We start from the raw sequence: 90,760 nt of genomic DNA, 5'->3' as shown, positions 1-90,760 counted from the left end.
CGCAACTGAAAACCCCTGGCGTGCGTCGTATGCACGTGCGGCTTACCGCCGTGCTCGACAGATCGCACTTGCGCGAACAGAGGGGCGCTGCGCGGTAAGTGGGGAGGTTATTGCGGTATACAGAGACGGCGAGTGGCGTATGCTTCCTAGCAAAGGTGGCGTACACCATATCGTGCCGCTCTCCGCTGGAGGAGATGATTCCCCGGAGAACTTGGTAGCACTCTCGGTAGCTGCGCATAATAAGATCGAAGCGGAAGAGCGGAGGCGTCGCTATGAGCGCTAAGCAGTCTGCGGTCGCAGCTTTAGTGTGTGGGGCACTCTCGGTACTTTGCTGCGCTGTTGTGGTGGGTCTGATCTATGGAGCGGTCTTTGGCTTTGGGTGCATCGCACTTCTGTTCGCACTGATGAGTGTGATAGCTGCTCGAGCAACCTTGAAGGCTCAGTCTTCGTCGTCTTCTGGATAGGGGCGACCAGCTTCCTTCATGCGCTCGTAGTACTTCGTACCCTTAATGTGGTGAGCTACCGCTCGGTTAAAGCGTAACAAGGGAACGTTTAATTCTTTTCCGGATCCTATTTTTTGAAAATCTTCCTCGAAGTATGGTAAGGATTCTATTTCATCTAACACAGCTGGATCCTTAATGATCTCAGAGGACACAACGTTATAACTACCGAGCTCACCAGCTTCAAAGTAAATAACTTCAATACCCCAAAGCGTCATGAGCGGGCGATCTTGTGGGTTAATAATCGCTATCGCAACAGCGTTGTGCTCTTTTCCAATCTTGCTACCACGGGCATCGTATGCTTCATACGCTTCATCATCATAGATACCATTCCATACTACAAACCTTGGCTTCTCATAAACCGGAGGAGCTGGAGGGTTCGCTGCACGCTCCGCCTCACGCCTTGCTTCTTCCTCGGCAGCTTTGCGCTCAGTTTCTTGGCGCAGTCTTTCTTTCTCTCGATCCATTTGCTTAGCCTTAAACAAAGCCCAAATAAACGTGGATAGTAGAAAAATGGGCACCAACAGGATAAAGATGAGAAGGCCAAACAGATAGATAACGCTTGCACCAAATAGCATGACCTGATCTCCTTCAAAGATAGAGGAATAAGCTTATTGCTCAAAAAAGATCTCTAAAGGCATTCCTTAAACATCCCAATCATATCCCAAGTGCTCGTATATGCATGAATTGCATTGCATGGAAAGTGAATAGTACAAGGAAGGAGAGCGTAGAAGATACGGTAATATTGCTGTATATGGACGACTTATTTTCACAAACAGCGCGTGAGCGCGAGCGTGCGCTCGCTCCTCTTGCCGTGCGGATGCGTCCCACACGTCTAGAAGACTATGTGGGTCAGGAGCGCGCGGTTGGGGAGGGCTCATGGCTTCGCTTGGCGATTGAGCACGATCGCTTATCAAGCGTGATTCTATACGGGCCTGCAGGCACGGGTAAAACTACGCTGGCGCATATTATTGCTGCGCGGACGCGAAGTGAATTTGTTGAGGTCTCGGCTGTTTCTGGCTCGGTTAAAGATTTGCGCCGTGAGATCGATGATGCAGCTCGGCGTCTCATGCTCACAGAGCGGCGCACTATTCTTTTCATCGATGAGATTCACCGGTTCTCTCGATCTCAGCAAGATGCTCTTTTGCATGCTGTTGAGAATCGTACGGTTATTTTGGTGGGAGCAACAACTGAAAACCCCTATTTTGAGGTCAATTCCGCCCTGCTCTCTCGATCACGTGTGGTTGAGCTTGAGCATCTTGCAGATGATGCGATTACCACTGTTGTCAAACGAGCCCTGGCTTCACCCTCTGGTCTCAATGGTGCCTATACCATAACTGATGAGGCGCTCGCAGGGATCTGTGCCCGAGCGGCAGGGGATGCTCGCTCAGCACTTACCACGCTTGAGCTTGCAGCTGAGCTAGCTCAGCCCAGCAAAACACAAGCTGGAACGTATGAGATTGATCGTTCTGCGGTTGAGCTTGCCAATCCTCGTCGGGGCTTGCCCTACGATAAGTCTGGCGACATGCACTACGATATTGTCTCTGCATTCATAAAATCGATGCGGGGCAGTGATCCAGATGCAACGATCTATTGGCTTGCACGGATGATAGATGCAGGGGAGGATCCACGTTTTATTGCTCGCCGCATTCTGATTGCCGCAAGTGAGGATATTGGCAATGCGGATCCGCAAGCCTTAGTTGTAGCTGCCTCTGCGTTTAAAGCCGCTGAGGTTATCGGCTATCCTGAGTGTCGCATTAACCTTGCTCAAGCTGCCCTGTATAACGCCCTGGCTCCAAAAAGCAATACTGCAGAAGCGTCAATTGATGCGGCTTTGGCAGATATTAAAACGAGTGGCTTGCGTGAGGTTCCCCCGTATCTGCGCGATCGTCATCGTCCAGGATCTGAAGCGTATGGAACCTATCACTATCCTCATGATGATCCAGAAGGCTGGGTGGCTCAACGTTATTTACCAGAGGGGCTTGATCCCGGAGCCTTTTGGTCATCTTCAGGAAGAGGCTGGGAGCAGTGGAGAGCTGAGATGGCTTCACATCGGCCACAGTCACACGAGAACAACTCGCTCTAAGGCTGGGTCTCTGCTCATCCTGTTGGGTTCGAAAACATCGCTTCTGGTTGGGTAGGATGTAGAAAAGCTTTGCACGTGAGGCCTTTGGAGGCACTATGGATCCGTTATATATCGCCCTTGTTGTACTCGTTATTGCGACAATTTGGGTTGTAGTTGAGCTGGCGTTTGTTTTAAAAGGCTTGCGCACTACCCTTGGTCGGGTCACTGATCTGTTGCGGGCGGCAGAGCCAAGTGTGCAGGCGCTTGAGCCTCTTGTTGGAAAAACGTCTGATGCTATTGAGGCGGTAACGGCAGATCTGATTGAGGTGAATGCCGTCTTGCGCGATGTGTCAAAGGTAACCAACACCGCGTCTAAGGCCTCAACCTCGGTAAGCAATGCTGCTGAATCTGCTGCAGAAAAGGTGAAATCAATTTTTGGCGGGCGTGAAAAGAAGACGGACGCTGGAAGTGCTGGATCTGCACCAACGCTTCAAGCGCCAGAGGATCCAACGCCTGTTTTGCCGCAAGACACACACGAGAAGAAAGAAGAAAAACCCAACGCTGAGTCAGAGTATTTTACCTACGGTGATGAAGCGAGTACCAACAAAGATGAGTCTTTGAACACGGCATCTCATGCCAGTGAGGGAGGATCTGATGAGTGATCAGATGGAGTTTTCTCTTGCGCTTGCAGCAGACCCTGCTCTCGCGCGCTTGGTACGCATGACCGCCTCTAATGCTGGGGTGCTCGCTTCACTCTCGGTTGAGCGTGTTGAGGATATCCGCATGGCTGCAGAAGAGGCCTTTATCTATGCGTGTGCTGCAAGTCCAGGTGGCTCGCTGACGATATCCTTTTTATCCCAAGCAAGTCGTATGCGTATGACGTTTAGCCTCGATATTGATGAGCTGCCAACGGCAGATGAGGGCGATCCTCAGCTTGCCTATGTGGATCTGATCTTAGGTGCGGTCTGCGACGTTTATGAGAAACAGGCATCTCCGGCAACCCTCATGCTTGAGCTTAAGGCCGATGCGTAATGGCTCAGTCTTCAAAGTCGCGTACGCGAGGCTCGCGGGCAGCCAAGCCTTCATGGGATAAGGAGCGGACACGAGAGCTTTTTCGTCGCTTCAAAGAGCACGATGATCTTGAGGCTCGTGAGCAGCTTGTCTTATCTCATCTCAACCTCGTACGCTTTCTTGCGAATAAGTTTAAAAATCGTGGTGAGCCCTTAGATGACCTGATGCAGGTTGGGTATTTGGGCTTGTTAAAGGCAATCGATCGCTTTGATATCTCGCGCGGGCTTGAGTTCACAACCTTTGCAACTCCAACGATTCTTGGAGAGATTAAGCGCCATTTTAGAGATAAGGGCTGGAGTGTGCGCGTGCCGAGGCGTTTGCAAGAGCTTTCCGCTAAGGTCAACCAAACCACCGATATTCTCACGGCTGAGTTGCAGCGCTCTCCAACCGTAGAAGAGATTGCCGATTATCTTGATTCCAGCGTCGATGAGGTACTTGAGGCAATGGAGTCTTCTTCTGCGTATAGCTCGGTACCTCTTGAAGGTGCCGGCTTTAGCGATTTTGATGATGCACCCTCGGTGATAGATCGGTATGCCACCGAGGATGAAGCCTTAAATCTCACTGATGATCGCTTGGTTATCGAAGAAGCGCTGGCAGACTTTTCCCCGCGTGAGCGCGAGGTTATTGAGTTGCGCTTTGTGAAGGGTATGACCCAGATTGAGATTGCCAAACTGCTTGGCATCTCACAGGTACAAGTTTCGCGCCTGTTGCGACGCACCCTTAAGAAGGTGCAGGAAAAGATTGATCCTGAAGGTTTGATGAGCAAGCGCGACTAGCTCATGTGCTGATTGGGCAAGGGAGGATATATGGATAGCGAGCCGCAGCAAACGAGCCAGTCTCATAGTGGGCGATGGGCATCGATCGGCCTCAAGCTCTGGACTGTTATTGGTTGCGGCATCATTGTTTTAGCAGCTACAAAATTGCTGGCAGCGCTTTCGGCAGCAGTTATGTTTTTGGCCGTAGGCTGCATCATTGCCTTCATTGCAACACCTATGACTGATTGGCTGTGTGCGCGCAATATTGTAAGGCCACTTGCTGTCATTCTTGCGGTGGCAGCGGTGGTGATTGTCATTATCTTGGCCATTGCATTGATGGCCCCTGTGTTAACGGCTCAGATTATTCAGATGCTCTCAGAAACGCCGAGACGCATTGCAGAGATTAGCAGCTGGTTTTCTCAGCTTGAAGCAGATCACCGCTTTATTCGCGAGCTTTCTTCTCGGATTGATACGGATGCTGCGCTCAGCTCAGTGCAGTCTATGGCAAATCAGTTTGCCAGTGGCCTGTTGTTTGCCGTGCGCGATGGTATTGTGCCCATGGTAAACAATGTTGCTTCGGCACTTTTCATTGTCTTTTTAGGCATGGTGCTTGCCTACTGGCTCACCCTCGATTTCCCCCGCATTCATGAGGAGATCTGTTGCATCTTAGGTGAGCGCCGCGCGGGAGACTACCGGCTTATGATGGCCGTCGTTGGCCAATCGGTAGGAGGATATCTTCGCTCAATGGTGATCGGAGCCTTGGTTCGAGGCGTTCTTGCTTTTCTGGGATTCATATTGGTATCTCACCCGTACGCAGGAACGATGGCAACGCTGACCGCGCTATTGAGTTTTATCCCAGTCATCGGTCCGATTTTGGCAGTCTTTATCTCTGCACTCACAGGGCTCTTTGCTGGACCTTCGGTAGGTTTTTGGACACTGATTGCAGCTCTTGTTGCTCAAAGCATTACCGATAATGTGATTGCCCCAAAGATTAATGAGAGCACGATGTCGGTTCACCCAGTTTTATCGCTGGTAGCCTTAATGATTGGCTCTGCCTTAGGATCAGCCATGGGTATGGTCATTGCCATTCCACTTGCGGCTGTCGCAAAGAGTCTCTTCATTTTCTATTTTGAGGAACAGACAGGCCGCCAGATCGTGTCTTATGGAGGAGCAATCTTTAAGGGCACGCCGTATTGTTCTGACAGCGGGAGTCCAGCACCTGTCTATGACGCGCTAGGTGGAGATGTCTCGAGCTTAGGCGTGATTGCTGAGCGGATTGAGCATGCAGGCTCGGTGAGTCCCGCGAAAAAACCCGAACAGAGCAGAGGCGGCCCTTCGGGAGTGAAGCGGCTGCTTGCAAAGATTCAGTCTCGGTTTGCATCTGAGCATACCGACGGGTAGCAAGCTGAGGCTCACGGCCTAAAGCTTAGAGCCATATGTCAGCGTTTGCGTTCTGCGCATGCATTCATTGGCACTGCCTGAACTGTGCATTACGTGCGGCTCTACCTATTCGATTAAAACCATGTTCTATCCTGTACACTATGTGCGTTGTTGCCGATTGTATGTATGAGCGTATGTGTAGTCATGCCCGATTGAGGCTTTGATTACCGACGCTTTTCAAGGAGATTGCCGAGATGTGCGAAGATCACCCAACTATGACTACCGCTGAGATTCGTTCCGCCTTCCTCACGTTTTTTGAAGAGCGTGGCTGCAAGGCCTATCCGAGCTCATCACTGATCCCCGATGACCCTTCGCTTTTGCTTGCCAATGCTGGCATGAATCAGTTTAAGGAGTACTACCAAGGTAAGCGCACCATGCACGAGATTGGTGCTTGCTCATGCCAAAAGTGCGTACGTACGAATGACATTGATGTCATTGGCTCAGATGGCCGCCACCTCTCATTTTTTGAGATGCTGGGCAACTTTTCCTTTGGCGGTGTGAGTAAGGCTCAGGCTTGTGCGTGGGCCTATGAGCTCATTTGCGATGTATTTAAGCTCGACCCCAGCCGTCTTTATTTCACGGTTTTCACTGATGACGATGAGGCCTATGAGATTTGGTGCAACCTCGGTGTTACTGAAGATCATATTTCGCGCTTAGGCGAAGATGATAACTTCTGGGCTGCAGGCCCTACCGGTCCGTGTGGCCCTTGCTCTGAGATCTATTACGACCAGGGCGAAGCAATTGGCTGCGGCGAGCCAACATGTGCTCCCGGTTGTGATTGTGATCGCTATCTTGAGTTCTGGAATTTGGTGTTTACCCAGTTTGATCGCCAAGAAGATGGCTCCATGCCCGAGCTGCCGCATCGCAATCTCGATACCGGGATGGGTCTTGAGCGCATGGCTGCCATTATGCAGCGCCAAGGTTCGAACTATGAGGGAGACCTCATGCGCGATCTGATTGACTTAGGCTCGAGCATTTCTGGCAAGTCGTATGATCCCGAGAGCTATGAGGGTCCGAGCCGCTCGCTTCGCATTATTGCCGATGCGGCGCGCGCGGTAGACTTTTTGATTGCCGACGGTGTGTTACCAGGCAATGAGGGGCGCGGTTATGTATTGCGTCGTCTTTTGCGGCGCGCCGTATTTCATGGCAGGCTGATCGGCATTGAAGGTGCTTTCTTGGGGCGCATGGTTGATGAAGTCAACCGCCTGATGGGGGATGCCTATCCTGAACTCGTAGAAAATGCTGCAGTTGTGGCGGGCATTGTTGCTGCTGAGGAGCAGCGCTTTAGTGCCACGCTTGAGAGCGGAAGAGCCTATTTGGCTGCCGCCTTACAAGAGCTTGCGCCTGGAGATACCTTAGACGGTGCTGAGGCCTTTAAGCTCCACGATACCTTTGGTTTTCCCATCGATCTTACGCAAGAGATTGCGCATGAGGCGGGATACGAGGTTGATATGCCTGCCTTTGATGCGGCTATGGCAGCTCAGCGCTCACGTGCTCGTGCAGCCGCTCAAGGAGATGCCTGGGGTAGCTTTAACGATGTTTGGACAACCCTGGCAGATGAGCTTGTTGCATCAGAGTTTTTAGGCTATGAAGAAAGTTCAAGCGAAGCCTGCTGTGTGACTGCCTTAGTAGCAGAAGGTGAGCGCGTACATGAGGCAACGGCCGGCCAAATCGTTGACATTGTTTTAGACCGCACACCGTTTTACGCTGAGCGTGGCGGCCAGGTGGGAGACACGGGCGAGCTGCTGAGGGACGACCTTGTTGTAGAGGTTTTGGATACGCAGGCAAAAGGGGATCTGATTGTGCACCATGCACAGGTGCAAGAAGGATCTATCCAGGTGGGCGATTGTCTGTGCGCAGCAATCAATGAGCGTCGTCGTGCCCTCATTCGCCGGAATCACACAGCGACGCATCTTTTGGATGCAGCGCTCAAAGCAGTCTTGGGCGAGCATGTGAGCCAGGCAGGATCGTTGGTTGATGCTGATCGCCTGCGCTTTGACTTCACGCATTTTGAGGCCGTGTCCCAAGAGCAGCTGCGCGCCATTCAAGACATGATTAACGAAGAGATTCTTGCCGCGAAGCCTGTTCTGACTCGTCTGATGGATATTGAGGCTGCAAAAGCATCTGGGGCTGTTGCGCTATTTGGTGAAAAGTATGGGGAAGAGGTACGTGTCGTTTCGGTTGGAGCCGAAGAGCATCCCTTTAGCCGTGAGCTATGTGGTGGCACGCATGTTGAAAATAGTTCCGAAATTGGTGTTTTCAAGATCGTATCCGAAAGCTCAGCTGGCTCCAATGTGCGCCGCATCGAAGCGATGACCAGCCTTGGTGCCCTTGCGTATCTTGAGGCAAAAGAAGAGCTGGTAGCCCAGGTAAGTACAGAGTTGAAGAGCTCTGAAGACCTGTTGGTTTCCCGCATTCATGATCTAAAAGATACGCTTCGTGCGACTGAGCAAAAGCTTCGTGCAGCGCTTGTGGGTGGCTCGTCTGATCGTATTCAGCATGCGCTTGATGCTGCTATCGATCTGGGTGCGTATAAACTCATAGTCGCGCGCCTCGATGGACTGGATGGCAAGGAGCTTCGCTCAGCTTGGGATGCCCTGCACTCTCGTGATCACTCAGCTTCGCTTGCCTGTGTGCTTGCATCGGCAAGTCCCGATAATAAGGCTGCCCTTCTTGCTGCGGCAACTGATGAGGCGGTCGCGGCTGGTTTTCATGCAGGAGAGCTGATTCGCGAGATCGCTGCGTGCGTAGATGGACGTGGTGGTGGCCGCCCAGCAATGGCTCAGGCCGGTGGCTCCGATGTTTCGGGAATTGACGCCGCGCTTGCCGCTGCCACCGATCGCTTGCGCGCTTCCTAAGGTTAGACCTGTGGTAGTACTCGGATTGGATATTGGGGAAAAGCGCATTGGGATAGCGGTATCGGACATAACCGGCCGTCTTGCTATGCCGCTTGCAGTGCTTTCTCCCAGTGAAGTGTTAGGACAAGCACGATCCTTCAAACGTATCCTTCTCGATCATGAGCCTGAGTGCTTAGTATGCGGGCTTCCGACCACGTTGGCTGGCTCAGAAGGGCCGCAGGCCGAACGCGTGCGCGAGCAGGCAGAGCAGATTGCTCAGGCTGTTCGCCTCCCGCTTTATTTTGCTGATGAGCGCCTCTCTTCTGCTGAGGCTCGTCGAATCCTTCGCGCTCAAGGGCTTTCTGAGCGCCAGATGCGTGGCAAGATAGATATGGTTGCTGCCTCGCTCTTTCTTCAGGCATGGCTCGACCGAAAGGAATATCGTGGCTGATCAAACTCAATTCAAGCGTTCAGCGCGGCCAGCAGGAACTCGTTTTCGGACTGACAACTCTCGTATCCAGCCTGCTCATCCGGGTGCGCGCTTTCGGGATCAAAGACGCCCGCCGCGTAAAAACAAGGGTGGGACTCTTGTTCTGATTATTTCTTTGCTAGGAGTTGTGTTGCTGGCGGGAGTCGCTTTCATGTTTGTCCCGCGCATGCTTGAGTCTCAAAAACCGGCAGGTCCTGCTGCAGGCACTGAGGTAACGGTTGAGATTCCTGTTGGAGCAAGTGGTGATGAGATCGCCTCCATCCTCTCGAAGGCTCATGTGATTGAGGATTCAAAATCGTATTACGCAGCAGTTGCCGCACTCGGGGCTGATCTTTCTTTAAAGCCGGGAACGTATCGTTTTGTTGTCGGTCAGTCACCTGAGGAAGTCGTTCGTCTCTTGGTGGCAGGGCCAAATGTTGAGGCGGGGCGCTTGACCGTTCCCGAAGGCATGACGGTGACTCAAACAGCAGATAAGGTAGAGGCTGCCTTAGGAATTCCAGCACAAGATTTTCTTGATGCTGCGCATGCCTCGGCCTTTGTTGGCGACTATCCATTCTTGAGCGAAGCTGCAAATGACTCGCTTGAGGGCTATCTCTGGCCAAAAACCTATACCTTTACCGGTACGCCTCAGGCAACTGATGTCATTCGTGCCATGCTTGATCAATATGCTCATGAGCATGATGAGTTAGGTTTTGATGCAGGCCGTGAGGAGATTAACCGTCGGTATGGGGTTGAGATGTCTGAGTATGACATCTTAAAGATGGCCTCAATTATTGAGCGCGAGACCTTAACAGATGATCAGCGCGTTGACGCCTCTTCTACCTTCTATAACCGTCTCAAGATTGATATGGCTTTGCAGAGTGACGCGACGATGATGTATGTCACGGGTGGGGAGGTAACAGCTCAGGATCTCAAGATCGAAAGCCCGTACAATACCTACCTCAACAAAGGCCTTCCACCCACGCCGATCTGTACGCCTTCGCGAGCCTCAATTGCGGCAGCCCTTGCTCCTTCAGACACGGATTACCTCTATTTCTATTACAGCAACGGTACGGTTTATTTCTCTAAAACCCACGATGAGCACCTTGAGGCGATTGAGAGGAACCGATAGCTATGGCTTTCTTTCCTCCCGATCGCTACGTGTCTTCAGTTGAGCAGATTGATATTGAAGCGCTTTATCGCCAGGGTAAGCGCGCCTTGCTGCTCGACCGCGATAATACTCTTGTACCACGAGATCGCAGGTGTGCTCCCGATTCGGTTATGGCATGGCTCAGCGCAGCGCGCCGTCTTGGCTTTCAGATGATGATCGTCTCAAATAATTGGCATCGTGATCATGTAGCTCGCTCAGCTTCCGAGCTACACATGGACTATATTAGCCATGCTATGAAGCCTGCTCCGTTTGCACTCAGCTCAGCGCTTCGCCGCCTTCAGGTAGACCCTGATCAAGCTGTGATGATCGGTGATCAGCTCTATACCGATGTCTGGGCAGGAAAGCTTGCAGGCATTCATACCATCTTGGTGCAACCACAAACCACAACAGATCTTTGGTTCACGCGCATCATGCGAATCTTTGAGCGTCGAGCTCTTATGGGCGTTCCGCTTGAGGAGTAAGGGTATGGTGGGAGCAAACGCGCAAAAAGTCTTGCCACGGCGTGGATGTGATCATATCTTTTTCGTCGGTTTTCTCGGAGCGGGGAAGTCAACCTTAGCTCGAAATCTCGGCCAGATGTTTAAGCGTCGCTATGTTGATGTTGATCGCATGGTTGAACAAGCTCGGGGCATGAGTGTGTCTGCTATCTTTTCACATGAGGGAGAGCGGAGTTTTCGTCGCCTGGAAAAGAAAGCCCTTGCTTCTCTGGCATCGAAACGAAGCCTGTTGGTTTCCTGCGGTGGCGGAATTGTTGAGACGCCTGAGAATATTCTGCTCATCAAAAAGATGGGTTACTGCGTGTATCTCGATGGCGATATTGAAGATTCACTTAGACAAATCAGAAGAAGCGATACGCGACCTGATTTTAAATCGCCTGAGCACGCTGGTAATCTGCTTGAATATCGTCGTCCTCTCTTTCAGAAGGCTGCTGATTTGACGATTGATATTCGAGGTAAGTCCTTTACCGAGGTGGCCTATGCAGCGGCTGAGCTGCTCTTGGAGCGTGGTCTTTTATGATTCAGCGAAAGCTCATCAGCTTTGGGGATATGAGTTGCGACTATCGTGTTGGCTCGGGGGCATTAGAGCACGTTTCCTCCTATGCAAGCTCTGTTGTTGGCCTTGCACGCCGCGTGGTGCTCGTGCGCGAAGAAGAGGCATCAGCTTCTGCATTGCAAGAGGTTTCTCGAGGGCTTATTGATGCTGGCTTTCAGATCCATGAGTTTGTGGTGCCTGCCAGCGCTCACCGGGTTGATCTGAGCCTCACGTGCCGTTTGTTTGATGCATGTGAGCAAGCTTCGTTGACCTCAGATGATCTCATGGTTGGCTTTGGTTCAGCGGATCTCTGCGGGATGGTGAGCTTTGTTGCTCAGTCGTGGGTGGGCGGTATCGCTTCGCTTATGGTGCCAACAACGCTTGATGCCATGGTGGTTGTAGCCACGCATATGGATGGCATCTCGCTTGGATCTTTTCCTCATATGATTTCTGTGCCTGCGCGCCCAGCCATGGTTGTGGCTGATATCGATCTTTTGAAAGGCACCGATATCGAAAAGCGCCATCTTGGGCATCTGCTTTTGATCGCGTCGGCTTTGATGGATTCTCGCCGCTCATGGACGCGTATAGCGGAGCTGATTCCTGATCTATTACAGCTTGATGAGGCTGCCCTCTCTGAGTTACTTACCATGGCTCAAGCTTCACGTCTGGCTGCTGAGCGATCGCAGAGTCCGGCTGTACGAAAAGGAACTGAGTTTGGCTATGTGACTGCACGTGCTCTTGAAGCCTGCTTAGATCCGGTGCCGAAGGCCTATCATGCGCTGGCAGAAGGTATGCGATTTGAGGCACGTTTAGGGACAGAGGCTGGACGTTTTGAGATTGATGATGCCTTTGCGCTCGATGATATGTTTGAAACCTTAGGCATTTTTGAGTTGCCCTTTGTATTGGATGAAAACACCTTCATAGAGGCTCTGTATCAAGAGCGATATCGCAGGTCTGGTCGGATGTTGCTTGCTCTGCCGCAAATGGTTGGTTCAATTCGTCTCAGTGTGGCCGATGAGGATCTTTTGCGGCGTCATGCTCGTGCTTATGTGGCATCTCGCGCCGCTCTCGCCGATTCAGATGCGTCACATGAGCTTTGCATCAAGAGTGAATACGATGGGTAAAATTTTGCCGAGTCAAACAAAAGCGAAAGGAAGCGCTATGAATACTCAAATAGATCAGCAATCAGGTCCTGTAGCCCGCCTTGCTCGTTTGAGAGATCTCATGCAAGAGCGTCGCTATGATGCGGTTGTTGTGCGGGATGAGGCAAGTCTTCGTTGGCTTACGGGCGCCACTGGGGTATTTGACTATACCGGTGAGTATCCCCATGCTGCCTTTATTACTCAAGACAGTGCCTTGTTACATACCGATTCTCGCTATCTCAATAGCTTTGAAGAAAATCTGCCCGAAGGCAGTCCCTGGATTCTTGACATGGATGAGCTTGCAATTCCTGCCTGGGTTGCTCGCGCAGCCTATAAGCTACAAGCACGGGTTGTAGGCATTGAAGATGATATGCAGATCGGCTTTTACCAAGGTATTTTGCGCGCGGCTGAGGATCGCTCGATCGCGCTGACCATGCCGCTCATGCATGGGGATATTCGTCTCATGCGTGCTATCAAAGATGCTGAGGAGCTTGAGCTGATGAGACAGGCTCAAGCAATTACCGATGCTGCCTTTACGCATATGGTGGGCTTTATTCGTCCGGGCTTAACAGAAAAGCAGATTCGCTTAGAGCTCGAACGCTATATGTTTGAGAACGGCGCTGATTCACTTGCCTTTGATTCTATCGTCGCATCAGGCCCCAATACGGCAAATCCCCATGCCATTCCGAGCGACCGTGTCGTTGAGCGGGGAGACTTTGTTTTGATGGACTATGGCGCAGGCTATAGGGACTATCGCTCTGATATGACTCGTACCGTTGTGCTGGGTACTCCAACAGATAAGCAGCGCGAAATCTACGATTTGGTTCAGCGCTGCCATGAGACCTGTGCGGCAGCTATCCATCCTGGTGTGGATGGTCATGAGATTCATATGCTCTCTAAAAAGATCATTGGCGACGCGGGTTATGGCGAGTACTATGGGCACAGCCTCGGCCATGGCGTGGGAATTGACATCCATGAGCTCCCAACCTTTGGCAGGCTCAGTAACACGGTTGCAGAGGGTGCTGTGATTACCGTAGAGCCGGGTGTGTATCTCCCAGGCATTGGCGGTGTTCGCCTTGAGGATTGCGGCGTGGTTACCAAGGATGGCTATAAACCCTTTACGCAAAGTCCTCATGATCTGGTAGTTATTGACTGCTAGTTTGCACGCAAGCGAGCCTCGAATCCAAGCAAGCTTTGTTCTCTGGGTTCGGGGCTCATCTCTTCACGTATCCACCCCATCGACCATGTACAATGGATGAGTTCATGACTACAACGGGTAGTACCCGCTCGAGAAAGGCACGCTATGGCATCAATCACGACCGCAGACTTCAAAAACGGCATGGGTCTCAAAATCAAGGACAAGATCTATACCTTGGTTGAGTTCCAGCACGTGAAGCCTGGTAAGGGCGGTGCGTTCGTGCGCTATAAGACGCGTGATCTCAAAACGGGTCGCGTAGTAGAAAACACCTGCAATGCTGGATCGAAGTTTGAGAGCGTTCAGCTCATCACGAAAGAAATGCAGTATCTCTATAACGACGGGGTCTCGTATATCTTTATGGATAATGAGACCTATGAGCAGATTCCTGTTCCTGAGGATATGGTGGGAGATAACTCAAAATGGCTTCGCGAGAATGACACCTGCCAGCTTCTCTATGCCGATGAAGATCTTATGGGAGTAAACCCACCGATGTTCATCATTGCTACGGTCACTGAGACGGTTCCTGGAGCCAAGGGAGATACCGTTCAGGGTGCCTATAAGCCAGCAACGATTGATACCGGTGCTCAGGTTCAGGTTCCTATGTATCTCAATGAAGGCGAGCAGATCAAGATTGATACGCGCACCGGAGAGTTTGTTGCACGTGCCTAAGCCGAGTCCGTCCACCCAAGCCCAGGGAGTGCATATGTCAGAAGAAATTAGCATTGCTGGTATCGGTATTGCCCCTGAGGTCTTAATGACCTTGATTGCTCGAGCAGTTGAGGAAGTAGCGGGTGTGGCCTCTGTTGGATCGCGTGATCTGGCGGCCAATCTCGTTTCCATGCTCTCGGCTCGCAAGCCATCAACCGAGCCAGCCGTTGAAGTCTCTGCTCAAGGAGAAGAGCTTTGTGTACGCGTACGCGTAACGGTCTTTTTTGGATATCGTTTCCAGGAGCTTGCAAGCCAGGTTCGCGCAGCCGTTGCATCAGCGGTTGACGCTCAGGTGGGTGTTGGTGTTTCTGAGGTTGATGTCGTGATCGACGGCCTGGTATTTCCCAAGGAGTAGTGTCGGTGTCTAGATCATCTAAGGTCTTGCGCGGGCGCACGCTGGCAAGAAGTCAGGCGCTCCAGCTCCTCTTTCAGGCCGAGGCGTTAAACGAAAGCATTGAGTGCATCGTAGCAGGAGACTATCTTATTTCTAAAGGACCTCTGGATCCGTATGCCATTCGTCTGGCATCTGGGGCAGAGGCACACCGGACAGAGATCGATGCCTGGCTTCGGGCGGTCTCTGAAAACTGGGCTCTTGAGCGCATGCCTGGAGCTGACCGGAATTTACTACGCATGGCTGTGTATGAGCTCAGATTTGGTTCTGTAGACGATGCCTTAGATGATGCCATCGTGATTGACGAGGCGGTTGAGCTGGCTAAGGCGTATGGAACCGATGATTCTGCGAGCTTTGTAAATGGCGTTTTGGGCAGGATTGCACGGATGGATGAAGAGGAGTCTCTTCAAACAGCAGGTGAGTTCGGTGATGAAAGCCCCGTTCAAGCTGCGGGCGAGTCCGTTCATGAGGAGTTATCTCATGGCCTATGAGTTTCGTTCCTTTGACGAAATTACCGCCCGCCTTGATGAGATTATCTCAACTGTGCGCGCCAAAGATACCTCGCTTGAACGTTCGCTTGATCTGTTTGATGAGGCAATCCGGCTTGGCTCTGAGGCAGTTGACCGGGTTGATAGTTTTGAGATCGAAACTAACCCTTCTTCTGAACCGCATACACCTGATGGCTCACGTGCAGCTGCTGCAGATAATGAACCTGATTCTCAGCCTGAAGATTCAGACCGCACAACGCTGTCAACAAGTGCTGATGCTGAGCATATCGCTCATACTCAGGCCGATTGAGTATGGCGCGCTCTCGCCTCGATGATGAATTAGTTGCTCAAGGGTTTTGCGCGAACCGCGATGAGGCGCTTCGGCTCTTGATGGCAGGCTTAGTTTCCGCGTCAGGTGAGCGTCTCGAACATCCCGGCATGCGTGTTGAGCAAGGTCTGGCTCTTCATGTGCGTGGAAAAAAGCCATATGTTGGACGTGGGGGCATTAAACTTGCCGGAGCCTTGGCAGAACTTGGGGTTGATCCGGCCGGTCTTCGTTGCTTAGATGTTGGAGCTTCAACCGGTGGTTTTACCGATTGCCTCTTACAGCATGGAGCTTCACATGTCACCTCGGTTGATGTGGGGCGCGCCCAGTTTGCTTGGGAGTTGCGTGAGGATCCACGGGTAGCCTTGTATGAGCGTACGAATATTACAGTACTTGACCCAGGCGCTGTTGGCCGCTTTGATGTGGCCGTTTGCGATGTCTCTTTCACATCAATTGAGCGTATTTTGCCTGCTGTTTTAGATCTTCTTTGCCCGCACGGGCGCTTTCTGACCCTAGTAAAACCACAGTTTGAGGCCCGCCCTGATCAGGTAGAGTCAGGTGGTGTGGTCAGAGATCCTGCCGTAAGATATGAGGTTGTATGTCGCATGATTGACCTCTTTGCATCGGTAGGGCTCATACCGCAAGGTGTTTGTTCATCTTCTATTCGAGGCGCGAAGGGTAATCGGGAGTATTTTTTGCTAGGGGAGCGAGTAGGTGCAGATGTGGCCGTGCTTGAGCAGGCTGCATCTGAGCTGAAACGGAGGGCGCAAAACATATGAAAAAGGTCGTGCTAGTTCCCAATTATCATCGTGAAGAGGCAATTCTGAGCGCTCAGGCGCTTGATACATGGCTTGATGCCCAAGGAATTGACGTAGAAATTGAGCCGAATCCAGGCGCGTGCCGCCTGCATGAGCCCGATGTTTTGGGCGCTGATCTTGCCATTAGTCTTGGGGGAGATGGTACCTTATTGCGCGCCGCTCGCTTAGTGGGCGACAAAGAGATTCCTATTTTGGGTATTTCGTACGGGCATTTGGGCTTTTTGACCGCTGCCAGTCCTCAAGAGCGAGATGTATTTGAGATGGTTGCCGACGCGCTAGCAGGAGAGATGATACCTTCGCGCAGAGCCGCGCTCACCTGTGAGGTACGCAGTGTGGATGAGGCGGGTGAGATCCATGTCCTCACGGCTTCGGGCTTAAATGATATTGCTCTTACCAGAGGGCCTCTTTCCGATATGGTGACCGTCGATATTGAGGTTTCGGGGCACCATATTGATCGCTTGCGCGGCGACGGTGTAATTGTTGCAACAGCTACTGGCTCTACAGGATATGCCTTATCTGCGGGAGGACCCATTGTAAGCCCTGACTATAAGGGTCTGGTATGTGTCCCCATTGCTCCGCATACCATTCAGGCGCGAGCTTTTCTCACCTCACCTGCCGATATTATTGAGTTGTCCTTGAGTTCGGATCGACCTTCAGTTGCAGCTGTGGCAGTTGATGGTCGCTATCTTGAGGTAGAAGGCACCATTGCGCATGCATCTGTTAAGCGTGCAGCCTATGATGTCTTGCTGTTGGGCTATGGAAGCGAAGGCTTTTACGCAAGCGTCTCGCGAGTCTTTTATGGGGTGAGGGGAGCTGGGGTGAGTCGCCGTGATCGATGAGATCTCTGTTGCAAATCTCGCTCTTATTAAAGAGGCTCATCTGAACTTGGAGCCTGGTCTTACGGTGTTGACGGGTGAGACCGGTGCTGGTAAGTCAGCTTTGCTCTCAGCGTTGAAACTCCTCATGGGCGAGCGTGGCGATGCGAGCCAGGTGCGGGATGGTTCAGATGAGGCTCAGGTTCAGGGTCGTTTCTTTATTGGGTCTGATGATCTTGATGGAATAACGGTTTCTCGCCGTATTGGAACCGATGGAAGAAGCCGCGTCCGAATCAATGGTGAGCTTGCCGGAGTGCGTGAGTTAGCGTCACTCATGGAGCCAGTTATTGATCTCTGTGGCCAGCATGAGCACCAGCGCTTGCTTGATCCCACCAATCATCTTTACATGGTTGATATGTGGGGGCATAGCGTAATTTCAGAGAGGCTGCGCCGCTATCAGGAGGCATTTGCTCATGCAAAAGAGGCTGCTGCTGAGCTTTGCCGCATTGAGTCTGCTTCACGCGCTCAAGGTGAGCGCGTCGATCAGGCGCGTTTTGTGCTCGATCGGATTCAAGAAGTTGAGCCTAAGCCTGGTGAGTTGGAACAGCTCGAAGAGATGTTGCCGGTAGCAGAGCATGCCCAGGCTCTTGCTACGACTGCAAACGATGCGTACGGCAAGCTCTCAGGCGAAGACGGAGCTCTCGATGCCTTACATGAGGCGCTCTCAGAGCTGGAGCGCATGACGAGCGTTGATGCACGTCTTACCGAGATGGTTGATACGCTTTCTGAGGCAGCTATCAGCTTGGAAGACGGTGCGTCTGATCTGAGACGGTATCGTGATGAGATTGATTTTGATCCGGCACGCCTGGCTCAGCTTCAAGAGCGCCACGCTGCTCTGCGCGGACTTATGCGTGCCTTTGGTCCTTCAATGGACGATGTCTTTGCAGCACAAACTGCCTCAGAAGAGCTGATCAGCCTTGTTGATGCAGGAGAAGAGCGCGTGCGTGCGGCTCAAGATGAGGCCAAAGCAGCCGAGGCAGAGCTTGTGGACGCTGCGCGCGAGCTTAAAGCTGCTCGTGATCGCATAGCTCCTCGTTTTTGCCGTGAGGTTATGGCTCAGATGGCTCTGCTTGAGATGGGTGGCGCTGAGCTCGTATGGCAGTCTCGTGAGCTTGAACGAGCTGCGTGGCAAGAATCAGGTTCGTGCGCCTGTGAGTTCTTATATCGTAGTGCTCCTGGTTTGGTGCCGCGTCCCCTTCGCCGGATTGCATCTGGTGGTGAGCTTTCCCGTATGTTGCTGGCAGCAAAGGTCGTGCTCGGTAGTGCCGATGCTACAGAAACGCTGGTCTTTGATGAGGTTGATGCGGGCGTTGGTGGTTCAGCAGCTCGTGCTTTGGCTGCTCTGTTGGAGCGGCTCTCAAAAACTCATCAGGTTATTGTAGTCACCCACGTTGCAGCAGTTGCTGCTGTGGCTGATTGTCACTACGTTGTGCGGCGCACAGGTACCGATGAGCCGCGTACTGAGCTTGTGCTCGTCAAAGGCAACGAGCGGGTTCGCGAGCTTGCTCGCATGCTTTCAGGAGATGATAGTGAGGTCTCACTCGCTCATGCGCGTGAGTTGATGGCTGAGCATGGTCGGTGAGTTAGCGCTCATGTGAGGTTTTGAGGTGAACTGCTAAGAGCTGAAGTGCTCGGGCATAGCCCTGAATGCCCTCACCAGCAACTCGAGCAAAGCACGCTTTTCCGGTATATGAGATCTGCCGAAAACTCTCGCGCGCATCTACATCGCTGATATGAACCTCTACGGCAGGTAAATTTACTGCTTGTAGGGCATCTAGAATTGCGATGGAGGTATGCGTATAGGCAGCAGGGTTAATGATGATGCCATCAAAGCTGAATCTCGCCTCCTGAATGGCATCGACGATCTCACCTTCATGGTTTGTTTGAAAGCAAGAAACAGCAGAAAAGCCCGCCTCAGCTCCAGCCTGCTGACAGAGCTCAACAAGGTCAGAATAATCCTTGTTCCCATACAGCTCAGGTTCGCGGATGCCTAAGAGATTGATATTCGGACCATTAATTACAAGAGCTTGCATAGGTCTCCTTATCAGCTTGGGTGTGGGTCATACTACCTTGTTCATGTGAGGGGCACGAGCATGGGTGAGAGCTGTTCCACGATAGCATCAAGCGTGGCTTCTGGTGTAGGTGCTGCAGGAATGATCATATCCGCCCAGGCAGTGAGTGTGGGAAGGCGGTGCTCACCCAGTGTGTGAATACCTTGGCTGGCACTCAAGGGGCGCCCTTCATCGCTCAGCTCATCCAAGGCGCGGTCGATCATAATAAGGGTTCCATTTTGATGGAGCACTTCATAGTTTTCTGCTCGTTCAACTACACCTCCGCCGGTGGCAATAACAGCACCAGATTTTTTGCCCAGCTCTGCCAAGACGTCATGCTCGAGTTGACGAAACGCAGCTACACCATGCGTGCGAATGACCTCTGGAATTGGCTGGTCAAGTTGTTGTTCAAGCACGAGGTCTGAGTCAAAAAAGGGTCTACCTAAGCGCTTGGCAAGTAAGGTGCCAAGCGTAGTTTTTCCAGCACCGGGCATGCCAATGAGCACGAGATTTTGTTCGGTGTTGCTTAAGCGATCGGTGAGCGAGCGTATTGCTGCTGGCGCTATACTGGTTCCGGTATAGATCTTTGTTGCTTCTGCTGCTTGGGCTACCAGCATGAGGAGCCCTCCGATGCAAGGAATTCCGCGTTGCTCAGCCTGTAGCATCAGCCCGGTACGTGCTGGGTTATAGACGATATCAATAAGCCCAGAGAGATGTGGTAAGAAATCAAGGGAGCATGGCGCATTAGGACAGTCAGGATACATACCCACAGGTGTGCAATTCACTGCCACATCAAAGCTGGAGCCAACCTGAGATAGATCCTCATAGGTGATTGAGTTTGCACTGCTCGATGCATGGCGGCTACAAATGTGAACCTCAGCACCGAGATCGGCCAGTACGGCGGCTACTGTTTGTCCCGCACCGCCCTGGCCAAAAATCAGGCAGCGCGCACCGCTATATGAAAGATCGAACTCGCACGCAAGCATCTTAAAACCTGCGTAGTCTGTGTTGTCGCCTTTGAGCCTGCCATCTGCTAATCGGGTAATGGTATTCACATTGCCCAGACGCTGAGCTGCGAGGGAGAGCTCAGAGAGATAGGGGAGGACAGAGCGCTTATACGGTATGGTGACATTGATTCCTTCCCAGGTATCGCTGAGCAAAAAGGCCTCGAGGTCTTCGGGCTCCACCTCAAAACGGCGATAGTCAAGACCTGCCAGTTCACGATAGATCACGGGGGTATAGCTATGAGAAAGCTTGCGCCCTAAGACCCCATAGGGTCGTGCCTTTATGCTCATCTAGACCATCTCCTGATAGCAGCCTAAAAGTCGATAGCTCACCGAAACATCTGAAAGTGAGTCCAAGAGGCGTTCAAGAGCAGGAGATGAGGCCGGACAATCAAGATCAAAGTAGAAATTGAAGGTAAAGTCGGTGCCGGGGATTGGGCGGCTCTCAAGCTTCACCAGATTAATATCGAGGGCGAAGAAGCGTTCAAGGACTCGATAGAGGCTGCCGGGTTCGTGTTGCAAGCGCAGCAACAGCGAGGTGCGCGTTGAGCCAGGATAGATTTGAGTTCCTGGTGCGATGACAACAAAGCGCGTGTAATTGCTCTGAGAGTCCTGTACATTTTCTTGCAGAATTTGCAAGCCATAGAGATCTGCACAGGTGCGCGATGCCAAGGCTCCAAGATCAGTGCGCCCTGATCGGGCAAGCTCTTCGGCAGCCAGTGCGGTATTCGCAACGACGCGCGTGCGTACGCCGAGCTTTTGAATAAAGGCGGCGCTTTGAGCCAAGGCTTGCTCATGGCTGATAATCTCTCGAATATCTGAAATCTTGGCGGTTGGAAGTGCCAACAGGTGGTGTGAGACTTTGAGTCTGAGACTGCGGACAATCGAAAAGCCCCAGGTATCAAGGAGATCATAGACCTCGCGTACCGAGCCTGCCGTTGAGTTTTCAATCGGCAAGATGCCAAAGTCTGCCAGTCCTTCTGACACTGCTTGAAAGATCGCTTGAAAATTATCGAAGTATACGAGTGAGGGAGCACGGAAAAGCTTACATGCTGCTTGCTGGCTAAAGGAGCCCTCGGTTCCCGGGCAGGCAATGGTGCCGGTTTGCGGAAAGACCGTATCTGCTGGTAAAAGTGAGCGTTTCAGAAGCTGAGAGGTAGCGTGGCTATCATGGTGCGCAAGGATATGCGCCTGCTCAGCACGGTTCATGCTCATCAGTAGACTCATTAAGGCGATGGCCTGAGGTGCTCGTGATGTGGTTGCTATCTGAGCTGCGCAGGCGAGTTTTTCTCGTTCGCGACCAGGATCAAAGATCGGCTTGCCACTTTGAGCTTTTGCGCGAGCCACATCCTCGGCAAGATCGAGGCGCTCACATGCAAGGCGGATGATTTCAGTATCAATCTCATCGAGACGTTTTCGAATATCTGATAAATCCATCGCTCATACCTCCGATGCTGCACGATACGGGCGTGAAGCTGGTAGTTTATAGCATCCGTCTTCTAAGAGGGCATCAAGGAGCGCAAGGGCTCCTGCAGCTTCAACAACAGGTACCGCTCTCGGTACGATGCAAGGATCATGACGCCCTTGAATGCGGAGATGAGCGGGGCTCATCGTTGCCATATCAACCGTTCGTTGCTCTTGCGCAATTGAGGGGGTTGGCTTGATTGCAAGCCTCCATACGATTGGAGCTCCTGTGGTAATACCTCCTAAGATGCCACCTGCAAAATTGGTGAGAGGAAGCACTTCTTTGTCCTGTATGCCAAAAGGATCATTATGCTCAGATCCACGAAGGCGGGAGGCTTGCATACCATATCCAAATTCAATACCGCGCACTGCAGGAATGCCAAAGCTTATGCGTGCAATTCGATTCTCAATGCCATCAAAGATCGGGTCGCCCACACCGGCTGGCATACCCCAGGCAATACATTCGATCATACCGCCGACTGAGTCTTTTTCTGAAGCAGCCTGAAGGATTGCTTCGCGAGCACGAAGGGCAGCTTGTTCGTTTGCCATCGCAATACCGAGTTCAGCCTCATGTTGGGCAATCGTTTCTAAAAGATCGACCGGGATGGTATAGGGTGCCTCATTGCTCATGATTGCTTGGTCAGAGGCTTTATCGCGCTCGTTACCAATGTGCGTAATATGTGCCTGAACTCTGATTCCCATCTGCGTTAATGCTTGAAGGGCGAGGCCTCCTGCTGCGGTAAGCGGAGCTGTGAGGCGTCCAGAGAAATGACCTCCACCGGCACTATCATTCCAGTTTCCATAGCGGATGGCTGCGGTAAAATCGGCATGTCCTGGACGGGGCTTTTGAGCAATCTCTTGATAGTCACTTGAGCGGGTGTTCGTGTTATAGATGATGGCTGCAAAGGGCGCTCCGCAGGTAACTCCATCCGAGAGGCCTCCGAGCACCTCTAAGGTATCAGCCTCTTTTCGAGGTGTGTTAATGGTATGAGTACCAGGAGCGCGTCGTGCCATAAACTTTTGAAGACGCTCAAGATCTATGGGAATGCCTGCAGGCAGGCCATCTAAGACACAGCCAATACCTCGTGAGTGCGATTGTCCAAAGATTGACAGCTGTAAAACCTTACCGGTCATCGAAGACATCGCAACCTACCCTTCAAGCTCTACGTGGCCGCCAAGGGCACGATAATCTTCAAAAAAGGAAGGATAGGATTTATCAACAGCCTGAGCTCCCTCGATAATGACCGGATGTTCTGAGCGCGAGGCAGCAATTGCCGCCATCATGGCAATACGGTGATCTCCATGAGCAGAAACTTGACCTCCGCTCAGCTTATCCGTGCCGGTAATCAAAAGATCGTCACCTCGTATTTCAATGGTTGCGCCTAAGGCAACAAGGGTATCGCGCACGGTTACAAGACGATCAGATTCTTTGATGCGCAGGCGCGCACAGTCCGCAATGCGGGTTGTGCCTTGTGCAACTGAGGCTACGGCAGCAAGAATCGGTACGAGATCAGGAATGTCGCGGGCGCTCATATCAAAGGCATGTAGGGCATCTGGCCGAACGGTTGCACGTTGAGTTCCGCGAATAACCCGGGCACCAAAGCGAGAAAGTGCGGCGAGAACTGTCCGGTCGCCCTGAACGGAAGACAACGAGATGTCTTTGACCGTAATTGACGTATTGCCCAAAGCAGCTGCAGAGAGCCAAAAAGCAGCATTCGACCAGTCTCCTTCAACCGTTACTTCACCCGGTGTGCGGTAGGTGCCTGAGCTCGAAAAGACAACCACGTCTTCGCCATCAACTTGAATGCGCTCTTCGAATACGGCTACACCAAAGGTCTCAAGGGTTTGTATAGTGAGATCAATATAGGGTCTGCTTTCGATGGTGCCACTCACGCGTATTTCAGAGCTACCATCCAAAAGGGGGAGCGCCAAAAGCAAGCCAGAAATATACTGGGAGCTAATATTTCCTGGAAGCTCAAAGCGACCCGCTCTCATACGGCCATGCATCGTGAGCGGTAGTCCCTCTGTAGTATCAAGGTCGCAGCCTGCCGCAATGATTTCAGAGGCAAGGGGTTCGATGGGTCGGGCTGGCAGTCGTCCCTCACCGATCATGCGTGCATCGGCTCCAAGAGCTGCCGCTACAGGCAACAGAAAGCGAAGCGTTGATCCAGACTCTTTGCAGTCAAGCTCAGCTCCCGCAAGCGCTTTTAAGATTCCAAACGAGACACTCTTGGGGATGGGATGAACGAGAAGGCCTTGAGGGGTCTCTTCGATTTTTGCACCCAATGAGCGCAGGCAGAGGATGGTTGCCTCAATATCCTCACAGGAGGTGTCGAGGTAAATCATCGTGGCTCCATTGGCAAGGGCAGCGGCAATGATGAGGCGATGTGCAGCAGACTTCGATGAAATAGCAGAGATCGTGCCCCCAAGTGGTGCGGGCGATATGATGGCGCGCATGCTAAGCGTCCTTTCTGATGCCAGAGGCGATGATGTCGTAAAAGTCCTTGAGTGCAACCGTGGTAAGGGCACATGTACCAATTGCGTGAGGAATAACGAGGGTAATCGTATCAGCATGCCGCTTTTTGTCGGAAAGCGCTGCCTTAAAGATCGCTTCTGCGCCCCAGGCAATTGAGGTATCAAGTCCCATCGCGGTTGAGACCTGATCAATAGCGGTCGGTACATCTTCTTCGCAGGCACCTGATGCAGCAGCTGCGCGGGCAATAGCTACCATACCAGCGGCAACACACGAGCCGTGTCCGCGTTGATACGCTTCGAGGTGCTCTATCGCATGTCCTATGCTATGACCTAAATTGAGCAAGGCACGGGCTCCTGCTTCGCGCTCATCTGCTTCTACAATATTGCGCTTGATTTCTATACTGCGTGCAATAACAGCGGCTACGCCAGCTATATTGGCATGCAATACGTCCAAGCTTAAAGGAATATCGTGGAGGAGCTGAAACAATTCGGGATCAGCTAAAACGGCGTGCTTAATGATCTCTCCACATCCATCAGAAAATACCTCAGGCGTAAGCGTTGCTAAGCAGCCAACGTCTGCCAGCACTGCTCGAGGCTGCCAAAATGCACCGGCAAGGTTTTTACCCTGCTCAAGGTCAATGCCGCATTTTCCACCAACTGAGGAGTCAACTTGGGCAAGCAGGCTTGTGGGCACTTGAATATAGTTGATGCCGCGCAAATATGTAGCAGCAGCAAAGCCGGCAAGATCTCCCGTAACGCCTCCGCCGACGGCAACAACAAGATCATCGCGGCTCAATTGTGAGCGGGCAAGGGTATCTAAGATATCCAAATAGGTTGAAGCGTATTTTTGAGCCTCACCAGCAAGAAAGGTATAGGTCGTACAGGCATAGTCTGCCGCTTCAAGAGATGCAGAAACAATGCCTGCATATAAAGGTCCAACATTTGAATCGGTCACAATGAGCGCCTTGGTACCTCCGGCGCATGTGCGAGCGACTGAACCGACCTGCTCAAGCAAGCCAGTACCAATATGAACCTCGTAGGCTTGAGAAGCCTTAACAGAAACGGTATACATGCCAAATCTCTCCATTAGGATGTGCGTTCGGGATCGTCGAGGCTGTCGTCAAGTTCTCGTTTGCGTTGATCTCCCTCAGATAAAAGATCGAGCAAGAGCTCTGAATCATACGTTTGAAGCGCCACGTGGTAGCGGCTCAGCTGATCGATGATCTGCTTGATTTCATAGCTTAAGGCATCACGATTTGCCATCATAAGCTCTGTCCACATAGGAGCATTCAGCTCAGCGACCCGCGTGAGGTCGCGGTAGCTGCCAGCAGAAAAACCATGATGTGAGCGGGCAGTGGGACTTTTCACATAGGCGTTTGATACAACATGGGCGAGCTGGCTGGTATAGGCGATGAGTCGATCATGTTCTTCGGGCGTTGTGATAGAGATTGAGCCAAAGCCTGCAGGCTGAACGAGGGTGCGAATCCGATCGAGCAGCTTGAGTTTGACCATATCATCCATACTTGGTTCTGGAGTCAATACTAAAGGCGCTCCAACGAAGAGATTGGCGCGAGCAAAGGCAAAGCCAGACTGCTCGGTGCCAGCCATAGGATGAGCTCCACAAAATGAGAAGCCCCATGTGTGTGCAAGCTTGTTTGCACCCGCACAAAGCGAGCTTTTTATTCCTGCGGTATCAATAACGATCGGGTGCTCTCCTAATAGGGGTGCATGTGTTGTAAGCCAGCGGAGACAGGCTTCAGGATAGGTGGCTAAGATAATAAGATCGCAGCCCGGAGCTGTGTGCTCATCTAAGACACCTGAAATGGTATCGACGCGGGCGGCTGCCATGGTATCGGGGTCGGTATCTGCACCTACTACCTTCCAACCTGCTTGAGCGTAGGCTCGAGCAAGACTGCCTCCTATGAGGCCTAAGCCAAGAATGCCAATCTGAGTGCGCTCACACATGGCTACGCCTCGGTCTTTGCGGGTGCGACAATGGAGCGAATGCGCAGAAGATCCTTCATGAGCTGGTCAAACATATCAGGCGTTAAGGCTTGGGCACCATCAGACCACGCATGGGCTGGATCGTCGTGCACCTCAATTTCGAGCCCATCAGCACCTGCTGCAACGGCGGCTCGTGCCATAGGTCCTACATAGCGGGTGTGTCCGGTGGCATGACTGGGGTCTGCCACGATGGGGAGGTGGGAAAGATGGTGGATTGCAGGAATTGCATTGAGATCAAAGGTATTGCGCGTTCTCGTTTCAAAGGTTCTAATCCCGCGCTCACAAACCATAACGTTAGGATTGCCTTCGCTCATGATGTATTCTGCAGCCATGAGCAGCTCATCAATCGTTCCTGCCATACCGCGCTTCAACAAAACTGGAGTTGAGGTCTTGCCCACCTCGCGAAGCAAGGGGAAGTTTTGAGCATTTCGAGCACCAATTTGCATGACATCAACGCCCTTATCAAGAAATAGGGCCACGTCGCGCGGATCCATGACCTCGGTAACAACGGGCATATCAAGCTCTGATCCGGCTTCGAGCAAAAGATCCAAGCCAGCCTCTCCCATACCCTGGGATGCATACGGGCTCGTGCGCGGCTTATAGGCTCCACCACGAAGCATGGTGGCTCCTGCAGCCTTTACCCGACGCGCAATGCGGATGAGATTATCTCCCTCAACTGAGCAAGGTCCTGCAATGACTTGGAAAAAGCCGCCACCGAGTAAAACCCCGTGCCCGCAATCAATAATGGAATCATCGGGATGAAACTTTCGATTTGCTTTTTTGAAAGGCTCGGAAACGCGCTGGACACGCTCAACAATGTCCATAGATTCGAGCAAGATTGGATCAATCTTGGTGGTATCGCCCACCAAGCCAACAATGATCTCGTTTGCTCCCCGGCTAATGTGCACATCGAGGCCCTTGCCTCGGATCCAATCGCTTAAGTGCTCTACTGCCTCATCGGGGGCATTTTTTGTAAGAATCGCGATCATTGAGTGCTCCCTCGCGTTCGTGTGTCGGTAGTGGAGCCAGTATAGATGAAGCTCGAGCACCGCCTCTTTGGCTCGACGAGCCGCCATCGACTCGCAACAGATCTTTTATCCCAGTCGTTGCGCGCCCGCCTCATTCGCGTATAATGCTCAATCGATGCGCCCCGTTAGCTCAGTGGATTAGAGCGTCTGCCTCCGGAGCAGAAGGCCGTAGGTTCGAACCCTATACGGGGCACCCATGCTGCAACTACCCGGGCAGACCGATTATTGGCTTGTTCGGGTTTTTTCACCCGCCTATGCTGTGTCTGGTTGGACGATTCATGAATGAACCTTTGCATCCTCAAGCTGGTGTTTCTCCTGATGTTTCCCACTATGCTCAGACGATGGGGGATCAGAGCAGTGATGCAGCTCGGGGCTTGAGTGCAGAAGAGGTTGCTGCTCGTGTTGAAGCTGGTCTTTGGAATCGAGAAGTAGAGCTCAAAACCAAGTCAGTACGTGAGCTCATTACAGAGAATCTCTTCACGGTCTTCAACCTTATTAATGCTGTGTTAGCCGTGTTGGTTCTGATCACCGGCTCTTGGAAAAATCTCACCTTTTTAGCCATTGTTGTGCTCAATACCAGTATTGGTGTCATCCAGGCGCTTCGTTCGAAACGTATGGTTGATAAGCTGACCTTGCTTACCTCTAAGCGAGCTTGCGCAATTCGAGATGGACGTGAGGTTGAGGTAGAGCTTACGGAGATTGTTCTTGACGATATTGTTCGTTTAGGTCGGGGCGATCAAATCCCCGCAGATGCTGTTGTGATCTCAGGGGAAGCGAGCGTGAATGAGAGCCTGCTGACGGGTGAGAGCGATCTTATTCGCAAAGTACCTGGCAGTGAGCTGATGAGTGGCAGCTTTATAGACTCGGGTACCGTCTTTGCTCGCGTGATTCATGTTGGTGCAGACAATTATGTCTCACGCATCAACGCAGAAGCAAAATACGTTAAGCCAGTTAACTCTGAGATCATGCGCTCCCTGCAGTCGATTGTGCGTTTTGCCGGTTTGTTTATGATTCCTATCGGCTTAGCATTGCTTTGGGCATCGCTTTCTGATGTCTATCGCGATGCAGGCTCACCTGATAGTACCGGGCCGTTTATTTGGGCTCTACATGAAACACTTGCGGGACGGGTACCTGCTCGTGCCATTCTTTCTGTTGTAGGCGCACTTCTCGGCATGGTTCCCCAAGGTTTGGTACTGCTTACCTCTTCGGTGTTAGCAATTGCAACCGTTAGACTTGCGCGTCGGCGTGTTCTTGCTCAGCAGCTTCATTGTATTGAAACGCTTGCTCGTGTTGATGTTTTATGTCTTGATAAAACAGGAACCATTACCTCAGGTGCTATGTCGGTATCAGGGGTTTTCCCCATCGAAGATCATATGGCCGAGCCTCTCGATCAAGCCCTAGCAGCCCTGGCAGATGCGTCCCAGTCTGATGCCAATGAAACCGCTCGCGCCTTAATTGAGTACTACAAAGATGTTGATCGTGACCGCAACGAGCTGCTTCGCACCATTCCTTTTTCATCTGCGCGAAAATATAGCGGTGTTGAAACTGAAGCGGGATCGTTTGTGATGGGTGCTGCCTCATTTGTACTCTCACCCCACATGCTTGATCAGGTAGCCGATCGCCTCTCTGAACTTGCCTCAACGGCACGCGTGCTCATTGTTGGTCGTGTTTTAGGCTTTGATGATGAGGGAGTCATCATCGGTGAGGTAGAGCCCTTAGGTTTTCTCTGCATTGGTGATGAGATTCGTGCTTCGGCACAAGACACCATTCAGTATTTTCAAGAGCAAGGAGTTGAGCTTTACGTCATCTCGGGTGACGATCCACGCACGGTGTCTTCTATCGCCAAAACAGTTGGTATTCCTCATGCCGCTGAGCTTACCGATGCCTCCAGTCTCTCAAGCGCGGCTGCTTTAGATACAGCTCTTGATCGCTCGCGCATCTTTGGGCGTGTAACTCCTCAGCAAAAGCGTGAGTTGGTAGTAGGGCTTAAGCGTCGTGGCCACACGGTTGCCATGACCGGAGATGGCGTGAATGACGTACTTGCCCTAAAAGAAGCAGACTGCTCGGTTGCGATGGCGGCAGGTTCTGATGCAGCCCGCAATGTAGCTGAGATTGTGTTGGTGGATAATGACTTTGCATCTATGCCAGCTGTGGTTGCAGAGGGCAGGCGCTCGATCAATAACCTTCAGCGCTCAGCTGCACTGTTTCTCACCAAGACTCTTTTTTCTATGGCCTTAGCTGCCCTCTGTGTTCTTTTTCCGCCCTATCCGTTTGAACCCATCCAGATGACGCTCATTAATTTCTTCTGCATCGGTCTGCCTGGTTTTGTTTTGGGTCTTGAGCCAAACCGTGCACGTGTGGAAGGGCACTTTATTACGAATGTGGTGCGCCGAGCACTTCCTGCTTCGGTTGCGGTGACCGTGGGCTGTTGCGGGTGTCTGGCAGCTTCTCATCTCTTTGGGTTTTCTGATGCTATGGCCTCTACCATGTGCCTGGTTTCTACCAGTGCCGTTAGCGTCTCATTAATCTGGCGCATCTCAAGGCCGTTTACGGCACTGCGCGCCGCACTCATGGTCGTTGTTGTGTGTGGCATCAGCTCAGGTATGTTGTTCTTTCCTACCTTTTACTCAATCGAGCCGCTTTCGCTCGGTGCAGGTCTTACGCTCGTTGCCATTTCACTTGGTTCATGTCTTCTCTTTTGGAAGCGGGCAGACGTCTTAGCGCTCAGAACTGATCATGGCAGGCGTCCCGCAACTGGCTTTGGACGAGGAGTGCGTGTGTCACTGCGAGGTCGGTCTCGCAAGGTATCTTCGACCGGATCGGCCGCTCGTCAGACGATACAAAAGCTCTTTGGTCGCGCGCGCCAACAGGCATCGACCAACAAGCAACGCAAAACTCCGGCAAAAACTGGTCGTCTCTCACATTCGCCTGATGGTATCCGTGTCCGTATGAACAAGCGCAAGAAGCGCCAGGATTCAAATTTGTAACTCGTGCGGCTCCATAGCTTTCCTCAGCACTCATCCATGCGATACTAAAGCAGTCGATGCTTCGCAACTGGGGGTTGATATGGCAACTAAGCGCATGGGCGCTTCTGAGCTCGTTATAGATAACAAGAAGTGGACTGTATTTCTTACCTCAGCACTTGAAGGAGCCGATACGCTGCCGGTGTCTTTGCAGGTGCTGATAGAAAATGTCTTGCGAACCGTCTCTGATCCGGATCGCGCAATCAGCCAGGCACGCGCGATTGTTGAGGCGGGTCTCGCGGGTGTTCCAGGTCCTGAGATTGAGTTCATGCCTTCTCGAGTGCTCTTTCAGGACTTTACCGGTGTTCCAGTTTTTGTTGACTTTGCTGCTATGCGTGATGCTGCAAAGCAGTGTGGGGGAGACCCAGAGCTTGTGAACCCTCGTATTCCCTGTACGCTGGTTGTTGATCATTCAGTTACGGCAGATTGTTCATCTGTGCCCGATGCAGCAGAGCAAAATGCCCGCCTTGAGCTTGAGCGGAATACCGAACGCTTCTCCTTTTTAAAATGGAGTGCCAAGAGCTTTGATGAGGTAAAGATTGTCCCGCCAGGCGTCGGTATCTGCCATCAGCTCAATGTTGAGCAGATCTCTCGCGTCGTACTCCCTGCGCCTGCCACATCAGAAATTACGGATGCACTTGGTTTTGATACCGTGGTTGGAACCGATTCTCATACCACCACGGTAAACGGAATTGGTGTACTTGGATGGGGCGTGGGCGGCATTGAGGCTGAGGCTGCAGCCTTAGGCCAGCCAATCAGCATGCGTGTACCGCGCGTTATTGGGATCAAGCTCACCGGTAAGCTTGCCGGTGGTGCTACGGCCATGGATCTTGCTCTTGAGCTCGCGTATCGCCTGCGCGCGATTGGCGTTGTGGGTTGCTTGCTCGAGTGTACCGGCCCGGGTGTGAGAGAGCTCACCGCTACGCAGCGGGCAACCGTTGCTAATATGACGCCGGAGTATGGTGCCACTGCAACATTTTTCCCACCGGATGAAGCGGTATTAGATCAGCTTGCCCTCACCGGCACTGACGAGGATGATATACGCCTTGTTCGCGAATATCTCAAAGCTCAAGGTCTCTTATCAGATCCGGATCACGAGCGCGTGTGGTCTGAGCTCATTGAGGTTGATCTTTCTGAGGTCACTCCATCCTTGGCCGGACCTTCTCGCCCTCACAACCGCGTAAGCATTGCAGACTTGCCGAAGCGTTTCGAAGAGAGCCTAAAAGACCATGGCCGAACGAAAGGCGAGAGCTTTTCAGTCCATATTGACAAGCATCAGTATGAGTTAGGACATGGAGCGATCGCGATTGCCGCGATTACGAGCTGTACGACTGCAACGGATCCAGCCATGATGATAGCGGCAGGACTTGCAGCTGCTCGTGCCTGTGAGCTCGGTGTGTACTCGCGGCCGTGGGTGAAAAAGATTTTTGCTCCTGGTAGCCACGCAACGACGAGTTTGCTTGCTCGGGCAGGTTTGTTAGAACCCCTTGCACGTCAAGGATTTGATGTCTGCGGCTATGGATGTATGAGTTGCATTGGCAATTCTGGACCGTTATTGGACGGTATGGAAAAGCTTGCTGCAACCTGCGAGTTGACGAGCGTGCTTTCTGGTAATCGCAATTTTGACGGAAGAATTAGCCCTGATGTAGCTCAAAACTACCTTGCAGCACCTGCTTTGGTCTTTGCCTATGCGCTTGCAGGTACGGTTGATCGTAACTTGGAGCTTGAGCCGTTAGGCGAAGGCAACGACGGTCCGGTTTTCTTGCGTGATCTGCTCCCGACTGACGCTGAGGTTGAGGCGTGCTTGCAGGCTGTTTTGGATCCACTCGTGTTTCAAAGTACCCGCCTGTCCGCTCAAAAGGGAAGTCAGGCCTGGCAGGATTTACCTGAAGCATCCGGTTCAACCTTTCCGTGGGATCCATCGTCTACCTATGTGCGCCGGCCACCATATTTTGAGCAGGTACAAGCATCTGATCGCTTCTCTATAACAGATGCAGCGTGCCTTGCGTATTTGGGAGACTTTATTACAACCGATCACATATCGCCGGCAGGAGCCATTGGCCGCACGTCTCCTGCAGCTCAGTATCTCCGTGAGCGAGGATATGATGAGGCCTCCTTTAATACCTACGGTTCTCGCCGAGGCAACCACGAGATTATGATGAGGGGAACATTCGCGAATGTGCGCCTACAAAATAAGCTCGCCCAAGGCAAGCTCGGTGGATGGACGCTCGATCCTATAAGCAAAGAGATTGTTTCTATCTACGATGCAGCTGTTTCAGCAACAGAAGCTGGTCGCGATTTGGTAATCATTGCTGGTAAGATGTACGGTTCAGGATCCTCTCGTGACTGGGCTGCAAAAGGACCTGCTCTCTTAGGAGTGAGAGCGGTTATTGCCGAGAGCTTTGAGCGCATCCATCGCTCGAACCTTATTGGCATGGGGATAGTACCCTTGCAGTTCATGCCTCACGAAGATGCGACTACCATAGGGCTCACAGGTTTAGAGTCATTTACGATCGAGCCAGTCGATGTAGGCCGAGCTGGTAGATCTGCTACTACAACTCGGGTAGTGGCGCGTCAAGGTGAGACCCAGGTGAGCTTTGAGGTACGTGTGTGTATTGATACGCCTACTGAGGCGTTATACCTAGGCGCCGGCGGCATCTTGCCGTTCGTGCTTCAGGCACTTCTGGTATCCAACGCATCTGAAAAAGGAGCATGATTTTTGTGATCTGTCCTAAATGCTTAGCGTCAATCGATGACGGGCTCGCATATTGTCCCGCGTGTCATGCACGAATCCGCTCAGATCATGAGGTTGGTACCTCTGAGTTTTTGTTTTGCGAAGGCTGTGGGGCGCGCCTCACAGCCCACGATAGAACCTGTCCAAAGTGTGGTCGCCCAGCCCCGGGTATTTTGTCAACACATTCAGCTTCGGCTGATCTCGCTGCTGGTCGCACTGCCAGTTTTCCACGTCAGTCTCAGCGTGCCTTAGAGCTTGAAACGCCCGACTTATCTGTTGATACTGCGCGACTGGGTGCAGATACACCTGCAGTGGATGACCCGTTTGCAACAAGCTCACTTCCCGCCCAAGAGCTTGCGTCGGCTGCTGAGGAGTATCGTGAATCCGATCCGCCCTCATACGATGTTGCTTCACCACGCTCATCTCGTCGGTTTATTACGCTTGGTGCTGGTGTAGTGCTTGCGGCTATTGTGGGCTTTTTTGCTCTGGATCCGTATCATCTGGTTCCCGGCATGCTAGCAGCGCTTGAACAGTCTGCGAAAACGATGTATCCCAGCCGTGATGAGCAAAAGCCTGCTGCAGATGAGGGCTCACATGAGCCCGATCAAGCAGATGAACAAAAAGATGGAGCAAAAAAAGCTCTCTCTGATGCGGATGCGTATCGTCGACTTGCAGCTGCTTGGAAAACAATTGTTGCTCAACATGACGCGCTCGCCTCAATTATTGACGACTATAATGCTGGCTATATTGCACCGGATCCTAATATGCGTCATGACTGTGCTGCGAGTGCCTATGGTGCCCGCACGATCCTGCAGTCAGTCACTTCAGAAATTCAAGAGATGAAATTCCAGGAAGGCTCTGAGCGAGAGCAAGATCGAGCTCGTCTGCTTGAGCTTGCCGGCTGGGTCAGTCAGCGCGTAGGCATCTACTGTGATTCATGGGATATTTCCCTTGCTTTAGGAAAAGATGAGCGTCCCATCGATCATGAGCAAGAGATTTTAGGGCCTTTGCGTGAGCGGGCAGAGGAGGATGCTCAGGCGCGGGATGCGTTCTTTGCTCATGTGGCGTCCGCAGAACCGAAGCCCAGTTCGTGATTTTTGCTGCATGAGAAGGCGTGGGGCATTCGTGAACTGCGTACGTTCTTGCTAGAATTTAAAAGATCGACATCGAACCTAAGAAAAGGGTATTCATGTTAGAAAAACATCTTCATGTACCTGCCTATGAGCTCACTGGTGATGAATACGCTGTCATTCATACCTCAAAGGGAACTATTCGTGTTGCCCTTGATACGCACGGAGCTCCGATTCACGCTGCCAATTTTTGTGAACTTGCAACAATGGGCTTCTATGATGATCTGAAGTTTCATCGCTATGTTCCTGGCTTTGTGATTCAGGGTGGTTGTCCCAATACGCGTGACATGTCTTCTCGTGAGGTTGCAGCTGGCATGCCAGGTCCTGACGGCTTGCCGGGCACGGGAGGTCCTGGCTGGTGCATCAAAGCTGAGTTTGCTTCAAATCCAAATAACAGCCATGAAGATGGCGCGCTGGCTATGGCTCGCTCCGCAGACCCTGACTCTGCAGGTTCGCAGTTTTATTTCTGCTTAGGGTCTCAGCACAACCTTGATTCTGGGTATACCGTCTTTGGGCAAACACGTGAAGGGCACGAGGTAATCGCTGCGCTTCGTGCTGGAGACGTGATTGAAAGCATAGATATCGTCCATGAGGATCGATAAGGGTCGCAGATAGTTAAGCGACGGTATGAAGGAGTTCACGTGAACGCTGATATTCTGAACCAAGCTCGCGCTGCCTATCGCGCTGGCGATTTTGCTGGAGCAGCTCAGATGTTTTCCGCTGCAAAAGAGCCTGGTGAGCAGGCAGGGGAGGCCGATCACCTGCGAGGCAACTCGCTCATGCGTCTTGGTCGTTTTGATGAGGCGGCACGTGCCTATGGAGAGGCGCTCTCAGATACTGCCTATGGCAAGTCAGGTGCGCTCCTCACCAATCAGGGCAAAGCTTATGCTGCGGCGGGTGACCTTGAGGCGGCACGCACCAGCTTTACTCGAGCGCTCCGCGATACCTCGTATCCCACACCTTATAAAGCACAAATTGGACTCGGCGAGGTGCTGCTTCAGATGGGAGATGCCACCGAGGCCGGTGTAGCATTTCGCCAGGCTGCCATCGATAGTTCAAATCCCGCGCCTGCAGCTGCTCTTGCGAGCTTAGGTTCTTGCTTTATCCTGCTGGGTCGTCCCGCAGATGCTGTGGAGTCTTTCCGTGCTGCGTCTGACTTTGCAGGACCTGTCGATGATGCCCGCGCTTTCTCGGCAGGGCTTGGCCAGGCCTATGCTGCTATGGGTAAGGCTTCTGAGGCGGTTGATGCGTTTAATCGTGCCACTGCTGATGGTATTTATCGGCTTACCCCCGAGCAGCAGCGTGCTTTGGAGGGGGCAAAAGAGGCATTAGCAAGCCGCCGTCCCATGTCTACACAGCCAGGTCCTGGCGTGGATCCTCTCGATCCGCTTGGTCAGTCTGGTGCCTTTATGCCTGACCCTTCTGATACCGGCTTTTTCACACTGACTGAGTCTGAAATGCTTCAACAGGATCGACAGGACCAAAAGGTGCGTCGTCGCCGTCGCCATACCGGTCTTAAGATCTTTTTGGCGCTTATTTTGATCCTGCTCCTTGCTGCGGGAGGAGTAGCCTTTGCCTTTACTCGTGGCTTTGGCATCCCTTCTCAGCAAGAGACGCTGACCCATCTGTTTAATGCAGTCACAGATGGCACTGATACCGATCCGTATCTGGCTACCGGTCTTACCGAAGATGCTCGTGGTGTCATTGTTTCTACGGTGCCGGTGGGTGCCACCCCGGTTATTGAGGGCATGGATCAGTCTATGACGCAGTCCACAGCTACGGTTAATGTAACCTTGTCCAAGGGTGGAACCCAAACCTATGAGGTTGGTTTTGTACGCCAGGGTCTGGGCTGGGTCATCTCAAACATTACGATACATTTTGGCTCCTCCGATGTTGTAGCCTCTCCTTCTGGCACAGCAAAGGACACGACCGGTGCAGCGACAGGTACCACCGGTAGTGCCACTGATACAGGAAGCGCTGGATCCTCAGACGCTGAGTAGCTTATCTCGTGAGTTTTGGAGTTGGGAGAACAACTTGTTTTCGTTGATGGACATGTTTTTTGGGCAGTATGACGGTGACTTAGCAATTGACTTAGGCACCGCCAATACGCTCGTCAGTGTTCGAGATAAGGGCATCGTCTTGCGCGAGCCCTCAGTGGTGGCGATTGATAAAAATGATGAGCGCATCTTGGCAGTCGGTATCGAGGCCAAGCGCATGCTCGGTCGCACTCCTGGCAATATTGTGGCAGTGCGTCCTCTAAAAGATGGTGTGATTGCTGACTTTGATGTGACCGAAGCAATGCTTCGCTACTTCATTGATAAGGCAAGCAAAAAGCGCTATCCCTGGACGCCCCGGCCTCGTGTTGTGGTTTGTGTGCCTTCAGGAGTTACTTCAGTCGAAAAGCGTGCAGTTTTTGAAGCTACTATTTCTGCAGGTGCTCGCCAGGCCTATCTCATTGAAGAGCCTATGGCTGCGGCCATTGGTGCCGATTTACCGGTTGAAGAGCCTACGGGTTCTATGGTGATTGACATTGGCGGAGGCACAACCGAGGTTGCTGTTATTGCGATGGGTGGCATTGTGGTCTCTCAATCAATCCGCATTGCCGGAGATGAGTTTGACCAAGCAATTCTGACCCATGTGCGTGACGCATATAATCTCGCCATTGGCGAGCGTACGGCTGAGGATATCAAGATCAAGGTAGGCTCGGCGGTTCCTCTCAAAGATGAGTTGGATGTTGAGGTGAATGGCCGCGATGTCATCTCAGGCCTTCCAAAGACCGTGCGCATTGAGAGTGAAGAGATTCGCCGCGCTTTGAATAAGCCCTTAGATGAGATGACCAAGGCGGTCAAGGATGCGCTCGATGCCACGCCGCCCGATCTCGCCTCAGACCTTATGTACTATGGCATTTTGCTGACCGGAGGCGGCGCTATGTTGCGCGGTCTCGATGTGCGCCTGCGCGACGAGACAGGTGTATCGGTGAACGTGAGCCCAACGGCCTTGGATAATGTCGTCAATGGCTGTGCCCGCGTTCTTGAGGCAAATGCTTTTTATGGATCATTTGTTCAGAGCAACGCGTAAGGGTTGGCAGCTCATTGTCTCGCAAAAACGGGCGATTTCGCTCTCATACGACAACACGTCGGCAAGGCTCGGGTTTGAGAACCCTGATCGTTTGCTGTCTCTCTTCAGTCTTGTTGCTGACCTTGTATCTGAGAGAGCCTGAGACCGGTCCTGTTCATCTTGTTCGAGCGGGTATTTCTTGGGTCGCCACTCCGGTACGCCTCATAGGTGCCGGTATCGCTCGGCCTTTTGGTATGGTGGGCACGGCTTTTACCAACCTCACTGCCTCTGAAGCAACCTTGACCGAGCTTAAGCGTGAAAATGCTGAGCTGACTGCCAAGTTGGCAGAGCTTGGAGAGGCTGAGGCAACGGCTGAGCGTCTCGAAGCCTTGGTTGGTATTTCTTCTACCTATAAGCTCAAAACACGTGCAGCTCGTGTTGTTGGTGCAACCTCAGATGCATGGACACATACCCTCACCATCGATAAGGGTTCTTCTGCTGGCCTAGCTATTGGCATGCCGGTTCTTTCTGCTGGTGGAGTTGCTGGTCAGATTGTTGAGTTGGCTCCGCAAACTGCAACGGTTCGCTTGATTACCGATGAGCGCTCGGGAATCTCCGCGATGGTGCAGTCGTCACGTGCGCAAGGTACCTTGCGTGGACAGGCAGATGGCGGCTTGCGTCTTGATTATGTCCCTGCTGATATGGATGTGAAGGCAGGAGATATTGTTATCACCTCAGGGCTTGGCGGCGTATTTCCTAAGGGGTTGCCTTTAGGCACGGTTGCTTCTGTTGAAAAGGATGGTTCGCAAGCCTACCGCACGATTATTGTGCGCTCACCAGCATCTGCCCGTGCAAATGAAGAAGTACTGATCGTCACAGAGATAGGCCAAGATCAAGTCGCCTCTGTTGATGAGGTGCGCGCCGCTAACGGATCTGGCGCTACTACTCCAGATCAAAAAGGGGATGCATAGTATGGCAGGTCTTGGTGAGTTCAATGCGCGTACCTTAAAGCGCGTCGCTCCTTATATGCTTGCTGGCCTGCTCCAAGCGGGTTTGATTCCACATATTTCTCTATTCGGTGGCCGCCCCGATCTCTTAGTTGCCGTCGTCTGCGCTCAGGCCTGCGGCATGGCTCCGGGCACTGCTGCGTGTATCGGCTTTGCTTGCGGTTTGCTGTCAGATCTTTTAGGGGCAGCTCCCATAGGGGTTACGCCGTTGTTTCTCTCACTTGCTGCCTTCATACTGGCAACATCGTCAAAGTCAATCGCTCTTGGTATGACTTCAGAAGGAATTCGTTTGAGCACCACATCATCAGCTGCCGTGATGCTTGTGTCTTCTGTTGCCATGCTTGCCTTAGGTGTGCTGGTAGATCCGGTTCATGCCATCTTGGTAACCGGGCTTGTTTCTGCAGTTTTAACAGCTCTTACCTCAATCCTTTTCTTGACTCTCGGCTCTCCGCGAGAGGGGCGACAGGGCTTTTCTGCTCGTCCGCGTACAGGTACCCGCTATCGGGTCTTAGGATAGCTCTATGGATGCTCAGCTCGTTGTCATCGTTGCTGGGGCACTCTTGCTTGCAGCTATCGTGGGTGCCCTCTTCTTTATGCGTGGGTATAAAGGGCGCTTTACCTTTGATACTGCTCACGGGACACGACCTCGTGCGGCTGAAGGGGAGGGAGCTACGACCGACCTTTCGCTCAAGGGTCGTCTCAAGCTCTTAACGGCAGCAGTTGGTGCAGCGCTCGCTGCTCTTGGTGTCAAGCTCTGGAGCATGCAAATGGTTTCTGCCGACTACTATGAGCAGCTCTCTGAGCGAAACCGCACGAGGACGGTTACTACGCCTGCCCCTCGAGGAAGAATTCTTGATCGCGATGGAGTTGAGCTGGTAACGAATCGACCTACGCTTTCACTGGCGGCATATCGTGATCTGGCTGAGCGCCCCTTGGTGATCAGGCATCTCTCAAACCTCTTAGGCGTTCCCTCTATTACGGTTATGAGAAGCATCCTCGATTATTCGCAAAGCGCTCAGAGTCTTCATGTGATTGCCAGCGATGTTCGCCGATCGATCATTGCCTATATTCAAGAGCATCCGACAGAATTTGAAGGGGTGCATGTGATTGAGGGATCCATGCGCACCTATCCCTATGGCAGCCTTGCCTGCCATGTATTGGGTTATACCGGAGCTATTACGCAAGAGCAGCTCGATGAGCAAAAAAACCGTGAACAGGTAGGTACCGAAGGAAAGGTTGTGTATGAGTCGGGGGACATCGTCGGTCACGCTGGTATAGAAGCGCAGTATGAGGAGCTTTTACAGGGTATTCGTGGTGAGCGAACGGTCAAGGTAGACTCGACGGGCAAGGTTGTCTCACAAGCAGGTGAGGTGCCGAGCCGTGCAGGTAGCGATATTAAACTCACCTTGTCTCTCAAGATTCAGCAGGCCTGTGAGGCAGGTCTTGCCTTCGGAATTGAGCGAGCTCACGCTGCCGGCCAGGCTGCCCCTGCAGGAGCCTGTCTTTGTATGGATGTTACCAACGGTGAGATCCTTGGCATGGCAAGCTTTCCTAATTTTGATCCGTCGGTCTTCATCGGCGGTGTTTCAAATGAAGATTGGGAGCGCTTAAACGGAGAAAAAAGCGGAACGCCTATGTTGAACCGGGCAATTGCTGGTCAATATATGTCTGCTTCTACCATCAAGGTACTCTCTTCGCTTGCGGCTCTTGAGTTTGGAGCCTATACCACCTCGCAAACATCGCTTTGCACGGGCTGGTGGACAGGTCTTGGTGAAGCAGCTGGTAGATGGTGCTATAACCATGACGGTCATGGTATTCAAAACCTGCGACAAGGCATCGTAAATTCATGTGACGCAGTCTTTTACGATATTGGAAAGTCATTCTTTTATGACGCCTCCGATTCAGAGGGTATGCAAAAGGTGTTCCGCCGCTGGGGTCTGGGCAGCTTGACCGATATTGATTTACCAGGCGAATTTGCCGGTCGCATTCCTGATGCGGCGTGGAAGCGAGAGTTCTTCTCTGATTGGGACGATGCTGATCGAACGTGGAATCCCGGAGACCTGTTAAACATAGCAATTGGCCAGGGCGATATTTTGGTGACGCCCTTGCAGATGGCTCAGGTCTATGCCGGTGTAGCCATGCGAGGCGTTGAGTATGTTCCGCATCTGTTCCACTCAGCATTAGCCCCCGATGGATCTGTGGCTACCACGTATGAACCACGTGAGCTCCGCCGAGTAAAGTCTCATAACGATGATGATTTAGAGTTGGTGCGCGGTGCGCTTGAGGGCGTGATCTATGAAGAGACCGATGCAATTACGCGGCATTTTACGAGCTTGGACGTGCGGGTAGCCGGAAAGACGGGTACGGGCGAGAAGGGTGGCCAGGATGATTATGCCTGGTTTATCTGCTACGCTCCGGCCGATGATCCAAAGTATCTTGTTGCCGTTGTTATTGAACAAGGTGGCTTTGGTTCGGCTTCTGCTATGCCAGCCGCTCGCACCGTTTTAGGTGCGATTTATGACTCACCAGATACTGCTGCGTATGGCGGCGACCGTACTCGTTAGGAGGGGACATGGGTGCGACTTCTAAACGCATTGAGCGTGTGAATAAACGTCGAGAGTCCTCACGAGCTTCGTGGGCACAGCGCATAAGCCTTCCTGTATTGGTATCGTCGCTTTTGTTGATTGCGTATGGCTGTGTGGTTGTGTGGAGCGCTTCGCTCACGATAGCCGACGCATCGTTTCCCCGCCATCTCTTAGGTGTCGCGCTAGGCCTCGGTCTCGCTGTCGGTATGTGGCGGCTGGACTTTCGAGGTCTTGCCAATATGTCTACCACACTTTTGATCATTGACCTCATAGTGATCTTCTTACCCTATGTACCTGGTCTTTCTCATAATGCAAAAGGCCTTACTGGCTGGGTAAAGATCCCTCTTATCGGTCTTACCTTTCAGCCTGTTGAGTTGGCAAAACTGATTACCGCCTTTTTTATGGCGAGCTTAGCTGCGCAGTTTAATGGGAAGATCGATTCAATCCGAGATTATATTCGCCTGTGTTTGATGCTTGCCGTTCCTTTTGGAGCGGTAATTGTGGCAGGAGACCTTGGTAGCGGCTTGGTTATCTTTGCAGGCGGAGCCGTTATCATTTGCATGAGCGGGCCGAGGCGCGAGTGGGTGCTCTCTACGGTTGCTTTGCTGGTTGGCTTGGTCTCTTTGCTCCTTGCGGCTGATTCTTTGCTCGATAGCTTGCTTGGTCATGATGTGTTGATTAAGCAGTATCAAATGAATCGCCTGCTGGTTTTTTTGAATCCAGATGCCGATACCACGGGGGCTGGCTATAACCTTCTGCAATCGCTCATTGCGGTTGGTTCAGGTGGGTTTTTTGGAAAAGGGATTGGTAATACCTCTCAGGCTGGGCGTGGCTTTTTGCCCGAAGCGCATACCGATTTCATCTTTGCACTTTTGAGTGAAACCTTTGGATTTGTAGGTGCAGCTTTACTCCTCATCCTCTTTGCACTCTTGCTGTTTTCAACCATACGGGTCATTCACCGTTCAGACTCCCTCTTCTTGAAATTTGTTGGGGCGGGTATTATTGGCATGTGGACATTTCAGATTTTTGAGAACATAGGCATGTGTATGGGTCTCATGCCGATTACGGGTATTCCGTTGCCCTTTATCAGCTTTGGCTCTAGTTCCATGATGATGCAATGTGCAACGGTAGGGATCGTACAGTCTATTTGGCGGTATCGATCAAAACCTGCCTAGGAGCAGAGAGCTTGTGAGAAAGGAGCGCTATGCGCTTCCCATTGGATGCCTTATTTGGTGTTGTGAAAACGGGTTTTGCTGCACGGAAGGACTCGTTAGGTTCTGTTCGCGTGGTGCTGATTGTAGATCCGGCCGTTGATAAAAGCCTCATTGCGACCATGCGTGATGCCTTTATGCCTGAGGTGCCGAGTGCTTCTGTTCGTGTGTTTGCCGTTGCTGATGCTTCAGGAGCGGTACGAGCGGGATGCGATGTGGCAGTTATTTTGAGTGCAGGTTCACCAGAAGTGGCCAGTGTTGCTCAAGAAGCAGTTGTTACGGGAACTCCTACGGTCGTTGTTGCTCGAGATGCTGCCGAGACCACCTTCGTCCAAGAGCACTCCACCTTACTTGGCCGTGTTGTGAGCAAACACGATGCTCAGCTTATTTCAAAGTTGGGAGCTTGGATCATACAGCACACCGATCGTGTGGATGCCCTGGCCTCTGCCTTCGCGTTTCTTCGAGCACGGGCTTCTCGTCAAGCGATTGAGGCTGCAGCTATGAGTAATGCCATAACCGGTGCCTTGGTCTTTGTTCCAGGAGCTGATTTCCCCGTTATGGCTGCAACGCAGATTGGCATGATGAGCCGCTTGGCTTCAATTCACGATGAGCCGCTTTCGTGGGAGCGCGCCTTTGAGGGTGTAGCCTTGGTGGGAACGGGTCTGATTTTACGCCAGCTCGTTCGTCCGCTTGCTCGTCGTGCTGGCATGTTCAGCTTTGCGGTGAAAGGCATTGCAGGTGGTGCGAGCACCTACCTGATGGGTCTTGTTTTAAGTGAGTTCTATCGTCGCGGGAGTGATCGTCCTCAGGTGTCAGCCGCATTTAAAAAAGCAGCTGCATCGATTCAGCGACTGGGAGCATCTCGGCTGCTCAGCTCCGGGCGTGCTGCGTAAATGAGGTGGCGAGCATGAGGTATCTATGGCGCGTCTAAGCTACCGGAGTTACTTCTCAGAGATTGAACCCTTGCTTGATCTGGTAGAAAAGCCCACACGCTATATCAACCATGAGTGGGGTGCGAGCCTCAAGTCCGATGCTGATTTTCGGATCTGTATGATCTATCCGGATCTGTATGAAGTTGGCCTTCCGAATCAAGGTATTGCCATCCTCTATCGGATTCTCAACGCAGAAAAGCACCTGAGCTGCGAGCGTGGGTATCTGCCGTGGGTAGATATGGCCGATCTGATGCGTGAGCGCAAGGTCCCCTTGCTGTCGCTCGAGGGTGCGGCTCCGGTTGCTTCCTTTGATGTTGTAGGCTTTCATATTCCCCATGAAATGGCAGCAACCAATTATCTTGAGGCCTTAGATCTCGCAGGAATTCCGCTGTATGCCCGCGATCGTGCTGAGGATGATCCCATCGTAATTGCCGGTGGCCCTTCGGTGTATAACCCCGAGCCTTTAGCTCCGTTCATTGATGCCTTCCTGATTGGGGAAGGGGAGGAGTCCATCGTTGAGGTGTGCTCCTTGCTTCGGCGTCTTCGTCAACGAGGTGAGGCTCGCCAAACTATCCTTCGTGAGCTTGCTCATGTTGCTGGAACCTATGTCCCGGCTTTGTATGAGGTTATTGTTGATGAGAGCTCGACGGCTCACGGCTATGTACAGCCGCGAGAGGACGAAGATGCACCTGCGGTTGTGTATAAGCGGGTGATCACCGATTTTGGGAGCACCGACGCGTTATCGCAAACAATCGTTCCCTTTGCCGAGCTTGTGCATGACCGGCTCTCAATAGAGATCTTGCGCGGATGTGCCAGAGGATGCCGTTTTTGCCAGGCTGGTATTACCTATCGCCCTGTTCGAGAGCGTACGCCCGATCAAATTGTGTCTGCGGTCTCGCGTGGTCTTGCGGCAACTGGCTACGATGAGGTTTCGCTGACCTCGCTCTCCACCACTGATCACTCTCAGTGCCAAGAAATCTTGAGACGACTTAACCGAAGTACCGAAGGTACGGGTACTCGCATTTCCATCCCTTCTCAGCGCCTTGATTCATTTGGCGTTGACATGGCCCTAGAGGTTGCAGGGGATAAACTCGGCGGTCTTACCTTTGCGCCTGAGGCAGGAAGTCAACGGTTGCGTGATTGCATCAATAAAAATGTGACGCAAGAAGATCTTGAGCGTGCTGCTCGAGCTGCCTTTTCTGCTGGCTGGAACCGGATGAAGTTATATTTCATGATGGGCTTACCAGAAGAGACTGACGAAGATATTCAAGCGATTGCGAAGCTTGGCGAGCGCGTGCTTGAGATCGGTCGAGAGCTGGTACCACCATCTCGCCGAGGCTCACTTTCGGTGACCCTTTCCGTCTCTGTGTTTATTCCAAAGCCCCATACGCCTTTTCAGTGGTGTGCTCAGCTTGACGATGAGGAAGTGAAGCGCCGCCAGCAACTCTTATATGAGAGTGTCTCGGATCGCGCTGTTCGCGTGCGGTGTCATGATGCTGAAACTTCTCTTATTGAGGCGGTTTTGTCTCGAATGGGTCAAGACGCAGCTCCACTCATTGAGGGCGCGTGGAAGCGAGGCCAGCGCTTCGATGCGTGGACTGAGCAGTTTTCTCTTGCCCGGTGGGAGGAGGCTGCCCAAGATTTGGGTATGAACCTCAAAGAGATTGCACAAACTCCGTTTCCTTTGACCGCACACCTGCCGTGGGAACATGTGAGTCCAGGAGTTTCTCGAGGCTTTCTTGAGCGCGAGTATCGTCGAGCTCTTGCTGGTCAAACAACTGAGGACTGTACGATGAGTTCGTGTACGGGCTGTGGCATCTGCCCAACACTTGAGGCAGAAAATGTGTTAGTGGGAGCACGATCATGAGTGAGCAAGGAGATGCGCTCTTTCGGCTTCGTGTGCGCTATTGCAAGCAGGGGAGACTTGCGTACTTAGGCCATCTTGAGGTTATTCGAACCGTTGATCGAATTATTCGGCGTGCAGGTCTTCCATTTGCCATTACACAAGGCTATTCCCCTCGCATGAGGATTGCATTTTCTTCAGCACTGCCGGTGGGCACTGCCTCGGCCTGTGAGTATTTCGATCTCTTCTTACACGACTTTATTCGTACGCCCCAGGTGCTCGACCAGCTGCGAAGCGCTTCTCCTCGCGATCTTTTTGCTCAAGAAGCTACCTATATTGATCGACGACGGCCGGCACTGACCGCCGAGATTAATCGGATTGGCTATCAGGTTGATATTTCAGGCAGCGCCTTGAGTGTCCAAGAAATCGAGGAAGCATTACGGGCTATCTCGACTCATACGCTTACCTACCAACGAGGGAAAAAGGGAAAGACGCTAGACCTGAAGTCCTTGCTTGCAGACTTTTCTCTCTCTGCAGCTCCCGATGGTGCGCTTGTCCTGATCTTAGATACTTTTTCAGGAAATGAAGGTTCACTTCGACCAGAATTGCTTCTCGCTGCAATTGATCGGCAGGTGCAAAAGAGTACGGAGCCCATTATTTCTGGCGGGCCTCGTGAGACACGCATACTCGGTCGTTTTCGTGTTTCAAGGCTTTATCAGGGCATTCAAGATGAAGCGGGGCATGTGTTCGATCCATTTGACCGTCCGATCGATATATCTCAGCATATGAGGTAGACAACTTGAGGTAGACAACTTGTGTTGAGCTGAATTTTACGAATTCACCTGTTGACGCATATTTTCTAGGCTGGTACCATGTCCGACTGTTGCACTACCTGATGCATGAAGGGCAAGAGATGTACGCTATCGTTCAAACCGGCGGCAAGCAGTACAAAGTCGCCTCCGACGACGTTTTGACTGTTGAGAAAATTGAGGGCGAGCCAGGCTCTAAGGTCGAGCTTTCTGTCATCTTTGTAAATGACGGTAAGAAGATCATTACCGACCCGGCTAAACTCGCCAAGGCGCACGTGACCGCTGAGATTGTAAAGCAGTTTAAGGGCGAGAAGCAGCTCGTCTATAAGTTTAAGCGTCGCAAGCGCTACCATAAGCTTAAGGGTCACCGTCAGATGCTCACCATGGTAAAGATCTGCGATATTAAGGCTTCTGGGAGAACCACCAAGAAGGCTGCAGAGACCGCTGCCACTGAGCCTGCTGCTGAGTAGCTGGTAGAGTTATAGGAAAGAGGGCAAACCATGGCACATAAAAAAGGTCTTGGCTCCTCACGCAATGGTCGCGATTCTCGCGGTCAGCGTTTGGGCACGAAGCGTTTTGATGGTCAGACCGTACAGGCAGGCGAGGTTCTCGTTCGTCAGAACGGCACTCACATTCACCCTGGCCAAAATGTCGGTCGCGGTAAGGACGATACCCTTTTCGCACTCATTGAGGGCAAGGTTAAGTTTACGCGTGGTCTCAAGCATCGCGTAAATGTCATGCCGCTTGTTGAGGCTTAAGCTCTTCAATTTGCACCCGCAAACGCATCTTTTAGGCTCCCGCGCTGTCGGGAGCCTTTTGCTATCCTGATACCATGAGTTTTGAGTCTTGTTTGCGCTTTAGGTTGTACGAGCAGAAAGTGAGATAACACGTCGTGTCTCAGTTTACTGATATGAGTCGCATCAATGTGTGCGGAGGCGATGGCGGGGCGGGATGCATGTCATTTCGCCGAGAGGCCTATGTTCCCAAAGGAGGCCCTGATGGGGGCGATGGGGGCGATGGTGGCAATGTGGTCATTGAAGCCGATGCACAGCTTTCCTCATTGATCGATTATCGATTTAAGCATCATTTTCGCGCTGAGCGAGGCACCCATGGGCAAGGCTCCAGAAAAAATGGGCGTGCCGGTGAGGATCTGGTATTAAAGGTTCCGCTGGGAACGGTTATTTGGGAGCTTGATCCTGAGACCATGGCTCATACGCACCAGCTTGCCGATCTTGCCGTTGATGGTGAGCGTGTGATTGTGGCTCCAGGTGGTCGGGGAGGCCGGGGAAATCCTCATTTTGTAACATCGGTGCGCCGAGCTCCTGCTTTTGCAGAAAAAGGAGAGCCAGCGCGGGATCATTGGATCGAGCTTGAACTCAAGCTCATGGCCGATGCTGCGTTAGTTGGTATGCCGAGTGCAGGTAAAAGTTCACTCATTGCCCGCATGAGCGCCGCTCGTCCCAAGATTGCAGATTATCCGTTTACCACCTTAGTTCCTAATCTTGGAATGGTGCGTGCCGGTAATCACTCCTTTGTGGTTGCAGATATTCCGGGTCTCATTGAGGGTGCCAGTGAAGGTCGCGGTCTGGGTCATACCTTCTTGCGCCATATTGAGCGCACAGCGCTGATCATGCATGTTGTTGATATTACTGGTGGTCTTGAAGGTCGCGATCCGTTGGAAGACTATCGAATTATCAAAGAAGAACTTGCTGCTTATGCCCCTGAGCTGGCATCACGGCCGCAGATCGTTATTGCGAATAAGTGTGATGTTTCTGGCATGACTGATCGTATTGCTCAGCTCAGATCGCTTGCAGCTCAAGACGGCCATCCGTTTTTTGCCGTATCCGCACTTACCGGAGCAGGCTTGCAGCCACTCATTTTGTCTGCCGGACAGCTCGTATCTGAGCTTCGCGCTGAGCTTTCAAAGAGCACGTCTTCGGTACAGGATATGAGTGAGGTCTTAGAGCAACGTCGTCTTGAGCGTGAAGCTCGTTTTGAGGTTGTAGCAGAGGGCAGCAGAGCGTGGCGTGTTCGCGGAGCAGAGATTGAGCGCTTGGTGGTTCAGACTGATTGGGAAAACGACGAGGCCGTTACCTATCTTCAAAGTCGCTTTGCACACATTGGACTGGATGCAGCTCTTGAGCGTGCGGGAGCCCAAACAGGAGATGAGATCCGGATTATGGATACAGCATTTTCCTATGAAGGTGATGAGTTTGATGAAAAGCACGTGGCAAGTTCTTAGATGGAGAGGATGGGAATGGGCTCTGATCGATTAGCCTTGCCCGCGTTAGGGGCAGATCCATCTCGTGAGTACCGCTTAGGGATTATGGGTGGTACCTTCGATCCAATTCATTACGGTCATCTGGTTACTGCTGAAGAGGCGCGTGACGCTCTCGATCTTGATCTCGTTGTGTTCATGCCTGCAGGCTCTCCGGCCTTTAAGGCACCTGAGCGGGTGACAAGTGCCGAGGATCGCTATGCGATGACCTTGTTGGCAACTTCGGCCAATCCCGCCTTTGATGCGAGCCGCTTTGAGATTGAGCGAGCGGGCACAACCTACACGGTTGATACCTTACGTGCCTTGCGAGCACATTATCCGTCTAATGTGAAGCTTTTCTTCATTACGGGTGCCGACGCCATTCTTGAGATCTTAAGCTGGCGAGACGCACACGCACTCGCCTCGCTTACAACATTCATTGCAGCAACGCGGCCGGGCTACGATATGGCTCGAGCGGCAGAGGTTGTTCAGTCATCTGGCATTGGATTTGACGTTCGCTATATTGAGATTCCTGCCTTGTCTATTAGCTCAACCGATATCCGTCGGCGCGTGGCCGAAGGTAAGAGCATTCGCTATTTAACGGCAACCTCAGTTATCGGCTTTATTAAAAAGAACGGACTGTACCGTCAGGATTTTTCAGAGCGCGTTGATGAGGTACGCGGCGTAGGAGGTGACCTGTCATAGATGCATGATCTTGAAGTGGCTGAGCTCGCCCATATCGCTCGCGCGCTTTCCTGCCATATGGCATCAAGTGCGCCTCGCCGCTACGAGCACAGTGTGCGCGTGTCTGAGATGGCAGGCGAGTTGGCGCGGGTCTATGGAGTTGATGAGTTTCAGGCTCGAGCTGCAGGATATTTGCACGACTGGTGCAAGCAGCTCTCTTTACGTGAGAGCCTTGAGGCGGTTTGCCGTCTTCATATTCCGATTGCAGGAGATCCTGTTCAAGCGTTTGCGGTGCTTCACGGCCCGATTGCTGAGCAGACCTTACCCGAGCTTTTTCCACAACTTGCGCCTGCTGTTTTTTCTGCTATCGGGAGACATACCATTGCCGCCCTTGATATGTCTGATCTTGATATGGTGATCTTTGTTGCTGATGCGATCGAGCCAGGTCGATCGGGAGCGTGGGCAGAGGATTTGAGATCCTTAGTGGGTCACCTTAATCTGACTCAGTTGTTTTTCCGCTGCTTCTCAGAGGGTCTTACCTACGTTATTCAAGGTGGGCGGTATATCTACCCAACGGCGATTGATATCTATAATCACTATGCGCTCTTATGCAAATCGAGTAAGCAAACTATGAAAGGGAAGGAAGTTCATGTCTGAAAAGACTCATCTTGTGGCTGACAAATCGAGCCAGTCGCAGGAGGGCTACCAGATTGCATCTCTGGCGGCATCTGCACTCTCGTCGAAGAAAGCACATCAGGTTATTGCCCTTGATCTTCGGGGACTTTCCGATGTGTGTGACTATATGGTTATTGCAACCGGCTCAAACAACCGCCAGGTCGATGCCTTGGTTGATGTCGTTGAAGAGCGAGTAGCAAAAGAGCTGAACGATCATCCACTCTCCATTGAAGGTCGTGATGAGCGTCGCTGGGTGCTCATGGATTATGGCATTGTGCTGGTCAATATCTTTACCGATGAGGCTCGTGATTACTATCGATTAGAAAAGCTCTGGGGCGATGCTCCGCAGATCGATCTTGGGTTGGACGAGTACTAGTCTCATTCAGACGGAGTAACAGGCCGCGCTGAAGCTGCAGTGCTCCTCATGAGGTTTCAGATTCGTTGACCGACTCGCCCCGGCTGCGCTCTCTTCCAAAAGTAACCGAGGTGCGTCCAAAGCGCTCATGGAGATAGTCAAGGGTGCATGAAAGATTGCGAAGGTCACTTTGTGCCTTGCCGCTCTCATCAGCTGCTCCAAAGAGATCAGCTTGGGCATCTGCTGCATGATCAAAGCCTGAGATGCCAATACCGGCAAGACGAATTGGTGTTGGTGGGTGCCATAACGAATCAAAGAGCTCAAGGGCAACCGGAGTGAAGATAAACTCATCATCGGTTGCATGCTTAAGTTTTCGCTGGGCAGTATGGAGATTGCCAAAGCCAAAGGCGAGCTTTACGGTGACCGTATCTCCTGCTAAACCTTGTGATCTCAAGCGCTTGCCAACAGAGGTTGCAAGTATGGCGAGCTCAGCTTTAATCTCTTTTTCCTGCGTAAGATCATGAGGAAAGGTTCGCTCATGGCTGACCGATTTCGGCTCTTCTGGGTCAGCAAAAAGACGTACTGAGGTTATCTCTTCACCCCGTGCTCTTAAGAGATAGGTTCTTGTTGTCGCCCCAAAAATAGGGTGCAGTTGCTCTTCTGGAGCCTGACTGAGCTGACCTAAGGTTCGAATGCCAAGACGAGCGAGTGCGACTTCTGCGCGCTCGCCAATGCCAGACATAGCACGGACAGGTAAAGGCGCTAAAAAGCCAGCTTGGGTACCGGGGCTTACGATGGTTAAACCTCGAGGCTTGTCCTTTTCACTGGCAATCTTTGCTACCGTTTTGTTTGGACCGAGCCCAATGGAGCAGGTGATCCCAAGGTCTGCTACACGGCTTGAAATTCTATTGGCAATAACTACCGGGCTTTCAGATGAAAAGCGTCCCGGAGTGATATCAAAGAAGGCTTCATCAATAGAGACGCGATCAATATAGGGAGTTTCTTCAGCAAGAATTGCCATGACTTGATTTGCAACTTCTCGGTAACGGCTAAAGCGGCCATGGGTCCAAATTGCATCAGGGCAGAGACGCTCTGCTTGAGCGCTTGACATGGCAGAGCGAACGCCAAAGCGACGTGCCTCATATGAAGCGGTTGATACAACACCGCGCTCAGAAGGAGAGCCACCAACAATAACGGGTTTATTGCGCCATTCAGGATGATCGAGCTGCTCGACGCTGGCAAAAAATGCATCCAAATCAAGCAGGCCGATTGCAGGGCCTGTCCACGTGCCAAGAAGGCCTGCTACAAGAGCGTGTGCAGTATCTGAGTTCGCGTGTTTCATACAACTAGTATAGCGAAGCGAAAAGCTCAGTGAGGCAGCTCAAGCGCAAGGTGCGAGCTTGGTTGGTATATGCGGGCTGGGCGTGTGAGCGCTTGTGTGATTGCTTGATAGCATCTGGCGTCGAGTGTTTTGATATCGCATTGACCGAGGCTCAAAAGATGGCTACTATGTGTACGCCTTCGACTCTCTCGTCTGTGCCATGCTTTGGCCTTCACCTCTGCCGGTCGTTGGCGTATGATCCTGTTTTGCATGTCCGTGCAGCATCTGCTGCGTAGATTGAGGAGTTTGTCTTGGCAGTCAAGATCCGCCTGGCCCGTCACGGGTCGAAGAAGCGCCCCTACTACCGTGTCGTCGTTGCTGACGCTCATTCGCCGCGCGATGGTCGCCTGATTGAGGAAGTGGGTCGCTATAACCCGCTCACCAATCCCAAGACCATCGATCTCGATCTTGAGAAGATTGAGACCTGGCAGGCCAATGGAGCACAGCTCACCGATGCTGTAGCTGCGCTCATTCGTGCTGCTCAGGAGGGCGAGAAGAAGGTTGCTCAGCCCAAGAAGTCCAAGAAGCAGCTCGCACGTGAGGCTGAGGAAGCCAAGGCTGCTGCAGAGGCTGCCAAAGAGGCACCTGCTGCAGACGAGGAGTAGTCTTCTGTGAATGCTGAGCTTATCGAGGACACTGAGGCTCTCAACCACATAGAAGAGCTGCCGTCTGATCGCGTTGCTGATCTGGTTGAGTATCTTGTGGTCAATATCGTAGATGATCCTGCTGGCGTTACCTTAGAAGTTGTCGATGACGAGCAATCTTCTACGATCGAGATTACGGTGTCAGATACCGATACTGCAAAGGTTATTGGTCGGCATGGTCGAACAATCCAGGCTATTCGCACCCTTGCTCGTGCACTTGCGGCTCGCCTGGGTATTTCGGTCGATATTGAGGTCTTAGGATAAGTTCGTGCGTTGTCTTTTTCGCACGATTGCCCGTATCGTTAAAACGCATGGGTCAAAAGGAGAGGTCGTTGCGGTTGCCCCGCGCGGCCTCCCTTTTTGCTTACAAGCAGGCCTTGAAGTTGCAATTGTTCCTCCCTCACTTGATCGCGATCGTTTTTGTCTTGTTGAGTCGGTCAGCTCTGAGAGAGACAGAGCAGCAATCATAGGCTTTTCTGGCATTCATGATTTGGATGCAGCAGATAGCATTGTTGGTTGTCAGGTACTTGCATCACGCGAGGATCTTGCCTTGGGATCGGAATTTGCCACGCTTGAAGAGCTGGAGGGTCGTGAGGTTCTAGATCAGCATCATGGCTTGCTTGGAACACTGATTGCAATCGAAGAGACTCCAGCTCATCCCTTGTGGGTTGTTCGAGATCGTAACGGTCGCGATATTTTGATTCCTGCAGTTTCTGCCATTATTTTGCATGTCCCCGACTCAGGAGCGCTTGAGGTTTCAATTCCTGATGGCTTGCTGGATCTGGGGGCGAACTCATGATCATTGAGGCCTTATCAGTTTTTCCCGATGTGTTTGATGCATATATGCATGCCTCTATCTTAGGACGAGCTCAACGCGAGGAGATCTTTGAGTTTCACTCCTATGATCTGCGGGATTGGACGTATGATCGGCATCGCAGCGTTGATGATGAGCCGTATGGCGGCGGTGCTGGGATGCTCATGAAGGTTGAACCGATCGTGCATGCGGTTGAGTCAATCCAACAAGCTCGGAGCATGCCTGCGAGAACGATCTTTTTTACTCCAGCAGGCACGCCATTTTCTCAGCGAGAGGCAGAGCGCTTAGCAGGATATGAACGCTTGCTTTTTGTTTGTGGTCGCTATGAGGGCATTGATGAGCGTGCCTTTGAGTTGGTAGCAGATGAGTGTATCTCGCTTGGAGACTATGTGCTTACCGGAGGAGAGCTCGCTGCAATGGTTGTGTCTGATGCGGTGGTGCGCCTCTTGCCAGGAGCGCTCGGGGACGCGCAAAGCTCGCTTGATGAGTCGTTTTCTGCAAGTCTGAGCCATGGCCTGCTTGAGTATGCTCAGTACACACGGCCTGCGTCATTTCGAGGCCACGAAGTTCCAGAAGTGTTACGTTCAGGCGATCATGCACGCATCAAGCGCTGGAGGCGTGAAAACTCACTTGAAAGAACACTTCGTTTTCGACCAGATTTGCTTGAGTGCGCTCATTTGAGCCATGAAGAGTTGGCATTTCTTGAAACATATTGCAATCGCGAGAAATCATAAGGAGACCTGCGATGGCGAGCAAAGAAGGATCGGTGCTACAAGGGCTCATTGAGTGGGTTGTTGCTTTGGGAATTGCTGTGGTAGCAGCACTTCTCATCCATATTTTTGTGGGAAGCCCCTATACAGTTCCTACCGGCTCAATGATTCCTACGATTCAGATTGGTGACAATATCTTTGCCCAAAAGATCAGTCTTAATTTGGGCGGTAGCGTTGAGCCGGGAGATATCGTTGTCTTTAAAAATCCGAATGCCTTCTCAGATCATGACATCTTGGTGAAGCGCGTGATCGCCGTTGGCGGAGATACGATTGATTTTCAATCGGGTTCTGTCTATGTGAACGGTGAGCTGAAAGAAGAGTCCTATGCGGCTGGTATGACCGAGCCACTGTCAGCTCAGGCGCCCGGTATTGAGCTGTCTTATCCCTATACACTTCCCAAAAACACCGTTTGGATGATGGGGGATAATCGCGAGGATTCTGCCGACTCGCGGTATTTTGGTCCGGTACAACGCGATGATCTCATCGGTATCGTTATTTTTAGATATTGGCCACTCAACCGCATTGGGCTTATTTGATGCGCTGCATGCATGACCTTGCGCTACCATAGTCAGGGTTCTATCTACAGACGAGGAGCTTTTGCACATGGATACACAGGTGCACACCTTTCAGGATATGATTTTTGCTCTTGAGCAGTACTGGGCATCAAAGGGTTGTACCGTCATGCAGCCTTTGGACGCCGAGGTAGGAGCCGGAACCTTTCATACGGCCACCCTGCTTCGCTCGCTCGGCCCAAAGCCCTGGAGTGCGTGCTATCCTCAGCCCTGCCGGCGCCCTGCCGACGGGCGCTATGGAGAAAATCCAAATCGTTTGCAGCACTATTATCAGTTCCAGGTTTTGATCAAGCCAAGCCCTGAGGATTCTCAAGAGCTCTATTTGGGCTCGCTTGCCGCCATTGGCTTGGATCCTGCAAAACACGATGTTCGTTTTGTTGAAGATGACTGGGAAAGTCCTACCTTAGGTGCGTGGGGCTTGGGCTGGGAAGTCTGGCTCGATGGTATGGAGGTAACTCAGTTCACCTATTTCCAGCAAGTTGGTGGCATTGAGTGCAACCCCGCTCCTGTTGAGATTACCTATGGTCTTGAGCGCATTGCGATGTACGCGCAAGGTGTTTCAAGTGTGTATGACCTTATTTGGTCAGTAGCGCCTGATGGCACGAAGATGACCTATGGCGAGGTCTTCTTAGAAAACGAGCGTGAGTTTTCTGCCTACAATTTTGAAGTCGCCAATATTGATATGATGCGGCAGGCCTTTGATAGCTATGAGCGTGAGTGTCATGCCTGCCTTGAGAAGAATCTCCCCTTGCCAGGCTATGACTGTGTCTTGAAGTGTAGCCATGCCTTTAATGTATTGGATAGTAGAGGAGCTCTTTCTGCGACTGAGCGTGCTGCCTATATTTTGCGCGTTCGCTCACTTGCCAAAGCGGCGTGTGAGTCGTACCTGACTCATGTCGCCTCTGATCAAAACACCATGAGCTCTGACGCAAATGAGGTGGCATAAGCATGGAAACAACCCGCGATTTTCTGCTTGAACTTGGCGTTGAAGAGATGCCATCAGCTCCACTTACCCGTGCTGCGGCTCAGCTTGAGCCCATGCTTGAGCGTGGTCTTTCTGAGGCAGGCTTAGCTCATGGTGCAATTCGAGTCATTTCGACTCCTCGTCGCTTAGCGGTGCTCGCAGAAGCAGTAGCTACAACAACTGAGGAGCTGCGTGAGGTCTTGCGAGGCCCTGCGGCAACGATTGCCTTTGATGAGGCTGGAGCTCCTACCAAGGCAGCCGCCGGTTTTGCAAGAAAAGCCGGTATTGAGGCTTCTGAGCTCATCCGTCGCCAAGATAGCGATGGCAGAGAATATGTCTTTGCTGAACGCATTGTTCCTGCCCGGCCTGCCACACCGCTGCTCTCCCACATCAGTGAGCATCTCATTGCGCAACTCAGCTGGCCTAACTATCGCTCACAGCATTGGGGCTCAACGCGTGATACCTTCGTGCGTCCAATCCGGTGGATTTGTGCACTCTTTGGCTCAGAGCTTGTTCCATGTTCCTATGCAGGGGTGCATGCAGGTCATACTACGCGAGGGCATCGCGTGCTCGGACCAGGTGAGCACTTGGTCGCCGATCCTGCCTCATACGAGGCAGTGCTTGAACAGGCCTTTGTACTCGATGCCCCAAGAAGAGCAGAAATCATCCGTGATGGAATCGCCCGTGTTGAGCGCGAGCTGGGTGTTCGCGTCGATACGCCGCAAAAAACCTTTGATGAGGTTGTTAATCTCTGTGAGTGGCCTACGGTTTTAGTTGGCAATTTTGATCCGAGCTTTCTTGAAGTGCCTTCAGAGATTATTTGTGAATCTATGCTCTCGCATCAGCGGTATTTTCCCACTTATGATGAGGCACATCAGCTCACCACTGCTTTTGTTGTTGTTTCCAATGCCGATCCGGCAGTCTCTCAGACGGTAATTGACGGAAATGAGCGCGTGGTTGCAGCCCGTCTTGCCGACGCCAAGTTCTTTTACGAGGAAGACCTCAAGGTCTCTTTAGATGAGATGCGTTCGCGTCTGGATCGTGTTGGGTTCCATGAAAAGCTCGGTTCAGTGCTCAAAAAGGTTGAACGGATAGAAGATATTACGCTCGCGATTGCCGCAGAAGCACGCCTTGGTGCCAAGCTTGCAGCAGCTGCTGCTCGAGCTGCGCATCTATCAAAGTCCGATTTGGTTTCGAATGCTGTTATTGAGTTTACGAGCCAGCAAGGTGTTATGGGTGGCTATTACGCGCTTGCAGCAGGGGAGGGCGAAGAGGTAGCACATGCTATTCGCGATCAGTATCGTCCGCGCTTTGCAGGAGATGAGCTTCCTGAGACGTTGAGTGGCTGCGTGCTTGCGGTTGCCGATAAGCTCGATACCATTTCGTCTTTGTTTGCAATCGCTGAGCCGCCGACCGGTTCAAAAGATCCGTATGCCCTGCGCCGAGCTGCCATCGGTGTGTTAAATATTTTACGTTCACGCCTTGAGATCTCGTATGAGCCAATTGTTCGGGCGACCTTACATGCCCTGGCAGGACAAGGTGTGAGTTTTGATGCCGAAGAAGTTGAGACAGCGATCTGTTCATTCCTCTTGGGTCGAGCCCAGCAGATGGCGCGTGACGAGGGTATTGCTGCAGACACGGTAGCTGCAATATCGGCGGGTACGGTACGTGTCCCTCAGCATTTCTTTGATCTGGCTCATGCCCTTGAGCATGCCCGTGCCGAGGCTCCAGAAACTTTTGTCGATCTTGCAGTTGCCTATGCCCGAGCATCTCATCTTGCAGACGCCTCGTTTGCTCCTCGGACATCTGAGGTTTATCCGGCAGGTGCAGAGGCAGATTTGTCTTTTGCAATTGATCAGGCAAATACTGAGGTAGTTCGTCTCATGGCAGATCATGACTATAGAGCTGTTATTAGCAAGCTTGCAGGTCTTCGAGATCCTATTGACCGCTTCTTTGATGAGGTTATGGTTATGGATGAGGATGCAGATCTACGCCGGCGTCGCGTTGGTTTGCTCAATCGGTTCGTAGGGGTCTTTGCAGACATTGCCGATGTTGGACTGCTCGAAGGAGCATAAGCACAACAAACCCTGTGCGAGGAGGGCATCTATGAGAGAGCATGCGATTACGGTCATTGCGGTATCGGATGCCCTGGGGCGCACAGCAGCTGAAGTTGCCTTTGCTGCAACCGGGCAATTTCCTCAAGGCATCATTGCCATTGAGCGTTTGGCAAAGGTTGACTCAGCAGATATTGTTGAGCGCCGTTTGACTCCGCTTCTCAAGGCGGGCGAGCGGGTGGCGGTGTTGCATACCATTGCAGATCCAACCATTCGCGCTCAAGTTGAGGAGCGTCTTGCTCTGCTTGGCGTTGATGCGGTTGATTTATTAGGCCCTGTCGTAGATACCTTTGCTCATTTGCTCAATCGCGAGCCTCGAGGGATTGCTGGCACCATTCATCGTACTGATGAGCAGTATTTTCAGCGCATTCAAGCCATGGAGTACTTCGTTGAGCACGATGATGGTCGTGGTGCTGATGATCTATCTGAGGCCGATATCGTGCTGTTGGGTATTTCTCGAACCTCCAAAACACCGCTTTCTATGTATTTGGCTTTTCAAGGGTATAAGGTTGCCAATATTCCTTTAGCACCTGGACTTGAACCCCCTGCCTCAATCTTTGAGATTGATCCTGCAAAGCTGTTTGGACTCATCTCAACCGTTGAAGTCATTACTGATATCCGCGAGCAGCGCTTAGGCGATGATTTCTCGCGAGCAGTTGCTGCGAGTTACTCTGATCCACAGTCGATTCGCCAAGAAATGGAAGAAGCTCGTGCGCTGATGCGACGCTTAGGCTGTTTTATTGTGCGCACCGATCAAAAGGCAATTGAGGAGTCTGCCGCCGAGATAATCGGTCGGCTCGAGGCAATTGAGCGTGCGCGGCGGCTTCGAGGGCAAGGTCTTACAACCACATAATTTCGGCTCAAGATCGTGAGGCACACTGAGGATCTTGAGCGGTTGAGTTTTTACATACCAACAGGTAGCATCATAGCAATACCACATGGTTGGCCGTCCACCTAGGGATTTCGACCGGCTGCACCTTATACATGCGATCACTACATGTTGCAGCAGCTGGTTTCCTATAGTTCGATCAGGCTCGGTCAAATCAGTCCGGGTCTGCCGACCAGAGCGCTGCCGCATCTGAGATGGGGCGGGGAAGGGGGATTGCCGTGACGGACGAGCAGAGGGTCTTTCGATTTGGATCCGATGAGCACGGGAACGATGTGACCGAAGGCGATGCTTCTATGAAGTATCGGCTGGGAGGCAAGGGAGCAAATCTCGCTGAGATGGCTCGTATTGGTCTTCCGGTACCTCCGGGCTTCACGATTACCTGCCAGACCTGTACTGCGTATGCAAATGCAGGAAACGTGTGGCCAGAGGGTGCGCTTTCAGAAATTGATGAGGCTGTAGAAGATCTTGAGAGCCGATTGGGCAAGCGTCTCGGTGACAGCCACGATCCCTTGCTTGTGTCGGTTCGCTCAGGAGCTCCATTTTCTATGCCTGGCATGATGGATACCGTCTTGAACCTCGGACTCAACGATGAGTCGGTGCAAGGTCTCATTGCCCAGACTGAAAATCCCCGTTTTGCCTGGGATAGTTATCGGCGCTTCATTCAAATGTTTTCTAATGTGGTTATGGGCGTGGATGCTGATCTGTTTGAAAATGCCTTAACGCAGCGCCGTTTAGTTGCAGGTGTGCGTGCTGACTCTGATCTTTCAGCAGATGATTTGCAAGAACTCGTGATCGAGTTTAAGGAGATCTTCTCCGAGAATGTTTCTCAGACAGCCTATCCTGAGCTTGATCTGAGTAACGGTCGCGTGCAATTCCCGCGTGATCCGCGCTTGCAGCTTCGTCTCGCGATTCAGGCAGTGTTTGGTAGCTGGATGAATGAGCGTGCATGTCTGTATCGCAAGCACAATTCCATCTCTGATGATCTGGGTACGGCAGTCAATGTTCAGGTCATGGTCTTTGGAAATAAGGGCAATACCTCAGCCACTGGAGTTGCATTTACACGAAATCCCGCAGACGGAACTCACGAGTTTTACGGAGACTTCCTTGTCAATGCCCAAGGCGAAGACGTGGTTGCCGGTATTCGCAATACCGAGCCCATCAGTGATCTCGTGGGTATTCCGGAACTTGCTGCAGCAGGACGCCAGCTCGAAGAAACCTTTGTCATCCTTGAGAATCATTATCGCGATATGTGCGATATCGAATTTACGATTGAGCAAGGTAGACTTTGGATGCTGCAGACCCGTGTAGGAAAGCGTACTGCCCAGGCAGCCTTAAAGATTGCTGTTGATATGGTTGAGGAGGGCTTAATCTCGCGTGAAGAGGCAGTATCGCGGATTGACCCTGCCCAGCTTGACCAGCTTTTGCATCCACAGTTTGATATGACAGCCAAGCTTGATATCTTGGCGCGCGGCCTTAATGCAAGTCCGGGTGCTGCAGTGGGCGAGATCGTCTTTTCGTCTGACGATGCAGTAGCAGCAGCTGAAGAGGGTCGTTCGGTAGTCTTGGTTCGTTGGGAGACCAATCCCGATGACCTTAAAGGTATGACTGTTGCCGAAGGCATCCTTACGAGCCATGGTGGTAAGACGAGTCACGCAGCTGTTATTGCCCGTGGCATGGGAACACCTTGTGTCTGCGGTGTTGAGGCCTTCCATATTGATGCGGTCAAAAAGGAGGTACGGATCGAGGGTAGCGATCACATCCTTCATGAGGGTGATGTCATTTCTATTGATGGAGCCCAAGGCATTGTAGTTGCCGGTGCGGTGCCGTTGGTCTCTGCTGAGATGACCGGGGATCTTGATACGGTACTATCTTGGGCAGATGAGATTCGTCTCGATACAACGTCTGGTCGCGCGCATCACGTGCGCGTCAACGCCGATAATCCCTCAGATGCTCAGCTTGCCCTTTCCTTTGGGGCAGAGGCAATTGGTCTTTGCCGTACTGAGCATATGTTCTTAGGCGAACGCAAAGACATCATCCAATCCTTCATTCTCTCTGATACTGACACGGTACGGATCCATGCTCTTGATGAACTCTTGCGCGTTCAGACCGAGGACTTCTTGGAGATCTTCCGTACGATGAACGGGCGCTCTGTGGTGGTTCGCCTGATTGACCCACCCTTGCATGAGTTCTTAGATGATCCTCGTGAACTTGCAATAGAAATTGCTCGGCTTGAGGCCTTAGGTGCTACTGAGGATGAGCTGGCAGAAAAACGTGCCCTGCTGCGGAGGATCGACGGTATGGCTGAGTCTAATCCCATGCTTGGCTTGCGTGGTGTCAGACTCTCGATCGTCTATCCCGACCTGCCGCTCATGCAGGTTCGCGCCATTGCTACGGCTGCGGCTCGCCTCATTCGCGACGAGGGCTTAGATCCAAAGCCTGAGATCATGATTCCTTTGGTCTCTATTACCGAAGAGCATGTGCAGACACGAGCCATTGCTGAACAGGTGCTCAAAGAGGTAGAGCGCGAGTATGGTGTGTCGCTTGAGATTCCCATCGGAACTATGGTTGAGCTTCCGCGTGCTTGCTTTGTTGCGGGAGAGATTGCCAAGACCTCAGAGTTCTTCTGCTTCGGCACGAATGACCTCACACAGACAACCTTTGGCTTCTCGCGCGATGACGCAGAAAGCAAGTTCATACCGATCTATCTGCATAAGAAGGTCTTGGACGACAATCCCTTTGAAACGATCGATGAGACGGTGGTAGATCTCGTTGCCATGGCCGTTGAGCGGGGTCGTGCTGTAAGACCAGACATGCACTTTGGAGTCTGCGGTGAACATGGTGGAGATCCAAGGAGCATCCTTGTCTTCTTTAACCGTGCAGGCGTAGATTATGTGAGCTGCTCGCCTTATCGTGTGCCCATTGCACGGCTCTGTGCCGCACAAGCCAAATTAGAGGCACAATCCGAGCGGGATGCGTGAAGGACTTGAGGATTGCCCTTGTCAATACGGAGAGCTCGCGTATAATTCATGCCGTTTGTTCAACCTATGTGCCAGCTGCGCGCTCGGCACCTCTGGAAGAGTGAGGATACGACAGATGGACTACATCCGCGCAATTGAGCGCCAGCAGATCCGCGAGGACATCCCCGAGGTTCGCGTTGGTGATAACGTGAAAGTGCATTACCGCATTAAGGAGGGTGAGCGCGAGCGCATCCAGGTGTTCCAGGGTGATGTCATTCGCATGAGTGGCGAGGGCGCACGCGAGACCTTTACGGTTCGTAAGCTTTCCTTTGGTACGGGTGTTGAGCGTACCTTCCCGCTGCACAGCCCCAAGATTGGCAAGCTTGAGGTCGTCCGTCATGGTAAGGTTCGTCGTGCGAAGCTCTATTACCTCCGTGATAAGGTGGGTAAGGCCGCTCGCATTCCAGAGAAGCGCTAAGCGGTAACACGGTTCAAAAGACCAGGGTATGATCAGGGGTCGCCAGGTGGCGGCCCCTGTTTTGTGCAAAGGATTGCAGATGGCAAATCTATCATCATCAGATACCGCAGCACATATCGCTGCTGAGCTTGCGAGCGCTCAAAGAGATGAGGCACGCAGGCTCATTGAGCTTTTCTGCGAGGATCCGCGCTCCCAGGTGCAGACTGCACTGAAGCGTGCACGGCGTCGGCTTGAGCGTGATCAAGCAGAGCATGATCGTGTACGTGAGCTCTATCGGTATATGCACGAGCTCGGTGGTCATGGTTTGATTCTCGGTGTAGATGAAGTGGGTCGCGGATCCATTGCCGGTCCGTTAACGGTTTGTGCCCTCAGTTTGCCGGATGAACCCATCATCTGGGGTATTGATGATTCAAAGCGTTTAAGCCCACAAAAGCGCCAGGTCTTGGCAGCTCAAATTTTAGAAGTAGCCCAGGCTGTGGGGATATGCCATATCGAGCCAGCTCGAATTGACGTCATTGGCATGGCCGCTGCCTTGCGCGAGGCAGTTCTAGGAGCCATTGCTGATACTGGCGTTGAGCCAGATGCCGTGCTCATTGATGGAACTCCCTTGCAGGTGCACCAGCGAGAGATTGATGTCGTCCACGGAGATGCCCGGGTGGCCTCAATTGCTGCAGCAAGTATTGTTGCTAAGGTTACCCGTGATGACCTCATGGTTGAACTTGATGAGATCTACCCTGGGTACAGCTTTTCTGCTTCTAAGGGCTATGCTTCACCCGATCATATTGCAGCCATTGGCAAGCTCGGTTTAAGTCCTGTTCATCGAGTAAGTTTCTGTGGGAATTTCTTAAAAACTGAATCCTTGTTTTAAGCCATATTCACTCAGATGCTTTGACCTATTGTGCGCTTGAGTAGCTCTGTTAATCAGACCTCTTGCGTGCGTCAGATCACCGTGAGATCTTTGAGCTTCTTCACGCTATGTACGTGAGAATACTCGGTGCAGGATGGATCCCATGACATGAAGGGAGCCATGATGCACGAACACCGCATTACCGAACTGTACTATCGAGAGCAGACCCATTGGCATGAGGAAGCGTGTGCGGGTGATCTCGCGTCTGAAGTAGACGCACAGGCATATGCCTGTAAAGGTGCATGTCCTCATGAGGTGCGCCAAGAGAGTTCTCGGGGTGGAGCAAGGCAAAGGGATGCAGACGATCTCGCTGGAGAAGATCCCACTGATCGGGCATGCGATCGAAACCTTAATCGATCTGAGCTTGGGCGGCTGGGTGAAGATCTTGCAGCAGAGCATCTCCGTAGTCTTGGATTTGTAATCCTGGAGCGCAATTACCGCTGCTGTGAGGGAGAGGCAGACCTTGTTGCCTTAGATCCTGATGACACGACGGTTGTTTTGGTTGAAGTGAAAACGAGACGCACGCAAGATAGCAGCGAGGAGCTCTTTGTTGAGGAGGCAGTAGATGCTCGAAAGCGCCAACGATATCGCCGCATTGCGAGTGCCTATCTTATGTCGCACTATCCGGTCGTTTCAATTCGATTTGACGTTGTTGCCATAACAATCCCCCTATCTGGAGAAGTTGAAATTTTTCATATTCCGAATGCATTTGGGTGGGAGGCTGAATGATGAGACCGACGAGCCCTCCGTCATTTGCTGTACGGGCTGCTTGCATTCGAGGTATTGAGGCAGCTCCTGTGACCGTGGAAGTGTCTATGTCGGGAGGCATTCCTGGTATTTGTATTGTTGGACTCGGAGATGCAGCTGTTATGGATGCTCGTGTGCGCATTCGTGCTGCTTTGCGCTCTGCAGGATATGAGGTGCCGCGAAAAAATATCACCGTGAATCTTGCTCCGGGAGATCTCAGAAAAACAGGAGCGGGGCTTGATCTCCCCATAGCTATAGCCATTTTGGCGATTTCTGGTCAGATTCCACCACAAGGCCTTGATGAGTATCTGTTCTGCGGGGAACTCGGGCTTGACGGTCGAGTAGAGGCAGTAAAGGGGGGAGTTTCCTATGCCTTGCTTGCTCGAGATTTGGGACTCACGCTCGTGCAAGGCCAGGGAGGTAGTGAAATTCCACTTCCAGGCGTTCTTGTAAAACGACTCGAGGCGCTGGGACGCTTGAGGCAAGGTATCCAGGATGCTTTAGTTGTGCATACAACGTTGAGCGAGGCTTTGGTTGTCTCATGTAGCTCAGGAGACTTCTCTGATGTGGTGGGGCAAGAGGTTGCCAAACGTGCGCTGGCTGTAGCTGCTGCAGGCGGCCACGGGATGCTCATGGTAGGCCCTCCTGGTGCAGGAAAGACCATGCTTGCTCGGCGTTTTACCGGTATCTTGCCTGCAATTTCTGAACGAGAACGCCAAGAAGCGCTCTGCATACATTCCGTTGTAGGCGAGGATGTATCTGGTTTGTTATCCGGTGTGCGTCCATTTCGCTCACCGCATCATAGTATTTCTGCCGCTGGTCTTGCTGGTGGCGGCCGTCCCGTAAGACCAGGAGAGATTAGCCTCGCTCACGGCGGGGTGCTTTTCTTAGATGAGTTGGCGGAGTTTCCTGGATCAATTCTTCAGATTTTGCGCCAACCCATGGAGGAGGGTTGGATACAGATTGTGAGAGCTGACGGCGGGTATCGCCTGCCGTGTCGTTTTCAACTGTTAGCGGCAAGCAATCCCTGTCCGTGTGGATATGTAGGCGACCCACAGGTGGATTGTACCTGTAACGCTGCTGCAGTTGATCGCTATCAAATGAGAATTGGAGGTCCTTTGGCAGATCGTATTGATATTCGCTTAGATATTGCACGCCCGGCACCCGACTTGATCGTGGAGGGAGCGGAGGGTCTCTGTACTCATGATCTGAAAGCATTGGTAGAGCAAGGACGTACTTTTGGACGCTGGAGGCGATCTCATAGGCACCTGTCAGATGCCGCTCATACAGAGGGAGTTACAGCTTCTTTTGATCTCGATGAGGCGGGGGAGCGAGCGCTCTTGAGGCTTGCTCGCGCTGCACATTTAACCGGGCGCGGCATGGTAAGGCTTTGTCGAGTTGCGCGGACGGTTGCAGATATTGCAGAGGCTGAGCGCTGTAGTCAAGAGCACGTACTGGAGGCTTCTATGTATCAAGGCAGGGGTGGAGGCTGCGGTGGATGAGCAAAGCTATGAGATCTATACCAATGATCCTCACTATCCCGCGAGCCTGACTGAGCTCTCAGATGCTCCACCCGTTTTATATGTACGGGGGAACTTGGAGGCCTTAAAACGCCCGGGTCTGAGTATCGTTGGAGCTCGTGGGGCAACTCCGTATGGCCGAGCAATTGCTGAGATGGCAGCTCGCGTGGCGGCCGAATCAGGCATTGCCGTTATTTCTGGTGGTGCCAGAGGTTGTGATGCCGCAGCTGGAGCAGAGGCTATTGAAGCAGGTGGTACTCATATTGCAGTTCTCGGCTGCGGTGCAGATGTGGTCTATCCTAAAAGCTCGAGAAGACTGCTTGAGCAAACGATTGTAAGCGGAGGAGCACTTGTTTCTCTCGATCCGTGGGGAACACCACCGAGAAGATGGGCCTTCCCGCGCAGAAATCGCGTTATCGCTGCCTTAGGTCTGGCGCTTTTGGTAACCGAGGCAGGTATACCTTCAGGCACGTTCTCTACGGCAGAAGCAGCATTAGAATTGGGTCGTGAGCTGTTGGCAGTACCTGGATCAATCTTGTCGAATAGCTCGCGGGGTAGCAATCGGCTCATTGCAGAAGGAGCTGTTTGTATTGCTGACGAGGAGGCATTAGAAGTAGCTATATCGAGGATCTTTGGGGTTTTGCGACCAGGGAGGCTTGCTATACAACAGAGGGAAGATATGAGTGAGGCGGAGCGGCATCTGATGACAGCCCTCGTCGCCTCTCCGATCACGATCGAAGCGATTGGACGTCTTTTAAACCTTGATGGGCAGGCGGCCCTTATTTTGGTATCAAGTTTGTTATCGCGTGGCCTTGTGGAACGATTGGTTGATGGAAGGATTTCTGCCAGTGCAGCCACCCTTCATGCTCTAAGCTCAGTGGGGCACCATACAACGTGCTAGAAAACCGATGAGGGAGTTCTATGACTCGTGCGAATGTTACGGTTATTGGCGGCGGACTTGCAGGATCAGAATGTGCGTGCCAGCTTGCAGATCGCGGCGTTTCGGTATGTCTCTTTGAGATGCGGCCTGAGGTGAGCTCTCCTGCCCACCATACAGGTCACCTTGCTGAGCTTGTCTGTTCAAATTCTTTGAAATCAACGCGCCCAGATTCTGCAGCTGGTCTCTTAAAACGTGAGCTGAGTTTGATGGGCTCAATTCTTTTGAAAGCTGCTTTTCAAACGCAGGTTCCTGCTGGAGGAGCACTCGCGGTTGATCGTGAGGCCTTTGCTCATGCTGTGGAGTTAGAGATACAAAAACGGCCAAATATCCAGGTTATCAGAGAAGAGGTTACCGAAATTCCTCAAGGCTCGGTAGTCATTGCCGCAGGGCCGCTCTGCTCGCCCGCTCTGGCGGCGCAAATTGAGGATCTTGTGGGTCAAGATTCCCTTTCCTTCTTTGATGCGGCAGCTCCAATCGTTGACGCAGCGAGCCTGAACTATGAGATCTTATTTCGCCAGTCGCGCTATGAAGAACAAGCACAAGGAGACTATCTGAATGCCCCACTTTCCCGTGAGGAATATGAGGCGTTCATCTCTGAGCTCATAGGTGCAAAGCGAGTCATTCCAAAAGATTTTGAATCGAGAGATCTCTTTCAGGCCTGCCAGCCTGCGGAAGAGATCGCACGGAAAGGAATAGATGCGATTCGTTTTGGTGCCATGAAGCCCGTGGGTCTCACCGATCCAAGATGTGGTCGTCGTCCATGGGCAGCGGTGCAGCTGCGAGCTGAGAATGCACAGCTGAGCGCATATAACTTGGTGGGCTTTCAAACCAATCTCACCTTTGCTGAGCAGCGCCGCGTATTTCGCATGATACCTGGGCTTGAAGAGGCAGAGTTTTTCCGTTACGGCGTGATGCATCGCAATACCTTCATCGATAGTCCTCATCTATTAGATACAAGCTTCGCATTGCCGAAAACCACCATTCGCTTTGCTGGGCAGATCACCGGCACAGAAGGATATGTTGAGGCCATAGCCTCAGGTCTCATAGCAGGTCTTAATACCTATGCCGATCTTTTTGATCGTCCACGCCTTGAGCTGCCTGATACGGGAGCATTCGGATCCTTGGCTGCCTATGCGACTAGCTCCGAGGTCGCAAACTATCAACCCATGCATGTGAATTTTGGCATCGTGCCGCCTCTGGCAGGGGAGCGCCCTCGCAATAAAAAAGAGCGCTATGCTGCCTTTGCCGAGCGAGCGATCAGTGATCTTTCTTCCTATATTGCTGAGCGATCCGATATATGGCTGCGAGGTGCAAAAGATGAGTCGCAATCGTTTTGTTGATGCAGTTGATGACTTCATTTCGTATCTCTCGTTAGCACGTATAGCTTCACCAGAAACGGTGCGCGCATATAGCTCGCATATTGAACAATTCATTGCATGGCTGGATCTCAAAGACCTTGATGGTCTTGAAGTACCACCCCGTGAGCTTCGATCCTATCTTGCTAATCTATCACAAGCTGGTCTGGCACCAAAAAGCATTGCCGCTCATCTTTCGTCCATGCGCTCGCTGTATCGCTGGCTAGTCATTGAAGACATCATCCAAAACGACCCGACCGCTGCACTTATGGCACCTAAGTTGCCAAAAACATTGCCACACACCCTAACAGCGACCCAGATGGATCGGTTTTTGAAAACACCTGATACGAGCCGCCCCGATGGCTTGCGCGATGCCTGCTTTCTTGAATTTCTTTATGCGAGCGGGGCGCGTATTTCTGAGGCGGCAAATTTAACGATCGATTCATTTTCTCCAGGCTATAAAACTGCTCGCCTGCATGGCAAGGGAGACAAGGAGCGCATCGTTCCTTTGCACCGATCAGCCCGTCTGCTTATGGAAGACTATCTTTTAGAGGCACGGCCAGAACTCCTAGCAAAAGCTCGCCTGCCTCAGATGCACGAACGCGCAGTTTTTATATCAACCCGTGGCCGTCCCATGACAGCTGATGCCTTGCGCTCACGGTTTCGCCGTTTACGGATTGAGGCTGGAGTTCCGGCAGGCATCACCCCTCATGCCATGCGTCATACGTTTGCCACCGATCTGCTTGCTGGTGGTGCAGATTTGCGCTCAGTACAAGAGCTCTTGGGTCATGCGAGTCTCTCGACCACGCAGCTCTATACGCACCTCACACCGGAGCGCTTGCAAGACGCTTTGATTCAGGCTCATCCGCGCGCTGAGACATCTCAAGGTAAGCACTTGGAATAAGCGTTCATTCCTGCTATCCTTTTGCAGGTTGCGCCGAGGGCGTAGCATCTATTTCACACGCGCGGCTACTAAATTGCCGTGGTCCTCGTTCTTTTGGCATGTGGGCGAGGGGCAATTAGGGTTGACCCCGCGCGGAGGCAAACCACAGGAGGTATACACATGGCCACGAAGATTAATATCCGCACACTGCTTGAGGCTGGCTGCCACTTCGGCCACCAGACCCGTCGCTGGAACCCAAAGATGAAACCTTATATCTTTGGTGACCGCAATGGCATTTATATTCTTGATCTGAAGCAGACCATTACTGAGGCTGACCGCGCATATACGTTTTTGCGTGAGACCTGTGCCTCTGGTGGCAAGGTCTTGTTTGTAGGCACCAAAAAGCAGGCTCAGGAGGCAGTGAAGAACGCAGCCGAGCGTGCTGGCATGCCCTATATTAACCAGCGTTGGCTCGGCGGTATGCTCACGAACTTTGTAACTATTCGTTCGCGCATCAATCGCATGGAAGAGCTTGAGACCATGGTCGAGGATGGCTCCATGGCTCTGCGCGTTAAGAAGGAGCAGGCTGTTCTTGGAAAAGAGCTCGCTAAGCTTCAGAGCAACCTCGGTGGTGCCCGCGATCTCAAGGCGCTTCCCCAGGCCATTTTCATCATTGATACCAAGCGTGAGGAGAATGCCATCAAGGAGGCTCGCCGCTTGGGTATTCCTGTTGTTGCCCTCATTGATACGAACTCTGATCCCGATGAGGTTGGTTTTGGTGTGCCGTGCAATGACGATGCCATCTCCTCCATCTCTTTGATGTGTGACCTCTTCGCAGACGCTTGCTTAGCAGGTACGGGCAAGGAGCAGATCACGGTGGCAGAGATGTCTGCTCCAGCAGAGGCTCCTGCAACGCCTGGGGCTCCCGCAGCCGCAGAGGCACCTGCAGCTACTGAGTAATTACTTGTCCTTAAGAAAGGAACCGCTATGGCACAGATCACTGCTGCTCTCGTCAAGCAGCTCCGCGAGATGACTGGCTCTCCGATGATGGAGTGCAAAAAGGCACTTGTTGAGGCTGATGGTGACTTGGATGCAGCCGTTGATATTATGCGCAAAAATGGCCTCGCCGCTGCTGCTAAAAAGGCTGGTCGCGCCACGAATGAGGGCACCATTGCTGCATTCATCTCAGAAGATGGCAAAACGGGCGCACTTGTTGAGATCTCTTGTGAGACTGACTTTGTTGCGTCCAATCCAACCTTTACCGGATTTGCTGCACAGGTCGCTGAGCTTGCCGCCGCAGCCAATCCTCAAAGCGTTGATGAGCTTATGGCTGCCAAGCTTGGCTCTGGCGATACGGTAGAGAATGGCTTAACTGAGCTCATTCACGTCATTGGCGAGAATATGAAAATCGCTCGCGTTGCTCGTCGCCAGACTGAATCTGGTGTTCTTTCAAGCTATATCCACATGGGTGGCAAGATTGGCGTTCTCGTAGAGTTCTCCTTCGAAAGGCCCGAGACTGCCAAGGCGGCCGAGTTTGCAACCTTTGCTCATGATATTGCTATGCAGGTTGCAGCCACTGCTCCGGTTGCCGCTACGCGAAACGATGTTCCTGCAGACGTTGTTGAGCATGAGCGATCCATTTATCTTGCTCAGGCTGCTGAGTCTGGAAAGCCCGAGAACATCCAGGAAAAGATGGCGCAGGGCAGGCTCGAGAAGTTCTTCAAGGGTTCTGTCTTGACCGAGCAGGAGTTTATTAAAGACACAGATATCACGGTTAAGGCCTATGCTGAGCGTGTCTCTGCATCTCTTGGCGATACCGTTGCTATCGTTGGTTTTGAGCGCATCGAGCGCGGCGAGTAGTTTTTTACACGAGATGCAAAGCAGGCCGAGGAGCACCGAGCCCCTCGGCCTGCTTTCACATGTACTGCACTCCGATCCTGCTAAAATGAACAGGATTGGTCTGTTCAAAAGGAGGATGTTGTGACGGAGTACCGGTATCAACGTGTGCTACTCAAGCTCTCCGGCGAAGCGCTCATGGGGGAGAGCTCCTATGGCATTGACCCTGTAGTAACTGAGCGTTTGGCACGGCAGATCAAAAAGATCTCTGATGAAGGCATTGAAGTTGGCATTGTTGTTGGCGGCGGCAATATTTTCCGTGGCCTCGCTGCATCTGCTGATGGTATGGATCGAGCACAGGCAGACTATATGGGTATGCTTGCAACGGTCATGAATGCTCTTGCTTTGCAAGATGCCTTTGAGCAGCAGGGTTGCGCTTCCAGAGTGATGAGCGCCATTCAGATGAATGAGGTTTGTGAGCCCTATATTCGCAGACGGGCGATGAACCATCTTGCAAAGGGCGAGATTGTCATCTTTGCTGCAGGCTCAGGCAATCCTTTCTTTACGACTGATACGGCAGCAGCCCTTCGTGCGTGCGAAATTGGCGCAGACTGTTTAATGAAGGCCACTAAGGTTGATGGCATCTACGATAGCGATCCCGTTCGCAATGAAGACGCTATTCGCTTTGATACGATTAGCTACCATGAAGTGCTCGTACGTGGGCTGCAAGTCATGGATGCAACCGCAACTGCGCTCTGTCAAGATAACAATATGCCAATCGTCGTTTTAAATATTGAAGGCGAAGATAATATTTTAAGAGCCCTCTCGGGCGAGCCCGTTGGTACCGTCGTCTTCCAGGAGGAGTAGCATGAACGATATTAAACAGGACATGGAAAAAAGCATTGAGGCTCTCAAGCATAACTTCACCCGTGTACGCACGGGGCGTGCCAATGCCAATATCTTGTCTGATATTACGGTTGATTACTATGGCGTCCCAACACCCATTACCCAACTTGCAGCCGTTAAGGCTCCAGAGGCTCATATGCTGCTCATTGAGCCATGGGATAAGGCAGTGTTAAACGCCATTGTAAAGGCAGTATCGGCAAGCGATTTGGGTATCACCCCAAACTCAGATGGCTCAGTGGTGCGCCTGCCGTTCCCAGCTCCTACCGAGGAGCGCCGTCATGAACTCGTGCGCGAGTGCCGTGACCTCGCTGAGCAGGCACGTATCTCTATTCGCAATATCCGCCGCGACTATAACAATCGTCTTGATCGCGATGAGGATCTCTCTGAAGATGAGGTACGTCGTGAGCAGGCTCGCGTGCAGCAGCATACCGACGATTTTGTAGCTCAGGTAGATGAGCTTTTGAAGGCAAAAGAAGCTGAGGTCATGGAGATCTAGATGCCCGTTGATCTAGAAAAGCTTGAGGAGCATTTTGAGGATGCTCCTCACGATATTGCGCTTTCCGATATTGATCTCAAAACGCTGCCGCGCCATATCTCTTGCATTATGGACGGAAATGGGCGCTGGGCAAACGAGCGTGGCCTGCCGCGTGCCGAAGGTCATCGTGCAGGGATTGGAGCTTTGCGCGAGATCATTACAACGGCGGTTCGTTTGGGCATTGATGTTTTGTCGGTCTATGCCTTCTCAACAGAAAACTGGAAGCGGCCGAAGCACGAGGTCAATCTCCTCATGCATCTGTTTGCAACGACCTTTTTAGAAGAACTTCCTCTCTTACAGCGTGAGCGGGTTCGAGTCGTTTTCTTAGGAGATCTGAGCGCGTTGCCTCGTCGTACGCAAGAGGTATTTGAGCAAGGTCTTGCCGCATGTTCAGAGCATGACGGTATGGTATTGGCACTTGCGGTCAACTATGGAGCACGGGCTGAGATCGTTCGTGCAGCTCGCTTGCTTGCAGTCGCTGCTCAGCTGGGCGAGCTTGATCCGGCAACCATTGATGAGGAGCTCTTTGCTCAAAAGCTCTATACCAACGGCCTGCCCGATCCCGAGCTTGTCATTCGTACCTCAGGCGAAATGCGTCTTTCAAATTACTTGCTCTACCAGCTTGCCTACGCAGAGCTTTACGTCACTGATATGTACTGGCCCGATTTTAATCGCTGGGGTTTTTTGCGTGCTCTTGCTTCCTATCAACATCGTGATCGTCGCTTCGGCGGTATCAGCGTGAGCAAGGAGCGTCCATGACGGAAGAGTCACAAAGGAGACGCTCTGCTGTAAGCTCTCGTCAAAAATCTCTGCAGCGCTTTATTACACGTGCGATCTGGGGTCTTGCCTATGCTGGACTTTTTATTGCAAGTCTTTTGATCAGCCGCTATACAACAGCAGTTTTCATTGCATGTATGAGCGCTCTTTGCTGCTATGAGTTTTATCGCATGATGCGCCTTGATGGCAAGGTTCCCAATGTTGTTTTAGGCGTTATCGCAGCAGCTATTTTTCCCTTTACCGCGCTTGGCCGCCAACCGTGGATTTTAGCCGCCTTCTTTGTTTTATTGTTAGTACTAGGTCTTTGGTATGTCTATACGCCGAGGACGCGCATTACCGATGTCGCTATTACACTTTTTGGACCTGTCTATACGGGCCTTATGCTTTCTGCTGTTGTTTTGCTGCGAGGAAGCCAAGATGGTTTTGCTGGGGCCTTACTGGCTATTGGAGCCTGCGCTTCGATCTGGCTCAGCGATACCTTTGCCTATATATTTGGAACTCGTTTTGGTGCTCATAAGATGGTGCCCAAGATTAGCCCCAAAAAGAGCTGGGAAGGCTTTATCGCTGGTTTGGTTGGCTCATCGCTCGTTTGGCTCATCCTTGCCTTTACGGGTTTGTATCGACTGAATCCCGCGCAAGCCATTGGGTGTGGCATGATCGTTGCCTCCCTGGGCGTTTTTGGTGATTTAATCGAAAGCCGCATCAAACGTGGCGTTGGCGTGAAGGATTCAGGAGACCTCATACCAGGACACGGCGGTATGCTCGATCGCACTGACTCGCTTATCTTTGGCTGTATCGCCGCATTTATTGTGCTTCGCCTCGGAGGTGTCATTTAGTGTCTGCTCAAAAGCACGTCGCTGTGCTCGGAGCAACTGGATCAGTAGGCTCGCAGGTCTTAGATGTGTGTCGCCAACATGCTGATCGTTTATGTGTGAGTGTCTTAACTGCTCATACGCAAGTCGGCTCCCTCGCGGCGATGGCTCATGAATTTGGCACGACTCGTATCGTTCTCACTGATCCGAACGCTCGGCACGATCCAGCGCTGGCAGATTTTTCACCCAGCTGCTCTCTCAGCTTTGGTATGGATGCTGCCATTGATGCATGCTTGGATGATGAGATAGATATCGTTGTTATCTCAGTCGTAGGTGCAGCAGGACTTGATGCATGCTATCGCTTGGCTTCTGCCGGAAAAACCATTGCATTGGCAAACAAAGAGTCGCTCGTTGTTGGCGGCGATCTCATTATGCCGCTGGTTGGTAGCGATCAGCTGCTTCCCGTGGATTCTGAGCATGCAGCGATCTTCCAGTGCTATCTTGGCGAGCGGCAGCGTGATACTTATCGAATCTGGCTTACTTGTTCCGGAGGGCCGTTCTATGGTCGGAGCCGAAGCGAGCTTGGAGACGTTTCAGTATCAGATGCCCTAGCTCATCCCACGTGGAAGATGGGATCAAAGATCACGATTGATTCTGCAACCCTGATGAACAAGGGCCTTGAGCGCATTGAGGCTAAGCATCTCTTTGGGGTTGATTTAGATATTATTCAGGTGCTCATTCATCCACAATCGAAGATTCATTCGATGGTTGAGTATTGCGATGGTTCTGTTATTGCTCACTTGGGTGCCTCTGATATGAGAATTCCTGCTCAATATGCCCTTTCATATCCTGAGCGTTGGACGAGCCCGGCACCTCGTATAGATTTTCGAGAGCTTGCTGATTTGAGTTTTGGCGCTCCAGACATGGAGACCTTCCGCTGTCTTGCCTTGGCTGAGCAAGCCGGGCGTTTGGGGGGTACCATGCCTTGTGTGTTAAACGCAGCTAACGAGATAGCGGTTGATGCCTTTTTGCATGAACAGCTGTCATTTACCGGTATCGATGAGGTAGTCGGTGCGTGTATGGAAGTGCATGAGGTAGAGGTCGTTGAGTCGATCGAGCAGCTGCATGATGTAGATACCTGGACGCGTGAGCAGGCACGAAAGATCATTGCCAGGCGCGCTCACTAGATAGGATCGTGGTATGCAAGGCTTTTTGTCGTCTGTCTTTTGGGGCGTGCTCGTCCTTTCCATCTTAGTTTTTGTGCACGAGGGTGGGCATTTTTTAGCCGCGCGACTTATGGGCGTGCGGGTGACGGAGTTTTTCTTAGGCCTGCCCTGTCGGGTGCGGCTCAGTAGAAAAAGTTCGCGCATTGGTACCCGTTTTGGTGTCACACCTCTTTTGCTTGGTGGCTATGCTGCCATTTGTGGCATGGATCCTGAGGTTCCGGCCTTGGCGCACGAGGTGCTCGCGACCATTCATACGCATGGCAGAGTTCGTGTAGGCACGTTGGCAGAAGAGCTTAAAGCCACTCCTGAAGAGATTGTAGAGGCTGCAAGCTTTTTGCTCGGCTGGGGATCCATTGCAGAAGCAGAGCAAAAATCAGATAGCACTCAGGAGGCTGAGCTTGAGTTCTTATCGATGAGTCGCGATAGCGCAGGAAATACGGTATATGACGGACGAGCATTTCGTCGAGAAGAGGCGACGCAAGAAGGGGAGCCCTGGCCGGTTACTCAAGGAGCTATGGCCTTCTTTATGGCGGAGCGCGCTCATACCTATCTCGGCAAGGGTTTTTGGCCGCGAGCTTTCATGCTCGTTGCAGGTATTCTGGTCAATATTATCTGCGGCTTTGCCATCATGGTTTTTGCTCTATCGTGCTTAGGGACGCCTCAGGTTCTTGACTCCAATGTCCTAGGCGGTGTCCGCCCGAACTCTCCGGCAGCAGAGGCCGGTATCCAAGCGGGTGATGTCATTCAAGCGGTAAATGATCAACCCTGCTCATCGTGGACTGATATTGTTCATGCGCTCAGCTCTGCTCAACCTGGCCAGACGATCAAGGTGAGCTTTGAGCGGGAAGGTATGAGCAAAGAGGGTCAGCTCACGCTTGATGCAGAAGGTCGCATTGGTATAGAAGCATCTGTTGCGACGGTTCGCCTGAGCCCGCTTGATGCGATGCGTGCTACAACCATCTCGCTTGCGCGTACCGCAGAAGGTGTGGCGCGTCTCATCCATCCGTCTCATACGGTTGAAGTGCTTCAAAGTTCCAGCTCAATCGTGGGTATTTCCGCGATGAGTGCTCAGGCTGCAGTTGCAGGTCCTGCTGCTTTGTTGCCATTCATGGCGCTCATCTCATTCTCGCTTGCATTCATGAATCTTCTGCCGATTCCGCCTCTTGATGGTGGCAAGCTTTTGATTGAGATTATTCAGGCAGTTTTGAGACGCCCCGTAAGCGTTCGTATACAGACCTATGCGAGCTATGTGGGAATTGGCTTGTTCTTACTCCTCTTTGTTTTCATGCTTCGCACCGATATTTTGCGCTTACTCACATAAGGCATGATGCTGTACAAGGGGAGGTAGTGCTATGTCTGGACTTGCTGCTCGCGAGCGCACACGCTCAGTGCGCGTAGGTGAGATCTACATCGGAGGCGGTGCCCCGGTTGCTGTGCAGTCGATGACCTCAACGCCAACCTCAGATGCTGAAAAAACGCTCGCACAAGTTCGATCGCTTGCGAAGGCAGGTTGTGACCTCGTTCGTGTTTCGCTTCCTGATCGAGGATCGCTTGAGGCATTTGAGCGCATCTGCACTGAGAGCCCGGTGCCTATCGTGGCCGATATTCATTTTGACTATCGCTTAGCCATTGCCGCTGCCCATGCTGGGGCAGCAAAGCTTCGCATCAATCCGGGCAATATCGGTTCATGGGAACGAGTTGATGCGGTTGTCGATGCTGCGGCATCGGCTGGAGCTGCTATTCGTATTGGGGTCAATGCGGGCTCGCTTGACGCTTCAATTGCCGAACATCCTGACTTAAGCCTGCCCGAAAAACTGGTTGCAAGTGCCCTGTCATTCATTGAACATATTGAGGGTCGTGGGTTTTATGACCTTATCCTTTCGGCCAAAACCCACTCAGTTGCTTCAACGATTGAGACCTACCGCATCCTATCCCATGAGCTTCCTCATATCCCGCTTCACCTCGGTGTAACTGAGGCAGGCGGAATTCAACAAGGAACAATCAAGAGCTCAATGGCGCTCGGTTCTTTGCTGCTTGAAGGAATTGGAGATACCCTTCGGGTCTCGCTCACTGCAGATCCTATCGAAGAGGTTCCTGTGGCCTGGGGAATACTGGCCGCCTCAGGAGTCCGTCGGCGAAGCCCTGAGATGATTTCGTGTCCCACCTGCGCGCGATGTAAGGTCGATATGATCCCCATCGCACATGAGGTAGAACAGCGGCTTAAAACCGTGGACAAGCCAATCTCGGTGGCGGTCATGGGTTGCGCGGTCAACGGGCCGGGTGAGGCTTCTGATGCGGATGTGGGAGTTGCCTGTGGCTCAGGCCAGGCTCTGCTCTTCCGACAAGGCCAAGTTATTCGTAAGGTGGATGAGGCTCAGATTGTCGATGCTCTCATGGAAGAGATTGAAGATCTCTAACCCCTGATATATTGCGCTATCATGCTTAAGGCAGATGCACCATGTTGGATCCCTGAGAGGACCGTTATGCCAGATAAAATCAAGACTGCACACATGTTGATGTCTCGTCTCTATGCTCCTACGCTCAAAGAGGATCCGGGCGAGGCTGAGCTTGCGAGCCACCGCCTCTTGTTACGTGCAGGCTTCATTCGCAAGCAGGCAGCAGGTCTTTATACCTATCTTCCGCTTGCGTGGCGCTCGCTGAAAAAGATTGAGGCCATTGTTCGCGATGAGATGGATGCCGCAGGAGCTCAAGAGCTCCTCATGCCAATTATGGTAGATGCGCAGCTCTGGCATCAGTCTGGCCGCTACGACGCCTACGGACCTGAGCTCATGCGCGTTTCTGATCGGCATGATCGTGAGTTCGTGTTGGGGCCTACGCATGAAGAGACCGTCACTGATCTGGTAAAGGATGAGATTTCCAGCTATCGCCAGCTTCCCTTAAATCTCTATCACATCCAAGATAAGTTCCGGGATGAAATGCGCCCACGTTTTGGTTTGATACGTGGACGTGAATTCATCATGAAAGATGGTTACTCCTTTGATGCTGACCAGGCAGGGCTTGAGAAGAGCTATCACACGATGAAGGATGCCTACGCTTCGGTTTGTGAGCGCTGCGGCATTCGCGCTCTGCCGGTCGTTGCAGACTCTGGTCAGATTGGCGGAGATACTTCAGTTGAATTTATGGCACTTGCCGATGCTGGAGAGGCTGCAATCGTTTTTTGCCCACAGTGTGATTACGCCGCAGATGATGAGGCGGCGAGCACTACCTTACCGATTGTGGAAGGACCTGCGTCTGAAGACATCCTTCGGGTGGCTACTCCTGGCGCTGGTAGCATTGCTGAAGTTACTGAGTTCTTTGGAATTCCTGCCTCAGCTACTCGCAAAGCGTTGGCACTCATCGATGGTGACGGACGTCCAGCAATCGCCATTATTCCGGGCGACCGCGAGCTGAATGAGGTAAAAGCCGAGCGTGTCTTTGGTGACTATCATCTTATGAATGATGAAGAGCTAGAAGATGCTGGCCTTATCAAGGGCTTTATTGGACCGGTTGGCTTGCCGGAGGATCTGCGTTTGGTTTGCGATGAGAGTCTTCACCAGTCGCACTATTGGATCTGTGGTGCCAATGAGCGTGACTATCATCTTACGGGCGTGCAACCTGGTCGAGATTTTGAGCCTGAAATGTGGGCTGATCTCTCAACGGTTAAGGCAGACGATCCCTGTCCTCATTGTGGACATCCCCTTGTTGGTGCTCGTGGCATCGAGGTGTCTCAGGTATTTCAGTTGGGTACGAAGTATTCTGAGGCTATGGGAGCCACCTTTATGGATCGCGATGGGCGTGAGCGCCCCCTGGTGATGGGCTGCTATGGAATTGGCATTTCCCGTACACTTGCGGCTGCGGTTGAGCAGCATAACGACGATCAAGGCATTATCTGGCCGGTATCAATCGCTCCGTATGAGGTTGCACTCATTCCCCTCGATCCTCATAAGGAGCCCTGTGAGCGAGCCTGGAAGGCCTTGTTTGATGAATTGCTTGAGGCAGGGATTGAAACGATTGTTGATGACCGAGATGAGCGTCCGGGGGTTAAGTTTGCCGATAACGATTTGATGGGCTTTCCGTATCAAATTATTTTGGGCAAGCGCGGTCTTGCTCAAGGTGTTGTTGAGGTGAAAGATCGTCGCTCGGGTGAGCGTGTGGATGTAGCCCTTGATCAGGCTGCGAACTATGTTGCAGGACTCGTTCGCAAGGCACGGCTTTAAGCTTTTCTAAAAAACTGCTTGCATCCCTGAGAGCCTTACCGTATATTACTTTCTGCACCGCTTGGGGGCGTAGCTCAGCTGGGAGAGCGCTTGACTGGCAGTCAAGAGGTCAGGGGTTCGATCCCCCTCGTCTCCACCAGAAGTAGAAGCGTTGAACTCTATTTCATAAGAAATAGGTTGGCGCTTATCTATAAGATCGAGGGTTGTTAGCGCAACCCTCGTTTTTTATACACGCATGAAGATCTTCGGGTTAGAGGACAAAAGGGCTTCGGACGCTTTTTTTGTAGCATGAACTTGTCTCATTCTTTTGTGACACGAACCCGTCACAATTATCTGTGACACATAGCCATGTAGAAACAGAATCACAAGACAATGTGTATTCGTCATGCACTTGCCGCGCACAACAACGCTCACTTCTTCCTTCAATTTTTTAGCGCTCATTTCATATCTGTCTCTTTGATACAAAGATGTCTTTATGCACCGAAATCTTATTTCACCAGATAAATGAGGTGTACCAATTTGAATCGAATAGTACTACAATGTTCAGCACTTATATGATTCTAATTTAGTAGTATTTAGTCATATGAGGGGTCGTGCTTTCAGATGCCACAAGGGGAGGTGCATGTAGAACACGTCGTCACAAAGCACGAATATATCTTGTTTCTTCATTTCTCGTACACGTCATGAATCCCTAAGGAGAGAATGCTCATGGCACATCAAACGAATTGCAATGACCGAATGAGGGCGGTTATTGCAGCAAAGCGAGCAGCGTGCTCGCAGAAGAAGCCGCGTTATGGCCTCAGGAAACTGTCTGTTGGACTGGTCTCCTGCATGATAGGTTTACTCTGCTTCTTCTCCGGCCCAGTTGCCATGCCTGCAGCGGCTGCTACCACAGATGCACAAAACGCTCCTGCTGAAGTACCATTAGCAAATGAGGAAGGGGGGGGGTACACCTCTGATCAGACAGACGATCAAAACCTAACCGACCGCGATGCTACCTCTTCAAAACCACAGGCTGCATCCCTTGAAGCAGCACCCATCCCAACACCTTCTGCTGTTCAGGCAGAAAAGCCCGCTGTTGCACCTCGCGTTGCAACACGAGAAGCCGGCGAATATAACACTCTAGATAAAGAAACCGGCGCTATTAATGCAGATGCCTTTGCCAACGGCTATGTCTCCCGTCCGGTAGACCTCACGAATGCTAAAAATACGCTTTCCGGCAAGGTTGTATATGTTGCAGGAGGCACCGCTTCAACTCGCGACCCTGTCTCTACCTCAGATCCTGGTGTTCCCGATGGCACACAGGTATTCATGCAATGGCAAGACACTGACGGCTGGGTCTCCCCCGCCTTCCGCGCTGTTACCCACACCTTCGGAGAAAACGATGCCGGATACTACGCTTTCCAGGTTCCCACCCAAACCGATATTTTTGGCAAGAAACGTGAGTGGGTTGCTCAGTCAGGCACCAAGTATCGTGTCTGGAGCGAGCCGATGGCGCGCACCTTTAGCCCAGCTCTTCCGTCTGATACCGGCAACGCTTTAGTTCCCCTTTCCAACGGTGGCGCTAAAGCGGATAAGTGGACACCGGTTGCCACTGCCTCCGGTGCATTCCAGCTCATCGGCACGAACGTACAGAAGGTCCTGATCTCCTTGGAGGAGCTGCCCATTGGCATTGACGGACTGCAAGACGGCTCGGGCAACTACCTCAAAGCAACTGGCAACAAGCTCATCGAGGACGACAGAGAGCCCAACAAGACACCGGCTCTCGGTTCGCTCTCTGGTCCTCAAAAGGCTATCTCCGGCAAGGTATACTACGAGATCGGTGAGCATCTCCCTGACGAGACCGGCACAACGACAATTAACTCCGATTATGATCCCGGTGCACCGGGCATGAAGGTGTTCATGACGGTACTTACCCGCGAGGGTAAGGCCGCCATCAAAAACATTATGGATCACGGCTCTGACATCGATCGCGTCATGTGGTCCAAGGAGGTAAAGGACACCCTTAGCCAGCACCCGGAGTACATTGAAGCTACCTACTGGACGACGACAGATCAGGAAGGAAAGTACACGGTAGCCGCCACTCAGCCCGGCACTGCCTTCGACCGAACATTCCTTTACATGTGGGTGGAAAACCCGCAGACCGGTCAGATCCTTCCCACGTACTCACCCTTCATCCTGCCTGGCTTCTTCGCGTACAACGCGAACAACAACTGGGGACCCTCTCCTATTGGTGCACCCGCTGCCGGTGACACTGCGTATAACGTTAACTTCGGCCTCCGCCTGGGCGATTTCGCAAACCTTGATGTCACCAATTACGACACCACAAAGCACATCGCAACGCCCGGAGACACTGCCAACATCAAGGTCAGCGGCAACCTCAAGCAGCTCAATACCGAGATCCGCATCATGAAGGATGGTGAGCAAATCGGTAAGTCCATCCCCGTTAACCCTGCAGATCTCATCAACGCCTTCTCCTGGGATGTGCCCGAGAACGCCAAGGAGGGCATCTACACGGCCGTGCTCAGCGTAGCTGGTCAGGACCTAGCACAGGATTCCTTTGCTGTGGCGCGTGACGACGACGGTGACGGCGATGTAAACGCTACCGACCCCGATGACGGCAATAAGGGCACACCTGATGACCCCAATAAGGTAGTTGAAGCGGATGCCACCCAGCGCATCACCCATGGCGTCTCACTGATTGGCAAGGGTGCCACGGCGGACGACGCCCAGGTAGTAAAGTCTGATGGCGATGGGAAAACCCACAAGGAGCTCATTGTCGATGCAAACGGAACATCTGTTGACGAGGGAACTGAGGGAGCCGAGGATCTTTCAAACCTCGTAGTCACCCTCACCGGAAAAGATGGTAAGCCAATTGCTTCAGGCACGGCGGACACCTGGCGCGGAACAGAAAATTACCCGCTGGTTCAGAATTTCGGTTTACACAATTTTGAGCAGGGTGAGTATAAGGTAAATATCTCTCTCGGTGATGGAGTTAAGCATTGGGCTGTCACGAAGAGTTCCCAGCTCAAAGATGGTGCTACTATCAACGTCGATGGCAATCTTGCAAATCAGAGCGTTACTTTAGGATACGACTCCAACGGTAACGGTATTGCAGATGTCGATGAGGATAACGCTGGGCAGTACGAGCCGAACCCCGTCCCCACCACCACGGTCAAGTACGGCGAGGGCGCAACGACTCCGGCAATCACGCTCGATGACACATTCACCGACGAAAAAGAAGAGATTGCCCCTAATAAGGACAAAAAGAACGACCTCTATGGCACAGAATTCTCCATTCCGACGGAGGGCAATACTGCCGGTGCAACGATCGATAAAACGACCGGTGAGATCACGCTGCCCAAGAATGCTGAGCCCGGTACCTATACCTATAAGGTAACGGTCAAGTATCCAGACGACTCCAAAGACACCGTAGATGTGAAGGTTGTCGTAGGGCCCAAGATCACCGACGAGCTAAACGCTGAGGGTGGCAAGATTGTTGTTCCTGAGTCAATCTCTGATGAGGATCTGACAAAGGCTCTGAAAGACGCTGTGCAGATCACCGGCAAGGACGGCCAGGAAGTCAAGCACGATGACCAGCGCATCACCTCCATTGCTCCTAAGGGCGCGCTGCCCGAGAAGAAGGGCACGCAAGATGTTGAGATGACCGTCACCTACTCTGACGGCTCCACCGACACCGCAACCGTGAACACAACCTTTGTGGGCGACGTTGTACCTGTGCCTGATCCTAAAAACCCGCCTGCGGTGCCTGACAACTACGTACAGGTCACCTTTGCTGCAGGTGATCACGGCAAGATTCACGAGGGTGAAACCACCGTCTTTAAAGTGAACCCGAAGGTCGAAGTTGACCTTACGAAGAACGCTCCGAAGATCGATGCCAACGAAGGCTGGACTCAAAACGGCTGGGATAGTGCTCTGAAAGACACGTTTACCGGCAACAAGACCATCACGGCAACCTACACGCAAAACCCCAAGATCACCGACGAGCTAAACGCTGAGGGCGGCAAGATTGTTGTTCCTGAGTCAATCTCTGATGAGGATCTGACAAAGGCTCTGAAAGACGCTGTGCAGATCACCGGCAAGGACGGCCAGGAAGTCAAGCACGATGACCAGCGCATCACCTCCATTGCTCCTAAGGGCGCGCTGCCCGAGAAGAAGGGCACGCAAGATGTTGAGATGACCGTCACCTACTCTGACGGCTCCACCGACACCGCAACCGTGAACACAACCTTTGTGGGCGACGTTGTACCTGTGCCTGATCCTAAAAACCCGCCTGCGGTGCCTGACAACTACGTACAGGTCACCTTTGCTGCAGGTGATCACGGCAAGATTCACGAGGGTGAAACCACCGTCTTTAAAGTGAACCCGAAGGTCGAAGTTGACCTTACGAAGAACGCTCCGAAGATCGATGCCAACGAAGGCTGGACTCAAAACGGCTGGGATAGTGCTCTGAAAGACACGTTTACCGGCAACAAGACCATCACGGCAACCTACACGCAAAACCCCAAGACTCCTGAGAGCCCCAAGGATGCTGATATCTATGATCCAAAGGGTCAGGACATTACTACTGAGATTGGCGTGACCCCCGATCCGTCCGAGGGCATCAAGAACAAGGGCGATTTGCCGAAAGACACGAAGTACACGTGGAAAGAGCAGCCTCGCGTCAACGAGGAGGGCGATACTCCTGCAACCATCGTTGTTACCTATCCTGATGGGTCAGCTGATGAGGTTAAAATTGTAATTCATGTCATCAAGCCCCAGGAGCCCGCTGTAACGCCCCAGACAGAAGTCAAGACGCCCAAGAAGAAGGCTCCTGAGCAAAAAGCTCAGCCGAAACGCAAAGCCGCTGCGCTCCCGCAAACCGGAGATATCTCTACAGTTGCTGGTGCAGCAGTTGCTTCCGCAGGCGTTGTCAGTCTACTTGGCGCCACTGCAGCATGTCGCAAGCGTCGCGAAAAGGACTGCTAGGTTAAAGGATGAGATAGTGCTTTTTCTATCATCATCTTTCAGAGCTTGCATCTAAGCTCTGAGTAAACAAGGAGCCGTACCCTTAGGTACGGCTCCTTTTGTATCTTCTATACACCTTTCATACGCAAACAAGATGCGTTTTCTTTCTTCACACCTCGCTGACCACACTCATCTTTCCTGGCTCTATAGTGGTTATCGCACGATTACCGCCTCAGTCGCCATCGTTCCTGCTGCACTGTTGCATAGGTGCTCTTCAATCGCCATCACCTTCTTGCCGCACCCCTTGCGCGGTTATCGACTTCGTTGCCATCGCTTCTGCTGCACTGTTGCATGACTGCCGCCCGTACTATCGGCTTCATGCTGCATATCTCATGCACGACGTTGCACATATTTCATTGTCACTTTCATGCAGACACTGCGATGTATTTCCCTATACAAAACCCCGAAGAGGTACGAAAAGCACCTGAAAAGGCCGCTGTCTCAGAACATCAGGCGCGGTATGGCCTACAACGCGGAGCACGCCCTCTATAACGGTCACAAGGTGTGGGGCTATGGCGTGGACGACGAGAAGCACTATGTCGTGGACGATGCCGTCACCCCGTTCGTGGTGTCTATGTTCACGCGCTACGCCGACGGCGAGGCAATGCAGTCAATCTGTGATGACCTCAATGCGAGAGGCCTGAGGACGTCGCGGGGTGCGCTGTTCGGGGTCAAGACCATGAACAAGCTGCTCAAGAACAGGGCCTACATAGGCGAGTATCATCATGGCGATATTACCGTCGAGGGCGACATGCCGCAGATTGTGGACGAGGAGCTGTTCGAGAGGGCGCAAAGAAGGCTCGTCGAGAACAAGCGCAACGGTTCAAGGCGCAGGGAGAGCGCACAAGACGGAGGCGTCCCGCGCTCTGGCTGACTGGCAAGCTCTTCTGTGGTGAGTGCGGAGGCTCCATGCAGGGCGTCTCAGGCACGAGCAAGACCGGAGCGAAGCACTATTACTACTACTGCAAGGAGCAGAGAGCCAAGAGGTGCTCGAAAAAACCCGTCCGTAAGGACTGGGTCGAGAACGTTGTGACTGACATCCTCAAAGGCTTTCTGGACGACAGCGAGAACCTCGCCTCAATAGCCGTGGACGCGGCCAAGCACTACGAAAGGCACTATAAGGGCACGGACTACCTTGCGAGCCTTGAGCAGCAGCGCAGGGACGTCGAGAAGGGCCTCGCCAACTTCGTGAGAGCGATAGAGGCAGGCATCTTCAACGAGGCGACGCAGCGGCGCATGGTCGAGCTTCAGGAGCGCAAGGAAGCTCTGAACGCCGCCATAGCGGCTGAGACGGTTAGGCAATCGCTCTTCGAGGACGAACACTCGATAAAGGCCTACTTCGACCGCTTTCTCCATGCAGACTTCGACAACGTGGAAGTAAGGGATTCCGTCCTGGAGTACTTCGTCGATAAAATCTACTTGCATAACGACAGACTTGTGATAACCTCTTGTTACTCTGAAGATTCGCGAGATGTTCCTATGGAGGTGCTGGACGGGGCGACGGAAAACCCTTTTGATAAAGGGGAAGCCGTCGAGTTTGATTGCTTCCCCTCTGGTTCCACCCAAGTGATCTTACAGCCTCTGGAACTCCAGAGGCTGTTTTTCTATCGGGCTCATGGCGCAACGGTTAGCGCAGGGGACTCATAATCCCTGGGTTGCAGGTTCGAATCCTGCTGGGCCCACCCGATACGCTCAATGGCGGGTCTCACTTGTTTGAGATCCGCCGCTTTCCACTCAAACTTTAAGCTTTGTATGTTCTGGCTTTGGTTATACAAGCGGTAAGCATCACGCTTTATACATACCGCTTGATTGGGTTTTTCATTGCTCGAGTCTTATCTCTTGTGTTAGTATCGACTACGCCGAAAGGCGATCGGGCGTTTGGCTCAGGGGTAGAGCACATCCTTCACACGGATGGGGTCACAAGTTCAAATCTTGTAACGCCCACCATTGTTCGAACAAGGACCCGCAGTCGCGGGTCCTTTTTTCATGAAGGGCATGGATCGTATGATCCTCGTGGCTGATAAGATCGAGAAGAGCTTTGGAGAGCGTCGCCTCTTTACGAGTGCCTCACTTCAGATCAATAAAGGCGATCGCTATGCGTTGGTAGGCCCCAACGGTGCTGGTAAAACTACCCTTCTAAAGATCATTATGGGAAAAGAAGCTCCTGATGCCGGAGAGATTATTCTTGCAAAAGACGTTACCGTGGGCTATCTCGAGCAAGAAACGAGTCTGGCTGATGCCACGCCTATTATCGAAGAAGTGATGAGTGCAGCTACCGAAATCAAAGCCTTAGGGGAGCGAGCCTCTGAACTCGAGCACCGTATATCTGAGTTGGGAGATGCTGCAACAGAGCCAGCAGGTCTTGCGCTGCTTGCCGAATACGGAACAGTTCAAGATCGCTTTGAGCAGCTTGGTGGCTATGAGCTTGAGAGTAAATCGCGCCAAATTCTCGCTGGCTTAGGTTTTGCTGTTGATGATTTTGCAAAGCCGTGCTCGGAGTTCTCTGGCGGCTGGCAAATGCGCATAGCCTTGGCGAAGCTCTTCTTGCGCCATCCTGATCTTTTATTGCTCGATGAGCCTACCAACCACCTCGATCTTGAAAGTGTCCAATGGCTTCGGGGCTTCATTCAAGAGTACGAGGGTGCGGTCTTGCTTGTTTCTCATGACCGCGCTTTTATGGATTCGTGCGCAGATCATGTCGCGGCCTTAGAGAATCGGCGAATTACAGTCTACACCGGAAATTATTCAAGCTATTTACAGCAACGTGAAGACAATCTTGAGCAGATGCGTGCAAAGCGCGCTGCTCAAGAACGGCAAATTGCGCATATGCAGGTATTTGTAGATAAGTTTCGCTATAAACCTAAAAAAGCTGCTCAGGCTCAGGAGCGACTCCATAAAATTGAAAAGATTAAACAAGAACTTGTTATCCTGCCCGAGGGTCACAAAAAGATGGACTTCTCATTTCCTGATCCACCACGGTCAGGAGATATGGTTGTAAAGCTTGAAGGAGTCTCTAAATCCTTTGAGGACCGTCTCGTCTATCAAGGAGTTGATCTTACCCTCTATCGGGGAGACAAGGTGGCGTTAGTAGGTCCAAATGGCGCGGGCAAATCTACCCTCATGCGCTTGCTGCTTGGGCGAGAAACTCCCAGCTCGGGTATGCGCGAGTTGGGTCTGAATGTGAGCTCTGCCTACTATGCTCAGCATCAGCTCGAGGGCATGCAGGAGTCCAATACGGTTTTGCAAGAGATTGATACCGTAGCGCCTAGCTGGACAGTTCCTGAACAGCGTCGTTTGCTGGGTGCCTTCTTGTTCAGCGGAGACGATATTGAGAAGCCCGTACGAGTTCTCTCAGGTGGAGAGCGAGCACGTCTTGCATTGGCAAAAATGCTCGTTGCTCCCGAAGCGTTACTCTGTCTTGACGAGCCAACAAACCATCTCGATATTGACTCGGTTGATATGCTTGAGCGGGCGCTGACACGGTTTCCTGGAACGATTGTGCTTATCAGCCATGACGAGCATCTGGTGCGCTCCGTTGCAACGCGCGTAGTAGATATTCGAGACCATACCGTGCGCGTCTATGATGGTAACTACGATTACTATCTGTTTAAGCGAGAAGAGCTGCTCGCCCGCGCCCAGGCTGAAAAAGAAAGCCTCCATCTTCAAGAGGCGGTTCGTACAGGAAAGCCTCAACAAGCAAAACGAACCCGCGAGCAGAGGCGAGCAGAAGCAGAACAAAAACGTGCGCTTGCTTCCCGCCTCAAGGCAGAGCGAAGCCGCCTTAAGGTTGTTGAGGAGCGCTTAGCTCAGGTGCAGGCGCAACACGATAAGCTCATGGAGCTTATGGCAGACGAAGACCTCTACGCAGATCAGGATCGTTTTAATGAGACGCTGACCGAGTACACTGACTGTAAGCGTGAGCTTCAAGCACTCGAAGAAGAGTGGCTTGAGCTGAGTAGCTATCTTGAGGAGGAGTTGGCTCGTGGAGGGGCGTAGAGCAGCATCAATTGCACTTGCCATGCTTGGCTGGGCTGCCCGTCTTGTAGCCATTGGTCTCGCGTGTCTGACGGTTCTGCTCTGCGTAACTGGTCTTCCTGGACGTCTTGGCCTCGTTGGGGTCGCTATTGAGCTTTCTCGCGCCTTGCCTCAAATCATTGCTGGCTACGGCGTCATTCCAACGCCGCTTGGTGGCATTTTTCGCTTTGACTTTGCTCTGCTCGTTGTGGTTCTTTTTGTTTTCGACTTTATCTGTACGCGGATCTCATTTGAACTGCGCCATCGTTAGGAGTTATTTTGGACAGCTTTGTGCCGGGCATTGCTCGCCTGCTATCGCAGGCCTTAGCCCTCATCATAGGCATTGTGGTGCACGAGAGCGCTCACGCCCTTGCCGCTCATCTTTTAGGTGATGCGACTGCTCAGAAAAAGGGACGCATATCGCTCAATCCGCTCAATCATATTGATCCTTTTGGCACCGTTTTGCTTCCGCTCTTGCTGCTTGCGGCTGGAGGCCCTATTTTTGCTTTTGCAAAGCCGGTGCCAATATATCTCGCCAATCTCAAACACCCCAAGCGTGATGAAGTACTGGTAGCTCTTGCAGGCCCTGCTTCTAACATCCTCCTCTCGCTGGTATTTGCCGGCCTTTTGGGTACTGTCTTGGCAGGAAGCGAGCATGTCAGCATTGCCGTCCTGAATTGGATGGTGGGCTTTTGCATTTCTTCAGTCGTTATCAATCTTTCGTTGGCGTTTTTTAATCTCATTCCATTGCCTCCGCTTGATGGCTCATCCATCATCACTCCGCTCTTGCCTGAGTCTGCCTTGCCGCAGTGGTATACGATCCAGCGCTATTCCATGCCAATCCTTATCGCTCTCTTATATCTTGTGCCTTCTGTGCTCCATATTGATCTCATAGGAATCTATTTCGACCATACGGTGTATCCCTTAGCTGAGTTCATCTTGCATGGGGCAACCATGCTCGGGATACGATAGACTGAAGCGTTCAGGTTTCATGCGAGCGGAGTAGGGAGGCAGATGAGTTATCGCGTTGCAACGCAGGCGTGGTCTGGCCCGTTTGACCTCCTGTTACAGCTTGTATCCAAGCAAAAAGTTGATATCGGATCAATCTCGGTCAGCGAAATAGCTGATCAGTATTTAGCTGAGGTAGACCAGCTCGAGTCGCTTGATTTAGATATTGCAAGTGACTTTTTGTTGGTAGCTGCTACCTTGCTCGATATTAAGGCCGCAAGCTTAGTTCCTGACGATCTTTTAGAGACGCAAGATCTCGAAGACGATGAGGATGAATTCTCTGGCCTCGATGCTGAGAGCATGCGTGAAGTGCTCATTCAACGACTCATTGCGTATCGACAGTTTCGATCTGCAGCAGCAGCTCTGGGCGCTCGTATGGAAGCTGAGCGCAAACAGCATCCCCGTCTGGCAGGGCCTGATCCTGAATTCTTAAATCTGATGCCTGATTACCTTGCTGGCGTTACCTTACGCGGTCTAGCTGTGATCTGTGCTGATATTGATGGAAGAAGGCAGCGCTTGCTGTTGGAGGCCGAGCACGTTGCTCCAAGCCGCATTCCTTTGGAACTGACGGTCGCTTCAATTGACCGCATTACTTTCACGCGAAAACAGACGACGTTTCGTGAGCTCATTGATGACGGTGCTCCAACTGAACAGGTGGTTGCAACCTTCTTAGCCATATTGGAGCTTGCAAAGCGCGGATCCATCGTGCTTGCCCAGGATGAGAACTTTGGCACTATTCGTATCGATCGCGTAGAAGGCACGACGCCTGCCGCTCTTGAGGAGTCTTGATTGTATGTCGAGCTTAGCTCCTATTGATCCAAATTCAGCACGCTCAGCCCTTGAATCATTGCTTTTAGTATCGGGGGATCCAGTCAGCGCTACCTCACTTGCTGCAGCCTTGGATATGCCTCCTGGTGAGGTCTCCTCGCTGTTAGCTGAGCTTAAGGTTGAATATGAAGAGGCAAATCGAGGGATTCAACTTCGTGAAGTGGCAGGAGGGTGGAGGCTCTTTACTCACCCTGCTCATCATGACTTAGTGGAGTCGTTCATTTTATCTTGGGACACTCAACGCCTTTCTCAAGCAGCCTTAGAGGCGCTCGCGGTGATTGCCTATCACCAACCCGTTACTCGTGAGATGGTGAAAGGCATTCGTGGTGTGAACTCCGATGGGGTGATTTCCTCCCTTGCTGAGAAGGGTCTGATTCGCGAGATTGGCCGCGATACACAGCGCGGCGGTGCCATCATTTACGGAACCACCAATGCCTTTCTTGAAACCTTTGGACTCAGAAGCATCGCTGAGCTGCCCGATCTTGAGCAGTTCGCCCCTGATGAAGAGGCTCGTCAATTCATACGTGAGCGACTTTCTGGTCGCTCGATACAGTCAACGCTTGAAGAGACGGAAGTTGAGCTCCAAGAAGAGCGCGAGCTCATGGAAGAAATTACCCAGGAGGATGTATCCGAGCAGCTTGAGACGAAATCAAGCTCACTAAATTCAGACGGCGAGATGCACGTGGCTGATGATACTCGTCATGCACCTGCGTCTGAGACGGGCGCACAAGATGAGTGAGCCCGCGAGCAAATCTTTAAGCTCAGCGTCTCAAGAGCGCCTCGTTCCTATGCGTCTTCAGCGCTTTTTAGCTCGCTCTGGAGTTGCAAGTCGGCGCGGTTCAGAAGATTTGATGACTGCTGGTCGCGTTAGCGTAAACGGTCAGGTAGTTCGTGAGCTGGGAACTAAGGTTGACTCTACAAAAGATGTGGTAACAGTTGATGGTGTGGTTATTGAGGCGGCAGCTGAAGCAGCCTATCTGATGCTCAATAAGCCGAGCGGATTTCTCACCACTATGAAAGACCCTCAAGATAGACCGTGTGTGGCCTCTTTGGTACCACGCGATCAGTACCCGGGTCTTTTTCCGGTTGGTCGTCTTGATAAAGATACGACAGGCCTTCTGCTCTTTAGCACCGATGGAGATTTTGCTCAGGCAATCTTGCATCCAAAGCACTACGTTTGGAAGACATATGAAGCCATCGTTGATGGCTTGGTTCAGGATGAAGAGCTCGATCCTTTGCGCGAAGGCATCCTTCTCGACGATGGGCGCTGTGCCCCGGCATGCTGCCATGTAGAGAAATACTTTGAGCAAGAAGCGTCTACGCTCGTTGAAATAAAAATCCACGAGGGTAGAAAAAACCAGGTGAAGCGTATGCTCGCTCGAATCGGCCATCCTGTTTTAGCACTCCATCGCTCATATGTGGGATGTCTTGGCTTGGGAGATTTACGACCTGGCTCGTGGCGGATGCTGACTCGCGAAGAACTCGATTTGATATGTATTGAGAAAGGAGCCGGTGCATGATCATTGCAATCGATGGCCCTGCTGGCTCAGGTAAGTCTACCTTGGCTCGAGAGCTTGCTCACGCCTTTGGGTTTGAAAAGCTCGATACGGGAGCCCTCTATCGTGCTCTTGCATATACCTGCTTGCGTGAAGGGATTGACCTTCATGATCCGGCAGCAATTGAAGCGCGTGCACAAGCACTTACCTTGATTTTTGATGGTACCGGTGAAGAAACACGTATTACAGCAGATGGGCAAGATGTTTCTGAGGCAATTCGCACGCCTGAAGTTGATCGGGCAGTGTCATGTGTTGCCATCCTTCCTGGCGTGCGACAAGCACTCTTGCCTGCCCAGCGAAGATTTGCAGAAGGCCGCAATGTTGTGGCAGAAGGTCGCGATATTGGCACGGTCGTTTTTCCTCAGGCAGAGCTTAAGGTGTACCTCGATGCAGATCCACATATTCGAGCTGTTCGAAGGCTTGCACAACGTGAAGCGAAGCAACATGAGCAGATCGATCAAGCAAGGCA

At 52.1% G+C, this 90,760-nt stretch carries 86 protein-coding genes, 4 tRNA genes and 1 pseudogene (1 of these 91 cut by a window edge); 80 read left to right on the top strand and 11 right to left on the bottom strand.

Annotated elements, in window-relative coordinates:
• Both K6V98_RS07080 and K6V98_RS07075 read left to right on the top strand, forming a co-directional pair.
• Nucleotides 1-283: HNH endonuclease (locus K6V98_RS07080; RefSeq protein WP_222199807.1), on the top strand; the 283-nt coding region annotated here is incomplete at its 5' end.
• On the top strand, nucleotides 273-464 hold the full coding sequence (locus tag K6V98_RS07075) for a hypothetical protein (RefSeq protein ID WP_222199806.1): 192 nt from the start codon (nucleotides 273-275) through the stop codon (nucleotides 462-464). The genes K6V98_RS07080 and K6V98_RS07075, both read left to right, overlap by 11 nt.
• On the opposite strand, the gene K6V98_RS07070 is transcribed toward K6V98_RS07075, so the two are convergent.
• Nucleotides 440-1,078, bottom strand: a complete 639-nt coding sequence (locus K6V98_RS07070; RefSeq protein WP_222198524.1) for a hypothetical protein — start codon at nucleotides 1,076-1,078, stop codon at nucleotides 440-442. The genes K6V98_RS07075 and K6V98_RS07070 overlap by 25 nt on opposite strands.
• 176 nt (nucleotides 1,079-1,254) lie before the next feature.
• Between K6V98_RS07070 and K6V98_RS07065 the strand changes: the two genes are divergently transcribed.
• From K6V98_RS07065 to recN, 19 genes are all read left to right on the top strand, one after another.
• Nucleotides 1,255-2,586 carry a replication-associated recombination protein A gene (locus K6V98_RS07065; RefSeq protein ID WP_222199805.1) on the top strand — a complete coding sequence of 444 codons (1,332 nt, stop codon included), beginning with the start codon at nucleotides 1,255-1,257 and terminating at the stop codon, nucleotides 2,584-2,586.
• A 95-nt stretch (nucleotides 2,587-2,681) separates the two neighbouring features.
• Complete coding sequence (locus K6V98_RS07060; RefSeq protein ID WP_222199804.1) at nucleotides 2,682-3,227, top strand: hypothetical protein; 546 nt, start codon at nucleotides 2,682-2,684, stop codon at nucleotides 3,225-3,227.
• Complete coding sequence (locus tag K6V98_RS07055) at nucleotides 3,220-3,597, top strand: ATP-binding protein (protein WP_222199803.1); 378 nt, start codon at nucleotides 3,220-3,222, stop codon at nucleotides 3,595-3,597. The genes K6V98_RS07060 and K6V98_RS07055 overlap by 8 nt, the downstream gene beginning before the upstream one ends.
• On the top strand, nucleotides 3,597-4,412 hold the full coding sequence (locus K6V98_RS07050; protein WP_222199802.1) for a SigB/SigF/SigG family RNA polymerase sigma factor: 816 nt from the start codon (nucleotides 3,597-3,599) through the stop codon (nucleotides 4,410-4,412). Before K6V98_RS07055 ends, K6V98_RS07050 begins: the two co-directional genes overlap by 1 nt.
• A gap of 30 nt (nucleotides 4,413-4,442) precedes the next feature.
• Entirely contained in the window at nucleotides 4,443-5,792 is a 1,350-nt protein-coding gene (locus K6V98_RS07045; RefSeq protein WP_222199801.1) for an AI-2E family transporter, read from the top strand.
• Nucleotides 5,793-6,025: 233 nt separating this feature from the next.
• Entirely contained in the window at nucleotides 6,026-8,689 is a 2,664-nt protein-coding gene (gene alaS, locus K6V98_RS07040) for an alanine--tRNA ligase (protein ID WP_222199800.1), read from the top strand.
• A 10-nt stretch (nucleotides 8,690-8,699) separates the two neighbouring features.
• Nucleotides 8,700-9,119, top strand: coding sequence for a Holliday junction resolvase RuvX (gene ruvX / locus K6V98_RS07035; RefSeq protein ID WP_222199799.1), 420 nt, complete (start codon nucleotides 8,700-8,702; stop codon nucleotides 9,117-9,119).
• Nucleotides 9,112-10,269 (top strand): endolytic transglycosylase MltG, encoded by a 1,158-nt coding sequence (mltG, locus tag K6V98_RS07030; RefSeq protein WP_371734543.1) that lies wholly within the window; start codon nucleotides 9,112-9,114, stop codon nucleotides 10,267-10,269. Before ruvX ends, mltG begins: the two co-directional genes overlap by 8 nt.
• Nucleotides 10,270-10,271: 2 nt before the next feature.
• On the top strand, nucleotides 10,272-10,769 hold the full coding sequence (locus tag K6V98_RS07025) for a YqeG family HAD IIIA-type phosphatase (RefSeq protein ID WP_222199798.1): 498 nt from the start codon (nucleotides 10,272-10,274) through the stop codon (nucleotides 10,767-10,769).
• Between the two features lie 4 nt (nucleotides 10,770-10,773).
• Complete coding sequence (locus tag K6V98_RS07020; RefSeq protein ID WP_222199797.1) at nucleotides 10,774-11,325, top strand: shikimate kinase; 552 nt, start codon at nucleotides 10,774-10,776, stop codon at nucleotides 11,323-11,325.
• The gene (locus K6V98_RS07015) at nucleotides 11,322-12,464 is read left to right on the top strand and encodes a hypothetical protein (protein WP_222199796.1); all 1,143 of its coding nucleotides are present in this window, start codon (nucleotides 11,322-11,324) and stop codon (nucleotides 12,462-12,464) included. The genes K6V98_RS07020 and K6V98_RS07015 overlap by 4 nt, the downstream gene beginning before the upstream one ends.
• 37 nt (nucleotides 12,465-12,501) lie before the next feature.
• A complete protein-coding gene (locus K6V98_RS07010; protein ID WP_222199795.1) occupies nucleotides 12,502-13,641 on the top strand; it encodes a M24 family metallopeptidase in 1,140 nt (379 codons plus the stop codon).
• Between the two features lie 144 nt (nucleotides 13,642-13,785).
• Nucleotides 13,786-14,349, top strand: a complete 564-nt coding sequence (efp, locus tag K6V98_RS07005) for an elongation factor P (RefSeq protein WP_222199794.1) — start codon at nucleotides 13,786-13,788, stop codon at nucleotides 14,347-14,349.
• Nucleotides 14,350-14,383: 34 nt separating this feature from the next.
• Nucleotides 14,384-14,743, top strand: a complete 360-nt coding sequence (locus tag K6V98_RS07000; RefSeq protein ID WP_222199793.1) for an Asp23/Gls24 family envelope stress response protein — start codon at nucleotides 14,384-14,386, stop codon at nucleotides 14,741-14,743.
• 5 nt (nucleotides 14,744-14,748) lie between these two features.
• Nucleotides 14,749-15,270 (top strand): transcription antitermination factor NusB, encoded by a 522-nt coding sequence (nusB, locus tag K6V98_RS06995; protein WP_222199792.1) that lies wholly within the window; start codon nucleotides 14,749-14,751, stop codon nucleotides 15,268-15,270.
• A complete protein-coding gene (locus tag K6V98_RS06990; RefSeq protein WP_222199791.1) occupies nucleotides 15,260-15,577 on the top strand; it encodes an exodeoxyribonuclease VII small subunit in 318 nt (105 codons plus the stop codon). Before nusB ends, K6V98_RS06990 begins: the two co-directional genes overlap by 11 nt.
• Before the next feature lie 2 nt (nucleotides 15,578-15,579).
• Nucleotides 15,580-16,371, top strand: a complete 792-nt coding sequence (locus tag K6V98_RS06985; protein WP_222199790.1) for a TlyA family RNA methyltransferase — start codon at nucleotides 15,580-15,582, stop codon at nucleotides 16,369-16,371.
• Entirely contained in the window at nucleotides 16,368-17,249 is an 882-nt protein-coding gene (locus K6V98_RS06980) for an NAD(+)/NADH kinase (protein WP_222199789.1), read from the top strand. The genes K6V98_RS06985 and K6V98_RS06980 overlap by 4 nt, the downstream gene beginning before the upstream one ends.
• Nucleotides 17,239-18,867, top strand: a complete 1,629-nt coding sequence (gene recN / locus K6V98_RS06975) for a DNA repair protein RecN (RefSeq protein ID WP_222199788.1) — start codon at nucleotides 17,239-17,241, stop codon at nucleotides 18,865-18,867. The genes K6V98_RS06980 and recN overlap by 11 nt, the downstream gene beginning before the upstream one ends.
• A gap of 1 nt (nucleotide 18,868) precedes the next feature.
• On the opposite strand, the gene aroQ is transcribed toward recN, so the two are convergent.
• From aroQ to aroF, 8 genes are read right to left on the bottom strand one after another with little or no spacing between them, the layout of a single operon-like run.
• A complete protein-coding gene (aroQ, locus tag K6V98_RS06970; protein WP_222199787.1) occupies nucleotides 18,869-19,318 on the bottom strand; it encodes a type II 3-dehydroquinate dehydratase in 450 nt (149 codons plus the stop codon).
• Between the two features lie 41 nt (nucleotides 19,319-19,359).
• Nucleotides 19,360-20,631, bottom strand: a complete 1,272-nt coding sequence (locus K6V98_RS06965) for a shikimate kinase (RefSeq protein WP_222199786.1) — start codon at nucleotides 20,629-20,631, stop codon at nucleotides 19,360-19,362.
• Nucleotides 20,632-21,777 (bottom strand): bifunctional chorismate mutase/prephenate dehydratase, encoded by a 1,146-nt coding sequence (locus K6V98_RS06960; protein ID WP_222199785.1) that lies wholly within the window; start codon nucleotides 21,775-21,777, stop codon nucleotides 20,632-20,634.
• Nucleotides 21,778-21,780: 3 nt separating this feature from the next.
• Nucleotides 21,781-22,947 carry a chorismate synthase gene (gene aroC / locus K6V98_RS06955; RefSeq protein WP_222199784.1) on the bottom strand — a complete coding sequence of 389 codons (1,167 nt, stop codon included), beginning with the start codon at nucleotides 22,945-22,947 and terminating at the stop codon, nucleotides 21,781-21,783.
• Between the two features lie 6 nt (nucleotides 22,948-22,953).
• Nucleotides 22,954-24,261, bottom strand: coding sequence for a 3-phosphoshikimate 1-carboxyvinyltransferase (gene aroA / locus K6V98_RS06950; RefSeq protein ID WP_222199783.1), 1,308 nt, complete (start codon nucleotides 24,259-24,261; stop codon nucleotides 22,954-22,956).
• Nucleotide 24,262: 1 nt separating this feature from the next.
• On the bottom strand, nucleotides 24,263-25,351 hold the full coding sequence (gene aroB, locus K6V98_RS06945; protein WP_222199782.1) for a 3-dehydroquinate synthase: 1,089 nt from the start codon (nucleotides 25,349-25,351) through the stop codon (nucleotides 24,263-24,265).
• A gap of 14 nt (nucleotides 25,352-25,365) precedes the next feature.
• Nucleotides 25,366-26,244, bottom strand: coding sequence for a prephenate dehydrogenase (locus K6V98_RS06940; RefSeq protein WP_222199781.1), 879 nt, complete (start codon nucleotides 26,242-26,244; stop codon nucleotides 25,366-25,368).
• A gap of 2 nt (nucleotides 26,245-26,246) precedes the next feature.
• Entirely contained in the window at nucleotides 26,247-27,272 is a 1,026-nt protein-coding gene (aroF, locus tag K6V98_RS06935) for a 3-deoxy-7-phosphoheptulonate synthase (RefSeq protein ID WP_222199780.1), read from the bottom strand.
• Nucleotides 27,273-27,430: 158 nt separating this feature from the next.
• Here aroF and K6V98_RS06930 point away from each other — a divergent pair.
• The 20 genes from K6V98_RS06930 (at nucleotide 27,431) to rsfS (ending at nucleotide 49,634) form a co-directional block, all read left to right on the top strand.
• A tRNA-Arg gene (locus tag K6V98_RS06930) sits at nucleotides 27,431-27,504 on the top strand.
• Between the two features lie 85 nt (nucleotides 27,505-27,589).
• Entirely contained in the window at nucleotides 27,590-30,298 is a 2,709-nt protein-coding gene (locus tag K6V98_RS06925; protein ID WP_306792815.1) for an HAD-IC family P-type ATPase, read from the top strand.
• A 79-nt stretch (nucleotides 30,299-30,377) separates the two neighbouring features.
• Nucleotides 30,378-33,050 carry an aconitate hydratase AcnA gene (gene acnA / locus K6V98_RS06920; RefSeq protein WP_222199779.1) on the top strand — a complete coding sequence of 891 codons (2,673 nt, stop codon included), beginning with the start codon at nucleotides 30,378-30,380 and terminating at the stop codon, nucleotides 33,048-33,050.
• A 5-nt stretch (nucleotides 33,051-33,055) separates the two neighbouring features.
• Nucleotides 33,056-34,162: a zinc ribbon domain-containing protein gene (locus K6V98_RS06915; RefSeq protein WP_222199778.1), complete on the top strand. Its 1,107-nt coding sequence runs from the start codon at nucleotides 33,056-33,058 to the stop codon at nucleotides 34,160-34,162.
• A gap of 95 nt (nucleotides 34,163-34,257) precedes the next feature.
• Entirely contained in the window at nucleotides 34,258-34,800 is a 543-nt protein-coding gene (locus K6V98_RS06910; protein ID WP_222199777.1) for a peptidylprolyl isomerase, read from the top strand.
• Nucleotides 34,801-34,839: 39 nt separating this feature from the next.
• Nucleotides 34,840-36,198, top strand: a complete 1,359-nt coding sequence (locus K6V98_RS06905) for a tetratricopeptide repeat protein (protein ID WP_222199776.1) — start codon at nucleotides 34,840-34,842, stop codon at nucleotides 36,196-36,198.
• A 46-nt stretch (nucleotides 36,199-36,244) separates the two neighbouring features.
• The gene (locus K6V98_RS06900; protein WP_222199831.1) at nucleotides 36,245-37,276 is read left to right on the top strand and encodes a rod shape-determining protein; all 1,032 of its coding nucleotides are present in this window, start codon (nucleotides 36,245-36,247) and stop codon (nucleotides 37,274-37,276) included.
• A gap of 74 nt (nucleotides 37,277-37,350) precedes the next feature.
• A complete protein-coding gene (mreC, locus tag K6V98_RS06895) occupies nucleotides 37,351-38,226 on the top strand; it encodes a rod shape-determining protein MreC (protein WP_222199775.1) in 876 nt (291 codons plus the stop codon).
• A gap of 1 nt (nucleotide 38,227) precedes the next feature.
• Nucleotides 38,228-38,779 (top strand): rod shape-determining protein MreD, encoded by a 552-nt coding sequence (gene mreD, locus K6V98_RS06890; RefSeq protein ID WP_222199774.1) that lies wholly within the window; start codon nucleotides 38,228-38,230, stop codon nucleotides 38,777-38,779.
• A gap of 4 nt (nucleotides 38,780-38,783) precedes the next feature.
• A complete protein-coding gene (mrdA, locus tag K6V98_RS06885) occupies nucleotides 38,784-40,826 on the top strand; it encodes a penicillin-binding protein 2 (RefSeq protein WP_222199773.1) in 2,043 nt (680 codons plus the stop codon).
• 8 nt (nucleotides 40,827-40,834) lie between these two features.
• A complete protein-coding gene (locus K6V98_RS06880) occupies nucleotides 40,835-42,022 on the top strand; it encodes an FtsW/RodA/SpoVE family cell cycle protein (RefSeq protein WP_222199772.1) in 1,188 nt (395 codons plus the stop codon).
• Nucleotides 42,023-42,051: 29 nt separating this feature from the next.
• Nucleotides 42,052-42,951 carry a hypothetical protein gene (locus K6V98_RS06875; protein ID WP_222199771.1) on the top strand — a complete coding sequence of 300 codons (900 nt, stop codon included), beginning with the start codon at nucleotides 42,052-42,054 and terminating at the stop codon, nucleotides 42,949-42,951.
• 25 nt (nucleotides 42,952-42,976) lie between these two features.
• Entirely contained in the window at nucleotides 42,977-44,857 is a 1,881-nt protein-coding gene (locus K6V98_RS06870) for a TIGR03960 family B12-binding radical SAM protein (RefSeq protein ID WP_222199770.1), read from the top strand.
• Nucleotides 44,854-45,627: a TIGR03936 family radical SAM-associated protein gene (locus tag K6V98_RS06865; RefSeq protein ID WP_222199769.1), complete on the top strand. Its 774-nt coding sequence runs from the start codon at nucleotides 44,854-44,856 to the stop codon at nucleotides 45,625-45,627. The genes K6V98_RS06870 and K6V98_RS06865 overlap by 4 nt, the downstream gene beginning before the upstream one ends.
• A 119-nt stretch (nucleotides 45,628-45,746) precedes the next feature.
• Complete coding sequence (rplU, locus tag K6V98_RS06860) at nucleotides 45,747-46,112, top strand: 50S ribosomal protein L21 (protein WP_222199768.1); 366 nt, start codon at nucleotides 45,747-45,749, stop codon at nucleotides 46,110-46,112.
• A gap of 30 nt (nucleotides 46,113-46,142) precedes the next feature.
• Nucleotides 46,143-46,400: a 50S ribosomal protein L27 gene (gene rpmA, locus K6V98_RS06855; protein ID WP_222199767.1), complete on the top strand. Its 258-nt coding sequence runs from the start codon at nucleotides 46,143-46,145 to the stop codon at nucleotides 46,398-46,400.
• Between the two features lie 134 nt (nucleotides 46,401-46,534).
• On the top strand, nucleotides 46,535-47,884 hold the full coding sequence (obgE, locus tag K6V98_RS06850; RefSeq protein WP_371734542.1) for a GTPase ObgE: 1,350 nt from the start codon (nucleotides 46,535-46,537) through the stop codon (nucleotides 47,882-47,884).
• Between the two features lie 15 nt (nucleotides 47,885-47,899).
• Nucleotides 47,900-48,604: a nicotinate-nucleotide adenylyltransferase gene (gene nadD / locus K6V98_RS06845; protein WP_306792813.1), complete on the top strand. Its 705-nt coding sequence runs from the start codon at nucleotides 47,900-47,902 to the stop codon at nucleotides 48,602-48,604.
• On the top strand, nucleotides 48,605-49,240 hold the full coding sequence (gene yqeK / locus K6V98_RS06840; RefSeq protein WP_306792812.1) for a bis(5'-nucleosyl)-tetraphosphatase (symmetrical) YqeK: 636 nt from the start codon (nucleotides 48,605-48,607) through the stop codon (nucleotides 49,238-49,240).
• Complete coding sequence (gene rsfS / locus K6V98_RS06835) at nucleotides 49,233-49,634, top strand: ribosome silencing factor (protein ID WP_222199765.1); 402 nt, start codon at nucleotides 49,233-49,235, stop codon at nucleotides 49,632-49,634. The genes yqeK and rsfS overlap by 8 nt, the downstream gene beginning before the upstream one ends.
• A gap of 46 nt (nucleotides 49,635-49,680) precedes the next feature.
• Here rsfS and dinB read toward each other — a convergent pair whose 3' ends face one another.
• The gene (gene dinB, locus K6V98_RS06830) at nucleotides 49,681-50,955 is read right to left on the bottom strand and encodes a DNA polymerase IV (RefSeq protein ID WP_222199764.1); all 1,275 of its coding nucleotides are present in this window, start codon (nucleotides 50,953-50,955) and stop codon (nucleotides 49,681-49,683) included.
• A 290-nt stretch (nucleotides 50,956-51,245) separates the two neighbouring features.
• On the opposite strand from dinB, the gene rpsP reads away from it, so the two are divergent.
• The 30 genes and pseudogenes from rpsP to K6V98_RS08800 all read left to right on the top strand — a co-directional run.
• Entirely contained in the window at nucleotides 51,246-51,599 is a 354-nt protein-coding gene (rpsP, locus tag K6V98_RS06825; protein WP_222199763.1) for a 30S ribosomal protein S16, read from the top strand.
• A gap of 6 nt (nucleotides 51,600-51,605) precedes the next feature.
• A complete protein-coding gene (locus K6V98_RS06820) occupies nucleotides 51,606-51,902 on the top strand; it encodes a KH domain-containing protein (RefSeq protein ID WP_371734541.1) in 297 nt (98 codons plus the stop codon).
• 4 nt (nucleotides 51,903-51,906) lie between these two features.
• The gene (locus tag K6V98_RS06815) at nucleotides 51,907-52,437 is read left to right on the top strand and encodes a ribosome maturation factor RimM (RefSeq protein WP_222199762.1); all 531 of its coding nucleotides are present in this window, start codon (nucleotides 51,907-51,909) and stop codon (nucleotides 52,435-52,437) included.
• Complete coding sequence (trmD, locus tag K6V98_RS06810) at nucleotides 52,434-53,186, top strand: tRNA (guanosine(37)-N1)-methyltransferase TrmD (protein ID WP_222199761.1); 753 nt, start codon at nucleotides 52,434-52,436, stop codon at nucleotides 53,184-53,186. Before K6V98_RS06815 ends, trmD begins: the two co-directional genes overlap by 4 nt.
• 11 nt (nucleotides 53,187-53,197) lie before the next feature.
• Complete coding sequence (gene lepB, locus K6V98_RS06805; protein ID WP_222199760.1) at nucleotides 53,198-53,758, top strand: signal peptidase I; 561 nt, start codon at nucleotides 53,198-53,200, stop codon at nucleotides 53,756-53,758.
• Between the two features lie 67 nt (nucleotides 53,759-53,825).
• Nucleotides 53,826-54,740 (top strand): glycine--tRNA ligase subunit alpha, encoded by a 915-nt coding sequence (locus K6V98_RS06800; RefSeq protein ID WP_222199759.1) that lies wholly within the window; start codon nucleotides 53,826-53,828, stop codon nucleotides 54,738-54,740.
• 2 nt (nucleotides 54,741-54,742) lie between these two features.
• On the top strand, nucleotides 54,743-56,833 hold the full coding sequence (gene glyS, locus K6V98_RS06795; RefSeq protein WP_222199758.1) for a glycine--tRNA ligase subunit beta: 2,091 nt from the start codon (nucleotides 54,743-54,745) through the stop codon (nucleotides 56,831-56,833).
• Between the two features lie 31 nt (nucleotides 56,834-56,864).
• Nucleotides 56,865-57,725 carry a pyruvate, water dikinase regulatory protein gene (locus tag K6V98_RS06790; protein ID WP_222199757.1) on the top strand — a complete coding sequence of 287 codons (861 nt, stop codon included), beginning with the start codon at nucleotides 56,865-56,867 and terminating at the stop codon, nucleotides 57,723-57,725.
• A gap of 254 nt (nucleotides 57,726-57,979) precedes the next feature.
• Nucleotides 57,980-60,739: a pyruvate, phosphate dikinase gene (ppdK, locus tag K6V98_RS06785; protein ID WP_371734539.1), complete on the top strand. Its 2,760-nt coding sequence runs from the start codon at nucleotides 57,980-57,982 to the stop codon at nucleotides 60,737-60,739.
• A gap of 115 nt (nucleotides 60,740-60,854) precedes the next feature.
• On the top strand, nucleotides 60,855-61,196 hold the full coding sequence (gene rplS, locus K6V98_RS06780) for a 50S ribosomal protein L19 (RefSeq protein WP_222199755.1): 342 nt from the start codon (nucleotides 60,855-60,857) through the stop codon (nucleotides 61,194-61,196).
• 79 nt (nucleotides 61,197-61,275) lie between these two features.
• Nucleotides 61,276-62,064, top strand: coding sequence for a ribonuclease HII (rnhB, locus tag K6V98_RS06775; protein ID WP_222199754.1), 789 nt, complete (start codon nucleotides 61,276-61,278; stop codon nucleotides 62,062-62,064).
• A 162-nt stretch (nucleotides 62,065-62,226) separates the two neighbouring features.
• Complete coding sequence (locus K6V98_RS06770) at nucleotides 62,227-62,832, top strand: YraN family protein (RefSeq protein WP_222199753.1); 606 nt, start codon at nucleotides 62,227-62,229, stop codon at nucleotides 62,830-62,832.
• Nucleotides 62,829-64,352 carry a YifB family Mg chelatase-like AAA ATPase gene (locus K6V98_RS06765; protein ID WP_306792811.1) on the top strand — a complete coding sequence of 508 codons (1,524 nt, stop codon included), beginning with the start codon at nucleotides 62,829-62,831 and terminating at the stop codon, nucleotides 64,350-64,352. The genes K6V98_RS06770 and K6V98_RS06765 overlap by 4 nt, the downstream gene beginning before the upstream one ends.
• Nucleotides 64,345-65,271 carry a DNA-processing protein DprA gene (gene dprA, locus K6V98_RS06760; protein WP_371734538.1) on the top strand — a complete coding sequence of 309 codons (927 nt, stop codon included), beginning with the start codon at nucleotides 64,345-64,347 and terminating at the stop codon, nucleotides 65,269-65,271. Before K6V98_RS06765 ends, dprA begins: the two co-directional genes overlap by 8 nt.
• A gap of 20 nt (nucleotides 65,272-65,291) precedes the next feature.
• Complete coding sequence (gene trmFO, locus K6V98_RS06755) at nucleotides 65,292-66,650, top strand: methylenetetrahydrofolate--tRNA-(uracil(54)-C(5))-methyltransferase (FADH(2)-oxidizing) TrmFO (RefSeq protein WP_222199751.1); 1,359 nt, start codon at nucleotides 65,292-65,294, stop codon at nucleotides 66,648-66,650.
• Nucleotides 66,628-67,569, top strand: a complete 942-nt coding sequence (locus K6V98_RS06750) for a tyrosine recombinase XerC (RefSeq protein WP_222199750.1) — start codon at nucleotides 66,628-66,630, stop codon at nucleotides 67,567-67,569. The genes trmFO and K6V98_RS06750 overlap by 23 nt, the downstream gene beginning before the upstream one ends.
• Before the next feature lie 159 nt (nucleotides 67,570-67,728).
• Nucleotides 67,729-68,508 carry a 30S ribosomal protein S2 gene (gene rpsB / locus K6V98_RS06745; RefSeq protein ID WP_222199749.1) on the top strand — a complete coding sequence of 260 codons (780 nt, stop codon included), beginning with the start codon at nucleotides 67,729-67,731 and terminating at the stop codon, nucleotides 68,506-68,508.
• Between the two features lie 27 nt (nucleotides 68,509-68,535).
• Nucleotides 68,536-69,408: a translation elongation factor Ts gene (gene tsf / locus K6V98_RS06740; RefSeq protein WP_222199748.1), complete on the top strand. Its 873-nt coding sequence runs from the start codon at nucleotides 68,536-68,538 to the stop codon at nucleotides 69,406-69,408.
• Between the two features lie 120 nt (nucleotides 69,409-69,528).
• The gene (pyrH, locus tag K6V98_RS06735; protein ID WP_222199747.1) at nucleotides 69,529-70,251 is read left to right on the top strand and encodes a UMP kinase; all 723 of its coding nucleotides are present in this window, start codon (nucleotides 69,529-69,531) and stop codon (nucleotides 70,249-70,251) included.
• 1 nt (nucleotide 70,252) lies between these two features.
• A complete protein-coding gene (gene frr / locus K6V98_RS06730; protein WP_222199746.1) occupies nucleotides 70,253-70,786 on the top strand; it encodes a ribosome recycling factor in 534 nt (177 codons plus the stop codon).
• Complete coding sequence (gene uppS, locus K6V98_RS06725) at nucleotides 70,787-71,584, top strand: undecaprenyl pyrophosphate synthase (RefSeq protein WP_222199745.1); 798 nt, start codon at nucleotides 70,787-70,789, stop codon at nucleotides 71,582-71,584.
• The gene (locus K6V98_RS06720) at nucleotides 71,581-72,438 is read left to right on the top strand and encodes a phosphatidate cytidylyltransferase (RefSeq protein WP_222199744.1); all 858 of its coding nucleotides are present in this window, start codon (nucleotides 71,581-71,583) and stop codon (nucleotides 72,436-72,438) included. Before uppS ends, K6V98_RS06720 begins: the two co-directional genes overlap by 4 nt.
• Complete coding sequence (gene dxr, locus K6V98_RS06715; protein WP_222199743.1) at nucleotides 72,438-73,601, top strand: 1-deoxy-D-xylulose-5-phosphate reductoisomerase; 1,164 nt, start codon at nucleotides 72,438-72,440, stop codon at nucleotides 73,599-73,601. The genes K6V98_RS06720 and dxr overlap by 1 nt, the downstream gene beginning before the upstream one ends.
• A 13-nt stretch (nucleotides 73,602-73,614) precedes the next feature.
• Nucleotides 73,615-74,961 carry a M50 family metallopeptidase gene (locus tag K6V98_RS06710; protein WP_222199742.1) on the top strand — a complete coding sequence of 449 codons (1,347 nt, stop codon included), beginning with the start codon at nucleotides 73,615-73,617 and terminating at the stop codon, nucleotides 74,959-74,961.
• 31 nt (nucleotides 74,962-74,992) lie between these two features.
• On the top strand, nucleotides 74,993-76,057 hold the full coding sequence (ispG, locus tag K6V98_RS06705; protein WP_222199741.1) for a flavodoxin-dependent (E)-4-hydroxy-3-methylbut-2-enyl-diphosphate synthase: 1,065 nt from the start codon (nucleotides 74,993-74,995) through the stop codon (nucleotides 76,055-76,057).
• 66 nt (nucleotides 76,058-76,123) lie between these two features.
• Complete coding sequence (locus K6V98_RS06700) at nucleotides 76,124-77,857, top strand: proline--tRNA ligase (RefSeq protein ID WP_371734537.1); 1,734 nt, start codon at nucleotides 76,124-76,126, stop codon at nucleotides 77,855-77,857.
• Nucleotides 77,858-77,920: 63 nt separating this feature from the next.
• Nucleotides 77,921-77,996: transfer RNA gene (locus K6V98_RS06695), tRNA-Ala, on the top strand.
• Nucleotides 77,997-78,565: 569 nt separating this feature from the next.
• On the top strand, nucleotides 78,566-82,846 hold the full coding sequence (locus tag K6V98_RS06690; protein ID WP_222199740.1) for a Rib/alpha-like domain-containing protein: 4,281 nt from the start codon (nucleotides 78,566-78,568) through the stop codon (nucleotides 82,844-82,846).
• Nucleotides 82,847-83,345: 499 nt separating this feature from the next.
• A complete protein-coding gene (locus K6V98_RS06685; RefSeq protein ID WP_222199739.1) occupies nucleotides 83,346-83,759 on the top strand; it encodes a recombinase family protein in 414 nt (137 codons plus the stop codon).
• A 35-nt stretch (nucleotides 83,760-83,794) separates the two neighbouring features.
• A pseudogene (locus K6V98_RS08800) lies at nucleotides 83,795-83,863 on the top strand (hypothetical protein); the annotation flags it as partial.
• 99 nt (nucleotides 83,864-83,962) lie between these two features.
• On the opposite strand, the gene K6V98_RS08700 reads toward K6V98_RS08800, so the two are convergent.
• Nucleotides 83,963-84,310, bottom strand: coding sequence for a hypothetical protein (locus tag K6V98_RS08700; protein WP_306792810.1), 348 nt, complete (start codon nucleotides 84,308-84,310; stop codon nucleotides 83,963-83,965).
• Between the two features lie 184 nt (nucleotides 84,311-84,494).
• Between K6V98_RS08700 and K6V98_RS06675 the strand changes: the two genes are divergently transcribed.
• The 9 genes from K6V98_RS06675 to cmk all read left to right on the top strand — a co-directional run.
• Nucleotides 84,495-84,567: transfer RNA gene (locus K6V98_RS06675), tRNA-Ile, on the top strand.
• A 190-nt stretch (nucleotides 84,568-84,757) separates the two neighbouring features.
• Nucleotides 84,758-84,832, top strand: a tRNA-Val gene (locus K6V98_RS06670).
• A 57-nt stretch (nucleotides 84,833-84,889) separates the two neighbouring features.
• On the top strand, nucleotides 84,890-86,881 hold the full coding sequence (locus tag K6V98_RS06665) for an ABC transporter ATP-binding protein (protein WP_222199824.1): 1,992 nt from the start codon (nucleotides 84,890-84,892) through the stop codon (nucleotides 86,879-86,881).
• A complete protein-coding gene (locus tag K6V98_RS06660) occupies nucleotides 86,868-87,170 on the top strand; it encodes a hypothetical protein (protein ID WP_222199738.1) in 303 nt (100 codons plus the stop codon). The genes K6V98_RS06665 and K6V98_RS06660 overlap by 14 nt, the downstream gene beginning before the upstream one ends.
• A gap of 8 nt (nucleotides 87,171-87,178) precedes the next feature.
• Nucleotides 87,179-87,871 (top strand): site-2 protease family protein, encoded by a 693-nt coding sequence (locus K6V98_RS06655; protein ID WP_306792809.1) that lies wholly within the window; start codon nucleotides 87,179-87,181, stop codon nucleotides 87,869-87,871.
• 42 nt (nucleotides 87,872-87,913) lie between these two features.
• Complete coding sequence (locus tag K6V98_RS06650) at nucleotides 87,914-88,696, top strand: segregation and condensation protein A (protein ID WP_222199737.1); 783 nt, start codon at nucleotides 87,914-87,916, stop codon at nucleotides 88,694-88,696.
• A gap of 4 nt (nucleotides 88,697-88,700) precedes the next feature.
• A complete protein-coding gene (gene scpB / locus K6V98_RS06645) occupies nucleotides 88,701-89,474 on the top strand; it encodes an SMC-Scp complex subunit ScpB (RefSeq protein ID WP_222199736.1) in 774 nt (257 codons plus the stop codon).
• Entirely contained in the window at nucleotides 89,467-90,255 is a 789-nt protein-coding gene (locus tag K6V98_RS06640; protein WP_306792808.1) for a pseudouridine synthase, read from the top strand. The genes scpB and K6V98_RS06640 overlap by 8 nt, the downstream gene beginning before the upstream one ends.
• Nucleotides 90,252-90,760: the 5' portion of a (d)CMP kinase gene (cmk, locus tag K6V98_RS06635; RefSeq protein WP_222199735.1), read on the top strand. 169 nt of this gene lie beyond the right edge of the window; only the first 509 of its 678 coding nucleotides appear in the window; it begins with the start codon at nucleotides 90,252-90,254; its stop codon lies beyond the right edge, outside the window. The genes K6V98_RS06640 and cmk overlap by 4 nt, the downstream gene beginning before the upstream one ends.

The organism is Collinsella ureilytica (assembly GCF_019795105.1).
GTDB classification, from domain to species: Bacteria; Actinomycetota; Coriobacteriia; order Coriobacteriales; family Coriobacteriaceae; genus Collinsella; species Collinsella ureilytica.
Note: the sequence above shows the minus strand (reverse complement) of the source record. Positions and strands in the feature narration are given on the sequence as shown.

What these genes read in the sequence shown, in the direction of transcription:
- frr (WP_222199746.1), top strand. Translation starts at nt 70,253, where the DNA reads ATGAACGATATTAAACAGGACATGGAAAAAAGCATTGAGGCTCTCAAG.
- K6V98_RS06800 (WP_222199759.1), top strand. Translation starts at nt 53,826, where the DNA reads ATGGATACACAGGTGCACACCTTTCAGGATATGATTTTTGCTCTTGAG.
- K6V98_RS07020 (WP_222199797.1), top strand. Translation starts at nt 10,774, where the DNA reads ATGGTGGGAGCAAACGCGCAAAAAGTCTTGCCACGGCGTGGATGTGAT.
- K6V98_RS06640 (WP_306792808.1), top strand. Translation starts at nt 89,467, where the DNA reads ATGAGTGAGCCCGCGAGCAAATCTTTAAGCTCAGCGTCTCAAGAGCGC.
- mreD (WP_222199774.1), top strand. Translation starts at nt 38,228, where the DNA reads ATGGCAGGTCTTGGTGAGTTCAATGCGCGTACCTTAAAGCGCGTCGCT.
- K6V98_RS06690 (WP_222199740.1), top strand. Translation starts at nt 78,566, where the DNA reads ATGGCACATCAAACGAATTGCAATGACCGAATGAGGGCGGTTATTGCA.
- aroC (WP_222199784.1), bottom strand. Translation starts at nt 22,947, where the DNA reads ATGTCTTCGATGACCGGTAAGGTTTTACAGCTGTCAATCTTTGGACAA.
- K6V98_RS06750 (WP_222199750.1), top strand. Translation starts at nt 66,628, where the DNA reads ATGAGTCGCAATCGTTTTGTTGATGCAGTTGATGACTTCATTTCGTAT.
- uppS (WP_222199745.1), top strand. Translation starts at nt 70,787, where the DNA reads ATGCCCGTTGATCTAGAAAAGCTTGAGGAGCATTTTGAGGATGCTCCT.
- lepB (WP_222199760.1), top strand. Translation starts at nt 53,198, where the DNA reads ATGGCGAGCAAAGAAGGATCGGTGCTACAAGGGCTCATTGAGTGGGTT.
- K6V98_RS06710 (WP_222199742.1), top strand. Translation starts at nt 73,615, where the DNA reads ATGCAAGGCTTTTTGTCGTCTGTCTTTTGGGGCGTGCTCGTCCTTTCC.
- K6V98_RS07010 (WP_222199795.1), top strand. Translation starts at nt 12,502, where the DNA reads ATGAATACTCAAATAGATCAGCAATCAGGTCCTGTAGCCCGCCTTGCT.
- ispG (WP_222199741.1), top strand. Translation starts at nt 74,993, where the DNA reads ATGTCTGGACTTGCTGCTCGCGAGCGCACACGCTCAGTGCGCGTAGGT.
- K6V98_RS06985 (WP_222199790.1), top strand. Translation starts at nt 15,580, where the DNA reads ATGGCGCGCTCTCGCCTCGATGATGAATTAGTTGCTCAAGGGTTTTGC.
- K6V98_RS08700 (WP_306792810.1), bottom strand. Translation starts at nt 84,310, where the DNA reads ATGCAAGTAGATTTTATCGACGAAGTACTCCAGGACGGAATCCCTTAC.
- K6V98_RS07015 (WP_222199796.1), top strand. Translation starts at nt 11,322, where the DNA reads ATGATTCAGCGAAAGCTCATCAGCTTTGGGGATATGAGTTGCGACTAT.
- K6V98_RS06875 (WP_222199771.1), top strand. Translation starts at nt 42,052, where the DNA reads ATGCGCTTCCCATTGGATGCCTTATTTGGTGTTGTGAAAACGGGTTTT.
- alaS (WP_222199800.1), top strand. Translation starts at nt 6,026, where the DNA reads ATGTGCGAAGATCACCCAACTATGACTACCGCTGAGATTCGTTCCGCC.
- K6V98_RS06880 (WP_222199772.1), top strand. Translation starts at nt 40,835, where the DNA reads ATGGGTGCGACTTCTAAACGCATTGAGCGTGTGAATAAACGTCGAGAG.
- K6V98_RS07045 (WP_222199801.1), top strand. Translation starts at nt 4,443, where the DNA reads ATGGATAGCGAGCCGCAGCAAACGAGCCAGTCTCATAGTGGGCGATGG.
- K6V98_RS06865 (WP_222199769.1), top strand. Translation starts at nt 44,854, where the DNA reads ATGAGTGAGCAAGGAGATGCGCTCTTTCGGCTTCGTGTGCGCTATTGC.
- K6V98_RS06770 (WP_222199753.1), top strand. Translation starts at nt 62,227, where the DNA reads ATGCACGAACACCGCATTACCGAACTGTACTATCGAGAGCAGACCCAT.
- K6V98_RS06870 (WP_222199770.1), top strand. Translation starts at nt 42,977, where the DNA reads ATGGCGCGTCTAAGCTACCGGAGTTACTTCTCAGAGATTGAACCCTTG.
- K6V98_RS07075 (WP_222199806.1), top strand. Translation starts at nt 273, where the DNA reads ATGAGCGCTAAGCAGTCTGCGGTCGCAGCTTTAGTGTGTGGGGCACTC.
- aroQ (WP_222199787.1), bottom strand. Translation starts at nt 19,318, where the DNA reads ATGCAAGCTCTTGTAATTAATGGTCCGAATATCAATCTCTTAGGCATC.
- K6V98_RS07060 (WP_222199804.1), top strand. Translation starts at nt 2,682, where the DNA reads ATGGATCCGTTATATATCGCCCTTGTTGTACTCGTTATTGCGACAATT.
- K6V98_RS06925 (WP_306792815.1), top strand. Translation starts at nt 27,590, where the DNA reads ATGAATGAACCTTTGCATCCTCAAGCTGGTGTTTCTCCTGATGTTTCC.
- K6V98_RS06965 (WP_222199786.1), bottom strand. Translation starts at nt 20,631, where the DNA reads ATGAGCATAAAGGCACGACCCTATGGGGTCTTAGGGCGCAAGCTTTCT.
- rplU (WP_222199768.1), top strand. Translation starts at nt 45,747, where the DNA reads ATGTACGCTATCGTTCAAACCGGCGGCAAGCAGTACAAAGTCGCCTCC.
- acnA (WP_222199779.1), top strand. Translation starts at nt 30,378, where the DNA reads ATGGCAACTAAGCGCATGGGCGCTTCTGAGCTCGTTATAGATAACAAG.
- K6V98_RS07055 (WP_222199803.1), top strand. Translation starts at nt 3,220, where the DNA reads ATGAGTGATCAGATGGAGTTTTCTCTTGCGCTTGCAGCAGACCCTGCT.
- trmFO (WP_222199751.1), top strand. Translation starts at nt 65,292, where the DNA reads ATGACTCGTGCGAATGTTACGGTTATTGGCGGCGGACTTGCAGGATCA.
- K6V98_RS07025 (WP_222199798.1), top strand. Translation starts at nt 10,272, where the DNA reads ATGGCTTTCTTTCCTCCCGATCGCTACGTGTCTTCAGTTGAGCAGATT.
- yqeK (WP_306792812.1), top strand. Translation starts at nt 48,605, where the DNA reads ATGCATGATCTTGAAGTGGCTGAGCTCGCCCATATCGCTCGCGCGCTT.
- K6V98_RS07000 (WP_222199793.1), top strand. Translation starts at nt 14,384, where the DNA reads ATGTCAGAAGAAATTAGCATTGCTGGTATCGGTATTGCCCCTGAGGTC.
- rpsB (WP_222199749.1), top strand. Translation starts at nt 67,729, where the DNA reads ATGGCCACGAAGATTAATATCCGCACACTGCTTGAGGCTGGCTGCCAC.
- K6V98_RS07070 (WP_222198524.1), bottom strand. Translation starts at nt 1,078, where the DNA reads ATGCTATTTGGTGCAAGCGTTATCTATCTGTTTGGCCTTCTCATCTTT.
- aroB (WP_222199782.1), bottom strand. Translation starts at nt 25,351, where the DNA reads ATGTATACCGTTTCTGTTAAGGCTTCTCAAGCCTACGAGGTTCATATT.
- mrdA (WP_222199773.1), top strand. Translation starts at nt 38,784, where the DNA reads ATGGATGCTCAGCTCGTTGTCATCGTTGCTGGGGCACTCTTGCTTGCA.
- K6V98_RS06720 (WP_222199744.1), top strand. Translation starts at nt 71,581, where the DNA reads ATGACGGAAGAGTCACAAAGGAGACGCTCTGCTGTAAGCTCTCGTCAA.
- K6V98_RS07050 (WP_222199802.1), top strand. Translation starts at nt 3,597, where the DNA reads ATGGCTCAGTCTTCAAAGTCGCGTACGCGAGGCTCGCGGGCAGCCAAG.
- K6V98_RS06900 (WP_222199831.1), top strand. Translation starts at nt 36,245, where the DNA reads ATGGACATGTTTTTTGGGCAGTATGACGGTGACTTAGCAATTGACTTA.
- aroF (WP_222199780.1), bottom strand. Translation starts at nt 27,272, where the DNA reads ATGATCGCGATTCTTACAAAAAATGCCCCCGATGAGGCAGTAGAGCAC.
- rplS (WP_222199755.1), top strand. Translation starts at nt 60,855, where the DNA reads ATGGACTACATCCGCGCAATTGAGCGCCAGCAGATCCGCGAGGACATC.
- K6V98_RS06765 (WP_306792811.1), top strand. Translation starts at nt 62,829, where the DNA reads ATGATGAGACCGACGAGCCCTCCGTCATTTGCTGTACGGGCTGCTTGC.
- K6V98_RS06910 (WP_222199777.1), top strand. Translation starts at nt 34,258, where the DNA reads ATGTTAGAAAAACATCTTCATGTACCTGCCTATGAGCTCACTGGTGAT.
- K6V98_RS06960 (WP_222199785.1), bottom strand. Translation starts at nt 21,777, where the DNA reads ATGGATTTATCAGATATTCGAAAACGTCTCGATGAGATTGATACTGAA.
- K6V98_RS06650 (WP_222199737.1), top strand. Translation starts at nt 87,914, where the DNA reads ATGAGTTATCGCGTTGCAACGCAGGCGTGGTCTGGCCCGTTTGACCTC.
- K6V98_RS06990 (WP_222199791.1), top strand. Translation starts at nt 15,260, where the DNA reads ATGGCCTATGAGTTTCGTTCCTTTGACGAAATTACCGCCCGCCTTGAT.
- K6V98_RS06980 (WP_222199789.1), top strand. Translation starts at nt 16,368, where the DNA reads ATGAAAAAGGTCGTGCTAGTTCCCAATTATCATCGTGAAGAGGCAATT.
- scpB (WP_222199736.1), top strand. Translation starts at nt 88,701, where the DNA reads ATGTCGAGCTTAGCTCCTATTGATCCAAATTCAGCACGCTCAGCCCTT.
- dinB (WP_222199764.1), bottom strand. Translation starts at nt 50,955, where the DNA reads ATGAAACACGCGAACTCAGATACTGCACACGCTCTTGTAGCAGGCCTT.
- trmD (WP_222199761.1), top strand. Translation starts at nt 52,434, where the DNA reads ATGATCATTGAGGCCTTATCAGTTTTTCCCGATGTGTTTGATGCATAT.
- nadD (WP_306792813.1), top strand. Translation starts at nt 47,900, where the DNA reads ATGGGCTCTGATCGATTAGCCTTGCCCGCGTTAGGGGCAGATCCATCT.
- K6V98_RS06685 (WP_222199739.1), top strand. Translation starts at nt 83,346, where the DNA reads ATGGCCTACAACGCGGAGCACGCCCTCTATAACGGTCACAAGGTGTGG.
- rnhB (WP_222199754.1), top strand. Translation starts at nt 61,276, where the DNA reads ATGGCAAATCTATCATCATCAGATACCGCAGCACATATCGCTGCTGAG.
- aroA (WP_222199783.1), bottom strand. Translation starts at nt 24,261, where the DNA reads ATGCGCGCCATCATATCGCCCGCACCACTTGGGGGCACGATCTCTGCT.
- K6V98_RS06940 (WP_222199781.1), bottom strand. Translation starts at nt 26,244, where the DNA reads ATGTGTGAGCGCACTCAGATTGGCATTCTTGGCTTAGGCCTCATAGGA.
- K6V98_RS07065 (WP_222199805.1), top strand. Translation starts at nt 1,255, where the DNA reads ATGGACGACTTATTTTCACAAACAGCGCGTGAGCGCGAGCGTGCGCTC.
- rpmA (WP_222199767.1), top strand. Translation starts at nt 46,143, where the DNA reads ATGGCACATAAAAAAGGTCTTGGCTCCTCACGCAATGGTCGCGATTCT.
- tsf (WP_222199748.1), top strand. Translation starts at nt 68,536, where the DNA reads ATGGCACAGATCACTGCTGCTCTCGTCAAGCAGCTCCGCGAGATGACT.
- K6V98_RS06665 (WP_222199824.1), top strand. Translation starts at nt 84,890, where the DNA reads ATGATCCTCGTGGCTGATAAGATCGAGAAGAGCTTTGGAGAGCGTCGC.
- glyS (WP_222199758.1), top strand. Translation starts at nt 54,743, where the DNA reads ATGGAAACAACCCGCGATTTTCTGCTTGAACTTGGCGTTGAAGAGATG.
- rsfS (WP_222199765.1), top strand. Translation starts at nt 49,233, where the DNA reads ATGTCTGAAAAGACTCATCTTGTGGCTGACAAATCGAGCCAGTCGCAG.
- K6V98_RS06700 (WP_371734537.1), top strand. Translation starts at nt 76,124, where the DNA reads ATGCCAGATAAAATCAAGACTGCACACATGTTGATGTCTCGTCTCTAT.
- K6V98_RS06790 (WP_222199757.1), top strand. Translation starts at nt 56,865, where the DNA reads ATGAGAGAGCATGCGATTACGGTCATTGCGGTATCGGATGCCCTGGGG.
- efp (WP_222199794.1), top strand. Translation starts at nt 13,786, where the DNA reads ATGGCATCAATCACGACCGCAGACTTCAAAAACGGCATGGGTCTCAAA.